General features: G+C 70.9%; 114 protein-coding genes, 1 tRNA gene and 2 pseudogenes (1 of these 117 cut by a window edge). 54 read left to right on the forward strand and 63 right to left on the reverse strand.

Features of this window, described 5'->3' with window-relative positions; genetic code table 11:
• From T9R20_RS16055 to T9R20_RS16075, 5 genes are all read right to left on the reverse strand, one after another.
• Nucleotides 1–211: the 5' portion of a 5-methyltetrahydropteroyltriglutamate--homocysteine S-methyltransferase gene (locus T9R20_RS16055; RefSeq protein WP_322410341.1), read on the reverse strand. Its footprint begins 902 nt before the window's first position; 211 of the gene's 1,113 nt are visible here — the first part of the coding sequence; the start codon lies at nt 209–211; its stop codon lies off the left edge, out of view.
• 82 nt (nt 212–293) lie between these two features.
• Complete coding sequence (locus tag T9R20_RS16060; RefSeq protein WP_322410342.1) at nt 294–3,161, reverse strand: DUF6351 family protein; 2,868 nt, start codon at nt 3,159–3,161, stop codon at nt 294–296.
• A gap of 185 nt (nt 3,162–3,346) precedes the next feature.
• Nucleotides 3,347–4,249 carry a hypothetical protein gene (locus T9R20_RS16065; protein WP_322410343.1) on the reverse strand — a complete coding sequence of 301 codons (903 nt, stop codon included), beginning with the start codon at nt 4,247–4,249 and terminating at the stop codon, nt 3,347–3,349.
• Between the two features lie 36 nt (nt 4,250–4,285).
• Nucleotides 4,286–5,737, reverse strand: coding sequence for an HNH endonuclease signature motif containing protein (locus T9R20_RS16070; protein WP_322410344.1), 1,452 nt, complete (start codon nt 5,735–5,737; stop codon nt 4,286–4,288).
• 93 nt (nt 5,738–5,830) lie between these two features.
• Nucleotides 5,831–6,742: a PaaX family transcriptional regulator C-terminal domain-containing protein gene (locus T9R20_RS16075; protein WP_322410345.1), complete on the reverse strand. Its 912-nt coding sequence runs from the start codon at nt 6,740–6,742 to the stop codon at nt 5,831–5,833.
• A gap of 73 nt (nt 6,743–6,815) precedes the next feature.
• Here T9R20_RS16075 and T9R20_RS16080 point away from each other — a divergent pair, with 73 nt between their 5' ends.
• The gene (locus tag T9R20_RS16080) at nt 6,816–7,526 is read left to right on the forward strand and encodes an AIM24 family protein (protein ID WP_322410346.1); all 711 of its coding nucleotides are present in this window, start codon (nt 6,816–6,818) and stop codon (nt 7,524–7,526) included.
• Nucleotides 7,527–7,535: 9 nt separating this feature from the next.
• Here the strand turns inward: T9R20_RS16080 and T9R20_RS16085 are convergent, their stop codons facing one another.
• Complete coding sequence (locus tag T9R20_RS16085; RefSeq protein WP_322410347.1) at nt 7,536–8,510, reverse strand: helix-turn-helix transcriptional regulator; 975 nt, start codon at nt 8,508–8,510, stop codon at nt 7,536–7,538.
• 97 nt (nt 8,511–8,607) lie between these two features.
• Between T9R20_RS16085 and T9R20_RS16090 the strand changes: the two genes are divergently transcribed.
• The gene (locus T9R20_RS16090) at nt 8,608–9,840 is read left to right on the forward strand and encodes an FAD-dependent oxidoreductase (RefSeq protein ID WP_322410348.1); all 1,233 of its coding nucleotides are present in this window, start codon (nt 8,608–8,610) and stop codon (nt 9,838–9,840) included.
• Nucleotides 9,841–9,930: 90 nt separating this feature from the next.
• Complete coding sequence (locus tag T9R20_RS16095; RefSeq protein ID WP_322410349.1) at nt 9,931–10,395, forward strand: AAA family ATPase; 465 nt, start codon at nt 9,931–9,933, stop codon at nt 10,393–10,395.
• Nucleotides 10,396–10,408: 13 nt separating this feature from the next.
• On the opposite strand, the gene T9R20_RS16100 is transcribed toward T9R20_RS16095, so the two are convergent.
• Both T9R20_RS16100 and T9R20_RS16105 read right to left on the reverse strand, forming a co-directional pair.
• Nucleotides 10,409–11,377, reverse strand: coding sequence for a serine hydrolase (locus T9R20_RS16100; protein ID WP_322410350.1), 969 nt, complete (start codon nt 11,375–11,377; stop codon nt 10,409–10,411).
• A gap of 75 nt (nt 11,378–11,452) precedes the next feature.
• On the reverse strand, nt 11,453–13,435 hold the full coding sequence (locus tag T9R20_RS16105; RefSeq protein ID WP_322410351.1) for a M13 family metallopeptidase: 1,983 nt from the start codon (nt 13,433–13,435) through the stop codon (nt 11,453–11,455).
• Nucleotides 13,436–13,696: 261 nt separating this feature from the next.
• Here T9R20_RS16105 and T9R20_RS16110 point away from each other — a divergent pair, with 261 nt between their 5' ends.
• Nucleotides 13,697–15,007 carry an MATE family efflux transporter gene (locus T9R20_RS16110; RefSeq protein ID WP_322412205.1) on the forward strand — a complete coding sequence of 437 codons (1,311 nt, stop codon included), beginning with the start codon at nt 13,697–13,699 and terminating at the stop codon, nt 15,005–15,007.
• 137 nt (nt 15,008–15,144) lie between these two features.
• Nucleotides 15,145–16,842, forward strand: a complete 1,698-nt coding sequence (locus tag T9R20_RS16115) for a sensor histidine kinase (protein WP_322410352.1) — start codon at nt 15,145–15,147, stop codon at nt 16,840–16,842.
• A 7-nt stretch (nt 16,843–16,849) separates the two neighbouring features.
• On the opposite strand, the gene T9R20_RS16120 is transcribed toward T9R20_RS16115, so the two are convergent.
• Entirely contained in the window at nt 16,850–17,503 is a 654-nt protein-coding gene (locus T9R20_RS16120; RefSeq protein ID WP_322410353.1) for an RNA methyltransferase, read from the reverse strand.
• A 96-nt stretch (nt 17,504–17,599) separates the two neighbouring features.
• Between T9R20_RS16120 and T9R20_RS16125 the strand changes: the two genes are divergently transcribed.
• Genes T9R20_RS16125 through T9R20_RS16145 form a run of 5 tightly spaced genes read left to right on the forward strand, consistent with a single transcriptional unit; the run spans nt 17,600 to nt 22,144 of the window.
• Nucleotides 17,600–18,760 carry a GAF domain-containing SpoIIE family protein phosphatase gene (locus T9R20_RS16125; protein ID WP_322410354.1) on the forward strand — a complete coding sequence of 387 codons (1,161 nt, stop codon included), beginning with the start codon at nt 17,600–17,602 and terminating at the stop codon, nt 18,758–18,760.
• 35 nt (nt 18,761–18,795) lie between these two features.
• Nucleotides 18,796–20,757 (forward strand): glycosyltransferase family 2 protein, encoded by a 1,962-nt coding sequence (locus T9R20_RS16130; RefSeq protein WP_322410355.1) that lies wholly within the window; start codon nt 18,796–18,798, stop codon nt 20,755–20,757.
• Nucleotides 20,754–21,086 carry an STAS domain-containing protein gene (locus tag T9R20_RS16135; RefSeq protein WP_322410356.1) on the forward strand — a complete coding sequence of 111 codons (333 nt, stop codon included), beginning with the start codon at nt 20,754–20,756 and terminating at the stop codon, nt 21,084–21,086. The genes T9R20_RS16130 and T9R20_RS16135 overlap by 4 nt, the downstream gene beginning before the upstream one ends.
• The gene (locus T9R20_RS16140) at nt 21,076–21,492 is read left to right on the forward strand and encodes an ATP-binding protein (RefSeq protein ID WP_322410357.1); all 417 of its coding nucleotides are present in this window, start codon (nt 21,076–21,078) and stop codon (nt 21,490–21,492) included. Before T9R20_RS16135 ends, T9R20_RS16140 begins: the two co-directional genes overlap by 11 nt.
• Before the next feature lie 13 nt (nt 21,493–21,505).
• On the forward strand, nt 21,506–22,144 hold the full coding sequence (locus T9R20_RS16145) for a metal-dependent transcriptional regulator (protein WP_322410358.1): 639 nt from the start codon (nt 21,506–21,508) through the stop codon (nt 22,142–22,144).
• Between the two features lie 146 nt (nt 22,145–22,290).
• Here T9R20_RS16145 and T9R20_RS16150 read toward each other — a convergent pair whose 3' ends face one another.
• Nucleotides 22,291–23,226, reverse strand: coding sequence for an SDR family NAD(P)-dependent oxidoreductase (locus tag T9R20_RS16150; protein ID WP_322410359.1), 936 nt, complete (start codon nt 23,224–23,226; stop codon nt 22,291–22,293).
• Nucleotides 23,227–23,290: 64 nt separating this feature from the next.
• Between T9R20_RS16150 and T9R20_RS16155 the strand changes: the two genes are divergently transcribed.
• The 3 genes from T9R20_RS16155 to T9R20_RS16165 are packed head-to-tail and all read left to right on the forward strand — an operon-like array spanning nt 23,291 to nt 24,815.
• Entirely contained in the window at nt 23,291–24,100 is an 810-nt protein-coding gene (locus T9R20_RS16155) for an HAD-IIA family hydrolase (RefSeq protein ID WP_322410360.1), read from the forward strand.
• A gap of 17 nt (nt 24,101–24,117) precedes the next feature.
• Nucleotides 24,118–24,690: a YdeI/OmpD-associated family protein gene (locus T9R20_RS16160; protein ID WP_322410361.1), complete on the forward strand. Its 573-nt coding sequence runs from the start codon at nt 24,118–24,120 to the stop codon at nt 24,688–24,690.
• Nucleotides 24,687–24,815 carry a hypothetical protein gene (locus T9R20_RS16165; protein ID WP_322410362.1) on the forward strand — a complete coding sequence of 43 codons (129 nt, stop codon included), beginning with the start codon at nt 24,687–24,689 and terminating at the stop codon, nt 24,813–24,815. The genes T9R20_RS16160 and T9R20_RS16165 overlap by 4 nt, the downstream gene beginning before the upstream one ends.
• A gap of 206 nt (nt 24,816–25,021) precedes the next feature.
• Here the strand turns inward: T9R20_RS16165 and pyrE are convergent, their stop codons facing one another.
• A complete protein-coding gene (pyrE, locus tag T9R20_RS16170; protein WP_322410363.1) occupies nt 25,022–25,600 on the reverse strand; it encodes an orotate phosphoribosyltransferase in 579 nt (192 codons plus the stop codon).
• Between the two features lie 40 nt (nt 25,601–25,640).
• Here pyrE and T9R20_RS16175 point away from each other — a divergent pair, with 40 nt between their 5' ends.
• The 3 genes from T9R20_RS16175 (at nt 25,641) to T9R20_RS16185 (ending at nt 29,728) form a co-directional block, all read left to right on the forward strand.
• Complete coding sequence (locus T9R20_RS16175; protein ID WP_322410364.1) at nt 25,641–26,489, forward strand: exodeoxyribonuclease III; 849 nt, start codon at nt 25,641–25,643, stop codon at nt 26,487–26,489.
• A 117-nt stretch (nt 26,490–26,606) separates the two neighbouring features.
• Nucleotides 26,607–28,271 (forward strand): phytoene desaturase family protein, encoded by a 1,665-nt coding sequence (gene crtI / locus T9R20_RS16180; protein ID WP_416182919.1) that lies wholly within the window; start codon nt 26,607–26,609, stop codon nt 28,269–28,271.
• Entirely contained in the window at nt 28,268–29,728 is a 1,461-nt protein-coding gene (locus T9R20_RS16185) for a carotenoid oxygenase family protein (protein ID WP_322410366.1), read from the forward strand. Before crtI ends, T9R20_RS16185 begins: the two co-directional genes overlap by 4 nt.
• Before the next feature lie 9 nt (nt 29,729–29,737).
• On the opposite strand, the gene T9R20_RS16190 is transcribed toward T9R20_RS16185, so the two are convergent.
• Both T9R20_RS16190 and T9R20_RS16195 read right to left on the reverse strand, forming a co-directional pair.
• Nucleotides 29,738–30,307, reverse strand: a complete 570-nt coding sequence (locus tag T9R20_RS16190; protein ID WP_322410367.1) for a hypothetical protein — start codon at nt 30,305–30,307, stop codon at nt 29,738–29,740.
• A 45-nt stretch (nt 30,308–30,352) separates the two neighbouring features.
• Entirely contained in the window at nt 30,353–30,601 is a 249-nt protein-coding gene (locus T9R20_RS16195) for a hypothetical protein (RefSeq protein WP_322410368.1), read from the reverse strand.
• A gap of 143 nt (nt 30,602–30,744) precedes the next feature.
• Between T9R20_RS16195 and T9R20_RS16200 the strand changes: the two genes are divergently transcribed.
• Nucleotides 30,745–32,067: a sensor histidine kinase gene (locus T9R20_RS16200; protein WP_322410369.1), complete on the forward strand. Its 1,323-nt coding sequence runs from the start codon at nt 30,745–30,747 to the stop codon at nt 32,065–32,067.
• Entirely contained in the window at nt 32,064–32,903 is an 840-nt protein-coding gene (locus T9R20_RS16205) for a response regulator transcription factor (protein ID WP_322410370.1), read from the forward strand. Before T9R20_RS16200 ends, T9R20_RS16205 begins: the two co-directional genes overlap by 4 nt.
• Nucleotides 32,904–32,916: 13 nt before the next feature.
• Here T9R20_RS16205 and T9R20_RS16210 read toward each other — a convergent pair whose 3' ends face one another.
• Both T9R20_RS16210 and T9R20_RS16215 read right to left on the reverse strand, forming a co-directional pair.
• Nucleotides 32,917–33,540, reverse strand: a complete 624-nt coding sequence (locus tag T9R20_RS16210) for a dihydrofolate reductase family protein (RefSeq protein WP_322410371.1) — start codon at nt 33,538–33,540, stop codon at nt 32,917–32,919.
• 117 nt (nt 33,541–33,657) lie between these two features.
• The gene (locus T9R20_RS16215) at nt 33,658–34,227 is read right to left on the reverse strand and encodes an NADPH-dependent FMN reductase (RefSeq protein WP_322410372.1); all 570 of its coding nucleotides are present in this window, start codon (nt 34,225–34,227) and stop codon (nt 33,658–33,660) included.
• A 242-nt stretch (nt 34,228–34,469) separates the two neighbouring features.
• Here T9R20_RS16215 and T9R20_RS16220 point away from each other — a divergent pair, with 242 nt between their 5' ends.
• From T9R20_RS16220 to T9R20_RS16230, 3 genes are all read left to right on the forward strand, one after another.
• Nucleotides 34,470–35,354, forward strand: a complete 885-nt coding sequence (locus tag T9R20_RS16220) for an ABC transporter ATP-binding protein (RefSeq protein ID WP_322410373.1) — start codon at nt 34,470–34,472, stop codon at nt 35,352–35,354.
• Nucleotides 35,351–36,451: an ABC transporter permease gene (locus tag T9R20_RS16225; protein WP_322410374.1), complete on the forward strand. Its 1,101-nt coding sequence runs from the start codon at nt 35,351–35,353 to the stop codon at nt 36,449–36,451. Before T9R20_RS16220 ends, T9R20_RS16225 begins: the two co-directional genes overlap by 4 nt.
• Nucleotides 36,452–36,527: 76 nt before the next feature.
• Nucleotides 36,528–37,895 (forward strand): glucose-6-phosphate dehydrogenase, encoded by a 1,368-nt coding sequence (locus T9R20_RS16230; protein WP_322410375.1) that lies wholly within the window; start codon nt 36,528–36,530, stop codon nt 37,893–37,895.
• Nucleotides 37,896–37,908: 13 nt separating this feature from the next.
• Here T9R20_RS16230 and T9R20_RS16235 read toward each other — a convergent pair whose 3' ends face one another.
• On the reverse strand, nt 37,909–38,307 hold the full coding sequence (locus T9R20_RS16235; protein WP_322410376.1) for a VOC family protein: 399 nt from the start codon (nt 38,305–38,307) through the stop codon (nt 37,909–37,911).
• 93 nt (nt 38,308–38,400) lie between these two features.
• Here T9R20_RS16235 and T9R20_RS16240 point away from each other — a divergent pair, with 93 nt between their 5' ends.
• Nucleotides 38,401–38,967: a helix-turn-helix domain-containing protein gene (locus T9R20_RS16240; RefSeq protein WP_322410377.1), complete on the forward strand. Its 567-nt coding sequence runs from the start codon at nt 38,401–38,403 to the stop codon at nt 38,965–38,967.
• Nucleotides 38,964–40,142, forward strand: a complete 1,179-nt coding sequence (locus T9R20_RS16245) for a glycosyltransferase (protein WP_322410378.1) — start codon at nt 38,964–38,966, stop codon at nt 40,140–40,142. The genes T9R20_RS16240 and T9R20_RS16245 overlap by 4 nt, the downstream gene beginning before the upstream one ends.
• A 181-nt stretch (nt 40,143–40,323) precedes the next feature.
• On the opposite strand, the gene T9R20_RS16250 is transcribed toward T9R20_RS16245, so the two are convergent.
• Nucleotides 40,324–40,803, reverse strand: coding sequence for an ArsR/SmtB family transcription factor (locus T9R20_RS16250; protein WP_416182980.1), 480 nt, complete (start codon nt 40,801–40,803; stop codon nt 40,324–40,326).
• A 111-nt stretch (nt 40,804–40,914) separates the two neighbouring features.
• Between T9R20_RS16250 and T9R20_RS16255 the strand changes: the two genes are divergently transcribed.
• The 10 genes and pseudogenes from T9R20_RS16255 (at nt 40,915) to T9R20_RS16300 (ending at nt 48,829) form a co-directional block, all read left to right on the forward strand.
• Nucleotides 40,915–42,189, forward strand: coding sequence for an MFS transporter (locus T9R20_RS16255; protein ID WP_322410380.1), 1,275 nt, complete (start codon nt 40,915–40,917; stop codon nt 42,187–42,189).
• 63 nt (nt 42,190–42,252) lie between these two features.
• Entirely contained in the window at nt 42,253–43,392 is a 1,140-nt protein-coding gene (locus T9R20_RS16260) for a type III polyketide synthase (protein ID WP_322410381.1), read from the forward strand.
• Nucleotides 43,389–44,084 (forward strand): methyltransferase domain-containing protein, encoded by a 696-nt coding sequence (locus T9R20_RS16265; RefSeq protein ID WP_322410382.1) that lies wholly within the window; start codon nt 43,389–43,391, stop codon nt 44,082–44,084. Before T9R20_RS16260 ends, T9R20_RS16265 begins: the two co-directional genes overlap by 4 nt.
• Nucleotides 44,077–44,847, forward strand: a pseudogene (locus T9R20_RS16270) (FAD-dependent oxidoreductase); the annotation flags it as partial. The gene T9R20_RS16265 and the pseudogene T9R20_RS16270, both read left to right, overlap by 8 nt.
• A gap of 85 nt (nt 44,848–44,932) precedes the next feature.
• Nucleotides 44,933–45,214, forward strand: a complete 282-nt coding sequence (locus T9R20_RS16275; protein ID WP_322410383.1) for a hypothetical protein — start codon at nt 44,933–44,935, stop codon at nt 45,212–45,214.
• A gap of 106 nt (nt 45,215–45,320) precedes the next feature.
• Nucleotides 45,321–45,800 carry an SRPBCC domain-containing protein gene (locus T9R20_RS16280; protein ID WP_322410384.1) on the forward strand — a complete coding sequence of 160 codons (480 nt, stop codon included), beginning with the start codon at nt 45,321–45,323 and terminating at the stop codon, nt 45,798–45,800.
• Nucleotides 45,797–46,363 carry a TetR/AcrR family transcriptional regulator gene (locus tag T9R20_RS16285; protein ID WP_322410385.1) on the forward strand — a complete coding sequence of 189 codons (567 nt, stop codon included), beginning with the start codon at nt 45,797–45,799 and terminating at the stop codon, nt 46,361–46,363. The genes T9R20_RS16280 and T9R20_RS16285 overlap by 4 nt, the downstream gene beginning before the upstream one ends.
• A complete protein-coding gene (locus T9R20_RS16290; protein ID WP_322410386.1) occupies nt 46,360–46,971 on the forward strand; it encodes a DUF4260 family protein in 612 nt (203 codons plus the stop codon). The genes T9R20_RS16285 and T9R20_RS16290 overlap by 4 nt, the downstream gene beginning before the upstream one ends.
• Nucleotides 46,968–48,143 carry a serine hydrolase domain-containing protein gene (locus T9R20_RS16295; protein ID WP_322410387.1) on the forward strand — a complete coding sequence of 392 codons (1,176 nt, stop codon included), beginning with the start codon at nt 46,968–46,970 and terminating at the stop codon, nt 48,141–48,143. The genes T9R20_RS16290 and T9R20_RS16295 overlap by 4 nt, the downstream gene beginning before the upstream one ends.
• Nucleotides 48,144–48,418: 275 nt before the next feature.
• The gene (locus T9R20_RS16300) at nt 48,419–48,829 is read left to right on the forward strand and encodes a DUF2255 family protein (RefSeq protein ID WP_322410388.1); all 411 of its coding nucleotides are present in this window, start codon (nt 48,419–48,421) and stop codon (nt 48,827–48,829) included.
• Between the two features lie 3 nt (nt 48,830–48,832).
• Here the strand turns inward: T9R20_RS16300 and T9R20_RS16305 are convergent, their stop codons facing one another.
• The 4 genes from T9R20_RS16305 to T9R20_RS16320 are packed head-to-tail and all read right to left on the reverse strand — an operon-like array spanning nt 48,833 to nt 53,278.
• Nucleotides 48,833–49,498: a DUF4166 domain-containing protein gene (locus T9R20_RS16305; RefSeq protein WP_322410389.1), complete on the reverse strand. Its 666-nt coding sequence runs from the start codon at nt 49,496–49,498 to the stop codon at nt 48,833–48,835.
• Nucleotides 49,498–50,130, reverse strand: coding sequence for an SRPBCC family protein (locus tag T9R20_RS16310; protein WP_322410390.1), 633 nt, complete (start codon nt 50,128–50,130; stop codon nt 49,498–49,500). The genes T9R20_RS16305 and T9R20_RS16310 overlap by 1 nt, the downstream gene beginning before the upstream one ends.
• 54 nt (nt 50,131–50,184) lie before the next feature.
• Nucleotides 50,185–51,027: a UbiA family prenyltransferase gene (locus tag T9R20_RS16315; RefSeq protein ID WP_322410391.1), complete on the reverse strand. Its 843-nt coding sequence runs from the start codon at nt 51,025–51,027 to the stop codon at nt 50,185–50,187.
• A gap of 34 nt (nt 51,028–51,061) precedes the next feature.
• Complete coding sequence (locus T9R20_RS16320) at nt 51,062–53,278, reverse strand: ATP-dependent Clp protease ATP-binding subunit (protein ID WP_322410392.1); 2,217 nt, start codon at nt 53,276–53,278, stop codon at nt 51,062–51,064.
• A 198-nt stretch (nt 53,279–53,476) separates the two neighbouring features.
• Here T9R20_RS16320 and T9R20_RS16325 point away from each other — a divergent pair, with 198 nt between their 5' ends.
• The gene (locus T9R20_RS16325) at nt 53,477–55,093 is read left to right on the forward strand and encodes a M28 family peptidase (protein WP_322410393.1); all 1,617 of its coding nucleotides are present in this window, start codon (nt 53,477–53,479) and stop codon (nt 55,091–55,093) included.
• A 12-nt stretch (nt 55,094–55,105) separates the two neighbouring features.
• Here T9R20_RS16325 and T9R20_RS16330 read toward each other — a convergent pair whose 3' ends face one another.
• Together T9R20_RS16330 and T9R20_RS16335 are read right to left on the reverse strand one after the other, a co-directional pair.
• Nucleotides 55,106–56,656, reverse strand: a complete 1,551-nt coding sequence (locus T9R20_RS16330; RefSeq protein WP_322410394.1) for a hypothetical protein — start codon at nt 56,654–56,656, stop codon at nt 55,106–55,108.
• Between the two features lie 108 nt (nt 56,657–56,764).
• Nucleotides 56,765–57,775: a GlxA family transcriptional regulator gene (locus tag T9R20_RS16335; RefSeq protein ID WP_322410395.1), complete on the reverse strand. Its 1,011-nt coding sequence runs from the start codon at nt 57,773–57,775 to the stop codon at nt 56,765–56,767.
• Nucleotides 57,776–58,031: 256 nt separating this feature from the next.
• Between T9R20_RS16335 and T9R20_RS16340 the strand changes: the two genes are divergently transcribed.
• Nucleotides 58,032–58,475 carry a hypothetical protein gene (locus tag T9R20_RS16340; protein ID WP_322410396.1) on the forward strand — a complete coding sequence of 148 codons (444 nt, stop codon included), beginning with the start codon at nt 58,032–58,034 and terminating at the stop codon, nt 58,473–58,475.
• Here T9R20_RS16340 and T9R20_RS16345 read toward each other — a convergent pair.
• The gene (locus T9R20_RS16345; RefSeq protein ID WP_322410397.1) at nt 58,462–59,664 is read right to left on the reverse strand and encodes a glycosyltransferase family 4 protein; all 1,203 of its coding nucleotides are present in this window, start codon (nt 59,662–59,664) and stop codon (nt 58,462–58,464) included. The genes T9R20_RS16340 and T9R20_RS16345 overlap by 14 nt on opposite strands.
• A gap of 10 nt (nt 59,665–59,674) precedes the next feature.
• A complete protein-coding gene (locus T9R20_RS16350; RefSeq protein WP_322410398.1) occupies nt 59,675–60,892 on the reverse strand; it encodes a glycosyltransferase in 1,218 nt (405 codons plus the stop codon).
• Between the two features lie 154 nt (nt 60,893–61,046).
• Between T9R20_RS16350 and T9R20_RS16355 the strand changes: the two genes are divergently transcribed.
• Together T9R20_RS16355 and T9R20_RS16360 are read left to right on the forward strand one after the other, a co-directional pair.
• Nucleotides 61,047–61,643: a hypothetical protein gene (locus T9R20_RS16355; protein WP_322410399.1), complete on the forward strand. Its 597-nt coding sequence runs from the start codon at nt 61,047–61,049 to the stop codon at nt 61,641–61,643.
• A gap of 449 nt (nt 61,644–62,092) precedes the next feature.
• Nucleotides 62,093–62,281, forward strand: coding sequence for a hypothetical protein (locus T9R20_RS16360; protein ID WP_322410400.1), 189 nt, complete (start codon nt 62,093–62,095; stop codon nt 62,279–62,281).
• 295 nt (nt 62,282–62,576) lie between these two features.
• Here T9R20_RS16360 and T9R20_RS16365 read toward each other — a convergent pair whose 3' ends face one another.
• The gene (locus T9R20_RS16365; RefSeq protein ID WP_322410401.1) at nt 62,577–63,134 is read right to left on the reverse strand and encodes a cysteine hydrolase family protein; all 558 of its coding nucleotides are present in this window, start codon (nt 63,132–63,134) and stop codon (nt 62,577–62,579) included.
• A 23-nt stretch (nt 63,135–63,157) separates the two neighbouring features.
• A complete protein-coding gene (locus T9R20_RS16370; RefSeq protein ID WP_322410402.1) occupies nt 63,158–63,874 on the reverse strand; it encodes a potassium channel family protein in 717 nt (238 codons plus the stop codon).
• Nucleotides 63,875–63,993: 119 nt separating this feature from the next.
• Here T9R20_RS16370 and T9R20_RS16375 point away from each other — a divergent pair, with 119 nt between their 5' ends.
• Entirely contained in the window at nt 63,994–65,376 is a 1,383-nt protein-coding gene (locus T9R20_RS16375; protein ID WP_322410403.1) for a DUF2252 domain-containing protein, read from the forward strand.
• Here T9R20_RS16375 and T9R20_RS16380 read toward each other — a convergent pair.
• Genes T9R20_RS16380 through dnaK form a run of 4 tightly spaced genes read right to left on the reverse strand, consistent with a single transcriptional unit; the run spans nt 65,373 to nt 69,344 of the window.
• Nucleotides 65,373–65,834: a heat shock protein transcriptional repressor HspR gene (locus tag T9R20_RS16380; protein ID WP_322410404.1), complete on the reverse strand. Its 462-nt coding sequence runs from the start codon at nt 65,832–65,834 to the stop codon at nt 65,373–65,375. The genes T9R20_RS16375 and T9R20_RS16380 overlap by 4 nt on opposite strands.
• Before the next feature lie 13 nt (nt 65,835–65,847).
• Entirely contained in the window at nt 65,848–66,843 is a 996-nt protein-coding gene (locus tag T9R20_RS16385; protein ID WP_322410405.1) for a DnaJ C-terminal domain-containing protein, read from the reverse strand.
• 12 nt (nt 66,844–66,855) lie between these two features.
• On the reverse strand, nt 66,856–67,467 hold the full coding sequence (locus tag T9R20_RS16390) for a nucleotide exchange factor GrpE (protein WP_322410406.1): 612 nt from the start codon (nt 67,465–67,467) through the stop codon (nt 66,856–66,858).
• A 2-nt stretch (nt 67,468–67,469) separates the two neighbouring features.
• On the reverse strand, nt 67,470–69,344 hold the full coding sequence (dnaK, locus tag T9R20_RS16395) for a molecular chaperone DnaK (protein ID WP_322410407.1): 1,875 nt from the start codon (nt 69,342–69,344) through the stop codon (nt 67,470–67,472).
• A gap of 211 nt (nt 69,345–69,555) precedes the next feature.
• Between dnaK and T9R20_RS16400 the strand changes: the two genes are divergently transcribed.
• Nucleotides 69,556–70,950, forward strand: coding sequence for an MFS transporter (locus tag T9R20_RS16400; protein WP_322410408.1), 1,395 nt, complete (start codon nt 69,556–69,558; stop codon nt 70,948–70,950).
• Nucleotides 70,951–70,967: 17 nt separating this feature from the next.
• Here the strand turns inward: T9R20_RS16400 and T9R20_RS16405 are convergent, their stop codons facing one another.
• Entirely contained in the window at nt 70,968–71,534 is a 567-nt protein-coding gene (locus T9R20_RS16405) for a MarR family winged helix-turn-helix transcriptional regulator (protein ID WP_322410409.1), read from the reverse strand.
• A gap of 115 nt (nt 71,535–71,649) precedes the next feature.
• On the opposite strand from T9R20_RS16405, the gene T9R20_RS16410 reads away from it, so the two are divergent.
• A complete protein-coding gene (locus T9R20_RS16410) occupies nt 71,650–72,243 on the forward strand; it encodes a hypothetical protein (protein ID WP_322410410.1) in 594 nt (197 codons plus the stop codon).
• Nucleotides 72,244–72,254: 11 nt separating this feature from the next.
• Here T9R20_RS16410 and T9R20_RS16415 read toward each other — a convergent pair whose 3' ends face one another.
• Nucleotides 72,255–72,413 carry a hypothetical protein gene (locus tag T9R20_RS16415; RefSeq protein ID WP_322410411.1) on the reverse strand — a complete coding sequence of 53 codons (159 nt, stop codon included), beginning with the start codon at nt 72,411–72,413 and terminating at the stop codon, nt 72,255–72,257.
• 61 nt (nt 72,414–72,474) lie between these two features.
• Entirely contained in the window at nt 72,475–73,080 is a 606-nt protein-coding gene (dcd, locus tag T9R20_RS16420) for a dCTP deaminase (protein WP_322410412.1), read from the reverse strand.
• A gap of 61 nt (nt 73,081–73,141) precedes the next feature.
• Between dcd and T9R20_RS16425 the strand changes: the two genes are divergently transcribed.
• Nucleotides 73,142–73,215 (forward strand) — tRNA-Gly (locus T9R20_RS16425).
• Between the two features lie 5 nt (nt 73,216–73,220).
• Here T9R20_RS16425 and T9R20_RS16430 read toward each other — a convergent pair.
• Genes T9R20_RS16430 through T9R20_RS16440 form a run of 3 tightly spaced genes read right to left on the reverse strand, consistent with a single transcriptional unit; the run spans nt 73,221 to nt 76,050 of the window.
• Nucleotides 73,221–73,880 (reverse strand): GntR family transcriptional regulator, encoded by a 660-nt coding sequence (locus tag T9R20_RS16430; protein WP_322410413.1) that lies wholly within the window; start codon nt 73,878–73,880, stop codon nt 73,221–73,223.
• Between the two features lie 54 nt (nt 73,881–73,934).
• On the reverse strand, nt 73,935–74,807 hold the full coding sequence (locus T9R20_RS16435; protein WP_322410414.1) for an EamA family transporter: 873 nt from the start codon (nt 74,805–74,807) through the stop codon (nt 73,935–73,937).
• 13 nt (nt 74,808–74,820) lie between these two features.
• Nucleotides 74,821–76,050: a serine hydrolase domain-containing protein gene (locus tag T9R20_RS16440; RefSeq protein WP_322410415.1), complete on the reverse strand. Its 1,230-nt coding sequence runs from the start codon at nt 76,048–76,050 to the stop codon at nt 74,821–74,823.
• A 138-nt stretch (nt 76,051–76,188) separates the two neighbouring features.
• Here T9R20_RS16440 and T9R20_RS16445 point away from each other — a divergent pair, with 138 nt between their 5' ends.
• Together T9R20_RS16445 and T9R20_RS16450 are read left to right on the forward strand one after the other, a co-directional pair.
• Nucleotides 76,189–76,497 carry a DUF2470 domain-containing protein gene (locus T9R20_RS16445; RefSeq protein WP_322410416.1) on the forward strand — a complete coding sequence of 103 codons (309 nt, stop codon included), beginning with the start codon at nt 76,189–76,191 and terminating at the stop codon, nt 76,495–76,497.
• A gap of 52 nt (nt 76,498–76,549) precedes the next feature.
• Nucleotides 76,550–77,203, forward strand: a complete 654-nt coding sequence (locus tag T9R20_RS16450) for a biliverdin-producing heme oxygenase (protein WP_322410417.1) — start codon at nt 76,550–76,552, stop codon at nt 77,201–77,203.
• A gap of 3 nt (nt 77,204–77,206) precedes the next feature.
• On the opposite strand, the gene T9R20_RS16455 is transcribed toward T9R20_RS16450, so the two are convergent.
• Entirely contained in the window at nt 77,207–78,571 is a 1,365-nt protein-coding gene (locus tag T9R20_RS16455) for an ATP-dependent DNA helicase (RefSeq protein ID WP_322410418.1), read from the reverse strand.
• Nucleotides 78,568–79,020 carry a MerR family transcriptional regulator gene (locus tag T9R20_RS16460; RefSeq protein WP_322410419.1) on the reverse strand — a complete coding sequence of 151 codons (453 nt, stop codon included), beginning with the start codon at nt 79,018–79,020 and terminating at the stop codon, nt 78,568–78,570. Before T9R20_RS16460 ends, T9R20_RS16455 begins: the two co-directional genes overlap by 4 nt.
• Nucleotides 79,021–79,071: 51 nt before the next feature.
• On the opposite strand from T9R20_RS16460, the gene T9R20_RS16465 reads away from it, so the two are divergent.
• A complete protein-coding gene (locus tag T9R20_RS16465) occupies nt 79,072–79,938 on the forward strand; it encodes an NAD(P)/FAD-dependent oxidoreductase (RefSeq protein WP_322410420.1) in 867 nt (288 codons plus the stop codon).
• 9 nt (nt 79,939–79,947) lie between these two features.
• Nucleotides 79,948–81,018 carry a hypothetical protein gene (locus tag T9R20_RS16470; protein WP_322410421.1) on the forward strand — a complete coding sequence of 357 codons (1,071 nt, stop codon included), beginning with the start codon at nt 79,948–79,950 and terminating at the stop codon, nt 81,016–81,018.
• A gap of 18 nt (nt 81,019–81,036) precedes the next feature.
• Here the strand turns inward: T9R20_RS16470 and T9R20_RS16475 are convergent, their stop codons facing one another.
• The 7 genes from T9R20_RS16475 to T9R20_RS16505 all read right to left on the reverse strand — a co-directional run bounded on the left by T9R20_RS16475 (nt 81,037) and on the right by T9R20_RS16505 (nt 87,398).
• A complete protein-coding gene (locus T9R20_RS16475; RefSeq protein WP_322410422.1) occupies nt 81,037–83,040 on the reverse strand; it encodes a cytochrome c oxidase assembly protein in 2,004 nt (667 codons plus the stop codon).
• A 103-nt stretch (nt 83,041–83,143) separates the two neighbouring features.
• A complete protein-coding gene (locus T9R20_RS16480) occupies nt 83,144–83,431 on the reverse strand; it encodes an HU family DNA-binding protein (RefSeq protein WP_124291903.1) in 288 nt (95 codons plus the stop codon).
• Between the two features lie 239 nt (nt 83,432–83,670).
• Nucleotides 83,671–84,825, reverse strand: coding sequence for an alpha/beta hydrolase fold domain-containing protein (locus T9R20_RS16485; RefSeq protein ID WP_322410423.1), 1,155 nt, complete (start codon nt 84,823–84,825; stop codon nt 83,671–83,673).
• A 102-nt stretch (nt 84,826–84,927) separates the two neighbouring features.
• Nucleotides 84,928–85,233, reverse strand: coding sequence for a 30S ribosomal protein S14 (gene rpsN, locus T9R20_RS16490; protein ID WP_322410424.1), 306 nt, complete (start codon nt 85,231–85,233; stop codon nt 84,928–84,930).
• Nucleotides 85,234–85,237: 4 nt separating this feature from the next.
• Nucleotides 85,238–85,408: a 50S ribosomal protein L33 gene (rpmG, locus tag T9R20_RS16495; RefSeq protein ID WP_005051772.1), complete on the reverse strand. Its 171-nt coding sequence runs from the start codon at nt 85,406–85,408 to the stop codon at nt 85,238–85,240.
• Nucleotides 85,408–85,644, reverse strand: coding sequence for a 50S ribosomal protein L28 (gene rpmB, locus T9R20_RS16500; protein WP_124291907.1), 237 nt, complete (start codon nt 85,642–85,644; stop codon nt 85,408–85,410). Before rpmB ends, rpmG begins: the two co-directional genes overlap by 1 nt.
• Before the next feature lie 422 nt (nt 85,645–86,066).
• Nucleotides 86,067–87,398, reverse strand: a complete 1,332-nt coding sequence (locus tag T9R20_RS16505; RefSeq protein ID WP_322410425.1) for an HNH endonuclease — start codon at nt 87,396–87,398, stop codon at nt 86,067–86,069.
• Nucleotides 87,399–87,519: 121 nt separating this feature from the next.
• On the opposite strand from T9R20_RS16505, the gene T9R20_RS16510 reads away from it, so the two are divergent.
• Entirely contained in the window at nt 87,520–87,816 is a 297-nt protein-coding gene (locus T9R20_RS16510; RefSeq protein ID WP_322410426.1) for a DUF4287 domain-containing protein, read from the forward strand.
• A gap of 76 nt (nt 87,817–87,892) precedes the next feature.
• Here the strand turns inward: T9R20_RS16510 and T9R20_RS16515 are convergent, their stop codons facing one another.
• From T9R20_RS16515 to T9R20_RS16560, 10 genes and pseudogenes are all read right to left on the reverse strand, one after another.
• The gene (locus T9R20_RS16515) at nt 87,893–88,771 is read right to left on the reverse strand and encodes a DNA-3-methyladenine glycosylase (protein WP_416182981.1); all 879 of its coding nucleotides are present in this window, start codon (nt 88,769–88,771) and stop codon (nt 87,893–87,895) included.
• Nucleotides 88,772–88,812: 41 nt separating this feature from the next.
• On the reverse strand, nt 88,813–90,231 hold the full coding sequence (locus T9R20_RS16520) for a hypothetical protein (protein ID WP_322410427.1): 1,419 nt from the start codon (nt 90,229–90,231) through the stop codon (nt 88,813–88,815).
• A complete protein-coding gene (locus T9R20_RS16525) occupies nt 90,221–90,718 on the reverse strand; it encodes a hypothetical protein (RefSeq protein WP_322412231.1) in 498 nt (165 codons plus the stop codon). Before T9R20_RS16525 ends, T9R20_RS16520 begins: the two co-directional genes overlap by 11 nt.
• A 495-nt stretch (nt 90,719–91,213) precedes the next feature.
• Nucleotides 91,214–91,390, reverse strand: a pseudogene (locus tag T9R20_RS16530) (DUF1980 domain-containing protein); the annotation flags it as partial.
• Nucleotides 91,383–92,378: a permease gene (locus T9R20_RS16535; protein WP_322412207.1), complete on the reverse strand. Its 996-nt coding sequence runs from the start codon at nt 92,376–92,378 to the stop codon at nt 91,383–91,385. The gene T9R20_RS16535 and the pseudogene T9R20_RS16530, both read right to left, overlap by 8 nt.
• 88 nt (nt 92,379–92,466) lie before the next feature.
• Complete coding sequence (locus tag T9R20_RS16540) at nt 92,467–92,877, reverse strand: transcriptional repressor (RefSeq protein WP_322410428.1); 411 nt, start codon at nt 92,875–92,877, stop codon at nt 92,467–92,469.
• Between the two features lie 2 nt (nt 92,878–92,879).
• Complete coding sequence (locus T9R20_RS16545) at nt 92,880–93,788, reverse strand: metal ABC transporter permease (RefSeq protein WP_322410429.1); 909 nt, start codon at nt 93,786–93,788, stop codon at nt 92,880–92,882.
• The gene (locus T9R20_RS16550) at nt 93,785–94,603 is read right to left on the reverse strand and encodes a metal ABC transporter ATP-binding protein (RefSeq protein ID WP_322410430.1); all 819 of its coding nucleotides are present in this window, start codon (nt 94,601–94,603) and stop codon (nt 93,785–93,787) included. The genes T9R20_RS16545 and T9R20_RS16550 overlap by 4 nt, the downstream gene beginning before the upstream one ends.
• Nucleotides 94,600–95,679 (reverse strand): metal ABC transporter substrate-binding protein, encoded by a 1,080-nt coding sequence (locus T9R20_RS16555; RefSeq protein ID WP_322410431.1) that lies wholly within the window; start codon nt 95,677–95,679, stop codon nt 94,600–94,602. Before T9R20_RS16555 ends, T9R20_RS16550 begins: the two co-directional genes overlap by 4 nt.
• Nucleotides 95,680–95,709: 30 nt before the next feature.
• Nucleotides 95,710–96,378, reverse strand: coding sequence for a metal ABC transporter ATP-binding protein (locus tag T9R20_RS16560; protein ID WP_322410432.1), 669 nt, complete (start codon nt 96,376–96,378; stop codon nt 95,710–95,712).
• Nucleotides 96,379–96,438: 60 nt separating this feature from the next.
• On the opposite strand from T9R20_RS16560, the gene aztB reads away from it, so the two are divergent.
• The 4 genes from aztB to aztD are packed head-to-tail and all read left to right on the forward strand — an operon-like array spanning nt 96,439 to nt 100,765.
• Entirely contained in the window at nt 96,439–97,320 is an 882-nt protein-coding gene (gene aztB / locus T9R20_RS16565) for a zinc ABC transporter permease AztB (RefSeq protein WP_322410433.1), read from the forward strand.
• Between the two features lie 30 nt (nt 97,321–97,350).
• A complete protein-coding gene (locus T9R20_RS16570) occupies nt 97,351–98,595 on the forward strand; it encodes an ABC transporter (RefSeq protein WP_322410434.1) in 1,245 nt (414 codons plus the stop codon).
• On the forward strand, nt 98,592–99,524 hold the full coding sequence (gene aztC, locus T9R20_RS16575; RefSeq protein ID WP_322410435.1) for a zinc ABC transporter substrate-binding protein AztC: 933 nt from the start codon (nt 98,592–98,594) through the stop codon (nt 99,522–99,524). The genes T9R20_RS16570 and aztC overlap by 4 nt, the downstream gene beginning before the upstream one ends.
• 29 nt (nt 99,525–99,553) lie before the next feature.
• Complete coding sequence (aztD, locus tag T9R20_RS16580) at nt 99,554–100,765, forward strand: zinc metallochaperone AztD (protein WP_322410436.1); 1,212 nt, start codon at nt 99,554–99,556, stop codon at nt 100,763–100,765.
• Nucleotides 100,766–100,826: 61 nt separating this feature from the next.
• Here the strand turns inward: aztD and T9R20_RS16585 are convergent, their stop codons facing one another.
• The 5 genes from T9R20_RS16585 to T9R20_RS16605 form a co-directional block, all read right to left on the reverse strand.
• Complete coding sequence (locus tag T9R20_RS16585) at nt 100,827–102,395, reverse strand: multicopper oxidase family protein (protein ID WP_322410437.1); 1,569 nt, start codon at nt 102,393–102,395, stop codon at nt 100,827–100,829.
• Nucleotides 102,396–102,610: 215 nt separating this feature from the next.
• Nucleotides 102,611–104,002: a dihydrolipoamide acetyltransferase family protein gene (locus tag T9R20_RS16590; protein ID WP_322410438.1), complete on the reverse strand. Its 1,392-nt coding sequence runs from the start codon at nt 104,000–104,002 to the stop codon at nt 102,611–102,613.
• An 8-nt stretch (nt 104,003–104,010) separates the two neighbouring features.
• Nucleotides 104,011–105,054, reverse strand: a complete 1,044-nt coding sequence (locus tag T9R20_RS16595; protein WP_322410439.1) for an alpha-ketoacid dehydrogenase subunit beta — start codon at nt 105,052–105,054, stop codon at nt 104,011–104,013.
• A complete protein-coding gene (locus T9R20_RS16600) occupies nt 105,051–106,220 on the reverse strand; it encodes a thiamine pyrophosphate-dependent dehydrogenase E1 component subunit alpha (RefSeq protein ID WP_416182982.1) in 1,170 nt (389 codons plus the stop codon). The genes T9R20_RS16595 and T9R20_RS16600 overlap by 4 nt, the downstream gene beginning before the upstream one ends.
• 10 nt (nt 106,221–106,230) lie before the next feature.
• Nucleotides 106,231–107,358 carry a histidinol-phosphate transaminase gene (locus tag T9R20_RS16605; protein ID WP_322410441.1) on the reverse strand — a complete coding sequence of 376 codons (1,128 nt, stop codon included), beginning with the start codon at nt 107,356–107,358 and terminating at the stop codon, nt 106,231–106,233.
• 53 nt (nt 107,359–107,411) lie between these two features.
• Between T9R20_RS16605 and T9R20_RS16610 the strand changes: the two genes are divergently transcribed.
• The 3 genes from T9R20_RS16610 (at nt 107,412) to T9R20_RS16620 (ending at nt 108,460) form a co-directional block, all read left to right on the forward strand.
• Nucleotides 107,412–107,618 carry a ribbon-helix-helix protein, CopG family gene (locus tag T9R20_RS16610; RefSeq protein ID WP_322410442.1) on the forward strand — a complete coding sequence of 69 codons (207 nt, stop codon included), beginning with the start codon at nt 107,412–107,414 and terminating at the stop codon, nt 107,616–107,618.
• On the forward strand, nt 107,615–107,989 hold the full coding sequence (locus T9R20_RS16615; RefSeq protein ID WP_322410443.1) for a type II toxin-antitoxin system death-on-curing family toxin: 375 nt from the start codon (nt 107,615–107,617) through the stop codon (nt 107,987–107,989). The genes T9R20_RS16610 and T9R20_RS16615 overlap by 4 nt, the downstream gene beginning before the upstream one ends.
• A 72-nt stretch (nt 107,990–108,061) precedes the next feature.
• Nucleotides 108,062–108,460: a phage holin family protein gene (locus tag T9R20_RS16620; RefSeq protein WP_322410444.1), complete on the forward strand. Its 399-nt coding sequence runs from the start codon at nt 108,062–108,064 to the stop codon at nt 108,458–108,460.
• Here the strand turns inward: T9R20_RS16620 and T9R20_RS16625 are convergent.
• Both T9R20_RS16625 and T9R20_RS16630 read right to left on the reverse strand, forming a co-directional pair.
• Entirely contained in the window at nt 108,429–109,826 is a 1,398-nt protein-coding gene (locus T9R20_RS16625; RefSeq protein ID WP_322410445.1) for a hypothetical protein, read from the reverse strand. The two genes, T9R20_RS16620 and T9R20_RS16625, sit on opposite strands and share 32 nt — an antisense overlap.
• On the reverse strand, nt 109,817–110,104 hold the full coding sequence (locus T9R20_RS16630) for a hypothetical protein (protein WP_322410446.1): 288 nt from the start codon (nt 110,102–110,104) through the stop codon (nt 109,817–109,819). Before T9R20_RS16630 ends, T9R20_RS16625 begins: the two co-directional genes overlap by 10 nt.
• A 137-nt stretch (nt 110,105–110,241) precedes the next feature.
• Between T9R20_RS16630 and T9R20_RS16635 the strand changes: the two genes are divergently transcribed.
• Nucleotides 110,242–110,763, forward strand: coding sequence for a low molecular weight protein-tyrosine-phosphatase (locus T9R20_RS16635; RefSeq protein WP_322410447.1), 522 nt, complete (start codon nt 110,242–110,244; stop codon nt 110,761–110,763).
• Nucleotides 110,764–110,785: the final 22 nt, after the last annotated feature.

Raw genomic sequence — 110,785 nt, forward strand, 5'->3', positions numbered from 1 at the left:
GCCACCAGGAGCGTCGGAATTCGCCGTCCGTGGCGAGCTGCAGTCCGGCATCGGCCTGTTGCACGACGAGTTCGGCGATCGCGGTGTCTTCGGCGACGCGCAGCCCCTCGGCATCGAGCTCGCCCGCGGCGTGACGCGCGCGCGCCTCGGCGAGCGCGGGCGGACGGAGGAAGCTGCCGACGATGTCGGCGCGGAACGGTGGCGTGGACATGGGTCGAGCGTAATCACGGCGCCGGCGCGGCGCGCACCCCTCGACACACGGGGTCACGTGTGTCGAGGGGTGGGCTCTCCGGTCAGCGCAGCCGGACGGCGTTCCTCGATTCGAGGGTGACCGTCGGGTACCCGTCCAGCGTGCCGGTGACGGCGACGGAGATGCTCGCGCCGCGATCATCCCTCGTCAAGGTGTACTGGCGGCCGGTCGCGCCGGCGATCGGCTCGCCGTCGCGGAGCCACTGGTAGCTGATCGACGTGCCGGGCGTCCAGACGCCGGCCACCCCGGTGACCCTGGCTCCGACCCACGGCAGGCCGATGACGAAGCCCTCCGTCGCGAGCGCCGTCTTCAGCGTCGGCTCCGAGCGCAGCGTCACGGTGTCGTAGCCGTCGAGGGCGCCTGTCACCTCGACGCTGATCGGCTGGCGCAGGTAGGCCGCGCTCACCTTCAGCGTGGCGCTGTTCTGACCGCGGATGGCGCGGTCGCCGACGTACCACTGGTAGGTGAGCCTCGCCCCCTCGGTCCAGGCGCCCGGCACGGCGGTGAGCCGCTCACCGACCGCCGGCGTGCCCTCGATCGTCGGCGTCGTGGCCTGCAGCGCGCGCAGCGTGGGGTCCGACACGATGCTGCGGTCGACGAAACCGGGAGCGGATGCTGTGACCCGTACCGTGATCACGGCACCGGCAACGCCTGGTTCGACGACGTAGGTCGCTCCGGTCGCACCCTCGATCGGCTGCCCATCGGCGAACCACTGGTACGACAGCGTCGCCTCGGCAGTCGACGACGAGCCGGTCGCGGTGAGCTCGGCACCGAGACGCGCATTGCCCGTGATCCCCACACCGTCGAGCGCTGCCACCTCGGTGTCGCCGAAGTCGAGCCACGTACCCTCGAGCTCGGTGTACCCCTGGCTCGGCTGCGTGTAGTCGCAGACTCCGGTGTCGAACAGCGCCGTCAGGCGGTTCCATTCGTCATCGGTCATCTCGGGGTAGTCGCTCCGCGACGGCTCGGTCAGCTCGCACTTCAGCACCTCGGCCGACAGCGGCAGCCCCGCCTCCGCCCGCGGCTGCGAGTGATACGGGTAGAGCGTGTTGCACGCCGTGGTGGGGTCGTCGTAATCGAGCACTTCGGTGATGAACCCGCCCTGGGCGTCGAAGCACCCGTCGGTCAGATCCGCCGGACGCGCCGCGACCGTGCGAGCCCGATCACCCGGCCCGCCGGCTTCGACGATCGCGTCGAGCCAGGCCTCGAGCTGCGTCAGGGCCTCGGCCCGCATCGCCGCCGTCGCCGGGCCGTTGTTGGGGCCGGTCCAGTTGACGTGGGTGTCGGCATCACCCCAGGCCTGCAGCATCCGCTCACGGATGATGGCGGACCGGTAGCGCTCGTGGAAGTCGCCGGTGGGGTCGGTGTAGTTGCGGATCTCGATGACCGGGATGGTCTCGAGTCCCCCGGTCATCATGTTGACCCGGCCCGTGGCGAAGGCCCGCTCGATTGCTTCGACACTCGCCTCTGAGCGCTCGGCCGTGCGGGCGCCGTCGACGTCGATGCCGCCGATGTTCTCGTTGAGAGACAGGAACTGCTGGGGCGTGATCACCCCGTCCGCGAGGGCGTTCAACCCGTACTGGACGCCGACGTTGTCGGGCTCCACGCGCAGGCCGCGGCCCTGTTCGTCGGTGCCGTAGACGTTCTTCACCATGTCGGCGATCGTGCACCGGAGGCCGTCGGGGTTGGTCGGCGACCAGCGGTCTTCGACCGGGATCGCCGCGTTGCACCCGCGGTTGGGGTCGTCGACACCGTCGAAGAAGGTGAAGCCGAAGCACGTGCCCGTGGTCGCATGGCCGGTGACGGCGAGCTTCTGCGCGTCGGTCCAGCCGGCGCCGGCCGGCGAGTTCCAGTAGCCGAGCAGACCGCGGCAGTCGTGACCGCCGATGGTGGTCGAGCGCTCGTCGGGGTAGCCGATCTCACCGAGCACCCCGTCGAGGATGCCGGGGTAGTTGTTCGACAGCAGCAGCTGCTGCATGGTGCCCGCGGATCCACCCGAGCCGATCGTGTACGTCACAGGGCCGAGCTGCTCGACGACGTGCTCCTTGACCATCATGGCCGTCTCGGCGCTGGTGACGTCGTTGCAGTTCTGGGCGTAGACGTTGAAGGTCGCCGAGGCCACCGCGTAGCCGCGGCTGAGGAGGAGGTCGTTCTCGACACCGCCGGTGGACGACCCCTGCCAGTACCCGACGCCGCAGGCCCCGCCGAAGGTGTAGGCCAGGCGCCCGTTCCATCCCGCGGGGCTCGCGAACGGGGTGGGTTCGGGGTCGGTCGGCTGGTGCAGCATCGCGGTCTCGTACACCGCGCGGTTGATGGTGCCTCGCTCGATGCGGACCACGTAGGGAACCGTGTCACCCTCGATTGTCGTCGTGGTGGCGACATCCGCCGGGGTCGAGCCGTCGGTCGGGTAGTTCGCGAACTGTCCGCCGGTGGTGCGGTAGCGGTAGGACACGACCGCTGCCTCGACGTGGCAGTCCTCGTCGACGGGACCGAGATTCCAGGGAGCGCCTGATGCGGTGCAGTACATCGGATGCTGCGGGCCCGAGAAAACCGGCCCGGTGATCGGGTGGTTCTCGATCTCGAGGCTCGCGAGCTCGCCGCCCGAGCCCGAGGTCACCGTGATCTCGCTGACGCCGATCGGGAGGTCCGTGACTTCGCCGACGAGTCTGCCGTCGAGCGGCGCGAACGCCGCGGTGACATCCGCACCAGCGGCGGTGACACGCACCTCGTCGGTGACACCGGAGATGCCGATGAGGGCGTCGCCGCCCGAGACGCTGTCGGCGCGCCCGGAGAGCACCTCGATGGCGGCGTCTGGTGGTGCGGCGAATGCCGCCACCGGGGTGAGGACGGAGGCGAGGAGCGCCACCGTCGCAGTCGTACACGCCCACAGGCGCGCTCGAGCAGAGGTCATAGGTCCCGAACCTTTCGACGTCATCGTCGTTGACATGCGGCGTCATCGTCGCACGCGAGTCATAGTAGAAGTCACAGTGACGAGCGTCAATGAAAGTTTGTAGTCACTGGTCCTCGGAGCACGCCGAATGACACCCGGGCGCGGCACGCACCGCGGGCGAGAACGGTCTTGGCGAAAGTCTCGCCTCAGCCCGTGGCGGGGAGCGGGCGCCCCTGCTGAGGCGAGCCGGTCCCACTCCCGGCAACGGGGGCTACCTCGGGAAGCGGTTCGGCGTCAGGCAGCGGTTCGGTGTCGGGGATCTCGGGCACGACCGCGAGACCCGACGGGATGACCCCTTCGGCCCGGTCTCGTCCCACGCACTGCGCGGCAACGATGATCCGCTCCCCCTCCCGCGCTTCGGGAACATTCAGACCCAGCCACTCCGAAACGGCCACGAGGGGGATCGAGACGGAGCTGTCCACCGTCTCGACGGGCGGCACGAGGACGATCGGCATCGACACCTCCGGCACTCCTGGGCCGAGCGGATAGGCGTAGCTGAACTGTGCGGAGACGGCTCCGCCGCTGCATCCCTCGATCGTCACCGCGCTCGGCCCGTCAGCGGCGCGGAGCGTGGCCACCGTCACGCCCGCGGGAACGACCAGGCGGAGCCCCATCGATGTGATGGCGGCGAGGGCGTACGTGCGGACACCGGCGGTGTCGCATTCGACCGTGATCTCGACCTTTCCGCCGGGCGGACGCGACGCTGAGGAGAACCAGGTCGACACGGTCTGCACGGGCAGTCGCGTCACACCGTCCTCGTCGGGGATCAAGAAGACATCCTGCAGCGATGGACCGGGATCGTCTCGGCGATCGAGCGGAGCGTAGAAGAGATCGACGAGACTGGTGCCGCCCGCACACCCCTCGATGAGGATGTCGTCGGCGACGCCGGGCTTCGCGAGATCTTCGACCACGAGCCCATCCGGCACCGAGATCGCAAGGTCGTCCTCGGCCGCCGCAGCGATCGACGCAGGACTCACCCCGGCTGTCAGCGCGACCACCGTCGCCACGATCGTCGCCGACAGGCACACGACCCCCATGGTTCGCTTCATCGTCGTCCCCCCTGCGCGAGCGTACGCGCAATCGGATCAGAACGGTGCGACGCCGTAGCCGCCGTCGTCGGCGGGGACGAATGCGACCCGTGAGGGTGGATGACTCTCGTATGTCTTCCCGCCGGGACTGGTGAACGTCAGCACCCCGCCGGGGAGTTGCTCGACATGCCAGTTCGTCGCGTGTTTCAGCGTGTGGTGTCGGGCGCATTCGTTGCAGAGGTTGTCGTTGGACGTTGGACCGCCTAACGCGAAGTCCCGGGAGTGGTCTTTGTCGCAGATTTTGGCGGGTCTGCGGCATCCGGGTGTTCGGCAGGTGACGTCCCGGGCGTTGAGGAACCTCGTCTGCGACGGATGGGGCACGTAACGGTCGACCGCGGTCACGACGCCGGTGATGGGGTCGGTCATCACCCGATCCCAGACCCTCGCCGTCCCCGCCATCCGCCTGGCGGTCTCAGGGTCGACCGGGGTGATCCCGTTCAATTCGGCGCCGGAGTTGGTGACTCCGGTGAGGGTGGTGATCGGGATGGTGATCTGCACTTCGGCGGTGATGGCGCCGAGTCCGCCCTTCGCCCCATCGGTGGGGTCGATCGTGGGGCACCCGGTGAGGAGCATGTCCAGGGCCAGGTCAGCGCGGATCTCATCCAGCGACCGGTCATCGAACCACGGCTCCGCAGTCTCTCGGCTCCCGCTCCCGCTCCCGTTGCCGTTCCCGTCGTCGTGCGTCCCGGTCTCACCGAGCCCGAACCCCGATCCCGACCCGGATCCTGGGCCGCCGCTCCCGCCGTTCGCGTCGGCGTTAGCCTGCGCGGCGGCGTGCTCGCGTCGTTTGGCGCGGTCGACATCCTTGATCGTGGTGCCCTGACCGGTGAGCCGATGGTACGCGCCGTGGATGTAGACGTTCCCGCCGAGGATCGTCAACGTCGACAGGGTGTCGTCCAGGTCGGTGACCCACACCCGTCGTTCCCGGATCGCGGTGTCGTGTCGTTCCTGCAACGGCCGGGGGTCGAGGACTGCGGCGCGTTGATTGGCGTGCTTCTTCGTCCGCGGCACCGTCTGCCGTTCCGCCTCCACCAGCACGATTCGCTCGAAGTCCGCCCGATCCACCGGGTCCTCGATCACCCGGCCGGCGTCCTGGATCACCTGCGCATGCGCCCTGGTCACCCGCCCCTCCACCAGCGCCGCCATCGTCGCCGGGAACAACTCGACCAGTTCGTGGGCGTCATGCATCTGGGACTGCATCGACCGGTCATTCACCCGCACCGCCATCCCGAGTTCCAACGCCATGGATCGCAGCGGGATGTCCCGCTCCCTCGACGACACCGACCCGATTCGAGACCGCTGCTCCAGCGTCAACGCATACGCATCCGCGAGCAGCCGAGTCTCCTTCGCCTCCAGCACCGCCCGACGCCGACGGAGCTTTGCCAGCTCGTCCGCGAACACCCCGGCACGCTTGTCCTCCGCCCGCCGCCGCTTCTCGTCCGCGTTCACTGAAAACCCCGTCCCGATGACCTACCCACATCATCGCAGAGGGGTACGACATCGACTCCCGCTCTTGCGCCGGAAAATAGAACAGAGTTACGATTATCGCGAAAGCCGTCGCTGCAGCACTCCGCTCGCGAGCGCCTCATCCACTCGGGACACATGCCACCTCATCCGCTCTTCCGCCACAGGGCCGAGTTCGTCGAAGCGACGACCGAACCGGGCCCTGACCTCCTCGCGCGGCCAATCCAAGGGGAGCAGCGCTGCGGGAAGCCCCGCATCCACGCCTCGGAACGCCTGCCACTGGATCATCAGCCCTGTCCGCTCGGCGAGCGCGGCCGCACCTGCGAGCGCCACGGTCGACCCCTCCAACTCATGACGGAAGGCATGGTAGCGATCGAGCACACCGGCGAGGTCCCACGCCCGTTGCGGGCCACCCGGCCCCGCGACATCCAACTGCGCACGCATCGTCGTCACGTCCGGAACCCCGAGGGCGACGAGCTCCTCACGGGCGAGCGCAGCGACGTCCGAGGGGGAGATCCAGACACCGTCGTAGAGCGGACCGAACCCGAGGAATTTCAGCCGCGAGCGAGCGGTGTGCCGCAGCGCGCGCTGAGACTCGGGGATCGAGAACGTCACCACGCTCCACGCGCCGTCCCACACCACGGGCGCCACTCCGAAGCTCTCGAGCCAGGCCGCCTCGTCCTCGATGATGGCGCGCCCTCGCGACGTGAGCCCATGGGTCGTGCGCCGGCCCTCTCGTCGCTGCTCGAGCAGATCCAATCGCACGAGCCGCGCCAGCGTCGCCCGGGCCGCGGGCTCTTTCATCCCGAGGTCGCCCATCGCCCCGACGAGCGCCGCCGAGGGCAACGGGTCTGCGTTTCGCCACCAGTAGTCGCCGAACAGGGTCAGCACCTGGCGTGCCGGCGAGACCTTCCGCAGGGGACGACCCGCACCGGTCGCGCCCGCCCCCGGGGGCGGCGACTCACCGGCGGATGACGGGGCGAGGGCCATTCCGACATCCTGGCAGGTCGCACGCTCCCCGCGGCGGGTACCGCCCGACCGGGCGCCTCGCTAGGGTGTGCCCATGAAGGCGATCATCGCGGGGACCACCATGCCCGTTCTCGAGCTCACTCTCGACGCAGGAGAGCGCATCATCGCTGAAGGCGGCGACGTCTCGTGGCTGACGCCGGGCTTCGACATCCAGACCTCGACCGCGTTCGGCTCCGGCGGCAGGGGCGGCTTCATGAGCGGACTCAAGCGCATGGTCGGCGGCGGACAGCTCTTCCTCACCCAGTACACCGCGCAGGCACCCGGCAGCTTCGTCGCCTTCGCCGCGCAGCTGCCGGGCACGATCCGCGAGCTTGCGATCGATCCGCAGGACCAGTTCATGGTCCAGTCGGGCGCGTACATGGCCAGCACCCCGGATGTCGAGGTGTCGGTCGGCCTGCAGAAGAAGCTCGGCGCCGGCATCTTCGGCGGAGCGGGGGTGGTGTTCCAGAAGCTCGCCGGGAACGGCACCGCGTGGGTGCAGCTCGCCGGCGAGATCGTCGAGTACGACCTTCAGGCGGGGCAGTCCCTGCTCATCCACCCGGGGCACCTGGCGCTCTACCGTGCCGAGATGCCGCTCGAGTTCGCCAGCATCAAGGGCATCAAGAACAAGTTCTTCGGCGACTCGCTCTTCCTCGCGCAGCTTCACGGGCCCGGCCACGTCTGGCTGCAGTCGATGACGCCTGCCAAGCTCGCCGCGGCGATCGAGCCCTACCTCCCCGAGAAGTCGTCGAGTGACAACAACTGAGCGCGCTGGTCACCCCGGCGGTGGGGACGGCTCGTCGAGTCGCCGGACGATACCGGCGAACGCTTGGCGGAGCTCCGCCGGCTCGACCTGTCGCATGTCGGCCGCGAAGGTAAGGTAAAGCCCGGCGAGACCGGTCCATGACCACGCGCCCATCCGCAGCAGGCAGGACCGATCAGAGACGAACTCCACCACCGCGCCACCGGGAGCGAACATGGCCGCCGTCGCGGGCGGGACATCGAGGACGACCGATCCCTGGCAGGGCCACGGAGCCAACATGTCGCCGCGATCGAATGCACGCTGGACGAACTCGCCGACGTCGGACGTGGGGAGCGGTCGCTCGTCGAACGGAACCCAGGTCGGCGATTTCGCCGTCAGCCGGTCGAGCCGCAGAACGCGCCAGCGAGCCGACTCGAGATCGAAGGCGACCAGATACCACCTGGCCGCCCACACGACGAGGCGATGGGGCTCGACTCGCACACGCACGGGCGATCCGTCGTCGTCACGATACTCCGCGCGCAGGACATGCCGTCGTCGCACGGCCGCTCCGACGTCGCGGACGAGGTCGGCCGAGATCGGCGGCGCGGGGAACTCCCAGTAATTCGCAAGCGTGGTCACCGTGAACGCGTCCGATTCGCCCCTCAGTCGCTCGGGCATGACTCGACGGACAGTCTGCAGGGCCCTGGCCGCCGACTCGCCGATGCCTGCGAGCACGGCGGGCGCCGTCTGCAGGGCGACGGCGATCGCCACGACCTGCTCTTCGTCGAAGAGGAGTGGAGGGAGGCGGGTGTCTGCTCCGAGCCGGTAGCCGCCCCCGCTCCCTTTGACGGGTTCGATGCGGTACCCGAGCTCGCGGAGCGTGTCGACGTCGCGCCGCACCGTGCGCTCAGAGACCTCAAGCCGGTCGGCGAGGTCGGCAGCGCCGATCACGCCTCCCGCACTCAACAGGGAGAGAAGCGTGAGAGCCCGAGAGGAGGTGGAGGCCATGACGACATCCTCACCCGCAGAGCGGCCACTATGCGTCCTCTTTGTCGGACATCGTCATGCCAGGCGGACTTTCCGCCCACAAGGGAGGAAAGCCATCATGCGGGTTCTCATCATCGGCGGCGGCCTCGGCGGCCTTGCCCTCGCAGCCGGACTGCGATCGCGGGACATCGACGTGACGGTCTACGAACGAGACACCGACCTCGCGGCGACGGGCGGATATCACATCACTCTCGACCCTCGTGCCCAGCGCGCGCTCACCGACCTTCTTCCGGACGTCGCGATGCGACGCATCCGTGCGTCGGCGGCCCTCGCCGGGCGCCGCGACGCCGATGTGATGTGGGACTGGCGCGGCCGACAGCTCGCGGTACTCCGCGGGGTGGTCCACCCCGACGCGATCGATATCGACAGGATCACCCTTCGGCTGATCCTGGCGGAGGTGGTCGGAGATGATCTGCGTACAGGCAGGACCTGTCTCGGGATCGAGACGGAGGATGCCGCTGTCACCGCGTCCTTCGATGACGGATCCACCGCGACCGGAGACATCCTCGTGGGAGCGGACGGCGCGCACTCGCTCGTCACACGAAGGCTTGCCGGCGAGTCCCCCTCCCACCCGACCGGACTCGTCGGAACGTCGGGCCGCACCCGCATCGACGATCTCAGCGCGTCCGAGCGCGGACGACTCGGCACCCGCTCGAGCTTTGCGATCGGCCCGAGGGGCACCGCGCTCTACGCCGGATACCTCGACCCGGCGGGACACGCCGCCCTCGACGACCCCGCGGAGAGCCGAGCCGTCACCCGCGAGCCGTCGTTCATCTGGGGTGCGATGTTCCCCGAGACCGCAACCACGGCGGGCTGGCGCAACCTCGACGGAGCCCGGATCCGTGACGCCTCGATCAGCCTTCTGCACAAGCGCGGCTGGGATCGCCGAACGCTGGAACTCCTCGAACGGACGATGCCCGAGAGCGTCGCCGTCTACCGCTTCAACGCCGCGGCCAGCGACCCATCGCTCCTCGCGCCGTGGGCGCCTGGTCGGGTCACCGCGCTGGGCGACGCTGTGCACTCGACACCGCCCACCGCGGGGATGGGCGCGGGCATCGCGATCCGCGATGCCGAACATCTCATGAGGGCAGTTCATGAGATTCTCGGAGGGCGCCCACTCCCCGAGGCGATCGGCGACTATGAGCGTGAGATGGCCCTGCGCGGCGCGGAGGCGATCACCCTCGCGATGAAGACCGTGCGCCAGGTGCTGTCGACCGACTCGGCGCTCGGATCGGCCCTTCTCCGAGCGGTGGTGCCGCCGATGGCGGCGTTTCAGCGCCTGCGCCGGTAGAACCGACCTCCACGGTCTACCCACAACGTCTTCATGACCACATGCCGGGCTCTGTGGAGGGACGGGGGGAGTCGGGAATAAGAATGATCCATGCCCCGCATCCTCATCACCGGCATGTCCGGCGCCGGCAAGTCGACCCTCCTCGCCGAACTCGCGCGCCGCGGCCACCTCACCGTCGACACGGATTATGACGGCTGGACCGACGGCGACGGCGGGCCCTGGGATGAGGACCGGATGACGCAGCTCCTCGCCACGCACGACGACATCGTCGTCTCGGGCGCCGCCGAGAACCAGGGCGTGTTCCGTGACAGGTTCGCCCACGTCATCCTGCTGAGCGCGCCGATCGAGGTCCTGCTCGACCGCGTGCAGCTCCGCACCGACAACCCGTACGGCAGGACGCCGGCCCAGCAGGAGGATATTCGCCGCTACACCCTCGAGGTCGAGCCGCTCCTCCGCCGCTCGGCGACGCTCGAGCTCGACGGCCGCCGGCCGGTAACCGTCCTCGCGGACGAGGTCGAGCCGCTCCTCGCCGCTGCGGCCCCGCCCGAGGGGTGAGCCCCACCCGCGCTCAGTACACGTACTCCATGAGTTCGACCCCGAGCGTGCGGAACGCCTCGTGCGCCCGCACCCGATGCATCACCGACAGGTCGTCGAAGCAGACGATCAGGGCGTAGGAGACACCGGCGCGAGGCCCGGCGATCACACCGGCCTCGACACGGATGCCGCGGTCGCGGCCGGTCTTGTTCAGAAACAGCAGCCCGTGGTCGTCGCTCTCGTGCGCGAAGGGGTCGAGCCCCGTCGCCGAGGCGACGAGGGAGAGGTCGTGATTGAGCGTCAACCACTCGGCGACCTGGGCGCTCACCGCCGGCGACACCGCCTGGCTGTTGACCAGTGCGGCGAAGACCTCGGCGAGATCCCGCGCCGAGCTCAGAGCGAAGTGCGGCGCGTCGTCGGGCCCGCGATGATCGCGGAACCGGTCGAGGAGCGCCGTCCGCGAAAGGCCCAGCGCGTCGATCCGCGCGCGCACGGCGGGCAGCCCCACCCGTTCGAGCAGCCCGTTCGCCGCCAGGCCATCGCCCGCCGCGGCGGCGAGCACCGCCATGTCGACGAGCGGCAGCGTCGGCACCTTCAGATGCTGCCAGAGCCCCGCGCCTTCGACACCGGCGAGCGCGGTCCGGTCGAACAGCTCGAGCGGATCGAGGGTCCCGCCCTCGAATTGCGCGGCGACCTCGATCAGCAGCGGCACGACCCCAAGCCCGGCGACCGGCTGGGTGACGTGATCGTCACCGGCGAGCACCGAGGTGCCGCGATCGAGGTCGGTGATCCGCACCGAGACCTGCGCCCCCGAAGCGGCGACGTCGTCGAGCGCGCGCAGCGTCGAGGTGAAGGTGCGCTTGCCGCCGGCCCCACGGCGCGAGGCGCGCGCGCGACCCCGGCGGGATCCGCGCGCATCGGAATCGCGCCGGAAGCCGGGATCGGAAGGTCCCGTCGGCCGCGGTTCTGAGCCCCGCGCCGGCGGTTCGGAAGCGTTCGCCACGGCGGCTGTCCCTCCTGCCAGACGGTTCGTGTGCCTGTCTACGCGAAGACCGCGTCCACCACCAGACCGGCGGGATTACCAGATGGTGACGCGCTTGTCCTTCTCGAGCCACAGCGCGTCGGATTCGGTGACGTCGAAGGCGTCGTAGAACGCATCGATGTTCCGGACGATCTGGTTGCAGCGGAACTCGTTCGGCGAGTGCGGGTCGATCGTCAGCAGGCGGATGGTCTCGGCGTCGCGGCCCTTCTGCTGCCAGATCTGCGCCCACGACAGCAGCAGACGCTGGATGCCGGTGAACCCGTCGATCTCAGGGCCTTCGACCGGGGCGCTGTCGACGTCGGCGCCGAGCGAGAGGCGGTACGCCTTGATCGCGATGCCGAGGCCCCCGAGGTCGCCGATGTTCTCGCCGATCGTCAGCGCGCCGTTGACCGTGTTCTCATCCGACAGGCCCTGCGGCACCAGCGCGTTGTACTGCTCGATGAGCACCGCGGTGCGCTCCTCGAAGGCCGCGCGGTCGGCATCCGTCCACCAGTCGCGCAGCGACCCGTCGCCGTCGAAGCGGCTCCCCTGGTCGTCGAAGCCGTGACCGATCTCGTGACCGATGACCGCGCCGATGCCGCCGTAGTTGGCCGCGGCATCGCGCGTCTTGTCGAAGAACGGGTACTGCAGGATCGCCGCCGGGAACACGATCTCGTTCATCAGCGGGTTGTAGTAGGCGTTCACCGTCTGCGGCGTCATGTACCACTCGTCGCGGTCGATGGGCCCGCCGACCTTGCCCAGCTGACGGTCGTGCTCCCAGATGTGCGACCGCCGGACGTTGCCGACGAGGTCGGCGGCGTCGATCTCGAGCGCGGAGTAGTCCTTCCAGGTCACGGGATAGCCGATCTTGGGCGTGAACGCCGCGAGCTTCGCCAGCGCCCGCTCGCGGGTCTCGGGCGTCATCCACTCCAGATCGGAGATGCTCTGCCGGTAGGCCTCGATGAGGTTCGCGACGAGCTCGTCCATCGCCTCCTTCGCCGCCGGCGGGAAGTGCCGCTCGACGTAGACCTTGCCGATCGCCTCGCCCATCGCCGCCTCGGTGAGGCTCACGCCCCTCTTCCAGCGTTCGCGATTGACGGGGACGCCGGTGAGCTGGGTGCCGTAGAAGGCGAAGTTCGCCTCGACGAAGTCATCCGACAGGAACGGAGCCAGCGCGTGGATGACCTGGAAGCGCAGCCACGCCTTCCAATCCTCGAGCCGGTCGTCGCGCAGCAGCCCGCCGAGCCCCTCGATGAAGCTCGGCTGGTAGACCACGACCTCGCCGAACGCGCCCTCGAACCCGGGCGCGAGACCCTCGAGCCACGGCTGGAGGTCGGCCCCGGCGAGGCTCTTGACCTGGTCCCAGGTGCGCAGGTTGTAGGTGGCGACCGCGTCGCGGCTCTTGACGTTGTCCCAGTGGTGGGTGGCGAGCTCGGTCTCGAGCAAGAAGATGCGATCAGCGGATGCCGCGGGGTCGGCGACTCCCGAGAGCTCGAGCATCTTCTCCAGGTGGGCCCGGAACGCCGTCCGGGTGTCGGCGAAGTTCTCGAGGCGGTAGTAACTCTCGTCGGGGAGGCTCAGCCCGCCCTGCACGAAGAACGGCACGTAGCGCTGCGGATTGCCCGGGTCGGGCTCGACGTAGAGGACCATCAGCGACCCGGCGCCCTCGCGCTCGAGCGCGCCGACGAGTCGCAGGAAATCGGGGATGCTCGCGACCTCGTCGACGCGCGCGAGCTGCCCCGCCAGCGGCGCGGCGCCGAGTTCGGCGATGCGGCCGGTGTCCATGAAGCTGGCGTAGAGGTCGCCGATCTTGCGGGTCTCGGTGCCGGGCTCGGCATCCTGCGACTCTTCGATGATCGCGCGGACGTCCTTCTCGGCCTGCTCGGCGATGAGGTGGAACGACCCCCACCGCGCCTTGTCGTCAGGGATCTCGGTGCGGTCGAGCCACGATCCGTTGACGTGGCGGAAAAGGTCGTCCTGCGGGCGGATCTCGTCGCTGAGCTCGTCGAGCGCAAGGCCGGAGCGGAGTGCATCGGTCATGGGTTCCAGGATAGGCGGCGGTTTCTGTGCGGGGCGTCCGTGCCCGTGTCGCCGACGGCTCACCCACGCCGCACCCCCCTCTCCGCGCGCTTCCTCCACGCGATCCGTCGAAAAACGCGGCTCGGGATGCGGCGGAGCCGTGTTTTCTGACGGGTCGGCGATTCGTCCGACTGCGGCCACCCGCGGGAGCAGATCGCGACCGGTGTCGCCCACGGGTCCTACCCTCGGAGGGTGAGCGAGAGCGGGGAGAAGACCGGGCGGATGACGCTGAACCGCGACATCCTGAGGCTCGCCGTCCCCGCGCTCGGCGCCCTCATCGCCGAGCCCCTCTTCCTCATCCTCGACTCCGCCTTCGTCGGGCACCTGGGAGTCGTGCCGCTGGCGGCGCTCGGCATCGGCGCGGCGGTGCTGCAGACGATCGTCGGGCTGATGGTCTTCCTCGCCTACTCCACCACTCCGGCCGTCGCCCGGCGCTTCGGCGCCGGGGACCCTTCGCGTGCGGTGTCGGTCGGGATCGACGGCATGTGGCTGGCGCTGGGCATCGGTGCGATCCTCGCCCTCACGGGCTACCTCGCGACCCCCCTGCTCGTCGGCCTGTTCGGCGCCGGAGCCGATGTCGCCGCCGACGCCCAGGTGTACCTCGGCATCTCGATGTGGGGCCTCCCGGCGATGCTCATCGTCTTCGCCGCCACGGGGCTCCTCCGCGGCATGCAGGACACCGTCACGCCGCTGTGGATCTCGGGTCTCGGATTCGGCGCGAACGCACTGCTGAACTGGGTGTTCATCTACGTGTTCGGCTGGGGGATCGCCGGTTCGGCCGCCGGCACGGTCGTCGCCCAGTGGGGCATGGTCGCCGCGTACGCGGTGGTCATCGGACGGCTGGCGCGCCGGCACGCGGCATCCGTCCGACCCCAGCGCGACGGCGTGCGCGGCTCGGCGCTGCAGGGCGGGTGGATGTTCCTGCGCACCGTGTCGCTGCGCGCGGCGCTCCTCGCCACCGTCGCGGTGGCGACCGGGCTCGGCACGGACGAGCTCGCCGGCTGGCAGGTCGCGTTCACGATCTTCTCCACCGCCGCCTTCGCGCTGGACGCCCTGGCGATCGCCGCGCAGGCGCTCATCGGCGAAGGCCTCGGGGCCGGCGACGAGCCGTTCGTGCGCCGCGTGCTCGGCCGTACCGTGGCGTGGGGGGCCTGGTTCGGAGTCATCGTCGGCGCGGTGATCGCCGCGACATCCGGGGTCATCGGCCTGGTGTTCACCGGCGACCCGGCGCTCGCGGCCCTCGTGCAGCCGGCCCTGCTCGTCCTCGCGGTCGCCCAGCCGGTCTGCGGCGTGGTGTTCGTGCTCGACGGGGTGCTGATCGGCGCCGGCGACGGGAAGTACCTCGCGATCGTCGGGGTGCTCAACCTCGTGCCCTTCGTTCCCGCACTGGTGCTCGTGGCCGCGTTCGCTCCGACCGGCGCAGCGGGCCTGGCGTGGTTGGCGGTGGCGTTCTTCGGCGTCTACATGCTCGCGCGTCTGGTCACGCTGGGGCGCCGGGTGCGCGGTCGCGCGTGGCTGACCGCGGGCGCATGACTCTACGATGACCTGACATACGACAAGCCCCGACGTCGGGGATGTGGTGCGGGGGGAACGTGGCCGATGCCAGGCAGGCGGGTCGGGGCGGGGACCCGCGCGGCTCCGACGCGCCTCGGCCCGGCGAGCTCCCACGAGTGCCGGGCGAGAGGTTGGATCGGAGCATCCGGGCCCTGATCGTCCTCATGGTCGCCGTCAACGTGATCTATCTCGGCGCTCTTCTGCTGCCCGGCGACCCGGCCAGCCTTCTGATCGACGTGTGGATGTCGATCACCGCCCAGTGGGTGCCCGTCGCCGTGTTCTGGCTCGTCGCGGTCCGCACGCGCTTCCGCCGGTGGGAAGTGATCCTCGCGGCGGCGGGCGTCACCTTCAACGCGGCCGGCGACACGGTCTATGCGCTGGCGATGGGTGCCGATGGAGTGCTCCCTTCGCCGTCGCTCGCCGACCTCGGGTACCTGCTCTATTACCCATTGACGATGGCAGCGCTCGTCCTTCTTGTTCGACGCCAGTCGGCGCGTTCGCTGAGAGCCGCGCTCTTCGACGCCGGCGTGGCATCCCTCGGGGCAGCGGCCGTCCTCGCCGTTCTCCTCGCCCCGATCTTCACCGACGCGTCGAGCGCCACGACGACGCTCGACGCGGCGATCGCCGCGCTGTACCCGCTGTTCGATCTGCTCCTCATCACCGCCGCGGTGGGCGTCTCCGCGTCGCCTGCGCTGCGACTGGGGCCACGCTGGCAGCTCCTCGTCCTGGGTTTCCTCCTCTTCGCCGGGGCGGATGTCGCATACGCCCTGCTCAGTCATGCCGGCATCTACGCCGCCGGCTCGCCGCTGGACGTGCTCTGGACCGCGGGACTCGCGTGCGCGGCCGTGTGGGTCGATGGATTCACGCGCTCCGACCCGGCCATGCCCCGCGCCCGGTCCCACGCGCCGCGCCTGCCGGTCCCGGCGTTCGCGGTTCTCGCCGGGCTGGGCGTGCTGCTCCTCGCCACGCAGACGTCGGTGTCGACAGTCGCGCTGGCGCTGGCGGCCGCCACCGTGGTGCTCGCCGCGGTGTCGGTTCTGAGACGCCAAGCGACCCTCGCGCGCCTTCTCGAGGGCCAAGAGGACCTGGTGCGGCAGCTGCAGAAGCTCGACGCCTCCAAGAGCTCCTTGATCGACACGATGAGCCACGAGATGAGGACACCGCTGACCTCGATCCTGGGGTACCTCGACCTGGTACTCGATGACCAGGGCGTCTCTCCCGACACGAAGGACATGCTCAGGGTCATCGAGCGCAACGCCCACCGGCTGCAGAGTCTCGCCGGCACGATGCTCCAACTGACCCGTCTGGAGGCAGGCGAGGCGCCCGCCACGGCGCGGGTCGCCATGGCTCAGGTGCTGCGCCGCGTCGAGGAGTCGATGCGGCCGCTCGCGGTCACCCGGAACGTCGCACTCCACTTCCTCGTCGACCATGCGGCCGATGTCGCCGGAGATGAGGGCCAACTCGAGCGCGCTGTCACCAACCTGGTCGAGAACGCGGTGAAGTTCACGCCGCCGTACGGCTCGGTGCGCGTCCACAGCGCACCGGCGGCGGGGCCGCATGGGGAGCCCGCCGTCAGGATCGACGTCTCCGACACGGGAATCGGAATACCGACCGACGACGTCCCGCACCTGTTCGACCGCTTCTTCCGAGCGGCCAACGCGCAGGATCGCTCGGTTCAGGGAACCGGGCTCGGGCTCGCCATCGTGCGGGAGATCGTCCGAGCGCACGGCGGCGAGGTCTCCGTGCGCTCCGTTCTCGGAGAAGGATCGACCTTCCGCGTCACACTTCCTGCGCTCCCGGTGACCGGGAGGTGACTCCCCGTCACGCCCAGCGTCGACACCACTCGTACATGACGACCGCCCCCGCGGCGGAGGCGTTGATCGAGCGGGTCGAACCGTACTGGGTGATCTCGACCACGGCCGATGCGGCGACGAGCGCCTCGGGCGACAGCCCCGGACCCTCCTGGCCGAACAGCAGCACGCATCGCTCGGGAAGGTCGGCGCGGTCGAGCGCCACCGACCCTTCGACGTTGTCAATCGCGATGACGGGCAGCCCCTCGCTCTCCGCCCAGGCGGCGAACGCCGCGACATCCTCGTGATGCCGCACGTGCTGGTACCGATCCGTGACCATCGCGCCGCGACGGTTCCACCGCCGGCGCCCGACGATGTGCACCTCGGCGGCGAGGAAGGCATTCGCACTCCGCACGATCGAGCCGATGTTCATGTCGTGCTGCCAGTTCTCGATGGCGACGTGGAAGCCGTGGCGGCGCTGGTCCAGGTCGGCCACGATGGCGTCCATCCGCCAGTAGCGGTAGGCGTCGACGACGTTGCGGGCGTCGCCGGCGGCGAGCAGTTCGGGGTCGTAGCGCGGATCATCCGGCCAGGCATCCGGGCCACCGGGCCAGGGCCCCACGCCGTGCGCGGGGACCGGCGGCTCCGCCGGCTCCGGCTCGGGCTCGGTCGGCGCGGCATCCACGAGCCCAGGCTATCGCCGACCGCGCAACCCCTTTCCGGTCCTCCCCACACCGGGTTCATCCACGACATACTGGAGATTCGCCGACGACGAGACCATGTGGGGGATTCCTTGTTCGACGACGACAGACGTCAACGCGCCATCGAGGCCCTCGGGCTTCTCGACACGCGCCCCGACGAGCGCGTGGACCGGGTGACGCGTCTCGCGCAGGAGATCTTCGGCGTACCGATGGTGAGCGTCACTCTCCTCGATCGCGACCGGCAGTGGCGGAAGTCCCAGATCGGTCTCGGCGGCGACGAAGCGCCGCGGGAGGGCGCATTCTGCGACATGACGGTCCGCCAGGGCGGCACGCTGATCGTCGAAGACGCGAGCGTGGACGAGTACTTCGCGACGAACCCGTTCGTCGAGGGCGATCCGCACCTGCGTTTCTACGCCGGGCACCCTCTGCAGGCTCCCGGCGGCGAGTTCGTCGGCACCCTGTGCATCCTCGACACCCAGCCGCGATCGCTCGATGCCCGCGAGGTGGAGCTTCTGCGCGAGATGGCGCAGTGGGTCCAGACCGAGCTCATGGCCGAGGACGACCTCGACCACGCCACCGTCGTGCAGCAGGCGCTTCTGCCCCGGGAGACCCCCGAGGTCGCCGGATACACGCTGGCGGCCGCCGCCACGGCATCCGGACAGTTGATGGGGGATCTCTACGACTGGTACCTGCACGACGGGCGGCTGCGGATGACGCTGGCCGACGTCATGGGAAAGGGAACCGGCCCCGCGATCGTTGCCGCATCGGTGCGCGCGTCGCTGCGCACCGCACCCGACCGCACCCTCGCCGCCGCGGTCGCCGAGGTCGACCGCCTGCTGGAGTCCGACCTCGGACGGGCGGGACTCTTCGTCACCGCCGTGCACGCCGAGCTCGACCCGGGGTCGGGAAGGATCTCGTTCGTCGACGCCGGACACAGCCTGGCGTTCATCCTTCGCAGAGACGGCAGCTGGACGCCGCTGCGCTCGACGGGCCTGCCGCTGGGCATGGGCTTCGACCTCGACCGGACGGCGGCGTCGGTGCAGCTCGAACCGGGCGACGCGTTCCTGTGCTGCAGCGACGGCCTTCTCGACATCCTCGACGAAGAGGACCCGTTCGGCCACGTGCTGCGGGTGATCTCGACGGAAGGACCCGACGGCGCCGTCGCCGAAGCGGTGCGACTCGCCCACGAACGCCGCGCGCCCGACGATGTCACGGTGCTGCTCGTCCGCCGAGACGGGTGAGGGGGCGGAGGACGAATGATGAACAGGGTGACGCGATGACGGCGCGCTTCGTCTGGATCCGGATCCTCGCGCTGTTGTCGGTGCTCCTCGGAGTGAACTACATCGCATGGCGATGGCTCGACTCGATCAACTGGTCGGCCTGGTGGATCGCCGTTCCCCTCGTCATCGCCGAGACCTACAGCCTCATCGACACGTTCCTGTTCGCCGTGACGATGTGGCGCGCACGAGACCGGCCCGCCCCGACCTCACCGCCGCAGGGCACCGCCGATGTCTTCATCACCACCTACAACGAGCCGATTGGGATGGTGATGGCCACTGCGCTCGCTGCACAGCGCATCGCCTACCCCCACCACACCTGGGTGCTCGATGACGGGTCCCGGCCCGAGATGGCCGAGGCCGCCCGCACGGCGGGGCTCGGGTACATCACCCGCTCGGAGGACTGGACGGGCAAGCCCCGTCACGCCAAAGCGGGAAACCTCAACAACGCCCTGATGAACACCGACGGCGAGTTCCTGCTCATCCTCGACGCCGATCAGGTGCCCGACCCGCTGATCCTGCACCGCACGCTCGGCTACTTCGCCGATGACCCCGAGGTGGCGCTGGTGCAGACGCCGCAGTGGTTCGTCAACGTCGACGACGCCGACCCGCTGGGAAGCCAGGCCCCACTGTTCTACGGTCCGATCCAGCAGGGCAAGGATGGCTGGAACGCGGCGTTCTTCTGCGGGTCCAATGCCGTGCTCCGCCGCGACGCGCTCATGCAGCTCGGCACCGTCGGCTACGTCCGCGACCTCGAGCAGTCCACGGCCCGCACGCTCAAGGCGGCCGAATCGCTCCTCTCGCGGGCTGCGCGCGACCGCCATGCCGACGAGGCTGTGCGCACCGAGCTGACGGCGCTCCGCGACGAGGTCGCCGGCGCTCGTCGGCAGATCGCCGCCGGCGAACCCATCGGCGAGGTCACCTACCGCGTGCAGGCCGCCGTGGATGCGTCATCCCGTCGCCTCGTCTCGCGCGACCTCTCCGCGCTGCAGGCCGACCTCGACGTCATCGCCCAGCTGCCGATCGAGCGCGACAGCGAACTCGACGCGATCGTCATCGACGACACCGCCCTCGACGCGCTCGCCACCCGGGAGATGTCCCCGCTCGGGGCGGTCGAATCGGTGTCGGCCCTCCTGGACGCACTCCGGGTGGACCGCCCGGGCGAAGCGCAGCCGATACAGCCGATGGCGACGATCTCGGTCACCGAAGACATGGCGACGGCGATGCAGCTGCACTCCCTCGGGTGGCGGAGCGTCTACCACCACGAGATCCTCGCCCACGGCCTGGCTCCGGAGGACCTCCGCACCATGCTCACCCAGCGCCTTCGGTGGGCGCAGGGAACGCTGCAAGTGATGCTGCGCGACAACCCGCTGATGAAGAAGGGCCTCTCGGCGGGGCAGCGACTGATGTACTTCGCCACCATGTGGAGCTATCTCTCCGGCTTCACCGCGCTGGTCTACCTCGCCGCACCCGTGATCTACCTCGTCTTCGGCGTCATGCCCGTGACCGCCTGGAGCGTGGACTTCTTCGCCCGCTTCCTTCCGTACTTCATCATCAACCAGATCCTCTTCCTCGTCGTGGCGCGGGGGATCAAGACGTGGCGAGGACAGCAGTACGCCCTGGCGCTCTTCCCGGTATGGATCGACGCCTGCGTCACCGCCTTCGCCAACGTCGTGCTGAAGCAGCCGCTCGGCTTCGCCGTGACGAAGAAGGACGGCCGGGCCGAGGGCGGGCCGCCGTGGCGGCAGATCTGGCCGCAGCTCACCGCCATCGCCGTCCTGGTGTTCGCGCTGGGCATCGGGCTCACCCGGCTCGCCGTCGGCACCGCCGACGGCACCGGGACCCTCGTCAACACGGTCTGGGTCGTCTACGACCTCGCCGTGCTGAGCGTCATCATCCAGGCCGCGCTCTATCGTGGCCCGAAGGCCTCCCTCACCGACGAAAGGCAGATCGCCCTGTGAACCTCACCGTCACCCCCGGCAGCGCCTACGCCGTCATCGCCCTCGAGGGGCGCCTGACCGCTCCGGGTGTGCCGCGCCTCCGGTCGGCCATCAGCGAACTCGTCGACGCCGGCAGCATCCGGGTCGTGATCGACCTCTCGGGTACCGAATTCGTCGATTCGTCGGGGCTGGGTGCGCTCATCGGCGGACTGAAGTCGGCGCGTCTGGCCGGCGGCGACCTGCGGATCGCGGGGGTCACCGAGCCCGTGCGGCGGGTGCTGAAACTCACGAACCTCGACCGGGTGCTCCGCGAGTACGACACCGTCGAGGCGGCGTTCGATGAGCGTTGACGGCTTCCGGGTCGAGGGACGCGCCGACGACACCTTCATCGACGAGGTGCATCAGGTGCTCGACATGCTGTGGTCGAGCCATCCCGAGGTCGACGAAGAGGACCGCACCCTCTTCACCCTGGCCGTGAGCGAGATCGCGACCAACGTCGTCGAGCACGCACGCGCACGGGAGGAGATCTCCGTCAGCCTCGACGTGTCGATCGACGGCACCGGCCTCCGGGCGGTGTTCTTCGACGACGCCGACCCCGCGCTCATCGACCTCAGGAACGTGTCGATGCCCGGCCAAGACGCCGAGTCCGGCCGCGGACTCGCCCTGGCCCTCGCCACCCTCGACGAACTCGAGCACTCCGGCGAGGCCGGCGGCAACGAGTGGCGGCTCACCCGCCGGTGGCGCCCGCGCGCATAGGTAGCCTGGAGCGGTGGCCTCCCCCGCCGTCGACGACTACCTGAAGACGATCTACCACCACACCGAGTGGCAGGACGCGCGGATGACGCCGTCGCAGCTCGCAGCGGTGCTGGGCCTCGCCCCCTCGAGTGTCACCGAGATGGTGCAGAAGCTCGCCGCGCAGGGGCTCGTCACGCACCGCCCCTACGGCCCGGTGACGCTCACCGCGACCGGCGAGCGCCGCGCCGCCGCCATCATCCGCCGTCACCGGCTCATCGAGACGTGGCTCGTCCAGGAGTTCGGCTACAGCTGGGATGAGGTCCACGACGAGGCCGAGGTGCTCGAACACACCGTCAGCGACCGGCTTCTCGCGCGCATCGACGAACGTCTGGGCCACCCCCGATTCGACCCGCACGGCGATGCCATCCCCGACGCCGACGGACGCGTCGACCGCGAGCCGTTCCTGCTCCTCTCCGCGGCTCCGGCCGGGCATCGCGGTCGTGTGCTGCGGGTGAGCGACCGCGACCCCGATCTGCTGCGCGCCCTCGAGGTCGTCGGCATCGCCGTCGGGCACGTGGTCGAGGTGCGGCCCGCGACCCGCGTGTCGGTCGACGGCGGCGAGGCGCTCACGCTGCCCGACGGGGCGGCGGAGGCGGTGTGGCTGAGCGCCTGACCCCCCTCACCCTCCGCCCTCACCCCTCCCCCCTCACCCCCTCGGCAATCCCGAGCCACCGGATTCGCGTCGAACCACCGCGCTACGGCGGGTGGCTCGACGGGATCAGGGTGGCTCGACGACGTGGCATCGCCGAAGCGGCACGATCAGGGCCAGCGAATGCCCGAGGTCTCCTCGCAGAAGTTCCACAGACGCTCGGCGACCTCGGGGTCGCGGGTGATCTTCGAGGGACGCCGCTTCGCCGGTCGGCCCCGAAGGGTGAACCGCGGCCCCCAGAACTCCCCGCCGTCGACCACCGGGTCGACCAGTGCACGCACGAGCGGCCACGCGCCCTGCTCCTTCGACTGCGTCACGGGACCCTGCAGGTTGTCGGCGAACCGCGCCCAGCGCGACGGCTCGTTCACCCCGTGGATACCGGGTGTCCTCCCGCTGATGCTGTAGCCGGGGTGGGCGACCACGCTCGACACCGGCACCCCGGCCGCGCGCAGGCGACGGTCGGCGTCGAGACCGAGCGCCGTGCACGCCACCTTCGACTGCACGTAGGCACGCCACGGCGTGTAGCCCTCCACCAGCTGGGGGTCGACGGGGTCGTAGGGCGAGATCGTCGTCGAGACGCTGCCGACCCACACCATCCGTCCCTCCACCGCCGCGAGCGAGGTGAGCAGGGCGCCCGCGAGCGCGAAGTGCCCGAGCACGTTGGTGGCGAAGACCACCTCATTGCCCCCGTAGGTCGTCTCGCGGGTGCGGGGCGGATGTACGACGCCGGCGTTCAGCAGCAGGCCATCGATGTTCCAGCGGGCGCGGGCGGTCGCCGCAGCTGCGCGCACGGAGCCGAGGTTGCTGGTATCGAGCAGCAGGGTCTCGGTGGGTCCGACGGTGGCCGCCTCGGGAACCCGCCGTTCGACGGCGGCGCGCGCCGTGACGAGGCGGTTCGGGTTCCGGCCGGTCATGACCACTCGCGCGCCGGCGCGCACGAGCTGCTCCGAGGCGAAATATCCCAGGCCTCGTGTGGCACCCGTGACGAGGTAGGTGCGCCCGGTGAGATCAGGCAGCGCTTCGGGGTCCCACTCGGGCGCGGTCACCCCTCCGACAGTAGACCCCGCGTCCGCCCCGTGGCATCCCCGGCTCCCCCGGTACGCTGGCACCATGCGGACCCGCGCCGATATCGAATGCTGGCTCACCGACATGGACGGGGTCCTCGTCCATGAGAACCGTCCGATCCCGGGTGCCGCCGAGCTGCTCGCGCAGTGGCGCGACCAGGCGACGCCCTTCCTCGTCCTGACGAACAACCCCATCTTCACCCCCCGCGACCTCAGTGCTCGCCTGGCACGGTCGGGCCTGGACGTCCCCGAGGAACGGATCTGGACCTCGGCTCTCGCGACCGCCGACTTCCTCCGCTCGCAGCTTCCCGGCGGTACCGCGTTCGTCATCGGCGAGTCGGGCCTCACGACGGCGCTCCACGAGGCGGGATACGTCATGACCGAGACGCAGCCCGACTACGTCGTGGTCGGCGAGACGCGGCAGTACAACTTCGAGGCGATCACCAAGGCCATCCGCTTCATCAACGACGGTGCACGCTTCATCATCACCAATCCGGATGCCACGGGCCCGACTCCCCACGGCGTGGTCCCCGCCACCGGGTCGTTCGCCGCCCTCATCACCCGCGCGACGGGCAAGGAGCCCTACGTCGTCGGCAAGCCGAACCCGATGATGTTCCGGTCGGCGCTGAACCGCATCGGGGCGCACTCCGAGACCACCGGCATGATCGGCGACCGGATGGACACCGACGTCGTGGCCGGCATCGAAGCGGGCCTGCACACGGTGCTCGTGCTCACCGGCATCAGCGACCAGACCGAGATCGAGCGGTACCCGTTCCGGCCCGACGAGGTCGTCGACTCCGTCGCCGACCTGCTCGCGCCCGAGCCGCTGGAATCGGAGATGCCCGAGGGGGTCTGACCCCGGGCGGCGACAGGATGGGCGCCCTCGACGACGGCGAGAAGGTGACGGCGGCCGACGCCGTCGCCTGGCGATCGTGGCTCGCCGAGAACCACCGCATCTCGAAGGGTGCGTGGCTCGTCCGGCCGCGGCCCGGCTCGGGGCTCGAGCTCGTGGGCTACGAGGACGCGATCGTCCAGGCGCTGTGCTTCGGCTGGGTCGACGGCCCGGTGCGGGTGTTCGACGAGCAGACGAGCGGGCTGTGGTTCGCGCCGCGGCGGCCGACGAGCGGCTGGGCGGCGACGAACAAGGCGCGGGTGGCGCGGCTCGAGGCGGAGGGTCTCCTCGAACAGGCGGGGATCCGCGCGATCGAGGTCGCCAAGGCCAACGGCTCATGGAGCGTGCTCGACAACGCCGAGGCGCTGCGCGAGCCCGACGATCTCGCGGCCGCGCTCGACGCGGCGCCCGAGGCCCGCGCGGCGTGGGACGGCTTCCCGCCGTCATCCCGCAAATTCGGCATCACCCAGGTCGACACCGCGCGCCGACCCGAGACCCGCGCGGCGCGCATCGCGAAGATCGTCGCCGACGCGACGGAAGGGAAGCGCCCATGATCTCCGAGACCGAGCAGACGCTGCTGTTGGTCACCAGCGCCATCATCATCGCCGGCACTCTCGTGGTGCTGCTGTGGCAGCTCGTCCGCTCCCGCCGCGGGCGCGGTCCGCGAGACGGCGAGTAGCCCGCACTCTCGCGCCGAGATCCCGGCGGCGCTCGCCCCGCAGGGCGCTGGGGTGAGGACGGTCGGTCGGGGCGAGTACAGAAACGTCCGGAAAGTACTCGCGCGGGCCGAACCTACGCGGGCGGCGCGCGCGGCGCGCGCGAACGCGCGAGGTGGGCTCGCGGTCCGCGAGACGGCGAGGAGCCCCCGCCGAACGCGGGCACGGGCTACTGCGGCGCGAGCCCCAGGTCGTCGAGGTCGATCGCGGCGAGCCACTGCAGTCCGGCCGCCTCGACGGCATCCTGCGCCCCGGTCTTGCGGTCGACGATCACCGCGACCGCGACCGGCTCCGCGCCCTCGCGCCGCAGGGCCTCGACGGCCTTCAGCGCCGACTGGCCCGTGGTGGAGGTGTCTTCGACGACGACGACGCGCCTGCCCGCGACATCCGCGCCCTCGATCTGCCGGCCCCGGCCGTGGTCCTTCGGCTCCTTGCGGACGACGAATGCGTCGAGGGGGCGCCCCGCCCGCACCGACTCGTGCAGCACGGCGTTGGCGATCGGGTCGGCACCGAGCGTGAGCCCCCCGACCGCGACGACGCCGTCGACATCGCGGATGAGGTCGAGCATGATCCGCCCGATCGCGGGCGCCGCCCGGTGGTCGAGCGTGAGCCGGCGCATGTCGACGTAGTACGTCGCCTTCTTGCCGCTGGACAGGGTGAAGTCGCCGTGGAACACCGCCTCGTCCTGGATCAGGGCGATGAGGGCCTGGCGATCGGCTTCGAGCTCGGGCGTGGAGGCGACGGTCACGACGACGAGTCTAGATCCGGCGCGGTTCTACGCTGGAGGCATGCGCCTGGCCACCTGGAACGTCAACTCGATCCGCGCCCGCGTCGACCGCATCGTCGACTTCGCCGTCCGCGAGAGCGTCGATGTGCTGGCGATGCAGGAGATCAAGTGCAAGGCCGAGCAGTTCCCCTTCGAGCGCTTCGAAGAGGCCGGCTACGAGGTCCAGGCGCACGGGTTCTCGCAGTGGAACGGCGTCGCGATCGCCAGCAGGGCGCCGATCGAGGGCCTGCGCACCGCGTTCCCGGGGATGCCCGGATTCGCCAAGGGGCACGAGGGACCGGATGCTCCGCAGGAGGCGCGAGCGCTCGGTGCGCGCATCGACGGGGTCGAGGTGTGGAGTCTGTACGTGCCGAACGGCCGCGCGCTCGGCGACCCGCACTACGACTACAAGTTGCACTGGCTGGCCGCGCTCGAGCAGTACACCCGCGACGCCCTCGCCGCCGAGCCCCGTCTGCCGCTCGCGCTCGTCGGCGACTTCAACATCGCCCCCACCGACGCCGACAACGGCGATCCCGCGGTGGTGCCCGGATTCTCGACCCACGTCTCGCCGCCCGAGCGCGAGGCGTTCTCGGCGCTGCAGTCGGCGGGACTCACCGATGTCGTGCGCCCGCTCGTGCCCTCCGGCTACACCTACTGGGACTACAAGCGGCTCAAGTTCCCGCGGAACGAGGGGATGCGCATCGACTTCATCCTGGGCTCGGCGGGCCTGGCAGAGAAGGTCACCGGGGCCCAGATCCACCGGAACGAGCGCAAGGGCGAGCTCCCGAGCGATCACGTGCCGGTCGTCGTCGACCTCGACCTGAAGCCGCCGGTCGAGGAGGACGACGATCGCCCCATGATCTTCGGCTGAACCCCGCAGCGTCATCCCGCGACCCCCGGCGTCGCGGGCGGGCCGTATGCTAGCCCCACATCCTCGAAGGAGGAGCGCGATGGGGAGCGTGTCAGAAGCCCGGGGGACCTCTCCCGGGTGGGGAAGAGGTGCGGCCGCGGCCGTCATCTCCGACGTCGTGGTGCGCGTCGCACCGAACGGCCGCCGGTGACCGCCGGGGGCGCACGCGTCGTCGTCGTGGGCGCGGGCTTCGGGGGCCTCGCGGCCGCCGCCCGCCTCGCCGCCGCGGGGCACGAGGTCACGGTCCTCGAGAAGCGCGACCTCATCGGCGGACGCGCCTACCGGTACGACATCGACGGGTTCCGCTTCGACGGCGGACCGACCGTGCTCACCGCCCCGTTCATGTTCGAGGAGCTGTTCGCGCTCGCCGGCGAGAAGCTGTCCGACCACGTCGAGCTCGTCCCCCTCGACCCCTTCTACCGGGCGTTCGACGCGTCGGGCGGACGTTTCGACTTCCGTGCGTCGCTCGCGGACTTCCGCGAGGAGGTGGCGCGGCGAAGCCCGGCCGACGTCACCGGGTTCGACCGGCTGCAGCGGAAGATCAGCGGAATCTTCGACGCCTTCTACCCGTACACCGAGCGCTCCATGATGCAGCTGCATGTGATGCTGCGGATGCTTCCCTACCTGCTGCGCCACGGCGCCGCGCGCGGCATGCAGCACCTGGTGAACACGACCGTCCGCGACCCGTTCCTCCGCCGGGCGCTGTCGTTCCACCCGCTCCTCATCGGCGGCGACCCCGCCCGCACCCCCTCGCTCTACGCCCTGATCGCCGAGTTCGAGCGTCGGTGGGGCGTGCACTACGCCATCGGCGGCACGAGCGCGCTCGTCGAGGCGATCGGCGCACTGGTGCAGCGCCTGGGCGGCACCATCCGCTGCGGCGCCGAGGTCGACCGCATCCTCCTCGCCGGCGGTCGCGTCACCGGCGTGCGGCTGGTCGACGGGTCGGAGATCGAGGCCGACGTCGTCGTCTCGGGTGCCGACCCGGGCGCGACGTACGAGCGCCTGCTCGCGGCGGCCCCGCAGGCGGCGGCGTCGCGGATGCGGATGCGACGGAGCACGCCGAGCATGTCGCTGCACGTGCTGTACTTCGGCGCCGACCGCACCTGGCCCGACACTCCGCTCGCTCACCACAACCTCCTCCTCGGCGGAGACGCGCGGGCGGTCATGCAACGCGTCTTCCGTCCGAAAGCCCGCGACCTCGAGAGCAGTGCGCATCTGACGGCCGACGACCTCTTCCTCTACGTGCATGTGCCGACGCGCACCGACAGTTCCGTCGCACCGCCCGGATGCGAGGCGCTGTACGTGCTCGTGGCCTTCCCGGCCCTCCCCGCGCACGGGGTCCGATCGCCCGAGGCCGCCGCCCACGAGGCCGCCCGGGTGCGCCGTCTCGTGCTCGACACGCTCGACAGGCGCTTCCTCCCCGGCCTGTCCGACCACATCGTCGCCGAGCATGCGATCGGGCCCGAGCACTTCCGCGACGTCTTGCAGACGCCGCGCGGCGCCGCCTTCTCGCTCCAGCCCACCTTGTTCCAGTCGGGCTGGTTCCGCCCGCACAACCGCTCGCGGGCCGTCCGCGGCCTCTACCTGGTCGGCGCCGGCACCCACCCGGGGGCGGGGGTTCCCGCCGTCCTCGCCTCGGGCAAGATCGCGGCCGGCCTCATCGGCGAGGAGTACCCGCGCGCCACCGCGCGACGCGCCGGCGACGCCGACACCTCCCGCGTCGCGGACGAGGTGCCCTCGTGACCGCGGGCACGACGTCGCAGGGCTTCGCCGCCGGGTTCGGCGAGAGCCCCGAGGTCGAGATCGACGACGTGCCGGTCCGCGGCATCCTTCCCAACTGGCTGGAGGGGTCTCTGCTGCGCAACGGCCCCGGGTCGTTCCAGGTGGGCGAGCGGCGCTACCGGCACTGGTTCGACGGCCTGGCGATGCTCCATCGGTTCACGATCTCGCAGGGCGACGGCTCGGGGGGCCGGGTGTCGTACCAGAACCGGTTCCTCGAGACCGAGGCCTATCGCGCCGCGCGGGACGAGGGCCGGATCGCCTTCCCCGAGTTCGCCACCGACCCGTGCCGGTCGCTCTTCGCCCGCGCGATGGCGGTGTTCGATCCCAAGCCGACGGACAGCGCGAAGGTCAACATCGCCAAGGTGGCCGAGAAGTTCCTCGCCCTCGCCGAGACGCCGATCCAGGTCGAGTTCGACCCGGTGACCCTCACGACCGTCGGGGTGACCGGGTGGGACACGTCGAACTTCGGACGGATGACGACGGTGCACCCGCAGCTGGATGACGCGCGAGGCGAGGCGATCAACCTCGTCACGCGGTTCAACGCCTCGAGCCAGTACGTCTTCCGCCACCTCGACACCACGACCCCGGGGGCGACCCCGACGACGCTCGCGCATCGGCGCGTGGGCGAACCCGGATACATTCACTCCTTCGGGATGTCGGAGCGCTACCTCGTGCTCGCCGAGTTCCCCCTCGTGGTCAACCCCATCTCGCTCCTGCTGTGGTTGAAGCCGTACATCGAGAACTTCCGATGGAAGCCCGAGCGCGGCACGAGGTTCCACGTCTTCGACCGCGAGACCGGCGCGCACGTGAAGACCGTCACCTCGGCCGCCTTCTTCGCCTTCCACCACGTCAACGCTTACGACGACGGCGACGAGGTCGTGGTGGACCTCGTCGGCTACGACGACGCGTCGGTGATCGAGGCGTTCTACCTCCACCGGCTGGAGGAGCCCGACGCCCGCATCCCTCCCGGGACGCTCCGCCGCTTCCGCCTGCCGCTGACGGGCGGTGCGAGGACGGTGACGGGCGAGGAGATCTCGTCGACGCCGATCGAGCTGCCGAGCCTCGACTACGCCCGCATGAACACCCGCCCCGATCACCGCTACGTCTACGGCGTGAGCCTCGGCGACCGGCCGGGGTTCTACGACCGGCTGGTGAAGATCGACAACCGCGACGGCACGACCCTGACCTGGCACGCCGAGGACTGCTTCCCCGGCGAGGGAGTGTTCGTGGGGCGCCCGGGGCGGGAGGCGGAGGACGACGGCGTGGTGCTGTCGGTGGTGCTGGATGCCGCGGCCGAGACGTCGTTCCTCCTGGTGCTCGACGCCGCCTCGTTCACCGAAGTGGCTCGTGCAGAGCTGCCGCACGCGGTGCTGCACGGGTATCACGGCCAGTTCTACGGCGACGTGCGCCCCTCCTGACGCGGAAATTCATTCCTCGACGCCGGGCGGCTCGGGCGTGCAGCCGGGCGGCTCGGAGTTGCCGCTGATCGCGAAGTCTTCGCAGTAAAGCCACTCCGACTGCGTCACGCCGAGCACGAACGACACGATCGCGATGCCGCCGACCACCCCGAGGATGAGCCACCGCGTGCTCCGTCGCGTGAAGGACCGGAAGTCGGGCCAGACGATCCGCACCAGCACCCACATGGTGAACGGCAGCGCGACGATGACCATGAGCACCGCGCCGACGCTGACGAGGAGGACCCCGAGGTTTCTCTCGTCCTCGTTGAAGACGTACGACAGCACGATCCACAGCGACGGCACGAGCAGCAGCAGTGCTCGCCCGAGCTTGCCCCCCACGGGCGCGCGCTCCACCAGCACGAACACGAGCGCCGCCGTGGAGGCCGCCCACAGGGTCAGCAGCTGGTCGAAGAACAGGTCGCCCCAGGCGCCGAGGGTGAAGGCGGGCCACCACACCACCAGCGACATCCCGACCATGACGACCCCGATCGGGACCGCACGATCCTGCGCCGCGGGCTTCTGGATCTGCTGTTCGCTCACCCGCCGCACGCTAGCAGCGGTTGGCTCGCGGCTGTTGTCCCGCCCTCAGCCGCGCAGCTGCGTGGCGAGGTAGCGCGCCGGCTTGAGCGACAGACGCGGCTCGGCCTCGCGTAGCGTCTTGATGACGAGCAGCTCGTCGTCGGATGAGACGCCGGCCTGGGCGATCACCTCGCGCGCCCAGTCGCGTGCCCGTACCGTCACGGGCACATCCGCGTCGCCTCCGGGGAACAGCTCGGCGAGCTCCCGCCGAGGGTCATCGCGATCGCCCCAGATCAGGTTGTCGAGTTTCGCCATCATCCACTCCTCTCGTCCTGGTGAAGCCCTCGTGTACTCACCCTCTCATCGCCGTCGGACGCGCACCTCCCTCACCGGGGGGAGACCTCGCGGTCCGCCCTGCGGGGGATGCCCGCGCGCTGTCGCGCCCCTACCGTGGGAGGATGAGCGCCGCCACTGCCGCCCTGAGACGTACCCCGCCGACGCCGAACGACCTCCGCGCCGACCTCGGCCTCGCGCTCGGCCTCTTCGTCGGCGCGGTGCTGAGCGCCGCCCTCGGCTCCGTCGCGGGCGTGTACGGCACCGGCACCGCCGAGATCCAGTGGTCCCTCCTCTACAGCGCCGCCCTCACACTCCCCCTGGCCCTCCGGCGACGCTACCCCGAGATCGTCGCCGTCACGGCGTCGCTGGCGTACTTCATCGGCGTCAGCGTACGGATCCCTGAGATCTACGTCGGCAACATCGCCGTCTTCATCGCGTTCTACACCGTCGGCGCCTGGGTCGACGACCGTCGCCGCGCCTCCATCGTCCGGGTGCTGATCATCATCGGCATGTTCCTCTGGCTCCTCGTCACGACCTTTCAGTCGGCAACGGCGCCCACCGACGACGGGTTCTCGCGCGAGGGTGTGTTCTCACCGTTCGTCGCCTTCATGCTGATCCAGTTCCTCGTCAACGCCGCCTTCTTCGGTGGCGCGTACTACATGGGCGATCGCGCGTACGCCTCGGCCCTGCAGCGCCGCGCGCTGGAGCTGCGCACCGAAGAACTCGAACGCGAACGCGAACTGACGGCGGCGCAGGCGGTGGCGCTGGACCGGGTGAAGATCGCCCGCGAGCTGCACGATGTCGTCGCCCATCACGTCTCGGCGATGGGGGTGCAGGCGGGTGCGGCGCGCGCGGTGATCGAGAAGGATCCGGATGCCGCGCGCGCGGCCCTCTCCGGAGTGGAGGCGTCGGCGCGGTCGGCTCTCGCCGAGCTGCGTCACCTGCTGGAGACGCTGCGCACCCCCGATGCCGGGGCGACCGAGGGGTCCACCCTGTCGCTCGACGATCTGACGAGCCTCGTCCGTCACGCCGAGGAGAACGGCCTTCCGACGACCTTCACCGTCGTCGGCGACCGGACGCCGGTCCCCTACGTGGTGCAGGTGAACCTCTACCGCATCGCCCAGGAGGCGCTCACGAACGCGCGTCGTCACGCCGGGCCCGACGCGCGAGCCGACGTGCGGCTTCGGTACTCCTCCGACAGCGTCGAGCTCGAGGTCACCAACACCGGTCGCGTGGCCGCCTCCCCGCGCCCGGGGCTCGGGCTGGTGGGAATGCGGGAACGGGCGGCAGCATCCGGCGGCAGCCTGGAAGCCGGCCCCCGTCCGCGCGGTGGGTTCCGGGTTCGCGCCCACGTGCCGTTGTCGACCCCGACGTCGCCCGCCCCGAGGCCGCCGGCGACGCCACGCGACGGCGAGATCGCGGTCGCCGGAGGTACCGCCCGATGATCCGGGTGCTCCTCGTCGACGATCACGCCGTCATGCGGGCCGGGTTCCGGATGATCCTCGAATCGGAGGATGACGTCGCGGTGGTCGGGGAGGCCGCGAACGGCTCCGACGCGGTCGCCGCGGCATCCGCTCTTTCTCCCGACGTGATCTGCATGGACGTGCAGATGCCCGGGATGGACGGGATCGCGGCGACGCGGGCGCTCGTCGCCGCCGGCTCGGACGCCGCCGTGCTGATCGTCACGACCTTCGACCGCGACGACTACCTCTTCGAGGCGCTGTCGGCGGGGGCCAGCGGATTCCTGCTGAAGAACGCCGGACCCGAGGAGCTCGTCCACGCGGTGCGGGTCGCCGCCGCCGGCGACGCCCTGCTCGCCCCCGAGGTCACGCGCCGCGTGATCCAGCGGTTCGCGGGTGGCGGGGACTCGGCGCCGAACGCGGCGACTCGCCCGGCCCCGGCCAGCCCGGCCACCCTGCCCTCCCCGGCCATCCCGGCCATCCCGGCCATCCCGGCCATCCCGGCCGAGGAGAATCGGCCGAGCGGCGGACAATTCGCGTCGGATCGTCCGCGTCCGGGCCGATTGTCCTCGTCCGGACCGACGCCGGCGGCGGCCGACGCCGCGCCGGGCGCGCCCGCCGCACCCGCCGTCGAGCTCACCGACCGCGAGACCGAGGTGCTGCGCCTCGTCGCGCAGGCGCTCAGCAACGCCGAGATCGCCGAGCGCCTCTTCATCGGCGAAGCCACGGTGAAGACCCACGTGTCCAACGTGCTGCAGAAGCTCGGCGCCCGCGACCGGGTCGCCGCGGTGGTCTACGCCCACCGGCACGGCCTGGCCTGACGCGGCGCGGCGCTCAGTCGTCCATCGTGCCCGTCCGGAGCGGGCCGGCGGGGCCGTAGCGGAGCAGAACGGCCCCCTTCTCCGACACGACGGGGTCGCCCAGGAGCGCGAGGGTCGCGGGCGCCGCTCCCTCGGGGAACACCTTCTTCCCGCGGCCGATCACGACCGGGTAGGTGTAGAGCCGGAGCTCGTCGTAGGCGTCGGCGGCCAACAGGGACTGCACGAAGTCGACACTCCCGACGACGTGGATCTGCTCGTGCACGTCGCGAAGCGCCTGCACGGCCGCCACCGCGTCGGCGCCGAGATGCGTCGACCCCTCCCACTCCAGCACGGGAGCGCCCCGGGAGGCGACGTACTTCGGGATGGACGCGAACTTCCGGCCGATGCGGCCCGCGCCGTCGCCCTCGACGTGGTGCGGCCAGTACCCCGCGAAGATGTCGTACGTCCGGCGACCGAGCACGAGTGCGTCCATCTCGTCGATGCCGCGGGTGATCTCGCGCCCCTCGATCTCACCCATCACCGGCGCCTGCCAACCGCCGTGGGGGAAGCCGCCCGAGCGGTCTTCGTCAGGCGCTCCAGGCGCCTGGGCGACGCCGTCCAGCGAAACGAACAGGTCGATGATGATGCGTCCGGCCATGGGCCCCCCTCGGCGTCGTGCTCACGTCGATAGCCATCCTGGTCCCCAAAGACCCCCGCCGGAAGAGCGACAGCCCCGGCCCGCCGAAGCGGTCCGGGGCTGTCGAACGGGGATCCGTCAGGCGCTGACGAGCTCGTGCGCGTAGCGGTCGACGAGCGCGTTGAACGCCTCGAGGTAGCCGACGAGGAACGCGGCGGTCTCGTCGCTGGTGACCTCACCCGAGTCGGTGAACAGACCCGGGGTGGTCTGGATGTAGCCCTCGGGCTGTCCGAGCGCCGGGGCGTTGAAGTGGCTCAGGATGGCCTTGAGGTGCTGCTGACCCGCAGCGGTGGCGATGCCGCCCTGCGAGGTGCCGATGACGGCGGTGGGCTTGCCGTCGAACGAGTTCTGGCCCCAGGGGCGCGCCGCCCAGTCGAGGGCGTTCTTCAGGACGCCGGGGATGGAGCGACTGTACTCGGGGGTGACGATGATCACACCGTCCACGTCCGCGAGCGCCTGCTTGAAGTCACGTGCGACCTCGGGGTAGTCGGCGTCGTAGTCGGGCGAGTAGAACGGCAGGTCCTTGATCGGGATCTCGACGAGGGTCGTGCCCTCGGGGGCAAGACGGGCGAGGGCCTCGGCCAGGCGCCGGTTGATCGACGTCGACGAGATGCTCCCGACGATGTACCCGATGGTGCGGTTGCTCATTGAGTTCTCCTCCATAGATGGCGTCTCCCGGCGGGAGACCGCCGTCGGACATTCCATGCACGTGCAAGCACCAGCCTCGCAGATCTATTCCCGCGTATGGAAATCTCTCTCGACGTCGAGGTATCCCCCGCAGGGGGGAGGACCGGGGCGGGGGCGAAACCCACCCCGGGACGGATGTCGCGGCGCCGCGCCGTCCGTAGCGTCGATGTCATCCCGGCCGATCCCGACTCGAAGGAGTATCCATGCTGGAACTGAGAGGCATCACCAAGGCGTACGGCGGCCGTCGCGCGCTCGACGACGTGTCGTTCGACGTGCGACCCGGACGGCTGACGGGCTTCGTCGGCGGCAACGGCGCCGGGAAGACCACGACGATGCGCATCATCCTGGGGGTGCTCGCGAAGGATGCCGGCACCGTGACCCTCGACGGCTCACCCGTCACCCCCGCCGACCGTCGCCGCTTCGGCTACATGCCCGAGGAGCGCGGGCTCTACCCGAAGATGAAGGTGCTCGAGCACATCGTCTACCTCGCGCGGCTCCACGGCTTCTCCAAGGCCGACGCCACGGCGCGCGCGACGGCACTGCTCGAGGAACTCGGCCTCGGCGAGCGCCTCGGCGACAACGTCGAGACACTGTCTCTGGGAAACCAGCAGCGCGCCCAGATCGCCGCCGCCCTCGTCCACCAGCCCGAGGTGCTCATCCTCGACGAGCCGTTCTCGGGCCTGGACCCCCTCGCGGTCGACGTGGTCGCCGGGGTACTGCAGCAGCGGGCCGCCGACGGCGCGTCCGTCCTCTTCTCGTCGCACCAGCTCGACGTCGTCGAGCGACTGTGCGACGACCTCGTCATCATCGCCGGCGGCCGCGTGCGCGCCGCAGGCGCCCGCGATGCGCTCCGCGCCGAGCACTCCGCCCACCGCTACGAGCTGGTGTCGGCCGGCGACGCCGGGTGGCTCCGCGACGAGCCGGGCGTCACCGTCGTCGACTTCGACGGCGGGTACGCCGTGTTCGACGTCGAGTCCGAAGACGCCGCGCAGCGGGTGCTCCGCCGCGCGGTGACCCAGGGGGATGTCGCGAGCTTCGCCCCGCAGCATCCCACCCTCGCCCAGATCTTCAAGGAGGTCATCCAGTGAGCACGTCCACCCTGCCCACCGCGCCCAGCACCGCGCAGAGCGTCTGGCTCGTCGCCGAGCGCGAGATCGGGTCGAAGCTGCGCAGCAAGGCGTTCATCATCTCCACCGCGATCCTCATCCTCGGCGCCCTCGCCCTGGTGATCTGGGGCGGGTTCACCGCGGGGAACTCCTCGGGCACCCCCGTGGCGGTCACCAGCAACGCGTCGCAGTACGTCGACGGCGTCGAGGGGCTCGAGGTCACCGACGTGACCGATCGCGCGCAGGCGGAGGACCTCGTCGCCGCCGGCGACGTCGACGCCGCGATCGTCGGCGACTCCTCGTCGCCGCTCGGCTTCGTCATCATCGCCGACTCGAGCGCCCCCACCGAGCTCATGCTCACGCTCGCCCAGGTGCCACCGGTCGAACTGCTGAACCCGGATGAGACCAACCCGGCGCTGCGTTACTTCGTCGCCCTCGGGTTCGGCATCGTGTTCCTCCTGGCCGCTTCGCTCTTCGGCGGCACGATCGCGCAGAGCGTCGTGGAGGAGAAGCAGACGCGCGTGGTCGAGCTGCTGATCTCGGCCGTGCCGACCCGGGCGCTGCTGGCGGGCAAGGTCATCGGCAACACGGTCCTCGCGGTGGGCCAGATCCTCGTGCTCGCCGCCGTCGCGGTCGTCGGACTCACCGTGACCGATCAGACCGCGCTGCTGCAGGGCCTCGGGGCGCCGATCGCCTGGTTCGCCGTGTTCTTCCTCTTCGGCTTCGTGCTGCTGGCGGCGCTGTTCGCCGCGGCGGCGGCCATGGTGTCGCGGCAGGAGGACATCGGGTCCACCACGACGCCTCTGACGATGCTGATCATGGCGCCGTACTTCCTGGTGATCTTCTTCAACGACAACTCGCTGGTGCTGACGATCATGTCGTACGTGCCCTTCTCGGCCCCCGTCGGGATGCCGATGCGGCTGTTCCTCGGCGAGGCGCAGTGGTGGGAGCCGCTGGTGTCGCTGGCGATCCTCGCGGCGACCTGCGTCGCGGCGATCCTCGTCGGCGCGAAGATCTACGAGAACTCGCTCTTGCGCATGGGGGCACGCGTCAAGCTGCGGGAGGCGCTGGCCGCCTGAGGCGCCGCGCCAGAGGGGGATGCCGGAGCTCCGGCATCCCCCTCGTCTCGTCGTCCGCACTCAGTAGGGTGGGCCCATGAGCCCTGACCTGACCACGCTGATCATCCTCGGGGCGTCGGGAGACCTGACGTCGAGGCTCCTCCTCCCGGCCCTCGGGCAGCTGCTCACCCGCGAGCCCGACCGGAGGATCCACCTCCGCGGCGCGGGGATGGACGACTGGGACGATGACCGCTGGCGCGAGGTCGTGAAGGCCTCCTTCGCCACGACCGGGTCGGAGAAGGCTTTCGCCTCGGTGGCGGCGACGACCTACACGAAGGCCGACATCACCGACCCCGCCGACCTGACCACGCTCCTCGGCGGCAACGACGGCCGAGTCGCGCTCTACTTCGCCGTGCCGCCGGCCGTCACCGAGCGCGCGTGCCAGGCGCTCACGACCCTCGAGGTGCCCGAGGGGCTCATCCTCGCCATCGAGAAGCCGTTCGGCAGCGACGAGGCCACCGCCCACGCGCTGAACGAGACCGTCGCGAAGATCGTGCCTGAGTCGCAGATCTTCCGCATCGACCACTTCCTCGGTCGCTCCACGACCCTGAACATCCTGAGCGCCCGGCTCGCCAACCGGGTGCTCGAGCCGGTCTGGTCGGCCGAGCACATCGAGGCGGTCTTCATCGGCTACGACGAGACCCTCGGGCTCGAAGGTCGCGCCGGCTACTACGACCACGCCGGGGCGCTCGTCGACATGATCCAGAGCCACCTCCTGCAGGTGCTCGCGATCGTGGCGATGGAGCCCCCGGCGTCGCTGTCCGAGATCGACTTCCGCGAGGCGACCGGCGCGGTGCTGCGCGCGACGCACGTGTGGCAGGGCGACCCCGTGGCATCCTCGCGCCGCGCGCGATACACCGCGGGTGTCGTGCAGGCCCGCCCGCTGCCCTCCTACGTCGACGAACCGGGCGTCGACGCCGCGCGCGACACCGAGACCCTCGCCGAGGTCGACTTCGAGGTGCGCAACGCCCGGTGGCAGGGGGTGCCGTTCACCCTGCGGTCGGGGAAGGCTCTGGATGATGCCGAGCGCGAGGTCATCGTGCGCTTCAAGCCCGTGCGGCACCTGCCCCAGGGGCTCACCGGCAGTACCGCGCCTACGGTGCTGCGCTTCGCGCTCGGCCCCGACCGGATGACGCTCGAGATGAACGTCAGCGGAGACGGCGACGCGTTCGAACTCGAACGTTCCTCCCTCGTCGCCGATCTCGGCGAGGGGACGCTGAAGGCCTACGCCGAAGTGCTGTCGGGGATCCTCGACGGCGACGCGATGCTCGCCGTGCGCGCCGACGCCGCCGAGCAGTGCTGGCGGATCGTGCAGCCCGTGCTCGACGCGTGGCGGAGCGGCAAGGTGCCCCTCGACGAGTACCCCGCCGGCACCGACGGACCGGAGGGATGGCCGCGGCCCTGACCCGGCGCAGCCGTCATCCGCGCAGATCGTCGTCCTGGATCACGGCGAGGACGTTGCCGGCGGGGTCGCGGAACCAGGCGATGTCGGGTCCGTTGTCGCCACCACGGAGGATCCCGCGATGATCGGTGGGGAACTCGTCGTCGGAGTAGATCTTCGTCGTCACGCCCCGCCCGTTCAGGTCGTCGACTGCGGCATCGAGGTCGGCGACGGGGAAGTTGAGGATCGTGAAGCTTGCCGGCTCGTGGTTGGACTTGCTGTACGCCAGGATGTGCGCTCCCGACGCGAGAGCGATGTCGAGGAAGCCCATGGGGTCGTCGCTGACGCTCAATCCGAGCGTGTCGCCGTAGAAGCGTCGCGCTGCCTCGATGTCGTCGACGCTGAAGCCTGAGAAGGCGTGGTCGGTGGTGAACATGAATCCTCCCGCGTGGTTTGGTGACAGCATCCTCTCCGCGACATACGACGTCCAGACTTGACACCGATTGAACACTTGTTCAATGCTTGCGGCGTGACGGCTTCCACGGCAGCATCCGACACCACCCGCGAGCGCATCCTCACGGCCGCGCTCGCCTGCTTCGCCCGCGACGGGTTCGCGAGCTCCGTTCGCACGATCGCCGCCGAGGCGGATGTGAGTGCGGCCCTCGTCATCCACCACTTCACCGACAAGGCCGGCCTCCGACGGGCGTGCGACGACGCCGCGCTCCACGCCGTGACCCACAAGGGCGCGCTCGACGACGAGGGGAGCCGGCGCGTCCTCGCCGAGCACCTCACGCCTCACGTCCGCTACATCTCCCGCGCGTTGATCGAGGGCGGCGACGGCGCGGCCGCGCTCTTCGATGCGCTGGTCGCATCATCCGATCCCCTCCTCGACCAGGTGGGGCTCGCCGATGCCTCGGCGGCTGCGCGTGAGGACGCCCGTGTAGCCCTCACCGCGTACTCGCTCGCCCCGCTTCTGCTCGGCGGGCTCATCGCCCGGCGCTTCGGGCGCGACGAGGTGGACGCCGACGTGCTCCTGCGCCTCGAGGCGGGCCTGGCCGCCGTCGGACCCCTGCTCGCCCGAGGGGTGCACCCGTGAAGCTCCTTCTCCTGACCGCGGGGTCGCGCGGCGACGTCGAGCCCTTCGCCGCTCTTGCCCGTCGGGCTCAGGAGCGCGGCCACGAGGTGGTGCTCGCGCTCCCCGACAACTCCGGCGTCGACCTCGACGGGATCCAGACGGCTTCGGTGGGGGCGGACTTCCAGGCCATGATCGCCGCGCAGGGGACATCCGTCGGCCAGGCGCTGCGGAACTTCTCGTCGGTCGTGCGGCCGACCATGCGCGCGGTGATCGTCGGGTCGGCCCGGGTCGGACTCGACCACGGGGCTGACGCGGTCATCGCCCACCCGAAGGTGCTTTCGGCGCCGCTCATCGCCGCACGTCTCGGGGCGCAGCTGTTCGCCGTCGAGACCGTGCCCACCACCGTTCCCACCCGCGACTTTCCGGCCGCAGGCACGGTACCGTTCGACCTCGGCCCCCTCAACCGCCTGACGTATCGTGCGGGCGGGGCCGCCGCGTCGATGTTCCGGCGAGAGCTGCGCGAAGCGGCGCGGGTGCTCGGCGATCCTCGGCCGCGCGCGGCGCGAGCCACGCTTCTTCCGGTCAGCCCGCTGATCCTCTCGCGCCCGGCCGACTGGCCGCCGACAGCTCATCTCACGGGCGCCTGGACGGGGCGCCCCGGCGGGCGATCGGAAGCCGCCGTGACGGCGTTCCTCGCCCGCGGTCCGTCGGTGTCGGTGGGCTTCGGGTCGATGGCGCAGGGCGACCCGTTCGCCCGCGGCGCGGCGTTCGTCGCGGCGGCACGCGAGCGCGGACGGCAGACCCTGGTGCTCCGCGGGTGGGGCGGCGCCGACGTGCCCCCCGAACTTCTCGGCGACGACGTACTGGTCATCGACGGCGCTTCGCACGACCAGGTGTTCCCGCGGGTAGAGGTGGCCGCGCATCACGGGGGTGCGGGCACCTCTCAGGCGGCGGTAAGGGCAGGTACGCCGTCGGTGGTCGTGCCGTTCCTGGCGGATCAGCCGTTCTGGGCCCGCACGCTGCGGGCCCGCGGCCTCGCCCCCGGCCCGCTCTCCCGGCACCGCGTGACGGCACGGCACGCAGGTGACGCGATCGACGAGGCGCTCCGGTGTCGGCCGCGCGCGGCCGAGCTCGGCCCCCTCGTCGCCGCGGAGGACGGCACGGGGCGCGCGCTGGAGCTGATCGAGGCGGCGTAGGCCGATTGCGCCCGGCGGCGGCTGTCCCGAACTCCTGCAGATTCGGCGATCCCGGTCGTGCAGGCGGTCGGATCGGGGGTCAGGGTGCGGGATTGCCGGAGTTGGGGACGGCGCGGCAGGCGATCACCGCGCCCCGGGAGGCCGAGATCGGGGTTTCTGCTGCGGATTGCAGGAGTTCGGGTCACTCGCGCCCCGCCCCGGGCGGGTTCTTGTCGGAGTGCAGCACCGTGAAGAGCGAGTACGTCTCGCCGTCGGGGTCGGGCCCCCGCTCCTTGAACTCGTTAGCGAGGGCGTACAGCCGGTCCTGGAGTTCGCGCCTATGGGCCTCGTTGAGCTTCAACCCAAGCCACGTGGCATCCAGATCATCGTCGGCGAGGCCCTCGATCTGCTGCAGGAACGTCTCGACCAGCACGTGCGAGCCGCCGGGCATCGACGTCCGCCACGACAGCCCCGTCGCCCGGTACGGCACCTCGCGCGCGCCCTGTGCGCCGGTGCGCTCCGCCTCGGCGACGAGGTATCCGGTGCCGACGAGCGTGCGGACGTGGTGGAGCATCGTCCCGGGGTTCACCCCGAGCAGTTCGGCGAGCTCCTTATTGGTGCGCGCCTCGAAGGCGCACAGCCGCAGCACCCGCAGCCGCAGCGGCGAACTGAGGGCGCGCATGCGAGCCTCGGCCTCGGGATCCCCCGGCCGCAGCTCGACCCGTTCGCGACTCACAACCACACCCAACCACACCGATTGACTTTTCTCAATCAGCCCTTCACACTGATCGACATGTCTCAACCAGTCGCCGCCGAGACGGCACCGAAGGGATCTCTCTGGCGCGACCGCAACTTCCTGACGATGTGGACCGGCCAGGCCTTCAGCCAGTTCGGCTCGCAGATCACCGAGCTCGCGATCCCGGTGCTCGCCGTCCTTCTGCTCCAGGCGACCGAGTGGGAGGTCGGCGTCCTGGGCGCCGCCAACGTCGCCGCGTTCCTCATCGTGGGCCTTCCCGCCGGCGCCTGGATCGACCGGATGCGCAAGCGCCACGTGATGATCTGGGCAGACCTCGTCCGGGCGCTCGCGCTCGGGTCGCTCCCGGTGCTGTGGTTCGCCGGCATCCTCGAGATCTGGCATCTCATCGTCGTCGCGCTGGTGATGGGGGTCGCCACGGTCTTCTTCGACGTGTCGTACCAGAGCCTCATCCCCTCGCTCGTGCGGCCGGGTCAGATCGCCGAGGCCAACGGCAAGCTCGAGGCGACCCACCAGGTCGCGGGGCTCGCGGGCCCCGCAGTGGGCGGATGGCTCGTGGGAGTCCTGGCCGCCCCCGTCGCCATCCTCGCCACGGTCGCGACCTACCTCGCCTCCTTCGTCGCCCTGCTGTTCACCCGCGACCACGAGCCGCCCCACGAACGCGAGAGCCGCCGGCCGCTGCACCGCGAGATCGGCGAAGGACTCGGGTGGGTGTTCGGCAACCCGCTCCTGCGCCGCATCGTGTGCACCACCGGCACGGCGAACTTCTTCGGCACGATCGCCACGACACTGCTGCCGATCTTCGTGCTGCGCGAGCTCGGCCTCTCCCCCGAGATGCTGGGCATCGTCTTCTCGCTCTCGGCGGTCGGGGGGCTCCTCGGCGCGATCGCGACACCCCACATCGTGATGCGGATCGGCGAGGCCCGCGCCATCCCGATCAGCGCCCTCATCTTCTGCGTCGTCCCCTTCTTCCTGCCCGCGATCTCGCTCGTGCCGGCGCTGGCGTTCCCGCTGCTGGTCATCCAGTTCTTCGCACTGAGCTTCTCGGTGCTGCTGTACAACATCACGCAGGTGACGTTCCGTCAGCGCATCACCCCGGCCCGTCTCCTCGGACGGATGAACGCCTCGATCCGCTTCGTCGTGTGGGGGGTGATGCCGATCGCCGCCCTCATCGCCGGCGCGCTCGGCACGTGGATCGGTACCGTGCCGACCCTGTGGATCGCCGCCGCGGGCGAGCTGCTCTCGTGCCTGTTCGTCGTGATCGGGCCGTTCTGGGCGATGCGGGAACTGCCCGACGCGCACGCGGAGCAGTAGTCGCCGGCGCCTTCGACGGCAACCTCCGGCCCGCGCCGGCCGGGAGCGTGGTTGAGTGTGAGCATGGTCGCGCGCATCCTCTCGATCGGCACCGCTGTGCCGCCGACCGTGCTCGCCCAGGGCGAGGTGCGCGACTTCTTCGCAGCCCAGCCGGGCGTCGACCGGCTGACCGCCCGACTCATCGGTGCGGCCTTCGACGCCGCGGCGATCGAGCGGCGCCATACGGTGCTGCGCGAGTTCGGTCAGCTCCGCGAGGGGCAGCAGACGGATGCCGCGCCCGCGGCGCCCGGCGGAGGGTTCATCGATCGGCAGGGCGCGCTTCGCGTGCCCTCGACCGGCGAGCGGAACGCGGCCTACACCGCCCTCGTGCCCGATCTCTATGCCGAGGCGGCGCGGGAAGCACTGGCGGGCGGCGGAGTCGCGGCATCCGACATCACGCACGTGGTGACCGTCTCGTGCACGGGGTTCTTCGCGCCGGGTCCGGACTACCGGCTCGTGCGCGACCTCGGCATGGCGGCGAGCGTCGAGCGCTACCACCTCGGCTTCATCGGGTGCGCGGCGGGGATCCCGGCGCTGCGCGCCGCGGCCCGCATCTGCGCCGCCGACCCGGACGCGGTCGTGCTGGTGGCCTGCGCCGAGCTCTGCTCGCTGCACATCCGCGCCTCGGACGATCCCCAGCAGATCGTCGCGGCATCGGTGTTCGCCGACGGCGCGGCGGCGGCGGTCGTGACGGCGCGCGACGACCTGGCGCGACGCGTGGCTAGCGCGGTGCTCGAACTCGACCGGTTCGCTACGACGCTGACCAGCGAGGGCGAGACCGACATGGTGTGGACGATCGGCGACGAGGGGTTCGAGATGACCCTCTCGGCCGAAGTGCCGCGCATCATCGGCCGCGAGATCCAGGAGGCCGTCGGCGGGTTCCTCGGCGAGGACCGACCGGCGACCTGGGCCGTGCACCCGGGCGGGCGGAGCGTGCTCGATCGGGTCGAGTCCGGTCTCGGGCTGCCGGGCACCGCGCTCGAGACCTCGCGCGCGGTGCTGCGCGACTTCGGCAACATGTCGAGCGCGACGATCCTCTTCATTCTGCAGCGGGTGCTCGGCGGCGGGCTCGCCGACGGCGAGCGGGTCGCCGCTCTCGCCTTCGGACCGGGCCTCACGGTGGAGGCCGCGCTCCTCACAGCGCGCACGGGCGAGCTGCCGTGACGCTCGCGGTACGCGACACCCGGCTGCGCGAGCTGATGGACGACCCCGACTGCGACCTCGAGCGGCTCCACGCGACGCTCCGGCGGTTCTCGGTCGTCAACCGGCTCGTCTCGGGATGGGGCGCGGTCTACCGCTCGACGGTAGCGCCGTATCTTCGCGGGCTCGGGCGCCCCGCGCGCGTGCTGGACCTCGGATGCGGCGGAGGCGACGTCATCGCACGGCTCGCCTCGCTCGCGCGGCGCGAGGGGATCGTGGCCGAGTGGCGGGGCGTCGACCCCGACGAGCGTTCCCTCGCGGTCGCCCGGCGGTATGCCGCGCCGGGCATACGATTCGAGGCGACGGACTCGAGTGCGCTCCGCGCCGCGGGCGAGAGGTTCGATCTGGTGATCTCCAACCACGTGCTGCACCACCTCGACCCGATCGCGTTCGCGACGTTCCGCGACGACTCGCGGGCGCTGTCCCTGGGGCTCGTGCTCCACGGCGACATCGCCCGCGGCCGCCTGGCCTATGGGCTCTATGCCGCGGGGATCACCCCCCTCGCGCCGGGGTCGTTCCTGCGCACGGACGGGCTCCGCAGTATCCGTCGCTCCTTCACCGCGCCGGAGCTCGCCGACGCCCTCGGATCCGGATGGCGCGTCGAGCAGCCCGCGCCGTTCCGGGTGCTCGCCGTCTCGGAGGGCGGAGATGCCTGACGTCGTGGTCGTCGGGGCGGGGCCGGTCGGCCTGCTGGCCGCGGCCGAGCTGCGACGGCTCGGCGTCGACGTCGCCGTCCTCGAGCGCCGGCCCGTGGCGGGGCCGGGCTCGCGCGCGATCGGGCTGCACTCGCCGTCGCTCTCGGCCCTCGAGCCGGGGGGATACACCGAGCGTCTTCTCGCCGTAGCGCTGCGGGTCGACCGGGGCGAGGCGCGGTCAGGCGGCCGGGTGCTGGGGGTGGTGCGCTTCGACCGGCTGTCACGCCGCTTCCCGTTCGTGGCGACACTCCCGCAGGCCGAGACCGAGCGGGTGCTCACCGACGAAGCCCCGCCGGTCGAGCGCGGGGTGACGGTGCGGGGCGTGTCCGCCGAGCCCGACGGGGTTCGAATCGACGTCGAGCGAGCAGGCGGCGCCGTCTACGACATGCGCGCCGCGGTGGTCGTCGTGGCGTCCGGGGCGGGAGCGCGCGACCTCGTCTATCGCCCGGGCGCGGTCACGGTGCGCGAGTATCCCGACCGCTACCTCATGGCCGATGCTCCGGCCGCAGGTCGGGCGGTCGCCGAGGTGCACCTCGACCGCGGAGGCGTGCTGGAATCGTTCCCGATGCCGGGGGGCGTGCGCCGCTTCGTCGCATGGGATCCGTCGCCGGGCGACGACGACTCCGCCGCGCGGACCGCGCGCCTTCGGGCGGCGGTCGCCGGACGAGCGGGACCCGAGGCGGCCGCGGCGATCGACGGCGCCTCGTCGTTCCGGGTGCGGCGGGCCGTCGCGCCGCGCCTCCGGCGCGGACGGGTGATCGTGATCGGCGACGCGGCGCGACGAGGTCAGCCCGATCGGCGGGCAGGGCATGAATCTCGGGCTGCTCGACGCCGCGACGCTCGCCCCGCTCGTGGCGGCGTGGGTGCGCAGCGGCGAGGCGCCCGACGCGGAGCTCGTCGAGTGGGAGCGGCGGCGGGTCGCCTCGGCGCGACGGGCGGCCAGGCTCGCGTCGCTCAACACGGGCCTCGGCCGGCCGCGCGGTGCGGTGGCCGACGCCGCCCGCCGCGCCGCGCTCCGCGCGCTCCTCGCCGGGCCGGGCGCCCGCGCCTTCGCCCACGCCTACGCGATGGGCCTCGACCGCGACGCGTAACGCGCGCGCATCTGCACGATTGGCTGATCGCAACTATAGTTGCGTTATTCCTCCCGGCACGATACGGTGTCAACGCAACAGAAGTTGCGATGAGCAAGGAGTCACCGTGTCCCGCACCCAGAACGTCGAGTCGCACGCATTTCGCGTCGAGATCCGCACCACCCGCGAGATCGCGGCGCCGGGGGCGGCCGTGTGGTCCGCCCTCGCCGACCGCGACGCCTACGCGCAGTGGAACTCCTTCATCCGCAGCTGGACCGGCGACTGGGTGATCGGAGCCCGGCAAGTGGTCCGGCTCGAACCGACGGAGAAGGGCGGACAGACCCTCTCGCCCCGCATCGTCGAACTCGTGCCGCGGAAGCGTCTCGCCTGGCGCGGACGGATCGGCATCCCGGGCCTCCTCGACGGTCACCACCGGTTCGAGATCGAGGACCGAGAGGACGGCACCTCGCTGTTCCACCACGCCGAGACGCTCTCGGGCGCCCTGGTCCCCCTGTTCCGGAAGATGCTCACCGTCGACACCCCGGCGGCCTTCCACCGCATGAACGACGAGCTGGCCCGCCGCGTCGAGGCCGGGGCCCGGCGATGAGCGCCACCGCCCAGCGGCGAGGTCCCGCGGTCGAGCAGGCGCTCCTCGATGCCACCGTGCAGCTCCTCACCGAGCGCGGCGCCACCGTCACGGTCGACGACATCGCCGCCGCCACCGGCGTCCACAAGACGACGATCTATCGCCGATTCACCACGCGCGAGCACCTGATCGCCGCAGCCGTTCGCCATCTCGGCGAGCGCATCGTCCCCGTCGTCGAGGACGTAGACCCCCGCGCAGCCCTCGGAGAGCTCGCTCGCTCCGTCGCCGCAGCCCTTCGGTCCCCGGCGGGCGGCAACATCCTCCGCGCGGTTGTCGCCGCCTCCGCCTCCGCGCCCGAGCTGATCGACCTCGCAGACGAGTTCTTCCGCGAGCGATACGAGATCGCTCTGGTCCACCTGGATCGACTGGCCGCCGCGGGCGCGCTCCGGCGCGACGTGGAGCCGGTCGTCGTCTGGGAGCAGATCGTCAACCCGATGCATGTCCGTGCCCTTTGCGGACGCCCCACCTCCGACCGCGAGGCCGACGCGCTCGTCGATCTCGCCCTTCACGGAGCAGCACGATGACCGTCCACGCCGCTCGCGTCATCGCGGGACACCGCATCCGGCCCGCTCTCCTCGTCGCCGCAGGCGGCGCACTGGCGGCGACCGTCGCGGTGGCGATCACCGGGGGCGGCTCGGCGTGGTGGATCGCCGTCGGGCTGATCGCCCCCGACATCCTCCCGCTGTTCGCCTTCCGCACGCCCACCGAGCCGGGACGGATGCCGCGGACGATGGTACCCGTGTACAACGCGACGCACGCGCTGGTGGGGCCGATCCTGCTCGCGGGACTCGCCCTCGTCGTCGGCTCTGCCGACATCCTGCTCGTCGCGGCGTCGTGGCTCACGCACATCCTGTGGGATCGCGCTGTCGGCTACGAGTTGCGCGGGAAGGACGGCGCGCCCCGCGCCCGCCGCGCAGACCGCAGCCCCACCCGCGAGGGTGCACCCCCCACCCGCGAGGGTGCACTCCCCACCCGCGAAGGTGCACTCCTCGCGCGCGAGGGTGCACTCCTCGCCCCTGGATTCGCGAATGGGTGTCACACGTCCCCGAGGCGCACGGTTGGCGAGGCTCGAGGAATGCGGGAAGATGGGCGCATCCGGCCCCGTGTCGGCCCTTGCGAGGAGGACCGATGACGACATCGCGCCGGACGTTCCTGGCTCTCGCCGGAACCACGCTCGCGGCGGCGGGCCTCGCCGCCTGCGCCCCGGGGGCGACCGCGCCGACGGCCGGTCCGACCAGCGCCGATCCGACCGACGGAGCGCTCGACGGCCTCGACGCCGTGTTCGCCGAGGCCTTCGCCGCGGCGGGACTCGCCGGGGCGGCCGCCTACGTGCGGTTAGGCGGCGAGGAGTGGTCGCAGACCGCTGGCGTCGCGGACCTCGAGAGCGAGACGCCCTTCGAGGCCGGTGACTACGTCCGCATTGCGAGCATCTCGAAGACGTACACCGCGACCTGCATCCTGCGGATGGTCGACGACGGGCTGCTCTCGCTCGATGACGTGCTGGAGACCTACGTCCCCGGCATCGCGAACGGCGACGTCATCACCCTCCGTCAGATGCTCGCGATGCAGTCCGGCATCTACGACTTCACCTCCAACGCGCCGTTCCTCGCCGCGTTCGACGCGAACCCGACGATGGCGTGGTCGATCGACGACACCATCGCGATCATCAAGGCCAATCCGCCGGCGTTCGAGCCGGGTGCGCAGGTCGTGTACTGCGACTCGAACTACGCCCTGCTCGGTCACATCGCCGAGCTCGTCGACGGGGTCCCGCTCGCGGAGGTCGTGACCCGCCGCGCGATCGAGCCGCTCGGGCTCACCGAGACGTACTACCCGACCGAGGCGGGCATCCGCGACCCGCACCCGACGCCGTACGTTCCCGTCGTCTCCTCCGACGGCAGCGTCGACACGAGCGCCGAGCCCACGATCGTCGAGGAGGTGAACCCCGCGGTCCCGGGCGGCGCAGGCGCCATGATCTCGACCCTGTCCGATCTGTCGGCGTGGGGCGACGAGCTCGCCTCCGGCACGCTGCTGACGCCCGAGACCCAGGCCGAGCGTCTGAAGACGACGCGGTTCGAGGGTCAGACGCTGGACTTCGGGTACGGCCTGGGCATCACGAACTTCAACGAGTACCTCGGCCACGATGGTGCCATCTACGGCTTCTCGACGGTCGTGCTCACGCGGCCCCAGACCGGCACGCAGATCGCCATCGTCTCGAACGAGTCGACCAACTTCACGACTCCGACCCTGACCATCGCGATCGCGATCATCAACGCGATCGACCCGGAGCAGGGCACCGGCGCCTGAGGGCTGAGGCGAGGTCTGCCAGGTCCCCGTCAGGCAGCACGGCTCAGCTCTCGCGGTGAGCGGAGTCGGCGAAGTCATCGGGCGGCGGCGCGGGCGGCGATCACGGCGTCGGAGGCGTCCCCCGACCCCACCATGAGCGCGGTGGTCGCCGAGGGACAGCCAGGCCCACGGCGTGCTCCCCGAGCGCCGCCACCCAGGCTTCCAGGTCGGCGGGCGAACCGGTCGGTGGCGAGTGACGGCTAGGCCCTGCGGCGCTCGACGCGTAGCGTGGTCGAGTGTCTTCCTCCGACGTCGTGAACCACCTCGATTCCACCCGTGTCGTCGCCATCATCACCCGGCGCCAGGACGGGTCGCCCACCGCGACCCCGATCTGGGCGGTCGTCATCGACGGTATCCCCTACGTCCGCTCGGCATACGGCGAGAAGGCGTGGTGGTACCGCCACGTGACGGCCGGCCGCGAGGTCGCCTTCGCCATGGGCGACGGCGCGGTGGCCGAACGCGACAAGGAGGCCGCCCTCGAGCTTCCCCGTGAGCGCGTCGCCCTCGAGCCCGTGTTCACCGACGATCCGATCAACGACCGCATCGACGAGGCGCTCTGGGCGAAGTACGCCGACGAGCCCTCATCGGTCGAGGAGACCATCACTCCGCGCGCCCGCGCCTGCACCTTCCGCGTCGTCGCTCCCTGACCCTCAGGTCCGGCGCTCGTGCCGCCGGGGCTTCAGCCTCGCAGGCGCTTCGGTCGTCGGCATCCATTCGCAGGTGAAGCTCCCGCGATACCCGAAGAGGAAGCCGAAACGCTCGTTTCGCACCTCGAGATCGACGTGGAAGCGCTCGTCCGACTCGTCGAACCACTCCCGCAGCAGGGCCCGGCCGCTGAAGAGCATCGGAAACGAGAACGCAACCGGTCCCTCGTAGAACCGCTGCGCGTCCGACCGCAGCTCGAGCCCACCGCGGTCGTCGACGGCGAGGACAAGGTCGACCGCGAGGTGCTGGTGGGTGCCGAGGTAGTCGACGATCCGGTCGCCGTCGCGGATCATCGTGGCGTCGAACCGCCGTCGTGTGCCCCGCACGACATACTCGCGCACGAAGGTGACCGTCTCACGCCCGAACGGATCGCGGTAGGGATGGTTCTCGATGACGAACGGCACGTTCTCGCCGACATCGGGGACGAGGATGTTGCGGAGCCGGCCGATCTGGAGGAACGGCACGGTCCACCATGGTCCTCGCCGGATGGATGACATCACTCCGCGCCCGACGCACGCCTCACCCGACGCGAGCCCCACTCCGAAGCGCCGCTGCATCATGGGGTGCAATCGGGTGAAGTCGCTCCCCAGCACCTCGGCGAACATCGACATCACGGGCCATCCTCCGGGTCGGGAAGCGTGTCGAGCGTCGCCGGAGCTGTGGCGACGCCCGATTCGCGACGAGCGCGGGTCGGCGTCCGCGCACACCTCGCCGCGCGCGGGCGGTCACGCCGCCACCACCACACGACGCTCACCAGCGGCCACCGTTCGGGCGGCACCCCGGTCTCGATCCAGATCCGGAGCCGGTCGAAGCTCCACGCCGTCGCCCAGCCGAGGAGCGGGCGGACGATCAGGTCGAGCGGCCCCCAGCCGGGCGTGTAGTCGTATCCGGTGAGGAAGACAGTGCGATCCCCGTCGGGCACGTACCGCCAGAAGCCGCGACCGGCGCGGATCGGCGACAGTCGGTCTCGCGTGTGGAATCGCAGGGCCGAGGTTCGCGTGCCGTCGGCACGACGGCGTTCTCCGAGGCTGACGCCGGTGCCGCGCACCGTGTGCAGAGGCGTGCGCCGCTCGTATCGGAAGCGCGTCGGCGCCGTGGCATCCGATTCCGATTGCCGATCCGGATCGATGCGCGAGAAGCGGATGTCCCAGCGAGCGTGGGTGACGGAGTCCTGCGTCAGACGCCACACCGTCTCGACGTCCGCGGCGATCGCCGTCTCGACGTAGATCCGACGTCCGTCCATTCCGACAGGGTAGGGCGCGCCCTCCGCCCCCCGACGACCGATCGGCCCGGCGTGTCACGCCCGCAGGGAGCCGCCCGTGAGGATGAGCTGTGCTGCCAGCACGAGGGCCGACAGCATCACCAGCCGGAAGAGCGTCCGCCCGGGCGCGCGGTTCAGCGTCATCACGACCGTGGCGACCGCCAGCGCGACCACGACGGCGAACAGCACCCACGACACCGCCGCGACCCGTGCCGCCTCGCCGGCGACCGGGCCGAGCAGCACCGCCAGCGCTCCGGCGACGACGCCGAGCGCGGCGAGCACCGTCGCCGCGCGCGCCCCGATCCGGTGCGGAAGTCCCCGCACCCCGGTCTCGCGGTCGGCGTCGAGATCGGGCAGCACGTTGGTCAGGTGCACCGAGGCGCCCAGCGTCGCACCGGCGAGGGTTGCCCACGCGGGGGCGAGCGACGGCGGCGAGGCAGCGAGGGTCGCCAGCGACGGGAGCGTCCCGAAGGCGACGAGGAACGGCACGATCGACAGCGGAGTCGACTTCAGCGGTCGGTTGTACAGCCAGCCCGACAGGATGACCACGCCGTTGCCGACGAGCACGCCCCACCCGAGCGGCGCGGACAGCGCCAGTGCCACGACGACGCAGACGAGCGCGCCGATCCAGGCAGTCCGCGTGCCGACGTCGCCGCGGGCGATGGGTTTGTCGGCGCGGCCGACCGCGCGGTCGCGCTCGGCGTCGATCGCGTCGTTGGAGATGCCGATCGACAGCTGGCCGAAGAACACCGCGGCGGCCAGCAGCGCGATGCGCCAGGCGTCGAGACCCGCCGCGACGCCGAGGCCGGCCGCGAGCACCGTGACGACGAGGGTCGGCCCGGGGTGGGACGACCCCCAGAGCGCCCGGACGATCCGCATCTCCCGACGCTATCGGGCGAGCGCACCCTCGGGGTCAGTCCTCGAGGATCGCCTCGATCACCTCGTCGTCGTCCGCCCCGGCCGCGCCACCGCCCGGCACGGTCGCCGGACCGTCGCTGGTGAGCACCAGCGTCGACCCGTCGGCGGCGACGTCGACGCGCACGAGGTCGCCGTCGCGCACCCCACCCGAGAGGATCGCCATCGCCAGGCGGTCCTGGATCTCGGACTGGATGAGCCGGCGCAGCGGCCGCGCCCCGAACACCGGGTCGTAGCCACGCTCGGCGAGCCACGCGCGCGCGTCGGGCGTCACGGCGAGCGTGAGTCGCCGGTCCTTCAGCCGTCGCTGCAGCGCGTCGACGGCGAGCTCGACGATCTGGGCGAGATCGTCCTCGGTGAGCGCCTGGAAGACGACGATGTCGTCGAGCCGGTTGACGAACTCCGGCTTGAACGCCTGTCGCACGAGCGCCTGCACCTGATCGCGCTTGACCTCGGTCGACAGCGTCGGATCGATCAGGATCGACGACCCCAGGTTCGAGGTCAGGATGAGGATCACGTTCTTGAAGTCGACCGTGCGCCCCTGCCCGTCGGTCAGACGTCCGTCGTCCATGACCTGCAGCAGCACATCGAACACCTCGGGGTGGGCCTTCTCGACCTCGTCGAGGAGCACCACCGAGTAGGGCCGCCGCCGGACGGCCTCGGTCAGCTGCCCGCCCTGCTCGTAGCCGATGTATCCGGGAGGGGCGCCGACGAGCCGCGACACCGAGTGCTTCTCGCCGTACTCCGACATGTCGATGCGCACCATGGCGTGCTCGTCGTCGAAGAGGAACTCGGCGAGCGCCTTCGCCAGCTCGGTCTTGCCGACGCCGGTCGGCCCGAGGAACAGGAACGACCCCGTCGGCCGATTCGGGTCGCTGATGCCCGCGCGAGAGCGGCGAACGGCGTCCGACACCGCGCGCACCGCGTCGCGCTGACCGATCAGGCGCTTGCCGAGCTCCTTCTCGAGGTGCAGCAGCCTCTCGGTCTCTCCCTGCATGAGCCGTCCGACCGGGATGCCGGTCCACGCCGCGATGACCGACGCGATGTCCTCCTCAGTGACCTGGTCGTTCACCATCCGGTCGCCCGCCGGCTCCTCGCGCTCGGCCTCGACGAGGTCGCGCTCCAGCCGAGGGATCTCGGCGTACAGGATCCGCGACGCCTTCTCGAGGTTGCCCTCGCGCTGCGCGCGCTCCGCCTCGATGCGGGCGGCATCCAGTCGGGTCTTCAGGTCGCCGACCCGGTTCAGCGACGACCGCTCGCGCTCCCACCGCGCCTGCAGTTCATCCAGCTTCGCCTGCTCCTTCGCGAGGCTGTCGCGCAGCGCCGCGAGACGCTCGCGCGAGGCGTCATCCTTCTCCTTCTTCAGCGCCAGCTCCTCCAGCTTCAGCCGATCGACGTGCCGGCGCAGCTCGTCGATCTCGAGCGGCGCCGAGTCGATCTCCATCCGCAGCCGCGAGGCGGCTTCGTCGATGAGGTCGATGGCCTTGTCGGGCAGCTGGCGGCTGGGGATGTAGCGATGCGACAGGGATGCCGCCGCGACGAGCGCCCCGTCGGAGATCGCCACCTTGTGGTGCGCCTCGTAACGCTCCTTCAGGCCGCGGAGGATCGCGACGGTGTCTTCGACCGACGGCTCCCCGACGTAGACCTGCTGGAAGCGTCGCTCCAGCGCCGCATCCTTCTCGATGAACTCGCGGTACTCGTTGAGCGTGGTGGCACCGATGAGCCGCAGCTCACCGCGGGCGAGCATGGGCTTGAGCATGTTGGATGCCGCGACCGACCCCTCGCCGCCGCCGGCGCCCATCAGCACGTGCAACTCGTCGATGAAGGTGATGATGCGGCCGTCGGACTCGGTGATCTCCTTCAGCACGCTCTTCAACCGCTCCTCGAACTGCCCGCGGTACATGGCGCCGGCGACCAGGGCGGAGATGTCGAGGGTGATGAGCTCCTTGTCCTTGAGCGACTCCGCGACGTCGCCGGCGACGATCCGCTGCGCGAGACCCTCGACGACCGCGGTCTTGCCGACGCCGGGCTCGCCGATCAGCACGGGGTTGTTCTTCGTGCGGCGGGTGAGCACCTGGCTGACGCGGCGGATCTCGCTGTCGCGGCCGATGACGGGGTCGAGCTTGCCCTGCCGGGCACGGTCGGTGAGGTTGATCCCGAACTGCTCGAGGGCGCTCTTCCGCTCCTCTTGCCCGGGCATCTGCGTGGCTTGCATGGGTTCTCCTGGAAATCTGCGGGGACTCAAACCTGAGTCCATATGACTCAAGTTTAACAGTGCCGCGTGACGTCGGCAATGGGCGCCCAGGATGAGACCCCTCTCATCTGGACGGAATCTTCTTCCCACATGGGCTTCGCCTCATTACGGTCGGGAGAGTCGGCGTCGACGAGGTCGCCGGCATCCGAAGGGAGAGCCATGCCGCTCACGAAGCGCAGGATCGCGGCGGTCACCGCCGCCGCAGCCGTCGTCGCCACCATGGGGTTGGCCGCACCGGCGTACGCCGTGCCGGTCGCCGATACGCCGGAGAAGATCGTCAAGGCGGTCAAGATCAGCCAGGTGATGAACCACCTCAAGGCGCTGCAGCGCATCGCCGACGACAACGACGGCAATCGCGCGTCCGGACTGCCGGGCTACGACGCCTCGGTCGACTACATCGTGGAGGAGCTCACGCGTGCCGGGTACACCCCGGAGGTCCAGGAGTTCCCCTTCACGTATGCCGAGGAGAACAGCGCGATGAGCCGGGAGGATCCGGCCACGACATGGGTGGACGGGCAGGACTTCCTCCGCAACAACTTCGACAGCGGCAGCCCGGAGGGCACGGGCACCGGACCCCTCGTCCCCGTCGACTTCGAGCCCGCGTTCCCCGCCGACGGCACCAGCACGAGCGGCTGCGAGGCCGAGGACTTCACCGGCTTCCCCGCCGGCGGCGTCGCCCTGGTGCAGCGCGGCAGCTGCGACTTCTCGCTGAAGGCGCTGAACGCCCAGGCGGCGGGCGCGTCGGCGGTGATCGTCTCGAACGACGGTCGCGCGGGGCTCGTCGGCATGATCGGGGATGCCACGGGGCTGACCATCCCGGCCGTGTTCGCCTCGTCCGAGGCCGGTCAGGACCTCTACAGCACCCCCGGGGCAACGGTCACCGTGACCGTCGACTACTTCGCCGAGGAGCGCATCACCTACAACGTCTTCGCCGAGACCAACACCGGTGACGACGCCAACGTCGTCATGGCAGGGGCGCATCTCGACAGCGTCCAGGCCGGCGCCGGCATCAACGACAACGGCTCCGGCAGCGCCGCGCTCCTCGAGACGGCCATCCAGATGCAGCGGGTCGAACCCACCAACACCGTGCGCTTCGCCTGGTGGGGGGCTGAGGAGGAGGGTCTCCTCGGCGCCGACTACTACGTGTCGAACCTCACGCCGGAGGAGATCGACGACATCGCCCTGTACCTGAACTTCGACATGATCGGCTCGCCGAACTACGTCTACGGCGTGTACGACGGCGACAACTCCAGCGGCACGGCACCCGAGGGCTTCATCCCGGCCGGCTCCGCCGAGATCGAGGACGTCTTCGAGCAGTTCTACGCCTCGCAGGGCCTGCCGTTCCAGGACACCGAGTTCTCGGGGCGCTCCGACTACGGGCCCTTCATCGCCGTCGGCATCCCCGCCGGAGGCCTGTTCACCGGCGCCGAGGGCATCAAGACCGAGGAGGAAGCGGCGCGCTTCGGCGGGCTCGCGGGCGTCGCGTACGACCCGTGCTACCACCAGCTGTGCGACAACCTCACCGGTGAGGGCCAGGACGAGGTGCTCTACAAAGACCTCGCCCGCTCGGTCAAGCAGCGCCTGACGGGCAACGTCAACCGCACCGCGCTGGATGTGAACTCCGACGCGCTCGCGTCCGCGATCATCACGTTCGCATTCGACACCTCGAGCCTCGCCGGAGGCGAAGGCGGTGCGGATGCCGCGGGCGGTCCGTCGACGCCCGGTGGCGGATTCCTGCACGACCACGGGCACCACACCGAGGCGGCAGCGCGCTGACCCCTCAGGACGTCAGGGGGTAGCCCCCGGCGAGACCCCGTCACCCGGTTCCGGGTCGACGGGGTCCGTCGGTTCCTCGGGTTCCCCGGGTTCGGGATCCTCCGTCACGGGGGGATCCGGCGGGGGCGGGGGAGTCGTGGGCTCAGGCGACGGCGAAGAGGTCTCACTCGGTTCCGGCGTCGGCGTCGGCGAGGGCGACGTCGTGGCCGACGGCGACGGCGACGGCGTGCTGGCAGGCGGGGGCGGCGGCGGCGCCGCCGGCGTCGATGCGACCGGGCTCGACCTCGATGGAGTCGGTCGAGCGGATGAGCGCCGCTCGGTGGCCTCGGCCGGTTCGTCGACGACGGTCTCACTCGTGGCCGTGCTCGTGGGCGTGGGGGTGACCGAGGCCGGAGATGTGGGACTCGGGGAGGGAGAGGCGGGATCCTCTCGTTCCGCGGGAGAGCGGGTCGGCGCGACGACTGCGGGCACCTCGTCATCGACCTCGGGGCTGCCACCGGCTCCGAGCGCGAGCGCCGATGCACCGCCGACGACCGCGATCACGGCGCCCACGGCCACCGACACGGCGATCCATCGCCTCGAGCGCGCACGACCGGAACCCGCAGCAACGCTCGTCGACGAGATCGCGGTGGGCACCGCTGTACCGCCGAGCGAGGCCGTGGCCGCCGAGGACGGCAGCACTGCGGTCAGCGGCGCTCCGGGCCCGAGTTCCGCCGACAGGTCCCACGCCGCACCGACCGCGGCGAAGGCGCCGACGTGTGGGACCGCTTCGATGGGTCGCCCGACCTGCCGGGCGACGGTCGACGCGATCGGCTCGACGACCGCGGACTCGCCGCTGAGGACGACAGCGTCCACGTCGTCGAGGTCGCGGTCGGTGCCGGCCAGCGCGGCGAGGATCGACCGCCCCACATCCGCAGCATCCTTCCCGTGATCGAGACCCGCATCCAGCCCGATCGTGACGGGATCGGCCAGCCGGTTCACCACCCCGTCGCCGCCGATGCGCAGGACCGCGGCCTCCACCGACGTGTCATCGGCGACCGCCGACACGATCGTCCGGCTGCCGAAGAACGGCGCGCTGCGGGCGAAGGCGAGAGCGGTGGAGTCCAGTCGGTCGAGGAACTCGGTGCGGTGGCCGTCGGCGCGCAGCTCCTCCTCCAGGGCGGCCAGGCGCGCATCGCTCCACGCGTGGGGCACCAGCACGCCGATGCTCGCCGGAGCCGACCCCATCAGTTCCGTCACCCGGTGGATGATGTCGTCGACGACCCACGCGAGCAGCTGCGGCGGTGTGAGCCGCTCCCCCTGCACATCGAAGAACGCGCCGGCGTCGGCGACACGGGACACGAAACCGTCGATGAGACGGTCCGGCTCGGCGCGGCCGAGTTCGAGCGCCGCCTCGCCGAAGACCACGTCGTCGTTCCCGATGAACACGGTCGTCGGCAGCCCGCCGTCGGGCCCCTCGAGCACCGGGCGCACGGCGAGTGCGCCATCCGGCAGTCGTTCGGCGACCGCCACGGACGTCGATTCATCGCGCGGATCGATCGCGACCGCATACGGTGTCCCCATGTCGCCATCCCCCCGGCGAACTCGATGTGACCGAACGATGGCCCCGGGCGCGGGCCGGTCGGTTTCGGCGCGAGCCTAGCGTCCGTACGTTTCGTCCGGGAAAACTCTTCAGACGGCGGGCTCGAGGACGGATGCCACGGCATCCGCCTCTTTCGTCGTCGAGCCCTCCCGCACGCAGCAGAACCGATCGCGGTACGCGGTCGGGGTGATCCCGAGCGTTCGGGCGAAGTTCTGCCGCAGGACGGCCGCCGACCCGAAGCCGCTCTCCCACGCGATGCGGTCGAGGCCCAGATCCGTGGTCTCGAGCAGCCGCTGGGCGTGGATGAGGCGCTGACGCGCCAGCCATGCGGCGGGGGTGGCGCCGTGGTCGGCCTTGAACCGCCGGGCGAAGGTGCGCGGCGACATATGGGCCTTCGCCGCGAGCTGCTCGACGGAGAGGTCGCTGCGCAGGTTGTCGAGCATCCAGTCGGTCACCGGCGCGAGCGACTGCGACGTCGACACCGGCAGCGGCCGGTCGATGAACTGCGCTTGGCCGCCGTCGCGCTGCGGGGGGACGACCATGCGCCGGGCGATCTTGTTGGTCAGCTCCGCGCCCAGCTCCTGGCGGAGCAGGTGCAGGCACGCGTCGATGCCGGCGGCGGTGCCGGCACTGGTGATGATGCGCCCGTCCTGCACGTAGAGCACGTCGGGGTCGACCTCGACGGCGGGGAACATCTGCGCCATTTTCGCCGCGTACATCCAGTGCGTGGTGGCGCGTCGCCCGTCGAGAACTCCGGCCGCGCCGAGAACGAACGATCCGCTGCAGACACTGAGCACCCAGGCGCCGCGATCGACCGCGCGACGGATGACGTCGACCACGCGCGGGTCGGGAGAACCCCAGTACTCGTGCGGAGTGGGCGAGACGACGACGAGATCCGCCTCGTCGGCGAAGCCCAGGTCGTCGTGGACGTTGATCGAGAACCCGAGCTTGGAGTCGACCGGACCCGGATCGGGCGTCACGACCCGGAAGTCGAAGTTCGGCACCCCGTCCGCCGAGCGGTCGAGGCCGAATGCCTCGCACGCGACGCCGAACTCGAAGGGTGCGAACCCGGTGGTGACGATGCACGCGACGGTCTTCATTCTCTGTTTCCTCCTGTCCCCGCCTCACGTTATGGCAGAAATCATACGAACAATGTTCATACTGCCACTATTGGCAGGATGAAGACGAACGTAGCTTATCTGCCATGACACTCCTCATCCTTCTCGCCGCCGCCTCCGTGTGGGGCATCGTCGCGTCCGTCGTCGCGGTGCGCCGCGACGGATACGGGCGCGTGCCGACCGATCTCACTCGGCGACCGTGACCCTAGACTCGGTACCTCGACGAGACGAGGTCGCCGTGTCCCACCCCACTCCCGCTGAGCCCGCGCCGATGCCCGGTGCGCACAATCCCGCCCCGGCGGCGGCCTTCGCCCCGCCGCCCGGTTATGCACCCGCGGGTACCGCTCCGGCGCCCGACCGCGCTCGCGGCGGCAGGAACCCGTGGGGTGTGGCGGCGATCATCTCGGCCGCCGTCCTCGTGCTGCTGCTCGTGCTGCAGCTGTTCGTACAGGTGGGCATCCTCCTGTCGCAGACCTACGACCTCTTCGGGCCGATCACCGGCCTCCTCGGCATCGTCGAGGGGCTCGTCGCCCTCGTCACCGTCATCCTGGGCCTGGTCGGTCTCTTCCGGCGCGACCGATCCCCGCTCCTCGCGGCGATCGCGCTCGGCGCCGGTGGCTTTGCCCTCGTGAGCGCGGTGCTGTGGAACGTGCTCTACCCGCTGATCCTCAGCGCCGCCTGACGCGGTCGTACACGGCCACCATCGCGGCCGTCCGCGACGACTGCCGGAACGTATCGGCGATCTCGGGCGCGGGTTGCCGCGCGCGCCCTGCGGAGATGTCGCCGACGGCGTCGCGAAGGGTCAGGGCGAACGCGTCGGGTTCGGACCCCACGCGCCACACCCCCTCCCCGAGCTCGTCGGCGATGTCGGGGTCGGCCACGATGGCCGGGGTGCCGAGCGATGCGGCCTCGAACACCGTCATCCCCTGCGTCTCGAAGCCGATCGAGCTCTGCACCACTGCATCGGCGGCAGACAGGAGTCGCAAGGTCTCGGCGTACGGCAGCCGGCCGGCGAAGGTCACCCTCGCCGCCGGGCGGCGACGCGCGACGAGCCGGCGCGCCGCGCGGGCCTGACCACCGCCGCCGATCACAGTGACGTCCGCCGCGACGCCGGAGTCGGCGAGCGCGTCGAGGAAGGGCAGCAGGCGCTTCTCGGGGCTCATCCGGCCGACCCACACGAGCCGGGGCCGCGAAGAGGCCGGCCGCAGCGGGCCGGCGGCGCCCGCGGCATCCCGCATCTCGTCGTCGATGCCGTTCCACACCACGTCGATCTGACCCTCGGGGGAACCCCCGGGGCGGACGTGATGGGCCATGAGGCGGTGGGCGAAATGCGACGAGGGTGCGGTGACCGCCGCCGCCCGCGCGGCGAAGCGGCGGAGGTAAGCCCATCCGTCCGTGCCCGCCTCCCGCGGCTCGCGAGGCAGGATCGCCCGGCCCGCCCAGGCGTTCAGCAGCCGCAGCGCCAGGCGCGGGAACGGCGTCGTCGCCGCGATCCCGACGTCGACGCGATTGTGCATGGTGTGGACGAGCGGAAGCGCGTGGCGAGCGGCGAAGCGGTGGCCGAGGATCGCCCCCCAGAAATCTCCCTGCACGTGCACGACGTCGACCGGCGGCCGCCCGGCCATCCCCGCGTCCACGGCGCGGTCGGCGGCGCGCGTGGGCAGCGTCAACCCGTACTCGCGGTCGAGGGTCACCGGCACCGACGGCAGATCGATGGAGGCGGGGTCGTCGATCTTCCGGGCGTGCAAACGCGGCTGGACGATCGTCACCGTGTGCCCGGCGCGCTCGAGGAACCGCCGCTGGAGCCTCATCGACACCTGCGCGCCGCCGGAGGACTCGACGTGCTGGTCGCCGAACATCACGATGTGCACGGCCGGCGCCTCACTGCGGGATGGGCTCGCCGCGATACAGGGCCTCGAAGGTGTCGAGGGTGCGGCCGATGTCGTGGACGATCACGCCGTCGAGCGAGGCCTGCTGCATGCGCCGGCGCTCCTCGGGGGTGGCGGTGAGGACGGCCGTGAGCTTGTCGGCCATCTCGGCGACGTTCCCGGGCTCGAACAGGTAGCCGTTCTCACCGTCGTGCACGAGGTGCGGGAGGGCGACGGCGTTGGCCGCGACGATCGGCAGCCCCGAGGCCATCGCCTCCATGGTGGCGATGGACTGCAGCTCCGCGATCGAGGCGATCGCGAACACGCTCGCGCGCGAGTAGATGGCCCGAAGGTCTTCTTCCGAGGCGTGACCGTGGAAGGTGACGCGGTCGGCGAGCCCCAGCTGCGCCGTGAGGTTCTCGAGGTTCTTGCGCTGATCGCCGCCGCCGACGATGTCGACCGAGACGTCGAGGGCGGGGTCGAGCGTCGCGACCGCGTTCAGCAGAACGTCGATGTGCTTCTCGCTCGTGAGGCGACCGACGAAGAGCACACGGTGACGGTCGCGCGGCGCGAGGTCGGGGGCGTAGTTGGACCGGTCGATGCCGCAGCTGATCGGGATGACGTTGTGGATGTCGATCGTCGACTCGAGGAAGTCGGCGGCCCGGCGGGTCGGCGTCGTGACGGCGCGGGTCATCTCGAACGTGCGCCGCGCGTCGGCCCACGCGAGCTTCAGCACCACCCGGTTCATCGCATCGGGCAGGGTGGTGAAGTCGAGGATGTTCTCGGCCATCACGTGGTTCGTCGCGATGATCGGGATGCCGCGCTTGCGCGCCTCGCGCGACAGACCGCGGCCGATCACGATGTGGGACTGGATGTGCACCACATCGGGCTTGACCTCGTCGAGCACCTTGCGCGCGTAGTGCTTCGACCGCCACGGCCAGACGAAGCGCAGCCAGTCGTGCGGGGGCCAGCGCACCGAGGGCAGGCGGTGCAAGGTCATCGGCTGCCCCTCGATCACCTCGGTGTGGGCGGGGCTCCTGCGGTAGACGCTGTTAGGGGCGATGACGTGCACGTCGTGACCGCGGGTCACGAGGCCCGCGGCGAGGCGCTCGGCGAAGCGGGCGGCGCCGTTGATGTCAGGGGCGAAGGTGTCGCAGCCGATGAGCACCCGGAGCGGTCGCTTCACGGCGTCAGAGCGTGTGGGGTCATCGGGCGTCGCGGGGGTGGTCACGGGAGGTGTGCCTGTTCTCTGCGGCGGAGGATGGCGCCGCGCAGGGGCGCGCGGCGGTCCCACTCTAATCGAGGCGCGGCGTCGAACCGGGGTGCGCGACCGCAGGCGGGGGTGCGTCGAGGGTTTCCGCAGGCCGCGCGCCTACCCTGGGGGCATGCCTCGACTTCAGGCCGACGCCTCTGCCGACCGCTGGGTTCCCGTCACCGGTTCGCTCGGACTGCGCGGGCGTCGCCATCGCAAGGCCGCGATCCGGATGCTGCTGGGTCAAGCGAATCGCGCGATGGGGGCGGAGGAGCGACCCGGCAGCCGCGGGATCGCGTGGATGATGAGCCAGGCGGCGCCGCTGCTCATGCGTCGCGCCGACGGGCGCCTGCTGATCTGGGTGTGGAAGGCCGATCCGGAGCTCGTCGTGCTCATGGCCCAGCTGCAGGAGCTGACCCCGCAGCTGCGCGCCGCGCGGGCGATGATGCCGATCGAGTACGACGACACCGAGTCGTTCCGCAACCCCCATCTGGGCATCGGCGAGCGACTGGTGATGGCGCTCCCGCCCGAGCCGCGCACTCCCCCCTTCGCCACCTATACCTGGGACACCGGCACCCACCTCGTGACGCTCACGGCGGTGTGCTCCGACCGGGAGCGGGTGGGGACGGTCATCCCCTACGTGGATGAGGTGGCTCGCAGCATCCGTGTCATCGATGATCTGACGATCGACGGCTCTCCCGAGGTGCTGCGCATCGAGCCTCGCGGCTGACGCGGCGCCCGTCGCCCGCAGCGCCCGGATTCTCCGGCGCACGCGGCCGCGCGCAGCGCGCGATCCGTCAATGGATGAGGCCCGTCGACGACGCAGACCGCCTTTGTGACGGATCGCGGGCCCTGCCGCCGCGCCCGACCACCCGCGATCGCGGAGCGCGGCGCGGACGCGCTCCAACGCGGCCGAAAGACGGTCGCCTTGGTGCTCCTTGGTGACGCGGATGTCGCGCCACCCGAGAGCACCGAGGGCATCGAGTCGCTCCAGATCGTGGAAATACTGCACCGTGTCGGTGCGGTGGTCTGGCACCAGACATCGACCGGATGCACGGCAGGGAACGCCCCGATCGCCCCGAGGCGAACGGATCCCTCGACGATCTCGTGACCGCGGAACCCCGCCGCCCTCACCCTGCCAAGGGGTGACAGCGAGCTCACGTCGACGGGAGACCGCGGGTGGCCGATCACGTCGGCGCCGACCAGGGCGAGGGCAGCCAGATGACTGAAGTAGTCACCCGGTCGCAGACGGGGCAGCGCCGCGCGCACACGCTCACCGAAGGAGTGCGCTCCACCAACGGGCGCCCGCACGCCGTGGAACGGCGCATCAAGGTCACCCGAACGGAGGCGCGAGATCGTCACACCTGATGCGACAGCGACCGGAACGGCGAACGTGCGGTAAAAGATGGCCGGGGGCAAGGGTCGCGGGGACGGCATGGGGCAAGCGTGGCCACCCGAGGGGAGCGGATGACGCGGCATCGCACGATCGGTGGATGACTCCGGGGCACGGCCCGGTGTGCAGAAGACGTCGACCCGGCGCGCGACCCGTCAGAGGATGTCGCTTCTCACCCGCCGAGACAGCATCTATTGACGGGTCGCGGCCGGGTGACGGGGACGGACGCGGGGGCGCGGCCGGGTGACGGGCACGCGGGGGCGTGAGCGCTCAGGCTGGGGCGCGAAGCGCGGCGATCACCGCCGCGACCGGCTCGACACGGGAATAGGCGCTCGCGAGCGCGGCGAGGAACGCCGCGTGCACGTCGGCTCCGCCCACTGTCGTGCCGCCGAAGGACAGATCGGGAGCGGCGCACGCGTCGGCGGCGACGGTCACCTTCCACCCGAGATCGGATGCCGCCCGGACGCTCGCGTCCACGCACATGCTCGTCATCATCCCGGCGACGACGAGCGGAGCGCCGGCATGAGCGGCGAGCGCTTCGTCGAGGCGGCCCCCGAAGAACGCATTCGGGTGGTGCTTCACGACCACGGGTTCGCCGCCCCCGGGTGCGACCCGCGGGTCGATCTCCGCTCCCGGAGTCCCTTCCTCGAGGAAGCTTCCCGCCCCGGATGCCGCATGGCGCACATGCACGACCGGGAGCCCGGCAGCGCGGAACGCCGCCAGCAGGTCCGCGGCGCGCTCCGCCGCGGCATCCGAACCCACCAGGGGGAACCGGCCCCCGGGGAAATAGTCGCGCTGGATGTCGATGAGGACGAGAACGGGAGTCATCCCGCCAGCGTAGGTGCGACGCGTCACCGCGCGGGCGGGTCTCCGAGCTTCGCGCTCACGGCGGCGAGCTGCTGCGCGAGCTCGCGCATCTGGCCGCGCGTGGCCGGCTCGTTGTCGTCGCCGGCGGTGGCGGCCGCGCGCTCGATCACCCACGACGACACCGTCGCCGTGACGACACCGACCACGGCGATGCCTCCGCACATCAGCAGCACGGCGACGATCCGACCCCACGTGGTGACCGGGTAGAAGTCCCCGTAGCCGACCGTGGTGATGGTGACGAAGGCCCACCACACCGCGTCGCCGAAGTTCTCGATGTTCGCGCCGGGCGCTCCGCGCTCCGCCTCCAGAACAGCGAGTGCGGCGATCCAGATGAGGATCGCCGCCGCCCCGGCCCCGTAGATCGCCACCCGGCTGCGGATCGCCGAGCCCGCCGTGCGCTGCAGCGCCTGAACGACCGTCAGGGCCCGCAGCAGTCGGAGCGGTCGGAGCGCCGGGATCGCCACGACGGCGAGGTCGAACAGGTGCCCGCGGAACCACTTCCACCGCGGCTCGGCGAGGGCGAACCGCACGACGTAGTCGACGGCGAAGACCACCCAGGTGACGCCGATGATGATGCGCGCGACGGCGTAGGCCGGCCCCTGCAGATCGGCGATCACCTGCCACGAGTACACGACGATGAAGATCACGGACGTGATGATGAGCGGCCAGTAGGTCAGCTGGTGCCACCGCTCTTGCGTCACGGCTCGACAGTAACGGCGTCCGCCCCGCTCCCCCGGGAGCGCACGCCGGTGGTGGCGGCGAGCGACCGAACCCCCTACGGTCTGATCAGACGGCGATGGCGCCGAGGGAAGGAGGCGTCATGCCTCGGGATCCGTGGATCGCACCCCCGACGCGTGCCGCTCACACGGCGGAGGGGAGGATCGAACGGGGACGCACGCCCCGCTCCGCCCTCGCGCATCTCGTTCCCGGCGATCGTGATCCGATGGCCGTGCTGGATGCCCAGGACGTCGACCGCGTGCCCGAGCTCGTGCCGCTGCGCACCGCACGGATGGGCGCGAGCGCGTTCGCGTTCTACCGCGGGAGCGCCGCGATCATGGCCGACGACCTGTCGCGCTGCCCGAGCACGAACATCTTCGTCGCCTCGTGCGGCGACGCGCACCTGTCGAACTTCGGTCTCTACGCCTCGCCCCAGCGGACGCTCGTGTTCGACCTGAACGATTTCGACGAGTCGGCCTGGGCCCCCTTCGAATGGGACGTCAAGCGCCTGACCACCAGCGTCGTCATCGCCGGGCGCGCGACCTCGCGCGACGACGCGGTGGTCGAGGATGCTGCGCGGCAGGCCGTCCGGACCTATCAGCGCGCCCTCCGCACCGGCGCGAAGCGTTCCCCCCTGGATCGATACTTCGACCATTTCGACGCCCTCGGCGCCCACCGCTCCGTCGACGCCGAGACAGCGGCCGTCGTCGAGCGGGCCGTGCGTTCGGCGCTGAAGCGCACCGGGGCGCGCGCAGCGCGCAAGCTCACGGGCACGGACGATCACGGCCGCGCGATGATCGTGGACGATCCGCCGGTGATGACCCACCTCCCGCCCGACGCCGAGGCGCGGGCGTGGCGGGTGTTCGACGAGTACCAGTTGTCGACGGGCGTCGACATCCGGCTCCTCCTGCAGAAGTACGCCATGGCCGATGTCGCCGCGCGCGTCGTCGGAGTGGGCAGCGTCGGAACGCGGTGCCTGCTGATCGCGCTCCAGGACGGCGACGGCGACGTACTCCTGCTGCAGGGGAAGGAGGCCGGCGAGAGCGTCCTCATCCAGTTCGGGCGCGCGCCGCAGCCTCCGGCGGTGCAGACCTTCATCGAGCACTACGGCAACGGCGGACGGGTCGTCGCGCTGCAGCGGATCCTGCAGGCGGTGTCCGACCCCTTCCTCGGGCACATCCGTCGCTCGACGACCGGCGCGCTCCGCGACTTCTACGTCCGGCAGTTCCACGACATGAAGGGCGGCTTCGACCCCGAGGTTATGGACGACGGACCGTTCCGCTGGTACGCGATGGCATGCGCGGCCGCCCTCGCCCGAGCCCACGGCCAATCCCCGGCGGTCGGGACGGCCGCGGGGTACGTCGGCGGCGGCGAGCGGTTCGCCGAGGCGATCGTCGCGTGGTCGTACGCCTACGCCGACGTGTCGTATCAGGACTGGCAGACCTTCCGCCGCCACCGCGCGATCGCAGAGGAGGCGCGCACCTAGGCCGACTCGTCCTCCGCCCCAGGAGAGAGCGGATGGCGCGGGCGCCACACGACCAGCTCGGTGGCGCGCCGCACGCGCGTGCCGTGGCGCAGGGTGACGACCGACCCGGTCGATCCCGCGGCGAAGACCCGGGCGCCAGGCCGCGACTGACGCTCGGCCTCGAGCTGCTGCTCGAGATCGCGCACGCGGCGCGTGAGGTCGTGCACCCGCTGTTCGAGGGAGATCAGACGCGCGATCGCGGGAAGGCTCATGCCGTCGGCCGAGAGCCGGGCGACCTCGCGCAGCTGCTCGACGTGACGGAGCGAATAGCGGCGCGAGCCGCCCTGCGTGCGGGCGGGGACGACGAGACCGAGACGGTCGTACTGACGCAGCGTCTGCGGATGCATACCCGACAGCTCCGCCGCCGCGGCGATCGCGAAGATCGGCGCGTCGCCATCGATCTCGACGTGGTCGGTCATCCGTCCTCCCGTGTCAGCCGCGCGCCTTGGCCATGAGGTCCGCGCGCGGATTCTCCTTCGGCTCCACCTCGTGGAAGCGCTCGAGCGCTTCGCGCGCGGCGCCCTCGAGGTGGGACGGCACGACCACCTGCACCTCGGCGAGGAGGTCGCCGGTGCCCTTCTGCGTCGCGACGCCGCGCCCCTTGACGCGCAGCACGCGTCCCGACGGGGTACCCGGCGCGACGCGCAGCTTCACCGGGTCGCCCCCGAGCGTCGGAACCTCGATCGTGGCCCCGAGCGCCGCCTCGGTGAAGGTCACCGGCACCACCACGCGCAGATTCAGTCCCTCGCGGGTGAACACCGGGTGAGACCGCACGGTCACCTGCACGACGATGTCGCCGCTCTCTCCTCCGTCGGGCGAGGGGCGTCCGCGTCCGCGGAGGCGGATGCGCTGCCCGTCCGAGACCCCGGCGGGGATCTTGACCTTGAAGGGCTTGCCGTCCTCACCCTGCAGGGTGATGGTCTCGCCCTTGGTGGCAGTGACGAAGTCGATCGTCGTGCGTGCCGTGACGTCCGCGCCCCTGGTGGGGCCGCCGAAGCCGCGGAACCCGCCGGTCGGCTGACCGAACCGGCCCGAGCCGAAGCTCCCGCCCTGCTGCTGGTTGAACATCGAGAAGATGTCGTCGAAGTCGGCGGACTCGTAACGACCCCCGCCGCCCCGCCCCTGACCGAACGCGCTGAAGACGTCCTCGAATCCGCCGGCGCCCGGGCCGCCCGCGGTGAAGCGGGCGCCCGAGCCCATGGCACGGATCTGGTCGTACTCGGCGCGCTGTTCGGGGTCGGAGAGCACGGCGTACGCCTCGCTGATCTCCTTGAACTTCGCCTCGGCCGTCGCATCCCCCGGCTTGGAGTCCGGGTGGTACTGCCGAGCGAGCTTGCGGTAGGTCTTCTTCAGGTCGATGTCGGAGACCTCTTTGGAGACCCCCAGGACTTTGTAGAAGTCCTTCTCGAACCAGTCCTGGCTCGCCATCGCGTCTCCGGCCTACTCTGCCGGCACCGCGACGACGACCTTGGCCGGCCGCAGCTCGATGGAACCGAGCCGGTAACCAGTCTCGACCACCTCGAGGATGGTCGCCTCGGTCGCGCCGGGGGTCGGCTGCTGGAAGATCGCCTCGTGGTGCTGCGGATCGAAGGCCTCGCCGGCGGCTCCGTACGCCTCCACGCCCATGCGCTCCACGACCGCCCGCACCTTGTCGGCGATGGCGGCGAAGGGCGTGCCCTCGACGAGGTCACCGTGCTTGGCGGCACGGTCGAGGTCGTCGAGCACGGGGATGAGGCCCTTGGCGGCCGCCCCCTTGGCCCGCTCGATCTCGATCTCGCGCTGGTCCTCGGTGCGCCGGCGGTAGTTGGCGTACTCGGCCTGCAGACGCTTGAGGTCGGTGAGCAGCTGCGACTCGAGCGCCTCGACGCGATCGGCGACGGCGTCGGTGTCATCCGCTGCCGCCGCATCGGCGGACTGGGCGGCGCCGAGGATGTCGTCGACCGTCAGGTCGTGCGCATCCTCGCCGCCGGCAGCACCGTCAGCCGACTCGGGCGACGAGGCGTCCTCGGGCTGGTCGCCCGGGAACGTGGGGTCGTCCTTGTCCTTCGCCATGGTTACTTCTTTTCTTCCTCGTCGTCGATGACCTCGGCGTCGACCACGTCCTCGTCGTTCGAGGCCTGGTCGCCCTCGGGCGCACCCTCACCGCCGGCGGCACCGGACGCGTCGGCCTGCGGGGCCGACTGGTTCGCCGCGTAGATGGCCTCGCCGATCTTGCCCTGTGACTGCGACAGCTTGTCGAACGCCGACTTCACCGCGTCGTCGTCGTCGCCGGCGAGCGCGGTCTTCAGCGCGTCGACGTCGGCCTGGACCGACTCCTTGACGTCGGCGGGGAGCTTGTCGTCGTTGTCCTTCAGAAGCTTGTCCACGGAGTAGGCGAGGGTCTCGGCCTGGTTTCGGACCTCAGCGGCCTCGCGGCGCTTCTTGTCCTCGGCAGCGTGCTCCTCGGCCTCGCGCACCATGCGCTCGATGTCGTCCTTCGGCAGCGACGAGCCGCCGGTGATCGTCATCGACTGCTCCTTGCCGGTGCCCTTGTCCTTCGCCGAGACGTGGACGATGCCGTTGGCGTCGATGTCGAAGGTGACCTCGATCTGGGGGATGCCACGCGGGGCCGGCGCGATGCCGGTCAGCTCGAACGTCCCCAGCGGCTTGTTGTCGCGGGTGAACTCGCGCTCGCCCTGGAAGACCTGGATCGCCACCGACGGCTGATTGTCGTCGGCCGTGGTGAAGGTCTCGCTGCGCTTGGTCGGGATGGCGGTGTTGCGCTCGATCAGCTTGGTCATGATGCCGCCCTTGGTCTCGATGCCGAGGCTCAGGGGGGTGACGTCGATCAGCAGGACGTCCTTGCGCTCGCCCTTCAGCACGCCGGCCTGGAGGGCTGCGCCCACGGCGACGACCTCATCGGGGTTGACGCCCTTATTGGGCTCCTTGCCGGCCTCGCGCTGGACGAGCTCCGACACCGCGGGCATGCGGGTCGAGCCGCCGACGAGCACCACGTGCGCGATGTCGCCCACCTTGATGCCGGCCTCGCGGATGACGTCCTCGAACGGCTTCTTGGTGCGGTCGAGGAGGTCCTTGGTGAGGTCCTCGAACTTCGCGCGGGTGATCGTCTCCGACAGCGACACCGGGCCCGAGTCGGTCAGAGACAGGTAGGGCAGGTTGACGCTCGTCGAGGTCGAGCTCGACAGCTCCTTCTTGGCCTGCTCCGCGGCCTCCTTGAGGCGCTGCAGGGCGATCTTGTCGCCCGAGACGTCGACGCCGGTGGTGTCTTTGAACTGCTTGATGAAGTACTCCACCAGGCGCTGGTCCCAGTCGTCACCGCCGAGGCGGTTGTCACCGGCGGTCGAGCGGACCTGGATGGTGGAGAAGTCGTCGTCCTTGCCCACCTCGAGGAGGGAGACGTCGAAGGTACCGCCACCGAGGTCGAAGACGAGGATGAGCTCGTCCTCCTTGCCCTTGTCGAGGCCGTACGCAAGGGCCGCGGCGGTGGGCTCGTTGATGATGCGCAGGACGTTCAGGCCCGCGATCTCACCGGCCTCCTTGGTGGCCTGACGCTCGGCGTCGTTGAAGTACGCCGGAACGGTGATGACCGCGTCGGTCACGGTGTCGCCGAGGTACTGCTCGGCGTCGCGCTTGAGCTTCTGCAGGATGCGTGCCGAGATCTCCTGCGGCGTCCACTTCTTGCCGTCGACCTCGAAGGTCCAGTTCGTGCCCATGTGGCGCTTGACGCTCGAGACGGTGCGGTCGACGTTGGTGACCGCCTGACGCTTGGCGGTCTCGCCGACGAGGATCTCGCCGTCCTTGGTGTAGGCGACCACCGAGGGGGTGGTGCGGAATCCCTCGGCGTTCGCGATGACCTTGGGCTCGCCGCCCTCCAGCACCGCGACGACGGAGTTCGTGGTTCCGAGGTCGATACCAACAGCACGTGCCATGTTGTGTTTCTCCTTTTCACGGGGCCGAGAGCCTCGACCCGGGGCGTTGTCCGAAAGTCTGTGAGCGAGAATTGAGTCGCGTTGGCTCAACACTACGCCGCGCCGCGGCATCCGTCAAATGAACTTGATATGAATCGGCTCAACTTCGGATGCCGCGCCGCGGGGCTCTTGGCTTCTTCCCCCGTTCACCAAAGAGGCCTAGCGTGACGACATGACCGCACCCGCCGAGGGCGTGCCGCCCGCCACCGCCGACAGCGCCGCCATCCCCGTCATGGGTCTGGACCTGCGGGAGGACGCCGCTGCACCGCGGCGGCAGATCTACGCCTGGGCGCTGTGGGACTGGGCGACGCAGCCGTTCAACACGGTCATCCTCACCTTCATCTTCACCGCCCTGTACCTCACGACCGACGTCTTCCTCCCGGCCGACATCGCGGCCCTCCCCGACGATGCGCCGGCGAAGGAGGCCGCCCTTGCCGACCTCGCGGTGGGTCTGGGATGGGGCGGGACCGTCGCCGGGCTGCTGATCCTCGCCATCGCCCCGATCCTCGGCCAGCAGGCCGACGCCCGCGGGCGTCAGAAGCTCTGGCTCGGCATCGGCACGGGCGCGCTCATCCTCTGCATGTTCGGCCTCTGGTTCGTCGAGCCCGCGCCGACCTTCTTCTGGCTGGGTGTCGCCCTCATCTCGGCCGGAACGGTCTTCGGCGAGATCGCGGCGGTGAACTCCAACGCCATGCTCATCGGCATCGCGAACCGCAAGACGATCGGTCGGGTGTCGGGCCTCGGCTGGGGCTTCGGCTACCTCGGCGGCATCGTCGCCCTCGTGCTGGTGATCGTCTTCTACAGCGCCGACTGGTTCGGCATCTCCGACGCCGACGGACTGCCGTTCCGGATCATCGCCGTGGGCTGCGCGATCTGGGCGATCGTCTTCTCGATCCCGATCTTCCTCGCCGTTCCCGAACCCTCCGTCGGGCGACCGGAGCGCAAGGTGGGCTTCTTCGCCGCCTACGGACTGCTCGCCCGCGACGTCATCGGCCTGTACAAGAATCCCGGAACGCGTCAGACCTTCTGGTTCCTCCTCGCCAGCGCCGTCTTCCGCGACGGACTCGGCGGCGTCTTCGCCTTCGGAGCGGTCATCGCCGCGCAGGTGTTCGGATTCGAGTTCCTCGAACTGGTGATCTTCGGCGTCGCGGCGAATCTCATCGCCGGAGTCTCGACCATCATCGCGGGGCGCTTCGACGACCGGTTCGGGCCGAAGGTGGTCATCATGGTCTCGCTGATCTCGATGGTCGTCGCGGGGCTCGCGGTCTTCTTCCTCGTCGACGCCGGCACCACGGTCTTCTGGATCGGCGGCCTTGTGCTCTGCGCCTTCGTGGGGCCGGCACAGGCGGCGGCGCGGTCGTTCCTGTCCCGCGTCACGCCCGCGGGCCGCGAGGGCGAGATCTTCGGTCTCTACGCCACGACCGGGCGCGCTGCCAGCTGGATGGCCGCGGCGATGTGGTCGGTGTTCATCGTCGTCGGCGGCACGACGGTGTTCGGCATCCTCGGGATCATCCTGGTGCTGCTCATCGGACTGCTCCTCCTGCTTCCCGTCCGCGCCCCGCGCTGAGCGGCGACCCGCTCGGATCACCCGCCGAGGTTGTCGGCGAGCTTGGACAGCAGGCGCGCCAGCTCGGCTCGTTCCTCCGCGTCGAAGCCCTCCAGAGCACGGGCGATGGCCTCACGGCGCTCGCCCCGGAACCCGCGCACCATCCGCCGCCCGCCCTCGGTCAGGGCGACGCGCGTACGCCGGGCATCATCGGGGTCGGCCTCGCGGCGCACGAGATCGAGCTCCACGCACTGCTGCACGAGCCGCGACGCCCGCGGCTGGTCGACGCCGACCGCCTCGCCGATCTCGCCGACGCTCAGCGGATGCGACGCCGCGGCGAGGGCCTCGAGGAGGCGCAGCCGGGCCGGCCCGCTGAAGTGCGGGGGGATCATCCCCTCGGGTCCGGTCGCAGGGGGCCGGCGGCGGCCGTGCGGGCCGGGTCCGGGCCACGGATGCCGCGGACCGGCGCTCTGCGCCTCGCCTCGCCCCGCCCAGGGCGGTCCGCCGCGTCGGGGCCGTAGGCGCGCGAGAGCCGCGGCGATCTGATCGGCGGCGACGGCGGGGTCCCCCGCGTCGGGGCTCGGGTCGGTCGGCGCATCGCTCACCGAGCCAGAATACATGCCACTTGACATACATCCGGGATGCATGTCACACTGCATGTACATGCTTCATGACATACAAATCTGCGTCGCATTAGGCGACGCTGTGAAAGGACACCCCATGAACACCGAATCACGCGATACCCCGCACCCCGCAGACCGCCCGCTCGGCTTCTGGCTCCGCGCGACCGATGCCCTGATCTCGCGAGAGGTCGACGCCGCTCTCGCCGCCCATGACGCCGACCGGCGCGAATGGATGGTGCTGAACGTCCTGGCCGGCGAGGTCGATGCGCGGGGCTTCCGTGAGCGCCTGGCCCGCAAGCCGAAGATGCTCCGCCACCTCGCTGATCGCGGACTCATCGCCCGTGAGGGCGATGACTGGACCCTCACGGCCGAGGGGCGCGCTCGGCGCGATCTCCTCGCCGAGACCGTCACCGGCATCCGGGCGCGCGTCGCCGGTGCCGTCTCACCCGAGGACTACCGGACGACGATCGCCTCCCTCGAGGCCATCGCCCGAGAACTCGGTTTCTCCGAGGAAGACCCGCGTCCCTGGCGGGAAGGCCCGCGGCACCCGCGTCACCGCTTCGGCCTGCGCCCGTTCGGGCCCGGCGAACCGCGCCCCGGCGAGGGAGGCGGCCCCGGGCCGCGTTTCGGCGGCAACCCGCACCACGGCTTCCGCGGTGCGGGTCCGCGTCCCGACGCGGACGCGGTCTGATAGCAGCGGGATCAGGTCTGGCGGCGGATGAAGCGCATCAGGTAGGCGATCACGGCCAGGACGAGGAGCACGATGCCGAGCCAGAGAAGGAACTTCACCGCCTCGACGAACACGCCGAGGAGGAGCAGCACGATGCCGACGACGAGGAGGATGAGTGCGAGTGCAGGCATGGCCCCAGCCTCGCCCGTCCCCTTCCCGACGGCAAAGGCTTGACAGCCGAGCCCGTGGCGTTCAGGCGCCGCGGGCGCCGGCGTCGGTCGCGCCGACGTCGGTCACGTGGAAGTTCAGGTGGGAGCGCGACGCCGTCGGACCCCGCTGCCCCTGGTACCGGTTGCCGTAGGGCCCTGACCCGTAGGGCGTCTCGGTGGGCGAGGACAGGCGGAAGAAGCACAGCTGCCCGATCTTCATCCCCGGCCAGAGCTTGATCGGCAGGGTCGCCACATTCGACAGTTCGAGCGTGACGTGCCCGGTGAAACCGGGATCGATGAAGCCCGCCGTGGAGTGGGTGAGAAGACCGAGCCGTCCCAGGGACGACTTCCCCTCCAGGCGCGCGGCGATGTCGTCGGGCAGGCTCACCTGCTCGAACGTCGCCCCGAGCGCGAACTCGCCGGGGTGCAGGATGAACGGCTCCGCCGGGTCGACCTCGATGAGGTGGGTCAGGTCGGGCTGGTCCAGCGCCGGGTCGATGAAAGGGTACTTGTGGTTGTCGAACAGCCGGAAGTACCTGTCCAGGCGCACGTCGACGCTCGAGGGCTGCACCATCTCGGGGTCCCACGGCGCCAGACCGATGCGCTCGGCGTCGATCTCGGAGCGGATGTCGCGGTCGCTCAGCAGCACGCGGATCAGACTATCGCTGTCGCTGGTGTTATCCTTGCGAGGCGCTTCGGGCGCACCCTCCGGGGGTGTAGTTCAATGGCAGAACATCAGCTTCCCAAGCTGAGAGCGCGGGTTCGATTCCCGTCACCCCCTCCATCTCTTCAGTCGGCCCGCTTCGTCGCGGTGACCGGCAGCGTGTGCCACGTCTCGTACGCCATCGCGGCCGCGGCAGCGGCATCCCCCATCTCGCACAGCGCGATGAACCGTTCGTGACGCTCGGCGGCCGCGGGCGCGTCACTGCCGAAGCGCAGGCGCTCGGCCCGGCGGACGATCGGGCCGAACTGCTCGAGCACCGTCTCGACGGCGGCGTTCCCGAGCGCTGCGACGGGAACGGCGTGCAGGTCGTCGTCGGCTTCGAGCGCCGCCGTCACGTCCCCGCGCTCGGCGGCGGCGGTGAAGCGCCGGTTGGCGGCGCGCATGCGCGCGATGTCGTCCGGCGTGAGCCGTCCCACGGTCTCGCGGACGGCGAGCTCGTGGAGGGCGGCGACGACGTCGCGCGCGTCGCGGAGCGACGTCTCGTCGATGAGGCTCACGGTGGTGGAGCGACCTGGCTGGGCCACGACGAGCCCGCTGCTGCTGAGGCGCAACAGGGCCTCGCGCACGGGGGTGCGGCTCACCCCGAGCCACGCGGCGAGGTCGCCGTCCTTCAGCTGCTCGCCCGGCTCGAAGGTGCCGTCGACGATCGCGTCGCGCAGGCGCCGGTAGACGTCATCGCGCAGGAGGCTCCGAGGAAGCGAAGGGGAGGCGGGAGGGATCGGCACCTGACATATTGCACACAGTGTGCGGCTCGACCGCAAGCGGACCGCGGCCCGGCCCTAGGCCAGCGGCTCGGCGGTCTCGCGGGCGGCGCGCGCCGACGACCGCACGGCGCCGATGCTCGCCGCGATCACGAGGGCGATTCCCACCAGCTCGAGCCAGGCGAGCTCCTGGCCGAGGAGCACGAACCCGGCGAGGGCGGCGGTGGCGGGGGCGAGGCTCATCAGGATCGCGAACGCCGCGGCGGGGAGCCGGCGGAGGGCGATGAGCTCGAGCGCGTACGGGATGGTCGACGACAGCACCGCCACCGCGGCGCCGAGGGCGAGGAGGTCGAGGCGAAGCAGCGCCGACCCGGCATCCCAGATCCCCAGCGGCAGCATCACCACGGCGCCGACCGCCATCGCGATCGCAAGGCCGTCGAGGCCCCGGAACTCCCGACCGACCCGCGCCGAGGCGAGGATGTAGAACGCCCAGCTCGCCGCCGCCCCGAGCGCGTAGAGCACCCCGATCGGGTCGAGCCGGTCCCATCCCCCGCCGCCGAGTGCGACCACGCCGGCGAAGGCGAGCACGGCCCACAGCCACGCCGATGCCCGCCGTGAGGCGACGATCGACAGGACGAGGGGGCCGAGCACCTCGATCGTGACCGTCACCCCGAGGGCGAGGCGCTCGAGCGCGAGGTAGAACAGTCCGTTCATCAGCGCCAGCACCAGACCGAACAGGATGACTGCGCGCCAGGCCGCCCGCGAATGCCCGCGCAGTGCGGGCCGGGCGATCGCCAGCAGCAGCACGGCGGAGAACGCCAGGCGCAGCAGCACCATGCCGAGGGGCCCGACCTGCGGGAACAGCAGCACGGCGATGGAGGCGCCCACCTCCTGGCAGGCCAGACCCGCCACCACGAGGAGGACCGCGGGGCTCGGCGCCCGGGCGCTCACGACACCCGCGCGGTCACGGGAGGGGGCAGATCGCGTTCTGGGCGATCGCGTCGCGCTGCTGCTCGGGCGTCCAGGGCAGACCCGCCTCGGGCGCGGTCTGGCCGGAGGCGGCGGGCGCCTTGGACGCGATCGCCGCGAGCTGCCACGCCAGGAACGCCCCGATGCCGTCGGAGGCGCGCGAGTTGTTCAGCGACACGGCGACGGTGAGGCCGGTCTGCGGATCGGCGAAGGTGGCGGTGATGTACCCGGGGGTCGAGCCGTACTGGCCGATCATCGACCCGGCCTGGACGACGCCCCCGGCCGTGGTCTGCCACGAGGGAGCGCCGTCGTAGGGCGGGAGGGGCGCGTCGTAGCGCTCGTCGGTGTCGACGCCGAGCGCGTTGGCCGCGAGCCCCTGGGCGTAGCGGCCGAGGTCGTCGATCGTCGAGACGACGCCGGCGTCCGTCCAGCCGAAGCTCGCCGAGGCCTCGGTGATGTTCAGCGGCTCGGCGCAGTTCACACCGCCATCCGCATCGGGCGACCACAGCCCGTCGAGCACCGCCCCCTCCGCGGAGGGAGCGGCTCCGGCGGCGCCCGGGAGCCGGGTGGCGTCGAGGGCCAGAGGCTCGAAGACCTCGTCCTGCAGGACCTCCGCCGCCGAGCGTCCGGTCGCGCGCTCCAGGACGAGACCTGCCAGCAAATACCCCGAGTCGGAGTCGCGGTAGGCGGCGCCGGGCGCCACGTCGGCGGTGGTGCCGACGCCGTAGCCGGCGAGCTCGCGCGGGTTCCAGACACGATCGGGCGTGGTGAGGAAGCTGCCCTGCAGCCGCGGCGCGTAGTCGCCGAGGCCCGAGGTGCCGTCGCAGAGCTGCTCGACGGTGATGTCGGCGAGTCCGGCGAACCCCGAGACGTAGTCGGTGATCGGCGCGTCGAGGTCGACCAGCCCTCGTTCGGCGACGAGGTACACCGCGTCGCAGGTCATCGCGCGGGTCACCTGACCGACGCGGAAGGTGCTGTCGGCGGATGTCTCCGACCCGCCGGGTGCGGTCGTCCCGACCCCCGACACCCACGATCCGCTCCACGGCGCCCACACGCCCACCACGGCCCCGGAGGATCCCGTCGCGGCCATGGCGAAGGTCACCGCGTCCTGCAGCTGGGTCACCATGTCGTCGGGGAGCGAGCCCTCGACCTGCGCGGGGACGTCGATCGTCACGGTCCGGTCGGGCGAGCAGGCCGCGAGTCCCGCCGCGAGAGCCCCGGTCACGACCACCGCGAGGGCACCACGAACAGCGCGCGATCGAGTCGAACGCAGCCGCATGTCACCCCCAGGAGCATCGTCGTCCTCGGAGAATCTAAGCACACGGGGGCTGGATGAACGCCCCGCGTCGTAGGGTGGTCAGCTGTGACCCACCGGTTCGATGAGAGTGCCGTCGCGGCGATCCTCCGCCACATGAACGACGACCACCGCGACGACAATCTGCTCATCGTGCGCGCGTTCGGCCCGGCCGGGACGTATCGATCGGCGCGGATGACCGGGCTCGACGGCGCAGGCGGCGACTGGGCCGCGGTCACGGAGCACGGTGACGAGGTGACGGTGCGCGTGGACTGGCCCGGCGGTGCGATCACCGAGCGCCCCGAGGTGCGACGCGAGATCGTGGCGCTGTACGACGAGGCATGCCGACGCCTGGGCGTCACGCCCCGGCCGCACTGAATCCGCCGATCCGCGCTGGTTAGGTGACCCTAAGTCGCCTATGATGAGGCGCATGGCCGACCTCATCCCGTTCTCGGCGGCGCTGCGCGAACGCTCGAGCAGCGCGCACTCCTCGAGCGAGCGCTCCGGCTTCATGGCCGACCTCATCGAGGGTGCCGGAACCCGCGAGGACTACATCGCGCTGGCCGCCCAGCACTGGTACATCTACGAGGCGCTGGAATCCGCCGCCGAGCGGATGCGCCGCGACCCCGTGGCATCCGTCTTCATCTCCGACAAGCTGACGCGGCTCCCCGCCCTCGAAGCCGACCTCGCCTTCCTCCTCGATGCCGACTGGCGAGAGCGCATCAGCCCCCTGCCGACCACCCGCGCCTACGTGGAGCGCATCCGGCAGGTCGGGGCGACCTGGCCGGGCGGATTCGTCGCGCACCACTACACCCGCTACCTCGGCGACCTGTCGGGGGGACTCTTCATCGGGCGCCTGATGGCGCGACGATTCGGGTTCGACACGAACGGCATCGGGTTCTACCTCTTCGACGAGATCGCCGACCCGCGGGCGTTCAAGGAGGTCTACCGCGAGCAGCTCGACGCCGCTCCGTGGGACGCCGACGAGCAGGAGCGGGTCATTGACGAGGTGCTGCGCGCGTACCGCTTCAACACCGCGCTGTTCGAGGACCTCGCCGCCGCGAAAGCCGACGCCGTCGCCTGAGGATCAGGATGCCGCGGGGCGGCGCACATGCTCGTGCATCCACCGAGCGACATCCGGATCCACCCGAATGTCGCTCGGGCGCAGCGGCCGGGAGAGATACAGCCCGTCGAGCGAGGTGAGCCTCGACAGCGCCACGTAGGTCTGACCGGGGGCGAATGCGCCGGAGCCGAGGTCGATGACGGCACGGTCGTAGGTCTTCCCCTGCGACTTGTGGATCGTCACCGCCCACGCCAGCCGCAGCGGGAACTGGGTGAACTCCGCCACGACCTCGCGCGTCAGCGTCCGCGAGCCGGCGTTGTAGGCGTAGCGGAACCTCTCCCACACGGCGGGTTCGACGTCGAACTCCTGCCCGTCGACCTCGACGCGCACGGTGCCGCCGGCGATGCGGGTGACGGTGCCGATCGTGCCGTTGACCCACCGCGGCGGGTCGCCGTAGCCCTGGGTGTCGTTGCGCAGGAACATCACCTGCGCGCCCACCTTGAGCTTCAGCTCGGTGTCGGCGGGGTAGTTGGCCTCGCCGCGGCCGAAGTCGCCGTTGATCTCGGCGACGGCGGTCTGCTCGCGGCCGACGAGCTCGGTGAGGTGGCGGCGGTTGATGTTGTTGACGATGTCGTTGCGGGTGGCGAGGGTGATGATCGGGTGTTCGCCGTCGTCGGGGTGCGGGGGCGTGCGGGCACCGGTGTCGTTGAGCACCTGGGCGATGTCGGCGGTGACCCGCCCGTGACGGACGGCGTTGAGCATGGCCTTGAACGCGGGGTCGGCCTGCCGGTGGATCTCGGCGAGCTCGCGCACGTGCAGTGAGGCGCCGTAGGCGCCCAGATCCATCAGTCCGTCGCCGGACACCTCGCCGGTCCAGACCTTGGCGTCGAAGAACCAGAACGACCGGTAGTGGTCGCGGATGTAGCGCATCTCGTCGCCCCGCGGCGGCACCGGAGCGAGCTGATAGGGGTCGCCGAACATGACGATCTGCACACCGCCGAACGGCTCGGCGCGGCGGCCGCGCGCCTGGCGCAGGGCGCGATCGATGCCGTCCATCAGGTCGGCGTTGACCATCGAGATCTCGTCGATGACCAGGGTGTCGATGGCGTTGAGGATGCGACGGGTCGCGTCGGACTGATCGAGGTCGGTGTCGGCGATGAGCCCGATCGGCAGCCGGAACAGCGAGTGGATCGTCTGGCCCTCGACGTTGAGCGCGGCGACGCCGGTCGGGGCGCACACTGCGATCTGCTTGGAGGTGTTCCAGGCCAGGTGCTGCAGCAGCGTCGACTTGCCGGTGCCGGCGCGGCCCGTGACGAAGACGTGGTCACGGGAGTCTTCGATGAGCCGGAACAGCGCCTCCTGCTCGGGGGAGAGCGCGGGCGTGGTCACCGGTTCATGGTAGACGGATGCCGCGGCTCGCCGTCATCGGCTGTGGGCCAGCGCCGGGTTCCCGCGACCACGCCGGTGACGATCTCGCGGAACCGCGGGCAGGTCGCGATGTCGTGCGCCCGGCACCGGAGGGCGTGCTCGGTCATGCGGCGCGACCGCTCCATCTCGGCCATCCGCTCGGCGAGGTCGGCCAGGTGCGCCTCGAGCACCCGGTGCCGTTCGGGCGCCTCGTCGTCGAGCAGCACGCGGATCTGCTCGAGCGACATCCCCGCCGCCTTGCTCCGGACGATCACGGCGATCCTCACGAGGTCGGCCTCGCCGTAGCGGCGTCGTCCGCCGCCGTCGCGTGCGGGGGCGAGGAGTCCGGTGTCCTCCCAGTGACGCAGGACGTGGGTGGGCAGCGAGAAGCGCGCCGCCGCATCGCCGACGGACAGACAGCTTGACTTCATGTCGACATGAAGTCACACGATGGGGTCCGACGCAAGTTCCGAGGAGGACACATGATCGATGCCATCGTGATCGGCGGCGGGCCCGCCGGGCTCCAGGCCGCCCTGACCCTGGGACGCATGCACCGCGAGGTGGTGCTGCTCGACTCGGGCGAGTACCGCAACGCCACCGTCTTGCACGCGCAGAACCTGGTGACGCACGACGGCCGCGCCCCCGAAGAGCTGCGCCGGCTCGCCCGGGCCGATCTCGCCGAGTACGCCACGGCGCGGATCGTCCCAGCGACGGTGCACGCGGTCGAAGCGAGGGACGGCGGCGGTTTCGCCGCGATGACCGAGGACGGCGTGTTCGCGGCATCCGTTCTGATCCTCGCGACGGGCCTGCGCGACGCGCTGCCGCCGATCCCCGGACTCGCCGAGGCATGGGGGCGCGAGGTCGCGCACTGCCCGTTCTGCCACGGGCACGAGCTCAGCGGACGCCGGATCGGGATTCTCGCGACGGGTGCGCACGCGGCGATGCACCGGGCCATGCTCGCCCCCATCGGCTCGGAGGTCGTGGTCATCGATCCCGCAGAGGCGACCGGCGTCGAGCGGGTCGCGGGCGGACTGCGGGTTCACCAGCGCGACGGCCGCGACGTCGCGGTCGACGGCCTCTTCGTGCAGCCCGCCTCCACCCAGCGCGCGCCGTTCGCGGCGCAGCTGGGACTGTCGACGCTGCCCTCGGGGGGCGTGGAGATCGATCCGATGGGGCGGACGAGCGTACCGGGCGTGTTCGCCGCGGGCGACATGGCGCATACCGCGGCGATGCCGGGACCGATGGCCTCGCTCGCCGTGGCGATCGCCGCGGGTCAGCTCGCCGCCGCCGCGGCCGTTCACCAGCTCGTCGCCCGCGAGCTCGACGCGGAGCGGGGAACGGTTTCCTAGACTGGGGCCATGCAGCAGGGGGCGGCGGCGGGGGGCAGGCGTCGCTCGCGCTCGCGCCTGGCGACCGACCTCGCGCTCCTCGGTGTCATCGGAGCGCTGCTGATCGCCGCCTTCCTCGCGGCCGGTGCGACGCTCTACCGCGAGTTCTACAGCCCTGCCGCCTTCGTCGAGCGCTACCTAGGGCTCCTCGCCGACGGCCGCGCGGCCGAGGCGCTGGCCACCCCCGGAGTCGCCGTCGACATCGAAGCCCTCGAGGCGGCGGGGCTTCCGCCAACCGCCTCTCAGGCCCTGCTGCGGCGCGACGCGCTGGCCGCTCTCGGCGGGGTCGAGATCGTCGGTGAAGAGACCGACCGCAGCGTCACCCGCGTGACCGCCGCCTACCGGGCAGGTCAGTTCGAGGGGACGACGACCTTCGAGGTCGAGCGCGACGGGTCGGTGGGGCCGCTGCCGACCTGGCGGTTCGCGACGAGCCCGCTCGCCGTCGTGCAGGTGGCCGTGCAGGGGTCGATGACGTTCGACGTCAACGGGTTCTCCCTCGACAAGAGGCAGGTCTCCCCCGACGGCGCCGAGGCCGACCCGTCGGCACCGGTGTCGCTCCTGGTGTTCTCCCCCGGCATCTACTCGGTGTCGGTCGACACCGCGATCGCGACCACTCCCGGCGTGGCCGTGGTGTCGGACAGCCCCTTCACCTCGGTGCCGGTGTCGCTGCAGGCGCAGCCGACCGAGGAGTTCGTCGCGGTCGTCCAGGACCGGGTCGAGGAGTTCCTCACCGCGTGCGCCACCCAGGAGGTGCTCCAGCCGACCGGATGTCCCTTCGGTTTCCAGGTGCAGGATCGGATCGTCTCGCCGCCGGCCTGGTCCATCACCCAGCAGCCGGCCATCCGTCTCGAGCCGGATGGGGCGAACTGGATCATCCCGCCGACGCCGGCCGTGGCGCGCATCGCGGTCGACATCCGTTCGCTCTTCGACGGGCGCGTGGAGAGCACCGAGGAGGACGTGCCGTTCACCCTGGCGGGGAGCATCACGGTCGACGCCGAGGGCCGCGCATCGATCTCGATCACGAGCTCCGAGGTGCAGTGAGCGGGCCGTGCCGGACGGTCAGCGACTGACGCGGGCCTCGCGCTCGGCGCGAACCGCGTCGCGCTGCGCGAGCGCGGCGAGCTGGGCGTTGTAAGCGTCGAGTTCGGCATCGCCCGTGCGATCGGCGTGGCGGTCGCTGCGCTTCTGGTCGCGCGCATCACTGCGGCTCCACTGGATCGCGACGGTGATGGCGAGGACGAGAGTGGGGATCTCCCCGATCGACCAGGCGAGTCCGCCGCCGATGTACTGGTCTTCGAGCGGCGTCGGGCCCCACGTGCGCCCCATCGAGCCGAACCACTCGGCGACCATGAGGCCCGTCTGCATCATCATGGCCACGCCGAAGAACGCGTGCATCGCCATGACGCCGATGAGGAGCAGCAGTCGGCCTGCGTACGGAAGGCGCCACGGCACCGGGTCGATGCCGATGAGCGTGAGCGCGAAGAGGTAGCCGGTGATGAGGAAGTGGGCGATCATCCACTCGTGACCGAGGTGGTCGTACAGCGACCAGCGGAAGAGGTCGGTGTAGTAGAACGCCCAGAGCGATCCGATGAAGAGGCCGGCGGCGACGAACGGATTCGTCAGGATGCGGGACACCGGCGTGTGCACCGCCCAGAGGATCCACTCGCGACCGCCTCGGGTGCCGTCGTCGCGCTTGCGGATGGCTCGGGACGCCAGGGTCACCGGCGCGCCCGCGACAAGAAGTGCGGGGATGGCCATCGACAGCAGCATGTGGCCGAGCATGTGCACGCTGAAGAGATAGTCCTGGTAGGCATTGATCGGGCCGCTCGTCACCCAGAACAGCAGCACGATGCCGGCGGTCCACAGCACCGTGCGGTACACCGGCCACCGATCGCCGCGCCGGGTGAGGCGCCAGACGCCGGCGAGGTAGAAGAACAGTCCGAAGCCGGCGGCGGTCGCCCAGAGGAGGTCGAGGTCCCACGCAGACAGCCACCGGTCGAGGGTGAACTCGGGCGGGAGCGGAGCGCCGGTGAGGACTTCGGCCGGGGTGCGCACCGGCGGGAGGGCGGTGTCCACGGGCGGGGGCGTGCGGGCGAGCGCGGCGGCGGCGCCGCTGGCGATGCCCATGAAGGCCAGCTCGACGGCGACGATCCCCCAGAAGCGGCGGGCCGCGGCATCCGGTCTCTGATCCAGCCGCGCGATGGCGCCGCGGCGGTACCAGGCGCCGAAGACGCCAATGGCGATGAGGGCGATCACCTTCACCGACAGGATCGCGCCGTACGGGCTGAAGAGGGCCTCGGGGGTGACGACGCCGATCGCGGCGCGGACGGTGCCCGAGAGGGCGACGACGAGGAAGGCGGCCAGGGCGATGCTCGAGTACCGGCTGAGGACGACGGTGAGCCGGGTGCGCTCGAGGACGGGCCGGAGGATGACGAGGAGGAGGAGCCCGCCGAGCCACGCCGCCGCGGCGATGATGTGGAGGGCGAGGGCGACGACCGCGGAGTTGTGGTTGGCCTCCTCGCCCGAGTGCCCCTGGGTGGCCATCGGGATGAGCGCCGCGATCGCCGCGATCGCAACGAGCATGGTGGCGAGCCAGGAGCGCACCGCGAAGGTGAGGACCGTGAGGGCGGCGCCGGCGATGGTGGTGATCAGCCACGCGCGGCCGGGCTCGGTGTCGACGAGGAAACGGCCGAGCTGCGCACCGAACTCGGCGCCGGCGTTGATGGCCGGGTTGAAGGCGTCGACGAAGGTGAGGAATCCGGTGGCGGCGGCGGCGACGGTGAAGATCGCCGCGGAGACCGACGCGGTGTCGAGCGCGACGTCGAATTCGCGTTCGCCGGCGCGGAGGGCGAAGAGCGCGAGGACGAGGGCGCCGATCATGCCGGCGGCGGAGAGGTTGACGAGGAGCTTCGCGACCGGCAGACCCCAGCGGGCGACGGGACCGGGATCGCCGATCAGCAGTGGGGCGGCTCCCCCGCCGAGGGCGAGTCCCGCGATCAGGGTGACGAGCGCCGCGGCGACCAGGATCACGGGCCCGGTGGCCCGCAGCGCGCGGGAGTTCACCCCTCCAGCCTACGGCGGGGCGGTGGGCGCGGGCTGGGTGCGGGAATGCGGAAGGGGGATGCCGCGGTGCGACATCCCCCTTCCGATCAACGTGCGACCGTGATTATTTCACCGCAGCCTTGAGCTTGGAGCCGGCGGTCACCTTGACGCGCTTGCCGGCGGGGATCTTGATCTCTTCACCCGTCTGGGGGTTGCGGCCGGTGCGAGCCGAGGTCTCGACCTGCTCGAAGGAGATCCATCCGGGGATGGAGACCTTGCTGCCCTTGGCCACCGCCTCCGACACCGTGGAGAAGAGCGAGTCGAGCACGCCGGACACGGCGGACTGGCTCTGACCCGTGGCGCTCGCGATGCTCGCGACGAGTTCGGTCTTGGTGATGGACTTGTCAGCCATGTGGATTGTCCTCCAGGGCGACCGCAGGTCGCCTTCTGCTACGTGGACCGGGGCGGGTTTCGCCACCGGCTGGTCGGACCGACCGGGGACGAATATACCCACGGAACCGCGGAATTTCGCGGATTTCGGCTCCTGGCGGACGGAATGGGCGGCGTGTCGCCCGATCTGTGGTGCTGTTGTGACGCCTGAGACGGTCTTGCGGGGGGTTTCCGCGGGCGCGCGGGGCGCCCCGGCCGCGGTCAGTCGTCGGGCAGCCTGCCCCCGTGCAGTCGGCCCCCGTGTAGTCCGCAGAGCGCCGCCACCACATCGGCGTGCCACCGGCGGGCGGCGGGAAGGACGCCGGTGAAGATCGGGGTGTCGTGGGTGACGCCGAGATACTGCACCGCGCTGGCGTCGACCCCGGCGGCGCGGAGGGCCGCCGCATAGGCGGCACCGTCGCCGCGAAGCGGATCGAATTCGGCGGTGAGGATCACCGCCGAAGGGAGGCCTTCGAGCGAGGCGGCGCGGAGCGGCGACGCGAGGGGCTCCCGGGCGGCCCGACGGTGGGGCAGGTAGGTGCGCGCGACGGACCGCAGCTCGCGGAGCGCGATGACGGTCGGCACGCCCAGCGCACGGGTCGCCCGCAGGTCGAGGTGGCGCCCCGTGAGGTCGAGCACCGGGACCTCGAGCACCTGGAGGCGGAGGGGGAGCGGATCCGGGTCGTCGCGGTTGATCAGCGCGACGGCGGCGGCGAGGTTCGCCCCCGCGGAGGTGCCGAGGATGCCGATGCGGTCGGCGTCGACGTTCAGCTCGGCGGCGTGCGCGAACAGCCAGCGCAGCGCTGCCGCTCCCTGCTCCACGGCGACAGGGAAGCGGTGCTCGGGAGCGAGGGCGTAGTCGACGGCGGCGATGACGACGCCGGCGTCGGCGGCGCGGCGGCGGAAGCCGGCGTCGGTGGTCGGGTAATCGATGCCGCCGATGCGGAACGCACCGCCGAAGAAGGCCAGGACGGCGGGGAGCGGCAGCCGGTCGGCGGGATCTGCGGCCGGACGGGGATCGTAGACGCGGATGCGCGCCGAGGGACGGCCCGGCACGTCGACCGTGTGTTCAGTGGTGCGGATGTCGGGTCCCGGGGTTCCGACGGTCTCGAGCTCGGTGCGGTCCCAGGCGAGGGCGGCACGGCGGTGCTTCGCCCGCGCGCGGGCGCGGGGACCCGCCGGGGCGCGGTCGGGGGTCGCCGGTCTGCGGGACGGCCGCGCGGCGGCATTCTGCTTCGGGGTCTGCGAGCCGGCGCTCAGCGCGTGGGCGAACGGCCAGAGCGAGGTGAGGCGCTTCTTGGCGGCGGTGAACGCCCGACCGATGAGGTAGCGCCGGTGGACGCGCAGGCGTTCGGCGAAGATCGGGTCGAGTGGCATGGGGATCCTCGGGGATGCGTGAAGGGCGGGAGCTCCGGAGAACTCCCGCCCTTCAGCGGCTGACGCCTGTTACCAGGACGACGGTGCGTGACGCGGGCTGGCTTACCAGCTCGACTTCGTCACGCCGGGCAGTTCGCCGCGGTGGGCCATGTCGCGGAAGCGCACGCGCGAGATGCCGAACTTGCGGAGGTTTCCGCGAGGACGGCCGTCGATCGCGTCGCGCTGACGCAGGCGGACCGGCGATGCGTTGCGGGGGAGCTTCTGCAGGCCCACGCGGGCGGCTTCGCGCTCTTCGTCGGTGCTGGTGGGGCTCACGAGGGCCTTCTTCAGCTCGGCCCGCTTGGCCGCGTAGCGCTCGACGATCTCCTTGCGCTGGTTGTTGCGCGCGATCTTGCTCTTCTTGGCCATGAGATCAGCGCTCCTCTCGGAATTCGACGTGCTTGCGGATGACCGGGTCGTACTTCTTCAGCACGATGCGGTCGGGGTTGTTGCGGCGGTTCTTGCGCGTCACGTAGGTGTAACCCGTGCCGGCGGTCGAGCGCAGCTTGATGATCGGACGAACGTCCTGAGCCTTCTTCGCCATCAGAGCTTCACACCCTTCGCGATGAGGTCCTTGACGACCGACTCGATGCCGCGGACGTCGATGACCTTGATGCCCTTGGCCGACACGTTCAGCGTGATCTTGCGACCGAGCGAGGGAACGTAGTAGGTCTTCTTCTGCACGTTCGGGTCGAAGCGGCGCTTCGTCCGGCGGTGCGAGTGCGAGATGTTGTGACCGAAGCCGGGAACCGCTCCAGTCACCTGGCACACTGCTGCCATGGTGATGTCTCCTTCTGTACCGTGACACCGGACGGTGCCACCCAAGTTCCCTTGTCTGCACCCCGTTTCGGGCGCGACCATGGGCCGGCATCGAAGGAGGGGTACGAACTACGCGCTGGAGTGCGCGCAGACAAACCTCGATGGTACCGGATGCCGCGGGCCCGACCTAATCGTCACGTCCACCTCGCCGTCCCGACATCATCGTCATCCCGGCTTCATCGCCGTCCGACTTCGGGCGCCGCGCCGGCCACGCGATCACGCGTGACGGCGATCCGGCGTTACGAGGTTCCGGAGTCACCGAGTCCCCGAGTCACCGAGTCCCCGAGTCCCCGAGTCCCCGAGTCACCGAGTCACCGAGTCACCGAATTACCGAGTCACCGAGTCCGCCAGTTCCGGAGTCCCAGAGTCCCGAAGTCCCGGAGTCACGCGGTCAGCCGGTAGCGGGCCATCCCTGCCCGTCGAGGTCTTCGCTGTGGATCGATCCAGACCGGCGGCACCAGGTACACGCGGCCTTCGATTCCCGGGCCGTCGATGGTGATGTCCCACCCGTCGGCGTGAAGTCGATGGTGGCACCCGGTGCACAGGAGCACACCGTTCGCCAGGTCCGTCTTCCCGCCGTCTCTGTTCCACCAGGCGAGGTGGTGCACATGACACCACGCCGGCGGCGCACCGCAGCCGACGCACCCGCCGTCGCGCTCGACGAGGGCGAGCTTCTGCGCGGTGGTGAAGAGCCGACGGCTCCGGCCCCAGTCCAGGACCTCGCTCTTTCCGCCGAGCACGGCCGGGATGATCTGCTGGTCGGCAGCGAGGCGCCGGATCATCCCCGCCGGCACTGGCTGGGCAATCCCGTCGATCGTCGCCGTGCCCAGGCCGCTTTCGAGGGCCTCGAGGTCCATGCGGATGACGACGGTGGCGGAGGGCGCTGTCGGAACCTCGTCGCATCCGATCGCGTGCCGACAGATGTCCGCCAGAGCATCGGCGTTCATCTGCTTCACCGATCGATGGTCGCGCTCGGCCTCCGCAGAGTGCTCGTTCCTTCGTAGATTCGCCCCTACGAGCGACTCGATCGCCGCCTTCACCGGCGCGCCGGTCTCGACATCGAGCTTGGCCGAGATCACCAGCATCCCGTCACGCTCCTGGATCACGAGCGTGCGTGCACCCCGCAGTTCCTCGTGCCGGGGCGCGACCCCATCGGGATCGAGATGAGCCTCCACGCGGGCGAGGAGTTTGCTGAGCTCATCCGGTCGGAGTCCGGGCGCCAGTTCGCACAGCTGCCTCTCGGCGTCGGAGAGTCGCACCGCATCCACACGCAGCGACAGCTTGATCAACAGGGTCACGATCGATGAGGCAGCCGTCATCCCCAACCGCCCACCGGCGACCGCGTCCGCGACGTGCGGATGCTTGGCCGGAAGCCGCTCCCCACTCAGCGCCGTGCGCGGCGCCGTCGCCTCGCCGACCTGGATCATGCGCGCGGACTCACCGACGCTCGTGCCCGTCGTCGTCGAGATGAGGACCGCGGGAGACGCGAAACCCTGCTTCTTCGCCAGGGAGTCCTTTCCGAACTCAGCACGCGATTGACGGGCGACTTCGGCCGCGACGCCGGCGTAGGCCGCGTCGACATGTCTCTTCAGGGCGCCGAAGGCATCGGTCACCGAGATCAGCTCCCCGGCAGTGAGAGCCGAGGGCACACGATCACCGCCCGCCCGCACCAGCGCGTCGAGCGCTTCGGCGATACCCGCGAGCTGTGATGCCATACGTCGACTTTAGTACAGATCTTCGCATCGATCAAGACTTGCATGCGAATCTTTCTTCGATAAGAATGATGACTGTCGCGGAGCGCGGCGAACCATCGACCAGCCCCGAAGGAGGAACGGGATGTCGTTCCAGGCCTATCTCGACACCGTCGAGCGCAAGACGGGGCTCACTCCCCGGCAACTCATCGAAATCGCGCACGAACGGGGCCTCGATGCGCCAGACGTGAAGGCGACGGCGATCATCGAATGGCTGAAGGCCGATTACGACCTGGGGCGTGGTCATGCGATGGCCATGGTCCACGTCATCACCAAGGGCGACCGGATCGATCCGAAGCACGTCGATTCCGGCGGCACGCATGCCGACCCGGGCGATCGACTCTGGCTGGACGGCATCGCGACCAAACCGGAGGGGTACTGACCTCCGCCCCGTCGATCGCGCGCGCCCGACTGTGGATTCCGGCCGGGAAAGCGGGACGGGTCGGAGCCCGATTGGATCACACCGAGGAGGCGTGAACGTCGCGAGCGCCACGGCCCCACCGGAACGCCGACACGGTCGGGTCGCCATCGATCCAGAACCGCCACGGAAAGGACGCTGTGCCCGCGAGACCGGCGACTCCCACACGCGGCCCGGAGACCGTCGCCGGGAGGACGCGATCGAGAAGGAAGAGCCGCGCGCACGCGCCCGCGCGCGGCTCGGCGGTGATCGCGTCGATGCCATCGTGTTGGAGGTGCCGCAGGCCGACCGCCTGCCCCAGCCGCCCGGGGCCTCGCGCGAGATCGCGGTGTGCGAGCGTGCGGGCGCGCACCGTCGCCTCGCCCGAGGAACTGACCGCCGCGCTCGGGGCGGCCCGCTCCGGGGTGCGCGGTGGTGCCGCGGCGCCCCGTGCCGCGGCGCCCCGTGCCGCGGCGCCCTGTGTCGCGGCGTCCTGTGCCGCGGCGCCCTGTGCCGGGGCGGCCCGAACCGCGGTGCGCCGTCGCGTCGCGGCATCCGCCCCGCTCACCACCTCTCCCGCGCGAAGGAGGATCCCGCCCGGGGTGCCTGCGGGTCCGCAGACCACGTTGACGCACGAGTGGATCCCGTGACTGAGGTACACGTAGAGGTGGCCGGGCTCGCCCCACATGGTGGAGTTGCGCGCGGTCCGCCCCATACGCGCGTGCGAGCCGGGGTCGGGCACCGGCCCCGTCCCCTGACCGTGGTATGCCTCGACCTCGGTGAGCCTCACCGCGACGGTGTCACCGTCGGCAGTCACCTCGAGGATGCCGCCGAGCAACCGAGGCGCGACATCGACGGGGAGCCCGGCGAGATCGGCGCGGGTCGCGGGGCGAAGTTCCGAGCCCGGGGCTCCGCGCGCCACTGACACCGCGTCCGACACGGCAGATTCATCCGATTCCACGCCCACGCCCACGCCCACCATCATCGCGGCGGGATCTGACACCAGGAGATGTCGAAGCCCTGCAGCGAGACGACCTCACTGCCGTCGTCGATCTCGACGATGCGGGTCTGCAGTCGCTCGGGAAGCGGCAAGCGATAGTCGTCGTACGCGTTCTGCGCCGCACCGGGTGCGACGAGCACCGCGAGGTAGCGGGCGCTCGGCGACACGCAGGTCTGCACGACGGCATCCTCGGCCCCGATCTCGGTGAGGGCGCTCGTCGTTCCGTCGGCTGCGACGCGGACGACAGCGGTCGACCCGGTCGGGCTCCCGTCTTCGGCGAATACCGCCGCGGAACGGATCGTCCCGCCATCGGGCATCGGCGTGATCGTCGTCACCGTCCCGAGATCGGCGTCGGGCTGAGCGAGCGGCTCCTCCGAAGCATCCGTCAGATCGATCACCGCAGGGCCGTCCGCCCGCTCCACGACCGCCTCCGAGGATCCGCGCGCGATGCCGCTGATCGACAGGGCCGTGCCCAAAGCCGTCGAGTCCGCACCATCGGCGCCCGTGAGCAGCAGCTGTCCGTCGAAGGAGAGGAGCAGGATGCTGTCGGTGTCGGGCACGAACCGCCATTCGGCGATGCGGGGGTCGGCGCCGCCGATCGCGATCTCGGTCGGCGGCGTCTCCGATGCGCCCTGCGCCAGCGACGCCGTGTACAGCCGGCTCTCGCGCGCGCCCTCGGCGCTGACGTCGTCGTCGGTGTAGAGGTAGCCGACGACCTCGCCCCTGTCGGCGCTCTGCAGATTCGTGACGAACCCGTCACCGGGGAGCGGCAGACTCCGCTCTTCTTGACCGACGAGATCCGTCACGATCAGCTCAGCCGAGCCGTCATCGTCGAGCACCGACATGACGAGGTGCCGCGAGGTCGCGCGGAAGTCCTCGATGTGCGGGTGGGTGAACACCGCCTCGGCATCGTCACCGGTGAGATCGGTGCGGAAGACGGTGTCGCCGCCGTCTCCCCGCTGCAGCAGGAACACCTCCGCGCGCGGCGTGCGGAACGTTTCGGTGACCTCGGTCGCCGGCCCGCCCCCCGCCGCGGTCATCCCTTCGATGGTGATCGTGTACTCGGTGTCATCGCGCAGCGGCAGGCCGAATCGCACCCCGAGACTGCGGCCGGAGGTGTCGACCGCGAACGGCACCTCGGGGGTGATGCTCACCTGGTCGGCGGTCACCTCCGCCAACGGCAGAGAGGTCGAGACGATCAGCCGACCCCCGGATGCCGCGGCGGCAGCCTCGGGGTCGACGTCGACGGCCGTGACGCGCGGGCCCTGGAGAGTGCTCACCGCGGCGCCCACCAGACCCAGCGTGGTCAGGAGCGCGGCGACGACGAGGAACGGCAGCACGAACGCCCGCCGCCCTGTCGGACGTGAGCGCGCCGCGGAGCGTGCGCGGTCAGTACTCATACGGGTCCTCGGGCTCGTCGATCAGCTCGACGGAGGCCGCATCGATGAACAGGCGTCCGTCGGAGTTGGCGCGCACCATGCCGTCGACGGTGACCCACTGCCCGGTCTCGGCATCGGCGGACGCCTCACTCCCGCCCGCGGCGACGGGGATGCTGGCCGACTGCGCGTCGATCACGCAGTGCGTGATGACCAGGCGCGACAGCGCGAACCCGCCGTCCTCACCGGGCGTGACGAACCCCGTCAGCGTGACCGGATCGCCGTCGAACGCTTCGGGATTGGTCGCGGTCGCGAAGACCGCCGACCACTCCCCGACGCCGAACGAGGCGGTGTCGCCGGTGCGTGCGAGGGTGACGACATCGGTCCCGCCGAACAGAGGCGGGGCGCCGACATCGCGCGAGATCGCGAGCTCGGCCGACAGGGAGCGCGGGGGGAGGACCAGTGTCAGCAGGACGACCGCCGAAGCGAGGACCGCCCCCGTGCCCGTCACGAGCAACCCGAGCGAGCGCTTCCGCGAGGCGCGCGACGCACGGGATGGGCGAGATCGTCCGGCGGATGCCGCGGAGGGGCGGGACGTCGCGAAAGGACGCGTTACTGCGACTGATCGCGACGCCGCGATTGATCGGGATGCCGCGACTGATCGGGATGCTGCAGCGCGAGCCTGCGCCCGGGTGACGGGGGGCGTCGGGTGAGGGGCGCCGTCCGCGTCACCGTGGACGTGGTCGTGATCGACACCGTCGCGGTGACCGTGGGCGCGGTTGGCACCGTCACCGCGGCCGTGGTCGACACCCCCACCGACACCGACACCGCCACCGCCACCGCCACCGACACCGTGAGCGCGGTCGGCGCCGTCACCCTCACGGTCAGCGTGATCGTGATTCTGATCGTGACCGTGATCGTGGTGGTCACTGCCACCCTCACCGAGGCCGTGGTCTTCACCGTGATCGTGCCCGTGGTCCTCTTCGGCTCCCACCGGGAGCAGGAAGCTCGCCACCGCGCCGATCAGCACGAGCACCGACATCGACACCGCGAACCACGACGACTCGGGGTTGATGTAGAGCCCCAGCCGCCCGGTCAGGGCGAGCGAGACGGTGATGACGGCGAGGATCGCGGCGAGGCCGACCCCGAGCCAGCGGGTGAGCAACGCTGAGCGCTCAGGCAAAGAGATTCACCCCCGTCCCAATCGCGAACGCGGCGAGGATCACGACGACGACCACCCCGACGAGCGCGCGGGTGGTGAAGGTGGTGCGCATCAGGGCGAGCATCTTCACGTCGACGAGGGGCCCGACGAGCAGAAAGGCGACGAGCGAACCCGGCGTGAAGGTCGAGGCGAACGACAGCGCGAAAAACGAGTCGACGTTCGAGCAGATCGACACCACCATCGCCAGGGCGATCATCGCCACGATCGACAGCGCCGGATTCGACCCGATCGCCAGCAGGACGTCGCGCGGAATCAGCACCTGCACGGCTCCGGCGATCGCCGAACCGATGATGAGCGCCGGCATGACGGCGCGCAGCTCGATGACGAACTGCGCGAGGCTGCGTCGTCCGCGCTCACCGAGCGCTCCAGCCGAACCCGCCTCGACCGGACCCCGCGCGAGCGCCAGCTCGCACGTGTCGCGGAACCGATCGGTGAGCAGCGCGTCGGGATGCGGGTGACGGCTGTACAGCCAGCCGATGAGGTTCGCGATGAGATACCCGCCGATGAGGCGGACGACAAGGATCCCGTCGTCGAACCCGAACGCGGCGTGCGTGGTGATGATGACGATCGGGTTCACGATCGGCGCGGCGATGAGGAAGGTCAGGGTCTCGGACACGCTGAATCCCCGCATGAGCAGACCCCGTGCGAAGGGCACGTTGCCGCACTCGCACACCGGGATGAGCATGCCGAGGAGCGAGAGCACCGCTCGGCGCGCCCAGGCTCGCCGTGGCATCCATCTCTCGATCAGACCGGGCGGCACCCACACCTGCACCGCGATCGAGAGCACCACCCCGAGGACGACGAACGGCAGCGACTCGATGAGAACGCTGACGGCGAGGGTGAGCCCGTCCTGCGCCCGTGTAGGCAGCGGGTCGGGAAAGATCGCAGGCGCGAGTGCGTCGACGAGGAACAGCGCGACGATGACGGCGGCGCCGATGCCGAGGGCCATCAGGGCGCGCGCCGCCGACGACGGCCGCGACCCCGGGGGGGTCACGGTGCGATCGCGTTGCTCGAGCGGAGCGACGCGTGGGGCCGGATCAGTCCGGGTCACGCTCACCGGCTCCGGCCGTGCAGGCGGAGCAGTATCCGAAGATGTCGACGATGTGCTCGGCCTGACTGAATCCGTGGGCGCTGGCGGTGCGCCGGGCCCAGTCCTCGACATCCGTCGCTTCGATCTCGACGGTCTTGCCGCAGGTGCGGCAGATCAGGTGATGGTGGTGACCGGCCGAGATGCAGGCGCGGTAGAGGCTCTCGCCCTCGGGGCTCTGCAGAGAATCGGCCTCGCCGTTGGCGGCGAGGCCGGCGAGGGCCCGGTAGACGGTGGCCAGACCGATCCCGGTGTTCTCGTCGCGGAGGGTGGCGTGCAGCGACTGGGCGCTGACGAAGCCGCGCGCGCCGGCGAGCGCTTCGCGCACGCGTTCGCGCTGCCACGTGTTCCGCTGGGCCATGATCAGGAGTTTACCGAGGCGCCCTGAACCGCCGCTGGACGCCCCTCACCGCCGCGCACCCGGGTCACCCGGCCCTGTCGGGCGCCGACGACGCGGCAGACGAGGTAGATCACGAACGAGATCGTGGTGATGTAGGGGCTGACCGGAAGGGTGCCGGCGATGGCGAGGAGGATGCCGCCGACGGCGGACACGAAGCCGAACGCGGCGGCCAGGAGCGGCACCGACAGCGGCCCGTGGGCCACGCGCATCGCTGCGGCGGCCGGCGTCACGAGGAGCGCCATCACGAGGAGCGCGCCGATGATGTGCACGGCGACGGCGACGATGAGGCCGAGCAGGATCATGAACAGCAGCGACACCGTCGTGGTCGGCACGCCCCGCGCCGCGGCCGACTGCGGGTCGAGCGAGTCGAAGCGCAGCGGACGCCAGATCACCAGCATCCCGAGCAGTACGACGGCGCTGATGCCGATGAGCCACCCGAGCTGTCCGGTCTGCACCGACACGATCTGCCCGGTCAGCAGGCTGAAGCGGTTGGCGCTGCGCCCGTCGTAGAGCGACAGGAAGAGGATGCCGAGGCCGAGCCCGAACGGCATCAGCACGCCGATGATCGAGTTGCGGTCTCGGGCGCGTGCGCCCAGCCACCCGATGAGGGCGGCGGCGATGAGAGATCCGAAGATCGATCCGGTCACGACGTCGACGCCGATGAGGAGGGCGGCCGCGGCCCCCGCGAAGGACAGCTCGCTGATGCCGTGCACCGCGAAGGCCATGTCGCGCTGCATGACGAAGACACCCACGAGGCCGCCGACGAGGCCGAGCGCGGCGCCGGCCCACACCGCGTTCGAAACGAGCCCGAGCAGCTGGCCGTAGACCGGGAGGCCGCCGAACATGGCCTCCCAGATCGCGTCCCAGCTCACGAGTGATCCTCGTCGTGGTGATGATGGTGCGCGTCTTCCGCGTCGGGCGCGCCGACCACGACGAGACGGTCGCCGGCGCGGAGGACGAAGACGGGGGTGCCGTACAGCTCGGTCAGGACCTCGGAGCGCAGCACCTCGTCAGGGCGTCCCAGGGTGAACCGGCCCCCCGCGATGTAGAGGATCCGGTCGACCTTGCCCAGCAAGGGGTTGATGTCATGCGTCACGAGCAGCACCGCGGCCTCGCGCTGACGGCGGTGGCGGTCGATCAGGTCGACCACGGCGCGCTGGTTCGCCAGGTCGAGGCTCGTCAGCGGCTCATCGCAGAGAAGCAGCCGCGGGTCGTCGGCGAGGGCCTGCCCGATGCGCAGGCGCTGCTGCTCACCGCCGGAGAGCACCCCCACCGGCCGATCGGCGAACGCGCGCGCGCCGACCTCGTCGATGAGCTTCTCCACCCGCGCGGCGTCGCGGCGGCGCGGGATGGGCAGTCCGAAGCGGTGGCCGTTGACTCCGAGCGCGACGACGTCGCGGCCCCGCAGGGCGACGTCGCGCGGCAGCGGCCGCGACTGCGGGATGTATCCGACGCGGCGGTTGCCGCCGGCGCGCACCGGCTGACCCAGCACCGACAGCGACCCCGAGCTCAGCGACTGCAGGCCCAGGATCGCCTGGAGGAGGGTCGTCTTCCCCGACCCGCTCGGGCCGAGCACAGCGATGAGCTCGCCCGGCGCGACCGTGAGATCGAGCCCCGACCACAGCTCGCGGCCCGAGCGCCGCAGCGCGGCATCCCGGATCTCGAGTGCGGGCCCCGTGGCGGTCACTCCGCCAGCGCGTCGCTCAGCGCGGTGATGTTCGCCTGCATCCACGAGATGTAAGTCTGGCCCTCCGGCAGCGTTTCCGAAAACGCGATCACCGGGATGCCGAGGGTCTCGGCCTCGCTGACGACCTGCTCGGTCTCGGCGCCGCCGGTCTGGGTGTTCGTGATCACGACCCGCACGTCGTCGGCCCGCAGTAGCTCGAGCGACTCCAGCAGCGTCGCGGGCGGAACATCCTGCCCCTCCTCGACCGCCTCGCTGAAGGCATCGGGGGTGACGTTCTCGAGGCCCGCCGCCGCGGCCAGGTAGACTGGCACCGGCTCGGTGACGAAGACGTGCGCACCCTGCTGGTCGGCGGCGATCTCGGCGAGCGAGGACTCCACATCCTCGATGTCGGCGGCGAAGGACTCGAGGTTCGCCGCGAACGCGTCGGCGTCATCCGGACGGAGCTCCGTCAGCTCCTCCGCGATCGACTCGGCGACGTGCACGATGGTGTGCGGGTCGTACCAGACGTGCTCGTTGAAGCCCTCGATGTGAGCGTGGTCGTGCTCCTCGCCCTCCTCGTGCGCGTGCTCCTCGCCCTCCTCGTGCGCGTGCTCCTCGCCCTCCTCGTGCGCGTGCTCTTCCTCGGCGGCGCCCTCCGCCGCAGCCGTCTCGCCTGCGGCCTCGTCGGAGTGCTCCTCGGCACCGGGGAAGTCGTGCGAGTACTCCACGGCGGTGATCACGTGCGCCTCGCTGCCGCTGGACTCGATGAGAGCGTCGATGAACCCGTCGTATCCGCCGCCGTTCTCGACGATCAGCTCGGCGTTCGAGATCGCGAGGGTGTCCTGCGCGCTCGGCTCGTAGGAGTGGGGGTCCTGCGCCGCGGAGGTCACGATCGACGTCACCGCGACGGCGTCGCCGCCGATCTCCTCGACGATCTGCCCGTAGACGTTGGTGGAGGCCACGACCGGGACGGCGTCACCCGAGGCGGCGCCATCCGACGTGGACGACGCGGATCCGGCGGCGGTGGCACAGCCGGCGAGGGTGAGGACGGATGCCGCGGTGACGGCGAAGAGGGGAACGATTCGGGTCGCACGCATACCGGCAGTCTAACGGATTGATAATCGTTATCAGTAATCGACGGAGACCTGCCCGTCGCGGAGCCCGACGATCCGATCGGCGAGCCCACGCACCGCCGGGTCGTGCGAGACGCAGACCACCGCGGCTCCCCGGAGGGACTCCTCGCGGAGGATCTGTCGGATGCGCGTCGCGCTGGCGGTATCGAGCCCGGTCGTCGGCTCGTCGAGGAGCATCATCCCCGGTCGCCGCACCAGCGCCTGCGCGAGAAGGGCGCGCTGCCGCTGTCCACCCGACACCTCGGCGAGCGGAGCACGGGCGAGTGCCTCGATGTCGAGACGCCTCAGAGCGTCGGTCACCGCCCGACGCCGCTGCACCCGAGACGTTCCCCGGCGGAGGCCGAGTGCGACCGTCTCGGCGACGGTGATCGGAAGCAAGGGTGTCACCGCGACGGATTGCGGCATATAGGCCAGTACCGCGCATCCGGGCACCTGTCGGACACCGACGGACGGCGACCGCGCCCCACTCAGCACCTCGAGGAGTGTCGACTTCCCGGCCCCGTTCGGTCCCGTGATGACCGTCAGCTCGCCACCGGAGATCTGGACCGAGACATCCGCGAGCACCGCACGCCGCCCGAAGACGACGCCCACCCGATCCAGTCGGGCGGCCGCATACGGTCGCCCCGCGGCATCCCCCGGCGCACCGGTCTCGGTCGTTCTCATCCGTTCACCACCGTGTCCTCCAATTTTGAGAATGATTCTCATTAAGCCTACGGTGGCGACATGACCCTCCTCGTCGACGCCCTGTTTGCACCCTTCGCGTTGGAGTTCGTGCAGCGGGCTCTGCTCGGCGGAGTGCTCGTGGCGGTGCTCTGCGGGGTCGTGGGCACCTGGGTCGTCATCCGCGGCATGGCCTTCCTCGGCGAAGCGCTGGGGCACGGGATGCTTCCCGGGGTCGCCCTCGCCACCGTGCTCGGCGTCCCCGTGCTCGTGGGCGGGGCCATCGGCGCGACGGCCATGAGCGTCGGCGTGTCGGCCCTGCAGCGTCGGGGACGTCTGTCGTACGACACCAGCATCGGTCTGCTGTTCGTCGCGATGCTGTCACTCGGTGTCATCGTCATCTCGTTCTCGGGGAACTTCGCCACCGACGCCACCGCCATCCTCTTCGGAGACATCCTGGCCATCTCCGCGGCGGACCTCGTCGTGCTCGCCGCCGCGTGCGGGACGGGTGTCCTGGTGGCCGCCCTCGCCCATCGCCGGCTCGTGGCCCTCGCGCTCGACACACGGATCGCGGCCGTGCTGGGTTTTCGGCCCCGTCTCGCCCAGGCCGTCCTCGTGGGGCTCGTCACGCTCGCCGTCGTCGCCTCGTACCAGGCTGTCGGATCGCTGCTGGTCGTCGGTCTCCTGCTCGCGCCTGCGGTGGCCGCCGGCGGGTGGACCGCCCGGATCTCGAGCCGGATGCTGCTGGCCGCCGCCTTCGGAATCGCGGCCGTGTTCACGGGCCTTCTCGCCTCGTGGCACTTCGCCTCCGCTGCCGGGGCGTCGGTCGCCGCGGCAGCCATCGCCCTGGCCGGGGGGTCGACTCTCCTCCGCGCCGCTGTCGTCGCTCGCGGACGTCGGCGGCGCGGAGCACCCGAGGGGCTCTCCGCGCCCGCCGTCGCCTGACCCGTCCATCCCCCTCTCGGGAGAGAACCCATGCGTTCCCGCGTCTTCGCCCTCATCGTCTCCGCCCTCGCCGTCGGACTCACCGCGTGCGCCGGTACCCCGGCGACCGCCCCGTCATCCGAAGCCTCCGCCGCCGACGACGATCACGGCGAGCGCGCCGGCGCCACCGAGCTCACCGAACCCCCACTGGGGCTGACGATGATCGACGCGGCCGGCACCGTGACCCACCTCGACCTGTGGGACGAGAACATCTCGGACCTCGGTGCGATCGCCCCGCCCCGCAGCGTCGCGAGCGACGGCCGCTACCTCTTCGCCGAGACCGACACCGGAGTTCAGATCGTCGACTCGGGCGTCTGGACCTGGGACCACGTCGACCACTTCCACTACTACCGCGCGTCCCCCGACATCCTCGGAACCGTCACGGGGCAGGGCCCGGCGCGCGTGGCGACGACGAACCAGTCGATGTCGGGGAGCACCGGGATCTTCTTCGAGGGCTCGGGGGAAGCGGTGCTCCTGGACACCGAGGCTCTCTCGCGCGGTGAACTGACGGAGCGTTTCCGGCTCGAGGTCATGCCGCACGAGGGCCTGGTGGTCCCCGTCGGATCGTTCGCCGTGGTCACCGAGGCGGGGCCGGACGGTCGTGCCGACCGTGTCGCCGCGTACTCGGGCGACGGCGAGCCGGTGGGAACGCAGGCGGCGTGCCCCGACGCCCGCGGCACGATCACGACCCGCGTCGGCGCCGTCATCGGATGCCGCGACGCGGCCCTCCTGGCCGAGGTCACCGACGGCGAGCTCACGCTTTCGCGGATCCCGTACCCGCCCGGCACGACAGCAGCCCCCGCGGAGTCGTTCCACAATCGCGAGGGGCGTCCGACCGTGGCGGGTCTCGCTGGCGAGTCCGGCACCGACGGGATCTGGCTTCTGAACACCCGCGCGCAGACCTGGACGCTCCTGCCCTCGCCCGAGCCGTTGGTCACCGTCACCGCGGTCGACGACGACGCCGACACCGTGCTCGCCCTGACCAGGGAAGGGCGTCTGATCGTGCTCGACGGTACCGACGGCGCCGTGCGGGCCCGGACCGAGCCGCTCGTCGCCGCCTCGATCGACGACGAGGGCGCCCGGATCCCGGCGATCGTCGCCGACGCGCAACGGGCCTATGTGTCCGGCCCCCGGGAGCAGAAGCTCTTCGAGATCGACTTCGCCGACGATGCCCGCATCGCGCGCACCTTCGACACGGCTGCGCCGTTCGGGTTCACCGCGGGGACCGGGCGATGAACGCGCGTCGGACGCCGCGAGGGCGGCTCGTGGCGGCACTCCTCGCGGCAGGGTTGACGGCCTCGGCGCTCGCCGGGTGCGCAGCGGTCGGTGACGGGCGTCCGCTCGTCGTGGTGACCACGAACATCCTCGGCGACGTCGTCGAAGAGCTCGTCGGCGACGAGGCGGAGGTCCTCACGTTGATGAAGCCCAACGCCGATCCGCACTCGTTCGAGATCTCGGCGCAGGAGGCGGCGCGCCTGCGCAGCGCCGACCTGATCGTCTCGAACGGGCTCGGCCTCGAGGAGGGTCTGCAGCAGCACCTCGATGCGGCAGCGGCCGACGGCGTCGCCGCTTTCGTCGCCGGCGACGTGATCGACGTCCTCGCCTACCGCGACGGCGACGCGGCCGGCAACCCGGACTCGCACTTCTGGACCGATCCCGCGCGGATGCGTGGCGTGGTGGATGCACTGGAGCCGGTGCTGTCCGACCTCGACGGTGTCGCTTCGTCCGAGGTGACCGCACGCACCACGGAATACCGGTCCGCGATCGACGAGCTCGACGCCGAGATGATGCGGGCCTTCGCAGCGATCCCCGCCGACCGGAGGGCTCTGGTGACCAACCACCATGTGTTCGGCTACCTCGCCGACCGCTTCGACTTCGAGGTCGTGGGTGCGGTCATCCCCGGGGGCACGACCCTCGCCGCCCCCTCCGCGTCCGATCTGGCCGACCTCGTCACGGCGATCGAGCGAACGGGTGTGCCGGCGATCTTCGCCGAGTCGTCCTCGCCCGATCGACTCGTCCGCGCGCTCGCCGAGGAAGCCGACGTCCATGTCGATGTCGTGGAGCTGTTCACCGAGTCGCTCACCGACGCCGAGGGCGGCGCTCCGGACTACCTGACCATGATGCGCGTCAACACCGAGCGCATCTCCACCGGACTCTCCCGCTGAGGGTCCACCCCATCAAGAAGAGAGGCATCATGCGCACTCCCCCTTTGCGCCGCGCGGGTATCACCGCGCTCACCATCGGAGCGGTCGTGACACTGGCCGCGTGCTCGTCGGACGCCGGAACCGGTTCCGCCGCACCGGCGACACCCGACTCCCCGTCCGCCTCCCCCGGTCCTCGTGTCGCGGTCGGTTATGAGGGCGGGGTCGTCGTCCTCGACGGTGACACTCTCGAGCCGGTCGCCGAATTCGACTCCGAGGAGTTCATCCGCCTGAACCCGGCCGGCGACGACCGGCACGTGATGGTGACGATGAGCGAGGGCTTCCAGGTGCTCGACGCCGCCGCGGGGACAGCGGAGGAGCCCGAGCTCACCGATCTCGTGTTCGAGGCCGACAAACCCGGCCACGTCGTCCGGCACGCCGGCAAGACGATCCTGTACGCCGACGGCACGAGCGACACCACCATCTTCGACACCGCCGACCTCGCGGCATCCGAGGGTCTTCCCGACGTGGAGACGATCGAGGGTGTGGAAGCGCATCACGGTGTGTCGATCGTCCTCGAGGACGGGACCTTCCTCACCACCGTCGGCAACGCCGACGGCCGCAGCGGCATCACCGCCCAGGACGCAGGCGGAGCGGTCATCGCCGAGACCGATCAGTGCCCGGGCGTGCACGGCGAAGGGACCGCGAAAGATGAGGTCGTCGTGTTCGGGTGCGAGAACGGCGCGCTGATCTACGACGGCGGCGAGATCGTCAAGCTCGATTCGCCGGATCAGCCCTACGGCCGTATCGGGAACGCGTTCACGACCGACACCAGCCCGATCGTGCTGACGGACTACAACAACGACCCCGACGCAGAGGGGTATCTGCTGGACGCCGTCACCCTCGTCGACACGCACGCGCGGACCCTCGAGGTCGTCGAGATGCCGGAGGGCGCGGAGTACACCTTCCGCGACCTCGCTCGCGGCCCTGGCGACCTCGGATACATCCTCGCCTCGGACGGCTCGATCCACGTCCTCGACCCGATCTCGGGTGAGTTCGTCGACGAGTTCCCGGTGATCCAGGCATGGGAGGGCCCGGCGGAGTGGCAGGACCCGCACCCCGCCATCCTCGTGTCGGGCGACATCGCCTACGTGACCGAGCCCGCCGCGAATGCGGTGCACGCGGTCAACCTCACCACGGGCGAGATCGTCGCGACCGGCAAGCTCGAGGTCACCCCGAACGAGCTGGCCGTCGCCGCCGGCTGACATCGACGAAGACGCACGCCCCCGTCGCCTCGGCGGGGGCGTGCGCGTCGTCGGGCCGCGGTCAGTGGCGGTGTCCGGCGGTCGCGTCGGGCGGAAGGGTCGTGATCTCGGTGTCGGAACCCGGCTCCACGACGAGGAACTGGGCCATCATCCCGGCATCTTCGTGCCGCAGGAGATGGCAGTGGAGCATGAGCGGATGACTCGCGTCGGCGTGCTCGAAGCGGAGCACCATCTCCACCTCGACCCCGGGTGGGAGGTACAGAGTGTCTTTGGGTCCCGCAACGGCGGCCGGCGGCGCCTCGCCGCCGTAGCGGGTGACCTCGAAGTGGACACCGTGCACGTGGAAGTTGTGGGGGTAGGGCATGTCGTTGCGCACCCGCCAGCGTTCGATCGTGCCGCGCTGCACGACCGCATCGACCCGCTCCATCGACATCGCCTGACCGTTGATCTCGGTGCCGTCGAGCACCCACTCCCGCGTCATGACCGCATCGGCGGCGTCGAGCGGCTCGCGGGGTGCGAGCACCGGCGGAATCGTCCCGCGGCTCGCCAGGTCGTCGGCGGCCCGGAGCTCGAGGACGTCGAAGCGGTCGGAGCCGCCGTTGCCTCCTCCGAAGACCGGCAGGACTCCGCCGAGGTCGGGATCCTCGCTGCGTAGCACGGTGGTCTCCCCCGCCCTCATCCTCACGAGGATCTCCGCCCGCTCCCCGGGCGAGAGCCGCAGGCTCTCGGTCTCCCGGGGCGCGGGCAGCAGTCCACCGTCGGTGGCGATGTGCGAGAAGGCCCGTCCGTCATCGAATCCGAAGGCGTAGACGCGCGCGGTCGACGCGTTGACGAGCCGCAGCCGCACCACGTCCGTCGCCACCGCCAGGTACGGCGCGAGCGTCCCGTTCACCAGGATCTCGTCGCCGAGGTGACCGGATGATCCGCCGTCGCGCTGACCCAGCGCGCCGGTCTCGGCGTCGAGCGCGACGTCTTGCACGATGACGGGGATGTCGTCGACCCCGTACTCGGACGGGAGGGGCAGACCCGCCGAAAGCGCGTCGTCGATCAGGAACAGCCCGGCGAGCCCCCGTCGCACGTGGTCCTCGGTCGCGCCGTGGGGATGCGGGTGGTACCAGAGCGTCGCGGCCTCCTGGTCGATGGTCCACTGCGGAGACCAGGTGCCGCCGGGGTCGACGGGCTGGTGGACGCCGCCATCCATCTCACCGGACAGCCGCATCCCGTGCCAGTGGACGCTCGTCGTGACATCCAGCCCGTTCGTGACATCGATGCGCACGCGGTCGTTCTGCGTGGCGCGGAGGGTGGGCCCGAGGTAGGTCCCGTTGAAGCCCCACGTGGGGGTCTCGAGCCCGTCGATGAACGCCGTCGAGCCGGCTCGGGCATCGAGCGCGAACACCTTGGTGCCGTCGGGAGCGATGACGGGCTCGAGGAGCTCGGGGATCGCCAGGGGCGTGTCGAACTCGACGGCGCCGACCGTGTCGACGGCCGGGGCGTTGCCGATGCCCACGGCGAAGGCGGTGCCGACGCCGACGGCGGAGACGACCAGGGTGGCGACGATGCCGATGACGACCTTCGGACGGCGGAGGCGAAGACGGGCGGGCCGATCGGGGCGAGGAGGGAGGGCGGACATGACTCCACGCTCGCGGAGCGCACCCGTCGCCGGCACCGGGCAGACCCGACGCTTCGGGAGGGTTTCCCACCGCTCGACGACCCTGCTACCCGGCGAGAGAGCATCTGGCCGCCGAGGGTGCGGGGTCCACCCGCATTCTCGGCGCGCCGATGCACTCTCGCGAAGAGGTGAGGAGAGGAGAGGAGGGGGGGGAGCCCGGGCGGGGGGCGGGCGGCTCAGTCGAGCAGCAGCGCGGGCTCTTCGAGGATCGAGGCGACGTCGGCGATGAACCGCGACATCCCGTCCCCGTCGATGACGCGGTGGTCGAACGACCCCGCGACGGTGGTCACCCAGCGCGGGCGCACCTCGCCGTCGACGACCCACGGCTTCTGGCGGATCGTACCGAGCGCCACGATGCCGGCCTCGCCGCCGTTGATGATCGGGGTGCCGGCATCCATCCCGAACACCCCGATGTTGGTGATCGTGATCGTGCCGCCCTGCTGGTCGGCGGGGGTGGTCTTCCCGTCGCGGGCGGTGAGCGTCAGCCGCTCGAGCGACCGCGCGAGATCGCGCATCGACAGGCTCTGGGCGTCCTTGATGTTCGGGACGAGAAGCCCGCGCGGCGTCGCCGCAGCGATCCCGAGGTTGACGTAGTGGTGCACGCGGATCTGCGCCCCGTCCTCGCCGTCGACCCACGAGGCGTTGACCATCGGCGTCCGCCGCACCGCCCAGATCACGGCGCGGGCCATGATGAGCAGCGGCGAGACCTTGATGTCGGCGAAGTCCGGCGAAGACTTCAACCGCTTGACGAGCTCCATGGTCCGCGTCGCGTCGACATCGGTCCACACCGACACGTGCGGGGCCGAGTAGGCGGTCCGCACCATGCTGCTCGCCACGGCCTTGCGCACACCCCGGACGGGGATCGACTCCTCGCGTCCGTGGTCCGCGGCGGGCGGGGCCGGGGCGGGGGCAGGGGAATCGGATGCCGCCGACACGGCCGGCTCGGGAGCGCGCGCACCCGCGCCCCCGACCGGGATGGTCTCTTCGCGGACATCCCCCCACTCCGGGGTCTGGATGTTGCGGAAGACACTGGCCTGCGAGGCATGACGCATCACGTCGTCGCGGGTGACCTCGCCGGCCGCCCCGCTCGGCGTCACCGCGGCGAGGTCGACGCCGAGGTCGCGGGCGAGCTTGCGGATCGGAGGCTTCGCGATGACACCCACCGACTGCGTCACCGGGCGCTCGGCGGGCTTGCGCCGCCGTGATTGCACGGCACCCGCCGAGCCGTACCCGACGAGCACCGAGCCCGACTCCTCCGGTTCGCTCCGCGGAGCCCCGTGCTCGCTCTGCCCGACGGTGACCGGGGCGGCGGGGGGAGCTGCGGCATCCGCGGGTTCGATCGTGATGATCGGCGCGCCGACGTTCACCGTCGCCCCCTCGACGACGAGGAGCTCGCCCACGCGTCCCGCGAACGGGGAGGGCAGCTCGACGAGCGACTTGGCGGTCTCGATCTCGACGATGACGTCGTTCACGGCCACGGCGTCACCGGGCGAGACCCGCCACGTCACGATCTCCGCCTCGGTCAGGCCCTCCCCGACGTCGGGGAGGAGGAACGTCTGGGTGCTCATGGGACTCCTCAGTAGGCGAGGGCGCGGTCGACGGCCTCGAGGATGCGATCGGCGTCGGGGAGGTAGGTGCCCTCGAGCTTGGCCGGGGGAAAGGGGGTGTCGAAGCCCGACACCCGGAGGACGGGCGATTCCAGCGCGAAGAACGCCTTCTCCATGACGGTGGCCGCCACTTCGCTGCCGAGCGAGGTGAATCCGGGGGCCTCCTGGGCGTAGACCATGCGGCCGGTGCGGCGCACCGAGTCGAGCACTGGTCCGTAGTCGACGGGCGAGAGCGAGCGCAGGTCGATGACCTCGCAGCTCGTGCCCTCGGATTCGGCGAGCGCGGCGGCCTGCAGCAGAGTGTGGACCATCGCGCCATGCCCGACGAGGGTGATGTCGGTCCCGCGCCGGACGAGGCGGGAGGCGTGGAGCGGCAGCGCCGGTGCGCGGGTGTCGACCTCGCCCTTCTGCCAGTAGCGGCTCTTCGGCTCGAGGAAGATCACCGGGTCGTCGGAGGCGATCGCCTCCTGCATCATCCAGTAGGCGTCGTTCGGCGTCGACGGGCTCACGACCCGCAAGCCCGGGGTGTGGGTGAAGTAGGCCTCGGGGCTCTCCTGGTGGTGCTCGACGGCGCCGATGTGCCCGCCGTAGGGGATGCGGATGACGATGGGCATCCGCATCGCGCCCTCGTGCCGATTGGTGATCTTGGCCAGCTGCGAGGTGATCTGGTCGAAGGCGGGGAAGACGAACCCGTCGAACTGGATCTCGAGCACCGGGCGGAAACCGGCCATCGCGAGCCCGATCGCGGTGCCGACGATGCCCGACTCGGCCAGGGGCGTGTCGATCACCCGGCGGTCTCCGAACTCGGCCTGCAGCCCCTCGGTCACCCGGAAGACGCCGCCGAGCCGCCCGATGTCCTCCCCCATGAGGAGCACCCGGTCACTGCCGGCGAGCGCGGCGCGAAGGCCGAGGTTGAGCGCCTTCGACAGGGGGAGGGATCGGATGACGCCCGCGTAGGCCGGGTCGCCCGCGGGCTCGGGTGCGGGGGTCGAGGTCTGCTGGGCGGTGGTCATGAAGCCCCCTCCTCGAACGACGCCTCGTAGTCGGCGAGCCAGCGCTGCTGCTCGTCGACGAGCGGGTGAGGCTCGGAGTACACGTGGTCGAACATGAGGTCTGTCGGGATGCCGCCGAGGGCGTTGGTGCGCACGCGCGTGTCGTCGGCGAGGGCGCTGGCCGAGGCCTCGACGTCGGCGAAGAACGCCTCGGAGGCTCCCCGTGAACGCAGGTAGCTCGCCATCCGGGCGATCGGGTCCCGGCGGGCCCAGGCCTGCTCCTCGTCGGAGGTGCGGTACTTCGTCGGGTCGTCGCTGGTGGTGTGGGCGCCCATCCGATAGGTGATCGCCTCGATCGCCCGCGGTCCCTGCCCGGTGCGCGCCTCGTCGAGCGCGACACGGGTCACGGCGTAGCTGGCGAGCACGTCGTTGCCGTCGATCGGGACGGCGGGGATGCCGTACCCGTCGCCGCGGCGGTACAGGGGCGAGCGCGACTGCGTGGCGACCGGCACCGAGATCGCCCACTGGTTGTTCTGGAGGAAGAACACCTCGGGAGTCTGGTAGCTCGCGGCGAAGACCATCGCCTCGTGCACGTCGCCCTGACTGGAGGCGCCGTCGCCGTAGTAGACGATGACCGCCTCGTCGCGCTCGACGTCGCCGGTGCCGCTGCGACCGTCGAACACCAGGCCCATCGCGAGCCCGGTGGCGTGCAGCGTCTGGGCGCCGAGCACGAGGGTGTAGATGTGGGTGTTGCCGTTTCGGGGATCGGTGGGATCCCAGCCGCCGTGGGTGAGCCCGCGCATGAGGCGGATGATGTCGACCGGGTCGACACCGCGGATGCGGGCGACGACGTGCTCGCGGTAGGAGGGGAAGACGTGGTCCTGAGCGCGCGCGGCGCGGGCCGACCCGACCTGGGCGGCCTCCTGGCCGAAGCTCGGCGGCCAGAGCGCGAGCTGGCCCTGGCGCTGCAGATTCGTCGCCTGCACGTCGAAGGCGCGGATCTCGGCCATGTCGCGGTAGAGGCCCTCGAGCTCGGCGTCGCTCAACGCCTCGATGACGGCGAGGTAGGGCTCGGCCGCGGACGTCGGTGAGAGCGAACCGTCGGCGTCGAGGAGGCGGACGAAACGGGCGTCGGGGCCGGAGTCTCCCGAAGCGGCGGGTTCAGACGAGGCGGGGCCTGCGTGCAGAGTCACCGTTCTACGCTAGCCGCCGGCCCGGGTGGGCTTCTGGGAGGTCTTCCACAACGGACGCGGCGATTCGTAGGACTTCGTCGACAGACTCCTCCTCGCCGACCGAGATGCGGATGCCGTCACCGGCGAACGGGCGCACGATGAGACCGGCGGCAGTGAAGGTCTCGGCGATCGCGAGGGTGTTCTCGTGCGCGGGGAGCCACACGAAGTTCCCCTGCGCCTGGGGAACGGCCCAGCCGGCATCCCGGAGGGCCTCGGCGAGCCGGTCGCGCCGGGCGCCGATGTGGCGGACGCGTTCGAGAAGCTCCTCCTCGGCGTCGAGGCTCGCGAGGGCCGCGGCCTCGGCGTGCGCGGTGACCGACAGCGGGATCGCCGTGGTGCGGGCGGCGTCGAGGATGCGCGGGTGCCCGATGGCGTACCCGACGCGGAGGGCCGCGAGACCGAACGCCTTGGAGAACGTGCGGAGCACCACGACGTTCGGCAGCTCCGCCCCGCCGCGGGTGCGGTTACCGAGCACGGTGAGCCCGTCGACGGCGCCCGGAGCGGTGACGAACTCGGCGTACGCCTCGTCGAGGATCACGAGGATGTCGGAGGGTACGCGCTGGATGAAGGCGTCGAACTCGTCCTGACCGACCACGGGCCCCGTGGGGTTGTTCGGGCTGCAGACGAGGATCGCCCTGGTGCGCCCGGTGACGGCGTCGGCCATCGCATCGAGGTCGTGACGGGAGTCCGCGGTGAGCGGCACCTGCACCGGGGTGGCCCCCGCGAGCACCGCGAGCCAGGGATAGGCCTCGAACGAGCGCCACGCGTAGACGACCTCGTCGCCGGGACCCGAGGTGGCAAGGACCAGCTGGGCGAGGATCGACACGCTCCCCGCCCCGATGTGCACCTCGTCGAGGGTCACGCCGAAACGGGCGGCCAGGCGCTCGCGCAGGCGCGTGGCCGTGGCATCCGGATACCGGTTGAAGGCGCTGGCCGACTGCACCGCCTGGAGCACACCCGGCAGCGGATCGAAGGGGTTCTCGTTGCTCGAGAGCTTGTAGGCGTCAGGCCCCGCCTGCGTGCCCTGCTTGTACGGCGGCAGGGAGGCGATGCCGGGGCGCACGCGAACCGGGATGTCTGCAGCGTCGCTCACACTCCCGAGTCTACGGCGGGAAGCCTCCGGGGCCACGGGAGTACCATTCTGGTATGGCCATGACCGTACGCCTTCCGGAGGCTCTTGACCGGAGGCTCGAAGAGATCGCGCGGGACGAGCACGTCTCGAAGCACGCTCTCCTCCTGCAAGCAGCCGAAGCCCTCGTCGAACGCAGGGCGCGGTCAGCGCAGGTTCAGGCGGCCGTCGACTTCGTGCTCACCCATGACGCGCACCTCCTGGACCGTCTCGCAGACGCGTGACGGTGTATCTGCGCCTGGACGACGCCCTCCAGGTCGTCGACACCTTCGGCTTCCACGTCCGGGACGCGGGCCTTCTGGCCTCGGCCCTCGCGCGTCCGGCCGCAGCGATGTTCGGCGAGGACGCTTACGCCGACCTCGATGCCAAGGGTGCCGCCCTCCTGGAGTCGGTGCTGCGAAACCACTCGTTGGCTGACGGCAACAAGCGCACCGGGTGGACCCTTCTCGTTGTCTTCTGGTGGCTGAACGGCTTCCGCCACTCCTTCTCCGAAGACGAGGCGTTCGATCTCGTCCTCGGAGTGGCGGAGGGGCGGATCGACCTCGCCGAATCGACGCGCCGGCTCGCCGCGCATCGGATCGCGCACCAGGCCTGAGCGACGGGCGGATCCGCGCACGGCGCGCGTCAAGGTCTCGCGGACGCTCGGGCGGCATGGCACACTCACCGCATGGGATTCCTCATCCGCGTGGTCGTGAACGCATTCGCGATCTGGGTCGTCACCCTCATCCCCGCGCTTCAGGTCTTCGTCATCCCGTTCGCGCCGGGCGAGACGCTGCAGCTCATCCTCACCCTGCTGCTCGTGGCCGCGATCTTCGCGATCGTCAACACCATCATCGGCACCGTCATCAAGGTGCTGGCCTTCCCCCTCTACATCCTGACCCTCGGCCTGATCGGACTTCTGATCAACGGCTTCCTGCTGTGGCTGACCGCGTGGTTCACGCAGTGGTGGAGCTTCGGGCTGCGCGTCGAGGAGTTCTGGTGGGGCGGCATCATCGCAGCGCTGATCATCACGGTGATCAACTGGATCGCCGGCATCATCCTGCGTCCGCGCCGCCGCGAGGACTGACCCGCTCCGCAGGCGCCGCCGGCACGGGCGCCTGCGGGCGCGACGCCGCGTACTCGGTGACCGCGACGGATTCTGCCTGACCGAGCCCGGCGAACACCTCGTGCACGGCCGCCACCCGCGGGTCGCCCGAGGCGTCGACGAGCGCCGCACTCTCGGCGTAGCTGCGCATCGTGTGCGCGGGCACCGCGGCATCCACCAGACCCGACTCGGCGTGCGCCTCGCGCTCGGCGGTGAAGCTGCCGGGCGCGCCCACCGCGGTCTCATGCCCTCCCCCGGCGAGCATCGCGACCGGGTCGTCCGAGTGACGGATGGCCACGGCCAGGGTGTCGTCGCCCACGTCCGCCTCGACCGGCGATCCGAACGAGACCACCGTGGCCATGTCGTACGGACCTTCCAACGCCAGGTGGGCGGCGATCATCGCCCCCTGCGAGTGACCGAAGGCGTGGACGGTGTCGCCGGGCTTCGCTCCGGCGGCCTCGAGGGCGGCGAGGGTCGCCTCGTACGATGCCGAGCGGTTGCCGGTGTACAGCTCGACGTTGGACTGCGCGTCCCAGGGGTCGCCGCCGCCGACACCGAGCGACTGCGTGCCGGCGATGTACACCGCGAACTGCTCGGTGCCGTCGGGCATCGTGTACTTCTCCACCCGCACCCTCGCGTCCCCCGCACCCGGCACCCGGGCGGCGGCCGACGCCAGGTCGGGCGGCGCCGTCGTCCGCGGCGGCGCCGCCATCGACCTCAGCGCGACCGCCGCCGGCTCCCCACTCAGGCGCGCATCATGCGCGAGCCGCCCCCAGCCGCCGATGCCGAACACCGCGGCGGTGCCGAGCGTCGCCCCGCCGAGCGCGACGCCCCCGATGACGGCGCCGAGCTCGCTGATGATGCCGCCGAGGTCGGTCCCCGTCTCCGTCGCCTGGCGGACGAGGAAGCTCGGCCACATCACCGCCCGGTCGAAGCGGGCGATGAACGCCTCGCCGTCGGCGCCGGGGAAGAGCCGCAGCAGCTCGGCCCGCCGCAGCTCGAGCGCGGCGAGACCCGCGTCGTCGCCGCGCGCCGACAGCGCGGAGTGCTCGGCGTCGAGCTCGACCAGCTCGTACACGGCGGCCGCGTGGCGCAGGTCGCCGGCGATCTGCACCGCCTGGACGATCGCACCGTCGAGCCCATGCGCGAAGACCGTCGCGGCCCCGGCCGCCGCCCACCCGTAGCGCCGCTCGTCGGCCAGCTCGGCGCGCGCCGCACCGAAGCGCCGCTGCAGCACGTCGAGATCGTCGACCATGCGATCGAAGCGCCCCGCCGCCTCACGCAGCGACTCGGTGTCGACCGAGACGGCGCCGCCGCCGCGGATCTCGAGGCCGTCGCTCACCAGCATCCCTCCGCCATCATCGCCGCACGGTCACCGGCGCACTGGGCCTCATGGATGACCGTCTCCAACCGGCAGGTCAGCCCCGAGACGTCCCCCGCCCACAGCGCGGCCTTCTCGTGGAAGGCCTCGGCGGCGCGGGCGCGCCAGCCGGTGGCGTGATCGAGGGAGCGGGCGACGACCGCCGCGTCGGCGAGCGCGACCGAGAGGGAGCGAAGCTCGCGGACGACGGCGGCCAGGGCGACGGCACTCGCCTCGGCGCCGGGGGAGCAGGCGGTGGAGAGCATGGGACGATGATGGGGGCGCGCCCCGCCACGCCGGGGACGGGTGCGTCGATCTGTGAACGGATGCCGCGGCATCCCGGGCTGTGCAGGAAGCGTCGATGCCCCTTGCACGCCGCGCCTCCACCCCCAGAATGGAACCCATGACCGCGAGCGCCTCGTCTGCTGCGCCGTTCCGCGTGGTGTTCGTGTGCACCGGGAACATCTGCCGCTCCCCCATGGCGGACGTCGTCTTCCGGGCGCTCGCCGACCGAGCCGGACTGGCCCCGCGCGTCGTGTCTTCGAGCGCCGGCACCGGCGATTGGCACGTGGGCGAGCGCGCCGACGAACGCACGCTCGCGGCGCTGGAACGCCGCGGCTACGACGGGTCGCGCCATCGCGCGCGGCAGTTCACGCACGCCGACTTCGACCGCACCGACCTCGTCGTGGCACTCGACCGCAGTCACGAGCGGATCCTCCGCGGCTGGGCGCCCACCGACACCGACGCCGACAAGATCGCGCTGCTGCGCTCGTTCGACGCGCACGCGGACGGACTGGATGTGCCCGACCCGTACTACGCCGGCCCCGCGATGTTCGATCAGGTGCTCGCTATGATCGAGAACGCGAGCCGGGCGCTCTTCCGGCAACTGGAACCCGCCATCCGTCCCGCGACCACGTCTCCGTGAGGTGCTGACGCGGGGCCGCGTC

The sequence above is a fragment of the Microbacterium invictum genome, assembly GCF_034421375.1.
GTDB lineage: Bacteria > Actinomycetota > Actinomycetes > Actinomycetales > Microbacteriaceae > Microbacterium > Microbacterium invictum_A.

What these genes read in the sequence shown, in the direction of transcription:
- T9R20_RS16330 (WP_322410394.1), bottom strand. Translation starts at nt 56,656, where the DNA reads ATGGGGACACCGTATGCGGTCGCGATCGATCCGCGCGATGAATCGACG.
- T9R20_RS16590 (WP_322410438.1), bottom strand. Translation starts at nt 104,002, where the DNA reads ATGAGCACCCAGACGTTCCTCCTCCCCGACGTCGGGGAGGGCCTGACC.
- T9R20_RS16375 (WP_322410403.1), top strand. Translation starts at nt 63,994, where the DNA reads ATGCCTCGGGATCCGTGGATCGCACCCCCGACGCGTGCCGCTCACACG.
- T9R20_RS16355 (WP_322410399.1), top strand. Translation starts at nt 61,047, where the DNA reads ATGCCTCGACTTCAGGCCGACGCCTCTGCCGACCGCTGGGTTCCCGTC.
- T9R20_RS16260 (WP_322410381.1), top strand. Translation starts at nt 42,253, where the DNA reads ATGGTCGCGCGCATCCTCTCGATCGGCACCGCTGTGCCGCCGACCGTG.
- T9R20_RS16620 (WP_322410444.1), top strand. Translation starts at nt 108,062, where the DNA reads ATGGGATTCCTCATCCGCGTGGTCGTGAACGCATTCGCGATCTGGGTC.
- rpsN (WP_322410424.1), bottom strand. Translation starts at nt 85,233, where the DNA reads ATGGCCAAGAAGAGCAAGATCGCGCGCAACAACCAGCGCAAGGAGATC.
- rpmB (WP_124291907.1), bottom strand. Translation starts at nt 85,644, where the DNA reads ATGGCAGCAGTGTGCCAGGTGACTGGAGCGGTTCCCGGCTTCGGTCAC.
- T9R20_RS16630 (WP_322410446.1), bottom strand. Translation starts at nt 110,104, where the DNA reads ATGCTCTCCACCGCCTGCTCCCCCGGCGCCGAGGCGAGTGCCGTCGCC.
- T9R20_RS16255 (WP_322410380.1), top strand. Translation starts at nt 40,915, where the DNA reads ATGTCTCAACCAGTCGCCGCCGAGACGGCACCGAAGGGATCTCTCTGG.
- T9R20_RS16175 (WP_322410364.1), top strand. Translation starts at nt 25,641, where the DNA reads ATGCGCCTGGCCACCTGGAACGTCAACTCGATCCGCGCCCGCGTCGAC.
- T9R20_RS16325 (WP_322410393.1), top strand. Translation starts at nt 53,477, where the DNA reads ATGCCGCTCACGAAGCGCAGGATCGCGGCGGTCACCGCCGCCGCAGCC.
- T9R20_RS16210 (WP_322410371.1), bottom strand. Translation starts at nt 33,540, where the DNA reads ATGGCCGGACGCATCATCATCGACCTGTTCGTTTCGCTGGACGGCGTC.
- T9R20_RS16155 (WP_322410360.1), top strand. Translation starts at nt 23,291, where the DNA reads ATGCGGACCCGCGCCGATATCGAATGCTGGCTCACCGACATGGACGGG.
- T9R20_RS16285 (WP_322410385.1), top strand. Translation starts at nt 45,797, where the DNA reads ATGAGCGCCACCGCCCAGCGGCGAGGTCCCGCGGTCGAGCAGGCGCTC.
- T9R20_RS16585 (WP_322410437.1), bottom strand. Translation starts at nt 102,395, where the DNA reads ATGTCCGCCCTCCCTCCTCGCCCCGATCGGCCCGCCCGTCTTCGCCTC.
- T9R20_RS16365 (WP_322410401.1), bottom strand. Translation starts at nt 63,134, where the DNA reads ATGACTCCCGTTCTCGTCCTCATCGACATCCAGCGCGACTATTTCCCC.
- T9R20_RS16520 (WP_322410427.1), bottom strand. Translation starts at nt 90,231, where the DNA reads ATGAGTACTGACCGCGCACGCTCCGCGGCGCGCTCACGTCCGACAGGG.
- T9R20_RS16195 (WP_322410368.1), bottom strand. Translation starts at nt 30,601, where the DNA reads ATGGCGAAACTCGACAACCTGATCTGGGGCGATCGCGATGACCCTCGG.
- dnaK (WP_322410407.1), bottom strand. Translation starts at nt 69,344, where the DNA reads ATGGCACGTGCTGTTGGTATCGACCTCGGAACCACGAACTCCGTCGTC.
- T9R20_RS16410 (WP_322410410.1), top strand. Translation starts at nt 71,650, where the DNA reads ATGAACACCGAATCACGCGATACCCCGCACCCCGCAGACCGCCCGCTC.
- T9R20_RS16205 (WP_322410370.1), top strand. Translation starts at nt 32,064, where the DNA reads ATGATCCGGGTGCTCCTCGTCGACGATCACGCCGTCATGCGGGCCGGG.
- T9R20_RS16380 (WP_322410404.1), bottom strand. Translation starts at nt 65,834, where the DNA reads ATGACCGACCACGTCGAGATCGATGGCGACGCGCCGATCTTCGCGATC.
- T9R20_RS16595 (WP_322410439.1), bottom strand. Translation starts at nt 105,054, where the DNA reads ATGACCACCGCCCAGCAGACCTCGACCCCCGCACCCGAGCCCGCGGGC.
- T9R20_RS16460 (WP_322410419.1), bottom strand. Translation starts at nt 79,020, where the DNA reads ATGAAGTCAAGCTGTCTGTCCGTCGGCGATGCGGCGGCGCGCTTCTCG.
- T9R20_RS16315 (WP_322410391.1), bottom strand. Translation starts at nt 51,027, where the DNA reads ATGCGGATCGTCCGGGCGCTCTGGGGGTCGTCCCACCCCGGGCCGACC.
- T9R20_RS16110 (WP_322412205.1), top strand. Translation starts at nt 13,697, where the DNA reads ATGACGCTGAACCGCGACATCCTGAGGCTCGCCGTCCCCGCGCTCGGC.
- T9R20_RS16570 (WP_322410434.1), top strand. Translation starts at nt 97,351, where the DNA reads ATGCGTTCCCGCGTCTTCGCCCTCATCGTCTCCGCCCTCGCCGTCGGA.
- T9R20_RS16625 (WP_322410445.1), bottom strand. Translation starts at nt 109,826, where the DNA reads ATGCTGGTGAGCGACGGCCTCGAGATCCGCGGCGGCGGCGCCGTCTCG.
- T9R20_RS16485 (WP_322410423.1), bottom strand. Translation starts at nt 84,825, where the DNA reads ATGCCACTCGACCCGATCTTCGCCGAACGCCTGCGCGTCCACCGGCGC.
- T9R20_RS16140 (WP_322410357.1), top strand. Translation starts at nt 21,076, where the DNA reads ATGAGCGTTGACGGCTTCCGGGTCGAGGGACGCGCCGACGACACCTTC.
- aztC (WP_322410435.1), top strand. Translation starts at nt 98,592, where the DNA reads ATGAACGCGCGTCGGACGCCGCGAGGGCGGCTCGTGGCGGCACTCCTC.
- aztB (WP_322410433.1), top strand. Translation starts at nt 96,439, where the DNA reads ATGACCCTCCTCGTCGACGCCCTGTTTGCACCCTTCGCGTTGGAGTTC.
- T9R20_RS16220 (WP_322410373.1), top strand. Translation starts at nt 34,470, where the DNA reads ATGCTGGAACTGAGAGGCATCACCAAGGCGTACGGCGGCCGTCGCGCG.
- T9R20_RS16060 (WP_322410342.1), bottom strand. Translation starts at nt 3,161, where the DNA reads ATGACCTCTGCTCGAGCGCGCCTGTGGGCGTGTACGACTGCGACGGTG.
- T9R20_RS16200 (WP_322410369.1), top strand. Translation starts at nt 30,745, where the DNA reads ATGAGCGCCGCCACTGCCGCCCTGAGACGTACCCCGCCGACGCCGAAC.
- T9R20_RS16295 (WP_322410387.1), top strand. Translation starts at nt 46,968, where the DNA reads ATGACGACATCGCGCCGGACGTTCCTGGCTCTCGCCGGAACCACGCTC.
- T9R20_RS16105 (WP_322410351.1), bottom strand. Translation starts at nt 13,435, where the DNA reads ATGACCGATGCACTCCGCTCCGGCCTTGCGCTCGACGAGCTCAGCGAC.
- T9R20_RS16555 (WP_322410431.1), bottom strand. Translation starts at nt 95,679, where the DNA reads ATGCGTGCGACCCGAATCGTTCCCCTCTTCGCCGTCACCGCGGCATCC.
- T9R20_RS16290 (WP_322410386.1), top strand. Translation starts at nt 46,360, where the DNA reads ATGACCGTCCACGCCGCTCGCGTCATCGCGGGACACCGCATCCGGCCC.
- T9R20_RS16510 (WP_322410426.1), top strand. Translation starts at nt 87,520, where the DNA reads ATGTCGTTCCAGGCCTATCTCGACACCGTCGAGCGCAAGACGGGGCTC.
- T9R20_RS16535 (WP_322412207.1), bottom strand. Translation starts at nt 92,378, where the DNA reads ATGGCCCTCGGCATCGGCGCCGCCGTCATCGTCGCGCTGTTCCTCGTC.
- T9R20_RS16080 (WP_322410346.1), top strand. Translation starts at nt 6,816, where the DNA reads ATGAAGGCGATCATCGCGGGGACCACCATGCCCGTTCTCGAGCTCACT.
- T9R20_RS16540 (WP_322410428.1), bottom strand. Translation starts at nt 92,877, where the DNA reads ATGGCCCAGCGGAACACGTGGCAGCGCGAACGCGTGCGCGAAGCGCTC.
- T9R20_RS16090 (WP_322410348.1), top strand. Translation starts at nt 8,608, where the DNA reads ATGCGGGTTCTCATCATCGGCGGCGGCCTCGGCGGCCTTGCCCTCGCA.
- T9R20_RS16130 (WP_322410355.1), top strand. Translation starts at nt 18,796, where the DNA reads ATGACGGCGCGCTTCGTCTGGATCCGGATCCTCGCGCTGTTGTCGGTG.
- T9R20_RS16310 (WP_322410390.1), bottom strand. Translation starts at nt 50,130, where the DNA reads ATGGACGGACGTCGGATCTACGTCGAGACGGCGATCGCCGCGGACGTC.
- T9R20_RS16275 (WP_322410383.1), top strand. Translation starts at nt 44,933, where the DNA reads ATGAATCTCGGGCTGCTCGACGCCGCGACGCTCGCCCCGCTCGTGGCG.
- T9R20_RS16635 (WP_322410447.1), top strand. Translation starts at nt 110,242, where the DNA reads ATGACCGCGAGCGCCTCGTCTGCTGCGCCGTTCCGCGTGGTGTTCGTG.
- T9R20_RS16160 (WP_322410361.1), top strand. Translation starts at nt 24,118, where the DNA reads ATGGGCGCCCTCGACGACGGCGAGAAGGTGACGGCGGCCGACGCCGTC.
- T9R20_RS16390 (WP_322410406.1), bottom strand. Translation starts at nt 67,467, where the DNA reads ATGGCGAAGGACAAGGACGACCCCACGTTCCCGGGCGACCAGCCCGAG.
- T9R20_RS16250 (WP_416182980.1), bottom strand. Translation starts at nt 40,803, where the DNA reads ATGCGCGCCCTCAGTTCGCCGCTGCGGCTGCGGGTGCTGCGGCTGTGC.
- T9R20_RS16505 (WP_322410425.1), bottom strand. Translation starts at nt 87,398, where the DNA reads ATGGCATCACAGCTCGCGGGTATCGCCGAAGCGCTCGACGCGCTGGTG.
- T9R20_RS16215 (WP_322410372.1), bottom strand. Translation starts at nt 34,227, where the DNA reads ATGAGCAACCGCACCATCGGGTACATCGTCGGGAGCATCTCGTCGACG.
- T9R20_RS16385 (WP_322410405.1), bottom strand. Translation starts at nt 66,843, where the DNA reads ATGGCGAGCCAGGACTGGTTCGAGAAGGACTTCTACAAAGTCCTGGGG.
- T9R20_RS16560 (WP_322410432.1), bottom strand. Translation starts at nt 96,378, where the DNA reads ATGAGAACGACCGAGACCGGTGCGCCGGGGGATGCCGCGGGGCGACCG.
- T9R20_RS16610 (WP_322410442.1), top strand. Translation starts at nt 107,412, where the DNA reads ATGGCCATGACCGTACGCCTTCCGGAGGCTCTTGACCGGAGGCTCGAA.
- T9R20_RS16075 (WP_322410345.1), bottom strand. Translation starts at nt 6,742, where the DNA reads ATGGCCCTCGCCCCGTCATCCGCCGGTGAGTCGCCGCCCCCGGGGGCG.
- T9R20_RS16085 (WP_322410347.1), bottom strand. Translation starts at nt 8,510, where the DNA reads ATGGCCTCCACCTCCTCTCGGGCTCTCACGCTTCTCTCCCTGTTGAGT.
- aztD (WP_322410436.1), top strand. Translation starts at nt 99,554, where the DNA reads ATGCGCACTCCCCCTTTGCGCCGCGCGGGTATCACCGCGCTCACCATC.
- T9R20_RS16400 (WP_322410408.1), top strand. Translation starts at nt 69,556, where the DNA reads ATGACCGCACCCGCCGAGGGCGTGCCGCCCGCCACCGCCGACAGCGCC.
- T9R20_RS16415 (WP_322410411.1), bottom strand. Translation starts at nt 72,413, where the DNA reads ATGCCTGCACTCGCACTCATCCTCCTCGTCGTCGGCATCGTGCTGCTC.
- T9R20_RS16335 (WP_322410395.1), bottom strand. Translation starts at nt 57,775, where the DNA reads ATGAAGACCGTCGCGTGCATCGTCACCACCGGGTTCGCACCCTTCGAG.
- T9R20_RS16480 (WP_124291903.1), bottom strand. Translation starts at nt 83,431, where the DNA reads ATGGCTGACAAGTCCATCACCAAGACCGAACTCGTCGCGAGCATCGCG.
- T9R20_RS16095 (WP_322410349.1), top strand. Translation starts at nt 9,931, where the DNA reads ATGCCCCGCATCCTCATCACCGGCATGTCCGGCGCCGGCAAGTCGACC.
- T9R20_RS16235 (WP_322410376.1), bottom strand. Translation starts at nt 38,307, where the DNA reads ATGTTCACCACCGACCACGCCTTCTCAGGCTTCAGCGTCGACGACATC.
- T9R20_RS16465 (WP_322410420.1), top strand. Translation starts at nt 79,072, where the DNA reads ATGATCGATGCCATCGTGATCGGCGGCGGGCCCGCCGGGCTCCAGGCC.
- T9R20_RS16320 (WP_322410392.1), bottom strand. Translation starts at nt 53,278, where the DNA reads ATGCAAGCCACGCAGATGCCCGGGCAAGAGGAGCGGAAGAGCGCCCTC.
- T9R20_RS16305 (WP_322410389.1), bottom strand. Translation starts at nt 49,498, where the DNA reads ATGTCGATGTTCGCCGAGGTGCTGGGGAGCGACTTCACCCGATTGCAC.
- T9R20_RS16065 (WP_322410343.1), bottom strand. Translation starts at nt 4,249, where the DNA reads ATGAAGCGAACCATGGGGGTCGTGTGCCTGTCGGCGACGATCGTGGCG.
- T9R20_RS16230 (WP_322410375.1), top strand. Translation starts at nt 36,528, where the DNA reads ATGAGCCCTGACCTGACCACGCTGATCATCCTCGGGGCGTCGGGAGAC.
- rpmG (WP_005051772.1), bottom strand. Translation starts at nt 85,408, where the DNA reads ATGGCGAAGAAGGCTCAGGACGTTCGTCCGATCATCAAGCTGCGCTCG.
- T9R20_RS16165 (WP_322410362.1), top strand. Translation starts at nt 24,687, where the DNA reads ATGATCTCCGAGACCGAGCAGACGCTGCTGTTGGTCACCAGCGCCATC.
- T9R20_RS16470 (WP_322410421.1), top strand. Translation starts at nt 79,948, where the DNA reads ATGCAGCAGGGGGCGGCGGCGGGGGGCAGGCGTCGCTCGCGCTCGCGC.
- T9R20_RS16450 (WP_322410417.1), top strand. Translation starts at nt 76,550, where the DNA reads ATGGCCGACCTCATCCCGTTCTCGGCGGCGCTGCGCGAACGCTCGAGC.